Source organism: Alicyclobacillus sp. SO9 (assembly GCF_016406125.1).
Classification (GTDB): domain Bacteria; phylum Bacillota; class Bacilli; order Alicyclobacillales; family Alicyclobacillaceae; genus SO9.
Window position 1 is genome coordinate 4,613,485 of the sequence record NZ_CP066339.1, and the last position, 115,343, is coordinate 4,728,827.

The following is a 115,343-nucleotide window of genomic DNA, read 5'->3' on the forward strand; positions in this document are numbered from 1 at the left end:
AAAATCGGTGCTTGATATTGGTACAGGACCTGGAGTCTTCACATTGAAATATGCTCAGGTTGTTGGAAATGAGGGTATAATTTATGCTTTAGATCAATCAAAGGAAGCTCTTGACTTATTAGTAGATGCCACAGACACGAAGCATAGCAATATTCATACGGTTTGTGCAGATGCCGAAATGCCACTACCGTCTGTCGAGGGAGTTGATATTGTGATGATTACGGATATTCTTCATCACGCTCATTCTCCGGTTCGCGTCATAAGAAATATCTATCAGCACATTAAATTGCATGGAAGTGTGCTGATTTCCGAATTCGATCCAAGTTCTGAGGGCCATATTGGTCCACCATTACAAAACAGAATCTCGAAAGAAGAAATTAAAAAGTTAGTTCAGATGGAAGCATTTCAGATCGTCAAGGAGGGAAAGCAAGAACATGAGCATTACTACCTGCTATTAAAGAAGGACGCTTAAGAGCCATTCACGTTGTAAGACGGATTGCCTTGCATAATTCAGTCAAGTTCCTAAGTCCCTGGCATGCTGATATACAAGGCCAAGAGCTTGATTCATATGTAGAGTTGGCACCAGACTCCAGTCGCCCTTATGTGAGCCGTTAACCTTACTTCTTAGTCCTCAGGTAGACCAAGGACGATAAGATTCTCCAGCTCGGTCGTCCTCGGTCGTCGATTTCCCCCACTGCTTAGCCGATACATACGAAACCCGAAACCTACAGTGTATCCATTTCAGTACCACGAGCTACCTACTATGAACTCTAGTGTATGAACCTCCCCTTATAGGCCGCCACACCGAATTTTGGTGTGACGGAAGGTTTATATTGCCCATCACAGTTTCTCCATACTTTGCCCAAACTTCGCACACAAATTCTTGTTAGTTTAAATACCGTACAGAGTATATGAAAGGAGAATGACATATGAAAAAAACATTCCTGTATGTACCCGCTGTTCTGCTAGGGATAGGAATCGGTGGTCTTGGGATTGTTCAGGTCATGGCTCAAAGAAATGCTTACACCGGAGGGACCAACAGTACGTCTTACGCTTCCCCAGGCTGGGGTATGATGCAATCCTTTACGGGTTCAAACGCAAACTCAGTACAGGCCATGTCCAAGCAACAGGCAAATACAGCCATGCAAAACTCACTGCAGGATGCGAGTGTAAATAAAGAAACAAATACCATCACCTACTCGAAGCAAAACGTAACCATCGTCTTTTTCGCCGGTCCCGAAGAGGCTGATGGCAAATTCGTCGTTGGAGGGTTGGTCAACCCGACGATTCATTTGCCAAAGGGTGCACACGTACAGTTTAAGATAATTAACATGGATAGCGGTATGCCACATGGTATTGAATTGACCGCAGCAAACCCGCCCTATTCGTATATGTCGATGATGCAGGGTGGGATCTATTCAGGGTCCTTTATCCCACCTTTGCCAGAGGCGCAAAATGACCAATACCCAGTTGCTGCATCTACTTTCGTTGTGAACCAGACCGGTAATTTCCATTACCTCTGTCAAGTACCAGGACATGCTGCCAAAGGCATGTACGGAAAAATGATTGTCAGTTAACACTTTATCCGTCGTTTCTCCATTCTTTCTACACATTTTTTTGCCATACTGTACGTGCTGAACAGGGGGACTTAGTAAGGAGGGACCTACGTTGGGACTATTTGACCGCATCAGGGATGTATTCAACCATCAAGAAAGCAGTCCCCCGGAACACCTTGAGGGGTACCGGCGCATTGGCGATCAGGTCTATGAAGCGAAAGTGGAATTGGCCGACGAGCAGAATCCGACAGTCCGACTGTTGCTTCGCGTGGCCGAGGTATTTCAAATCATGGGAAATGCATTGCTTCGCGATGTCATATCCCCCTCCACCACTTCTGCTCGTCGGGTAGCAGATATCACCCATGAACAAGCGGAGACTTGGTACGGGCATATTCCCGACCTGCTCATCGCTGCACGAAAAGAGGTGTTGTACGCAGAGAGCAGCAGGGTAGAACTTCCTATCCAGATTGGAGAGCGCGTTGAATCCCAGGACATGTGTCCTCTCAGCCATTTGATTGGACTGCGAAGAGCTGCAAATGGACTCGAAGATCTCGTAGCAGATGATATTTCCCGCATGCGCGCAGACAAGGACAGGTATCGTCAAATACTCTTCCTCTATGAGGAGGCAAGAACACGGCGAAGTACGGGAGATGCCCTTGTTGGCCCTGTCATGAATGGAGAGCGTGTTCCACACGAGACCCATGAGGATGCAAAGGAACAATACTGGCAGGCCCTTGCAAATTATCTCCTCATCGTCCAAGGGATAGAAAACGACTCACTCATCACTGAGTTATTTTCCCCCCACAGCAAGCTGGATTTAGAAGACGTTTGGAAAGTCACTGCCCAACTTGCTTTGGAAGATATCGGTGACGCAGAGAAACGTGATCAAACCAATCAAGAATTGGAGTCATTCTGGGACTCGCACCGTATTACAGATGAGGAACGCCGTTATGAACACACAGTAGAGAAACTGGTTGTTCGGGGGGATATCCAGGAAAATGGATATTGGTACCGCATCCCTTTTCAACCAGTATATATGGTGACCGCATCGCGAATTGATATTGCCGGACACAAGATTTCACGAGGGCATGAGTTTGTATGGGACTACGGTAAGGAAGCAGGGCAAAGGTTTCTCTCCCGCTCTGAGTTTCGTTACGCTGACGAGAGATTCCATTAACAAAGAACTGTACCAGACATTAGTCAGTTAAAAGCAATAATTTGAAAGGAGATCATCTCAATGTCACTATTTAGTCGTTTGAAAGATTTAGTCAGGTCCAATTTAAATGACCTTATCTCCAAGGCTGAGGATCCAGAGAAAAGCCTGAACCTGTTTATTGAAGATGCATCCGAACATTTACGACAATTCACCGTCGAAGTAAACCGCTATGAAGCGGAACGAATCCGGGTAGAGAAGCAAACTGAGCAATGCCAGAAATCCGCCAAGGAATGGCATGAGAAAGCCCAATTGGCTCTCAAACAAGACCGCGAAGACCTGGCCAGAAAAGCTTTGGAACAGGAGCAAAAGGAACAAAATCGACTCGAAGAACTGAACGCAGAACTCGTAAACATGGAGCAAACTTCCAAAGAATTAAAGGAACAGCACCGACTGTTGCAGGAAAAACTGGAGGAAGCAAAAGAAAAACGGGACGATTTGGTTCGTAGAAATCGATTGGCAAAGGCACAGCAAGGGGCGGCTAGTTCCCTTAACAAGGCAGGTAAAGAGGACCCTTTTGCAAAGTTTGACCGCATGGCAGACCTTGTAGAACGGCGAGAAGCCGAAGCAAAAGCTTCGTATAATACCATGACGGGGACTTTATCCTACGAAATGGATCAGTTGAAAAAAGAACAATTAAACTCGGAAGTGGACGATGCACTGGCAAAGCTGAAGGCAGAAACGGAGTCTAACGCCGACAATTCACGAGATTAGGCTTATTCCCACGAAAGAAAGGAGGTCGTTAGATTGGGATGTGGCGGAGGTCATTCCCATATGCCGTTTCCGTTTCCAATACCACCGATGGAAGAACCTATTGAGCGCAGACAGTCTGGCAAGGAGATCTTAAAGACACGATTAGCCCGTGGAGAAATTACGCTGGAAGAGTACGAGGAAATGATAAGCGTATTGGACAATGGACCACACGTTTCTCGACCCATTTCCCGATCTCAGAAGCGCACTTCGCATATCCGTATGCCGTGACCTATTGGTTGAAGCACTCCGCTACTCTGCGGAGTGTTTTCTTCCTCCTTTTCGCCAGCTGATACAGAAGGAAGTTCCCTCGTCAAGTTCACTGTTCACTGTAATCTCTCCCCCAGTACTTCGTACGAGTTGCTGAACGATGGCCAAGCCTAGACCGCTTCCCCCTTTCTTCCGATCCCTTGACTTATCAATCCGATAGAATCTTTCAAATACATTGGCCAATTCCTCTTCAGGGATACCGACACCTGTATCTGTCACGCACAATACACTGCTTCCTTCCACATTATCAACAACAATATCAATGCGGCCGCCTTGCGGAGTATACTTCACCGCATTATCAAGTAAATTCCACAAAAGTCTCGATGCGTCTTCACGACTGATACGTACCTCTACAGGTTCCTGCGCATATCTTACAGCCAGCTCTATGCCGACATGCGTGCACCGTGTTGAAAAAATTTTTTCAAGCGATTCCACGACTTTTCGAACATCCAGCAACCGTGGCGCAATGGCGTTTTGTACGTCAGTCTCGTAAAGTGTTTCAATAGAGGCGACCAACTTTTCAAAACGTTCCACTTCTTCCAACCAACTTTGTAGTCTCTGCTTGTCGGGTTCCCACACTCCATCGAGAAATGCTTCGGCATGAGACTTCAGTGTCATGAGTGGTGTCCGTAACTCGTGGGCCATATCCTGTATCATCTGCTTACGCAGCGCTTCCTGCTTGTTCAACTGTGTGGTTAAATAGTTCAGCGTATCAGCCAGTGACGCCAACTCATCATGGCCCTTTATCGGGATTGAGCGGTTCCACTCACCCTCTGCAATGTCTCGTGCATGGTCCGTCATAACTAGAATTCTTTTGGTAAAGAGACGGGTTAAGATTGTGAGTAATATGACAATGACAATCACCAGCAGTGGTATGATCCACAGCAAGCTCTGGGTCAGCGCCTGGTTGAACCTTCTTTCGAGCTGCTGCGACAGACCTTGCGGCAAGTGGGAAACAGATTCACACGCCATACCAAAACAATGAGAGATCTCCAGTTTCAACATGAATGTAAGTAATATTAATAACAGTAAGATGACGGAGAAGAGTGTCAGAGATAACTTTGTTCGAATCTTCATGCTTGTCTCCTGCCAAAACGGTAGCCTACGCCATAGACGGTCTCTACGTATTGTGGATGTTTTGGATCTCTTTCGATTTTACTTCTCAAATTTTTAATATGGGCATCGATTGTCCGAAAATCCCCTTGGAAATCAATCCCGAACACAAGCTCAACTAACTCTATTCGACTGAAGACTCGTCCTGGATTTCTACACAACGCCAGCAACAGGCGATACTCCGAAGCGGTTAATGGTACCTTGGCTCCGTTTTTCGAAACCAACTGTTGTCCTGCATCAATAAACAGGGCGCCGTCACTGTACCACAACCTCTCAGTCAAGAGTTCATCAGTGTTCGTCCTTCTAAGGATGGCTCTCACTCGTGCGACAACCTCCTTTGGACTGCAAGGTTTCGTCACATAATCATCGGCCCCGAGACTGAGACCGCGTAATAAGTCCACTTCCAAATGCTTGGCTGTTAACATTAAAATGGGCACTGATGATTCGCTCCGTAGGATTGCGCATACGTCTTCACCGCTGATATCCGGCAGCATGAGATCCAACACCACTAATGAAGGCGCATTTCTGCGGAACAAAGCCAGCGCTTCTTCCCCGCTTGCAGCTGTCAATACCTGAAACCCATCTCTTCGCAGATATTCTGAAATGACATCGACAATTTTAGGCTCATCATCCGCAATAAGAATCGTATAATTTTTATTCATGTTCTTCCTCACAACCTGCAGTTTCATGTAATCCCGAACTTCGTACATCCCGAAGGGCTTCTCCGCCCAAGCCAATAACAATGACGAGCAAATACAGCCACTGTGCCGCACTAAAAATGAAAAGGTGTGTCACTTGCGGTACAAATAACGTTGTCGCAAAGAGAACTGCACCCGTGATACCCCACCTCAGCGGTGCTGAGATCCAACGTTTTGTGCGTTTCATTTGCAAGAGAGTAAACAAAAATAGGAAGATAGTACTTCTTATCACGTCTTCTAATCGAAAAGGCATCAGATTTACTATAGACAAATAGAGAAAAAAAGTGGCGGAACCTAGATAAAAAATCATTGCGCCATGTGCGAATGCTTCTTGTGTGAATAATTTGCGCTTGTACAATCCCCACAAACTGTAGAGAATCATTGCTGCTACCCCTATAATCCAGCCATACACGGGCGCCCCGCTTAATACGGCTAGCAGATCCTCCTTCAAATTCACTGTTGGATGGAGCATCAATCCTGCAAGGAATCGGCTAAATATAATAAACACCAAAAGGATACCTGGCAGTTGCTCCCGAAACAGCGCTCCCACCTGCGACTTATCGAACCATTTTAGATACCCCCACAATACAAAACCACTGACGGCCAGTCCAATCCAATCTGACGGGATCCGGTAAAATAATGACGTCAGCATTAGCTTGCGATCCTTTTTAGGTCAGCGTTCAGGGTACCAGCAGATAAAGAGCCGACATTTTTCGCAACGATAATTCCTTGTCGGCTGACAAAAAACGAAGTAGGAATACCAACGACCTGGTATTCTTTTGACACCTTTCCCGACCTATCTAACGCAACAGGCCATGTCATGCCATATTGATGAACAAAGTTAGCCATCGCCTGAACGCTGTCCTCAGATGTGATGTTTACACTTAGAAACACAACCTGCTTTCCATATTTTTGATAGGCCTTCACAATATCCGGCGTTTCAAGACGACAGTAGGTACACCACGACGTCCAGAAGTTAATGAATATCGGTTTTCCTTGAAGGGAATCTGTTGATACCGGCTTATTATCCGGGTACTCCTTTAAGGTAAACGCTGGCATTTTGTATCCGGTTTTGGGCGCCTCAGCGACGGAAGAAGTCTCACCGCGGCTCCTTTGAGTTCCAGCATACGCGACGCCTATCCCTAAAACCACCATAAATATACCAATCAGGGTCCATTTATATACTTTCTTCATCCCAGCACTCTCCCACTACATTAAAATCCTGTAAACCCACCATATAACTGAATTAACCAAACGGTGATTCTTGCCATCTCATTGGTAATGAGTAGAAAGCCGATGACAATCATCAGATAGCCCCCAACCTTGGAAAGGATGACTCCATACTTCACCAACTTCCGTACGGATCCCAACGTTAAGCCCAATATGAGAAACGGTATGGCAAAGCCGATGATGTATGCCACTGTCAGAGAAATACCAAGGGAACTTTCGGTGGCACTCAACACGAGCACGGATGCTAAAATCGGTCCGATGCAGGGCGTCCATCCCGCAGCAAAGCTAATCCCTACGAGTACAGAACCCACATAGCTCGTCTTCCTTTGTTTGTAATGCCACTTTCTCTCCTGAAAAAGCCATTTAGGTGAGATCAGACCACTCAAAAACAAGCCCATGATTACAATGATGATGCCGCCGCCAATTCTGATGACGTTGCGATACTGCACGAAAATTTGGCCCAAGACCGTTGCCGTCAATCCAAGAGCAAAAAACACAATGGAGAATCCAAGAATAAAGAACACCGTATGGGTAAGAGCTCGTACTCTGTATTTCGGTTTAGAAGTTTCAGTGCCGCTGAACGTAATACCCGATATGTAGGAAATATAGGACGGGTACAGTGGCAGTGTACAAGGCGAAATGAATGACAATACGCCGGCTAAAAATGCAAGCCAGAGCGTCGGATGAGTTGCCAAAATAACCCCTCCCTTAGGATCCGCATCTTTTTATCATTACAGAAGACAAATGGCGTCTCCACACATGTGCGTCTATTCAGCAAGTTTCATATCAGTTTCCATCTGCTGCAATGTCAAAGGACCAATCACGTGCTTGACAAGTTTCCCATGAGACGTAATGAACAGCGTCTCAGGTTGACCTGTGATACCAAAAACAGGCGTCCAACTATTGTTGGGATCCAGCAATACCGTGATGCTATCCGGTAAGTGGTATTTCTTTATATACTGCACCACAAGTGCTTTGCTATCACCACGGTCGACCATGACGACATGAACTTTCTCACCATGTTTCTTAGCAAAGGTAATCAAGTCTGGTGTCTCCTCAATACAGGGAGGACACCAGGGTGCAAAAAAGTTTAGAAACACCGGCTCGCCGCGCAGTGAATCCAATTCAAAAGAGGTTCCGGCCACCGTCGTTGTACGAACATTTGGGACAGTTTGACCAGGTTTGACAGCAGATCGAGGATGATAATTCTTAAACATCAAGATAAGTACGACTACCAGGGCCATCACGGCTGACGCAACGATGATGATGCTTCTTCTTTCGATTTTCAACAGTCTTCTCTCCAAGCGCGACATTCAAATTTCTCTGCTGCTTGTAAGAATAAAGCATAGTTTTGAAGAAAATATGAAGATGGTAGTGGAACACAAACTTGCACCAGGGATCTTCATTCTTTCTTCACATTTCATCGTTAGAATCTACCAGTGTTTGAATCCACTCGTGTAACTTATGGGCCAGCCCCAAGTACAACTGGAGGTAGGTTGAATGCATTCCTATTGGTTTTGGATTGGGTCCTTTCCAATTCGCTCGTACAGTACCATTTTCGCCCTGGCATTTTTGCTGGGTCTGGCTGTTACGCTGTATTTTACCAAGATTTACGGAAATCCGGGAGACAGCGAACTTTGGTGGAACATGGGACCGATATGCCTCTTAGGAGGGATTATTGGTGCCCGAGTTTGGCAGGTATTTTTCTTTGATTGGTCCTTTTACTCACATCATTTGGGCCAAATTGTTGCCGTTTGGAACGGTGGACTCTCGATTCAAGGGGGAATTGTTGGCGGGTTTATCGCAGGTGTTTGGTATATATGGAGGAAACAAAAGAGCTGGATTCACTTTGCGGACCTCGCCGCACCAGGGCTGTTGATTGGGCAAAGCATCGGACGCGACGCCGATTTTATGAATGGGAGTGCATATGGTTCTCCAACACACAGTCAATTCGGCGTGCTGTTTCCAAAGGATACACTGGCAGCTCAACAGTATCCTGGACAAGCATTATGGCCCTCTGTAGTTTGGGAGGCACAAGCAGACATCATTTTGTTTGCAATTCTCTTAATCCTCTTCCAACGGAAGAAAAAATGGCCTTCTGGTACAGCTTTTTCCTTCTACTTAGTCGCCTACAACGCTATGCGTTTCTTCATGGAAATGTTACGTGGCGATTCACCCCGGTTTGCCCTGGGATGGGATGCGGCACAGTATACGGCAGCCATATCCGTACTTATTGGGATCGGTTTGACCATCTGGGTATTTATCAGAAAGAAGCAAACCCGGGTCTCTTATACAGGTTCGTCAGAAACATAATATGGTTTCCCGGAAAGAGGCGTCTTTGAACTTTCCTCTTTCCGGCCCTTTTTGTGTTCTTTCGCTTTGTTTATTACAAAGTCTGTTTCGGCAGACTCTGTTGCGTCGGGACAGTATCATCAGGATGCATCATACCGTCCCAAAGCCAATGACGATTCTCTTTAGAAGAAGAACCTTTATAGTATGAGACGTTCAATCATTTCTTTATTTTGTTCAAAGCCGATAAAGTGCTGTTCTTTTTTGCCAAGACCTAAAAATCCTTTTTTGGTAATGACAATGCCGGGGACAATTCTCCCTCCCGTTTTTTTCTTTAAGTCTGCTTCTTTTTCGGGATTTTCAGTAAGGTCAATGTTTTGATACTGAATTTGGTGAGATGAAAGAAACTCTTTCAACGCTTGGCAATCTGTTCAAGTAGGGCGTGTGTATATGGTAATATTCGATGTTTGCATAAGGCATCCCCTTTCTAAGTATCCAAATTACTCTTTCCATTTTAACCCCTTTAAAAATCCTCATTCAAATCTCGGAACTGCGTCAATGCGACGAAATATGTCTGAAAAGGCAACAAGTTTCACGTCTTTAATTGAGAAACCCGCTGCAGAGAGATTGTCCATCGTTCGCCGATTCACATTGGCACCTGTCATCCGAACAACCACTGGATTCATCACATGAAGCATGGCTGCAAGTGGAAGATGATCGCTAAGCATATGCTCCAACATGAGCAGATGCCCATCAGGCTTCAATACACGACGAATCTCCTGCAATCCTACAATAGGGTTAGGCACTGAGCAGAAAACACAGGTTGAAACGACTGTATCAAAAGTATTGTCTGCAAAATCCAAGTGCTGAACATCCATCTGTAACAGTTGAATAGTTGCTTGAGATTCGTGAACTCGCTTGGATGCATACGATAGCATCCGCGGACTAAAGTCAATCCCGACAACATGCGTCCCTTCGGAATAATACGGCAGGTTTGCTCCCGTTCCTACACCCACTTCGAGAACTTCACCTTGTGCAGCACGAATCAGCTGCTCGCGTTGGTCCTCATCGACCATTCGGTCCATCCGGTCAAACAACGGTGCAATCCGGTCATATCGCCGACGAATTTTATTTGATTTAACATCCATAGTGAACCACCTGCCAATGAATTTTAGAAACCTATGTTTAACATACTCCTGAATTCACCCAGGTACTTTCCTTAGTCTAGTTATATCCCAAAAATATGTAGAAAGTATGTAGACACTGTGACTGCAGGCGGTGAGTAAAACATGACGGTTTGTCCAGCCCAATCCATTGTTCACTTTAGCGGTCAATCCCGTGGAACAGTTGGACGGCTTTCACCATCAAACTGGATGTCCGGTTTTTCAAAGTTGTTATCGTTTCTTGATACTTTCTACACAAGTTTTATGTATGCTCCCTATGGAGGTGAAGACAAAGATGATGTTCGGGGGCTTCTTTTTTATTGTGATTATCGCGACAATCTTATATTTCTCTGTATTGCGCCACGGAGGACACAGTTCATGGCATCACGGTTATCACAATCATCATGATGGTCATCACCATGACCACGGTCATTATGATAATCACCATCATTCTCATTACAGTTCTTATCGGGACAATGAGAGTCATTCTAGTGACGATCTCATTACACTACTGCAACAGCGATATGCCAAAGGAGAAATTGACAGGGAAACATATCAGAAGATGTTAAAGGAACTGAAAAGATAACCATAAATTTAAATCATTACACTGTGACAGCATTCTTCTCCATTCGAAATTGCAGTTACCTCGTACCGTCCGCCGTCTCCTGACGGAGAATTCCACAGAGCGGACGGTAGCGGAGACAATAAGGTTGAAGTCTTTGCACCCCAACATTTCAGATGATGAAAACTCCTAGTAGCCAGACTAAGCAGCGCCAACGAACTTTCGGCACTCATGGGCGCATTTGAGACACATATGACCACATCGTTGTGAGTGTGAATCATGAAAATGAAGGCATTCGTTACCGCATGACTCGCAAACCTTCGCGCATAGCTTCACCTTTTTTCTAGCAAACGGGCTGTTGGCTGAAAGAGATTGAGCTGTGTCTTTACAGGTTTTTGCACACTCCCTTAGCAGTTGTATCTGTCGAAAACGCATGGAGGTGTCGGTTGCCTCCAGGAGAACAGTAATGGTTCTATGGCACATATGTTCACATTCGTGAAGTGTTTTAAGAAGCCTATCACTGTGATGGGCGGCCCCATCTTGAATACTAAACGATTGACTGGGCTGAGCAGTTGAGTGAGCCATCACCCCCCCATCGGAGAGAGGGTGTTGCATCGAGGAATTGTGCGTGTGCTCCGCACGGTGTTCAGCCCGCTGATTGTCGTCGGTCATATAATTCTCCTCCTTAACTTAGCCTTGGAAATCTACACGATAGGTATGCCATGTGTCTTTGTCCGTGTGCAGGTGTGGAGGAAAATTGGGTGTTTGCCGAGTCAGTAAATCTTATACTCAATGGAATTCGTCCCCGCTCGCAGGGTAGGGGCCTTCAATGATTCTTCAGTAGATCAATAGACACAGTCTTCAACGACATCCTCCTGCATAGTTATAAGGAGCAGAACTTCATATTTTCGGAGTGGTCACAACGCGTCTCATGAAGAATAACTTTGGTGCGCGTTGAACTATCAGCGGTATAGAATTGTGTCCGCGCATCCTTGAGACACTGCATGTAGGAGGCCTCATAGTGGTTGTTATCTCCATGAGTCTGTTGGGAACGATGCTTGGAGTGTTCGTGACTTATGCATCAATCTCAGAAGTGTCGTCCTTAAACCATAGTCGCATCATGCGCATCTCCATGCTAAATACAATGTCCCTCACATTTATCTTTTCCATTCTCGTTATCACGACCACGGGGAGTCAATTGCTTGCTATGATACTGCCAGTATTTATAATGACGAACTCTATGGTGAGGTTTAGTCAAAAATTCAGTAAACTTGACGTGGTGGAAGGGCTTCTCACATCGATAATGAGCGCATCGATGGGTGTCATGCTTATCGGAATGTTTTCGAGAGCGGCCGTGTGGGCACTCGAATCGTTCCTCGTCCTTAGTGAGATTCTTCTGTTGGCTTCCATAGCCAGGCCAAAAAGACGCCAATAGCACTCTGTTGTCGTCTCCTTTACATTTCTCTCGAAGTCTGTACTTCAAATCTGTTTACTGCCTCTACAATTGAACTTCGCAGACAATGACCAGCTACCTAGTGTAGTCTCATGAGACTACACTAGGTAGTTCATCCATTCTCTCCGGTTAGTACCCTTCCCCGGTATTGGTATGTCGTTGTGGAGGAGTAAAAATAGTCGGAATTATTCTTTAGATAATAAACCGTCACCCCCATACTAAAAGTACAGTTATTAAAAAATTTACGGGGGCGAAAAATATGAAAAAGGCTTTAATGATGTGGTTGGAATGGCACTGTTGGTGCTGGCAGGGTGTGGAACACAGAATTCCACTACCAACGGCCAAGCCTCGACAACACCGGCTAATCATACAAACACCACCGCAACGGCCTCGTCCAAAACTACTTCAACTTCCCTGAAGAAACAGCACATTTACTTAACCGTTTTACCCGGTGGAAAACTAGGCTCTGATGGCAAGAAACACGATGCGTTCTCACCGAGCAACTTTACATTGGTGAAAGGTGTTCCAACAACCATCACGATTTACAACTTTGACGACATGAAGCACAGTGTTACAAACAGTAAGCTGGGACTGAATATCCAAGCCAATCCATCCAAAAAAGATGGCAAACCCGGTGTAACGACGGTGACTTTCACACCAAAACAGGTGGGGGATTTCACATGGCAGTGCGTCGACCCCTGTGACACAGACAACAACGGCTGGGCCATGTCTCATACCGGATACATGAAGGGAACCATTCATGTTGTACCTAATCAGAAAGCGACACAGGATATTTCCTTAACAGTCATGCCCGGGGGCAAACTGGGCCCCGATGGAAAGAAACACGATGCATTTTTGCCGGCGAATTTTACAATGCAAAAGGGGGTCCCCGTCAAATTAACAATCTATAACTACGACGACATGAAACACAGCATCACCAGTCCAAAATTGAACCTGAATGTTCAGGCGAATCCATCCAAGAAAGACGGTAAGGCTGGCGTAACGACGGTGACTTTTACCCCGAAACAGGCGGGCACATTCCAATGGAACTGTGTTGACCCCTGTGACACAGACAACAATGGCTGGGCGATGTCTCATTCCGGCTACATGATGGGGAATATTACAGTTCAGTAACAGTGCTTATCTCTCTTTACTTAAAAATATTGGTTTCTATAAACCGCCACACGTGCTGTGGCGGTTTCCCCTTTCTTACGGCGATTCTCGGATAACTTCCATTGATCTTTTAGCAAGCTGCTGAGTATACGTAAGAGTTATTTTATTGATTGCCCTGTAAAGCCTTGTCCACATCTGTTTTCAGGGACTTCCATTTGAGCAGACCCTGGTGGTACCACAGTATATGACCGGATGAAGATACTAATACTTGTGTAGGGATCCCATTCACTCCATACTTTTCTGCGACCTTATCTTGATTGTCCAACGCAACCGGGAATGATAATTTAAACTTTTTCACATAATTCACAACGTGTTTCGTCGAGGGTTCCGATAAACGCAAGTCCACTCCGACAACGCTGGGAAAGTTCTTATGATTTTTCGACCACTTCTCAGACTTCAGCAGTGCAGGAATCTCTTCTTCACAGTCCGGACACCAAGTGGCAAAAAACTCCAGTAGTTTGGGACCTCCTCCACCTCCCACTGAAATGGAACCATTCTTGCCCCCAGGTAAAATCGCAAGCAGGTGAAATGGACGGCTCTTCGATTCCTTCGGACCGACCTTACCCGGCAAATAAGCTAATTTTCTGGTCGGGGGGATGTTCACCGAGGGGTGGCCCGGTATGAGCGGAACTACCTGTTTCAGAAGGTCCCTTGTTTCGGTTCCAATGACCGAAGTCGACGCCTTGGTGGAGTTAAGATACAACCATTTTTCGTGTCCATCGGGCCCAATCACATATACCGCTGGCGTATGCTGTATATCTGTCCCATGGATAACCTTGGACTCTATAAAATATTTCTGATATACGGACTTTAACTGAGAGGCCGATCCCGTAAAGTAGTTCCACATATGCAACACATGGTGTTGCTGAGACCAGGTATGGACATCCTTCACTGAACTCGCGACAGGGTTTGCGTTGACGCCTACAAAAGCTACTTCCGATGCAGCGGACCCGAGATCGTACCGAACATTCTGCATAACGACTGCCGTAAGTGGACAAACCGTCGTCCCCTTACTATCGATGAAGCTCAAAACCACCACTTTATGACGAAACTCAGAGAGGCTCCCCGGTTGTCCGAACTGATTTGTCAAATGAAAATTAGGCGCCTTCTTCCCGGATAGCGATGAACCGGAATCAACGGAAGGCGATGAAGTATTAGAGGAAGATTTCGATGCCTTTGCAGAACTGACAGTTCCCACTCCAGAACGGGGATTACCCAGATGTGTAACAGTTTTCCACGCAGCCACCCCACCCCCTAAGACGACTGCAACTACAGCTACGGCAATGACCCCGTCACGGAGTCGTTGAGTACTTCTCTTCATCTCATTTCACCTCTACCGCTGTTAATGCCAGAATCCAAGCTTTCAGTTACAACACCGTTTGGAAACCAGGACCAAAGACCCAGTACCAGACGAGATATAGCCCACCAGCTGCCATGACCAAGGCACTAAGCTTCTGTATGATTGGTATCGTGCTGCGTATAAAACGGATCACAAACGTACGTGTCAGCATGGTGAGCAGAGAGAGCAAAGTGATGACAACTCCCATCCCCAGCGTATATGCTGCGAATAGAAGAATTACTCCGCGCGTTCCTGTACTCAGTCCTTCCGCAACGACAGCTAAGAACACGGGAAGACTACAGGTTAAGGAAACGAGTCCATAACTTATACCGTAAACAACAAATGAGCCGTTCGACCCACGTCGAAAAATTTGCTCGAGCCGCTCTGTCCAAGTTCCAAAGGACCATTTGATAGACAGTGTACCGCGCCACGTAAATACAGCAGCAATTAACAGCAAAATAGCCACAAGAAGTGATATAAACGGCACGGCAGCAAACAGTAAATGGCCAATTAAACCGACCAAGAAACCAGCCGCACCAAACACTACAACAAAGCCTATTGTTATCAAAATCCCTGATCGCAAACCTACGTACCAAGGATTTTGATTCGTTTCTATCCTGTCTGACAACAAATACATGAGATATGATGGGAGCAGCGCAATACCGCAGGGATTGAACGCACCAATCATTCCGGCGGTAAAGGCCACAAACCACGGAATCGCCAAGTTGAACCCTCCAGAGCTCGTGTCTTAAGGTTTTCTAAAATTCTCCCTTTGGATTATAACAGCTACACTACTATAATAGGTAACATAAGTCACGATTCTGTAACATGTAAGCACAGGACGCTGTTGACTAAGTGCTCTCTTGTCACTCCAGAGGAACAATACACAAAAGACAAATAAGGAGGAACTACAAGTGAAGAAAGGTTTTTGGCGTAGTGAATGGGTAGTTCCTATTGCAGTATTGATAGTTGGAATCGCCGTTTTATCTGTTTTGAAGGCCAACTTTGGACAGAGTGTTAAACACACAACCACCCCTAATCCAGGCGGTAATCTCACAAAGTCCACTGCAAAACACAAAACAACTGGCAGTAACGGACAGTCCAAGTCAAAGAACAGTGTTATCAATGCGGGTGATGCGATGCATGGAAGACCTGCGCCGAATTTCACCCTAACAAACCAATTCGGGAAGAAGGTATCACTAAGTCAATTTAAAGGTAAGACGGTGATACTGTCATTTATCGACAGTACGTGCCATGCCATCTGTCCCTTAACCACGGAAGATATTAAGACTGCCGTTCATTTACTCGGTCCAAAGGCTCAGAAGAACATACAGATAATCGGTGTCAATGCGAATCCAAAATCGACTTCCGTCGCGGCTGTAAAAAAGTACTCAATAGAGCACGGTATGTTGCATTCATGGCAGTACCTGACGGGATCGTCAACACAACTGCACAAAGTTTGGAAAGACTACTACGTATATTCAGGCGTAGTAAACGGACAAATAGACCATACTCCTGCTCTGTACGTCATAGGGCCAAAAGGGAAAGAGAAGCTGCTTTATATGGTCCCGAGCCAATACTCCTCAGTGAACGCTGAGTCTCACGTGCTGGCAAAGAACATCGCCAAGTATCTGCCGAGTTCCATTAAAACAAATATTACACCAGTACAATATCACGCGCCTGCCAAAGGACCAGGGAACCTCATTCAGTTGCCGTCAGCCCTTTCAACGGGATCGGCAAAGTCAGTGACATTAAATCCGAGGAAGCCGCAACTCGTTGTGTTCTTTGCCTCGTGGATCCCGCATATCAAGGAAAAATTGACACGGTTGAACAAATACGCAAGTCAGCCGGGGCATCCTCAGGTCATAGCAGTGGACGTGGCAACTACGGAACCTGGGCTAAAACCATTAACAAAATTAATGGCGCAATTTCCAAAACTGAACTTTAAAGTGGGAATTGATAAAACGGGAAAAGTAGCAGACGCATATCACATACAAGAGTTGACCTGGTTTGCTTTAAAAAGCAGTTCTGGAAAGATTGTCTGGCATCATTCTGAGTGGATTAAAATGACACAAATGAGCAAGGACGTTAAGAAAGCCCTGACGCAATCGCATCAGTGAATTTTCATTGTGTCAACAGCATTCAAGTAAAGCCCAAACGCAAGAGAGTACAGAGCATGTGCCGTCCCTCCCAGTCCCAGTTCTATTTGTCGACAATGGATCATGCGACATCATAGCCAGCCTCTTCGATGGCAGATTTCAGGTCTGCCTCCGTTGCTGTTGCTTCATTAAAGATAACCTTCGCTTCATTGAGCTCCAAACTTACCTCCACAGTTTCAACGCCATCGACAAGTCGTAAGGCTTTCGTAACGGAGTTCACGCATCCTTGACAAGTCATGCCCTCGACGGGAATGGTAACAGTCCTCATTATAGATTGTTCCTCCTTTCCTTATCACTGCACGATTTTTACGTATTGTACCTCAAACGGCTGAAAAAATCCGTACTCTATGGCTGACACGAAAAACATGCATTGAAATAATTTTGAACTTACTCTCATTAGATTATCCTGGGGTGATTACATTTGATACATTCTTACGGCGGAGACAAGGCCAAATTACTTGCTAGACTACGTCGAATCGAAGGACAGGTTCGAGGAGTTCAAAAGATGATTGAGAATGATAGATACTGCGTGGACCTTCTCGCTCAATTGGCCGCAGTTAAAAATGCTACTAATAAGGTCGCTCTTTCCGTCCTAGAGTCTCACACGCGAGGATGCGTCACTGATGCCATACAAAATCGCGAATCAGAAGATGAGAAAATAGACGAACTCATGGACGTCATTCGTTACTTCACAAAATAATCCATAGAACTAGAATCCCCGGATTCAGCCGACTTCTGGCGTATCCCCGGGGAAACGTGAGTAAATATGTTAATGGCACGTAAAAGCGAGTCACTTCTTTCGCAGTCACGTGAAGTGTAATGATAAGACTCATTATATGGTTTCCACTCATCAGAATAAAATCTATACTGCTATAATATGCAAAGTCGTCGCATGCGGCCCATGCGACGACCGTAAGTTGTGTACTCAACAACCCTCTCAGTTTATTCTTCATTCCCATATCCTGTTACGAAAATCCTTATACATTTAATGTACGGATAAGTGCACGTCGAGTAGGGATGCAGCGGTAGTCTGTATGTTTCGTGATGGAAAATAAGATATTAAGGTTCAGTACATCATCGTTTAGTATGAATCTATAATGATGGGACTGCCTACATGGAAATACGAGGAGGAATCATCAGAGTGTAATGCGATCTGCACATTCATTTTGCGGCCATTTGTCCTTAGATGAATTGGCAGTTTAGAAGAATAAGCAGATAGACTCGTGAGTTCATGATTTTGGATACCTTCAATTGGACGAGCATGTATTCCTTTAAGTGCCTCTTTAATCACAGATTGTGCCTTATCGTCAGACAATTTCTCTGAGAGTAACCCGCTGATGGATACACTAATACGCCCTGTCCAAGCTTTAGTCAAAGGTACATCACTCATTTCTTTAATAACCACCTCCATTTCACATAATTGATACTGATTTCCTTCCGCACGAATCACTAGGATTTTCGATTGCTCGTTCTTCCTTATCAAAATCGAAACCCGGATTCCATTTGGGCGGAACCCGATGATTTTACATGTACCCTTGTATAATGATACTTGGGTCAACCGTTGGTCGATTTTTAATCGTTTGGCAAACCGATATCCTTGAGATTGTATATCTGCCGAATCATCTTTTCCCGCCGAGCTCTCCCCATAGTAGTGAATTCTAAAACAATTCACTATTTCCGGACTGAGTTCGGTCACTGCCAATCGGACAATAGATGTCTGTACCTGATGGTAATGTTTATTACATATGCTACTCCAAGATATTTTACTTCGCTCTACAATGGAATGCCACAGCGCTTCATTGACTGACATAAAATTATCAAACAGAATCACTAGATTCACTTCCTACCATTTGCATCTACTTAGATATTGTCTCCAAATACATGTACAAAGATACATCATCATTGATGTCTTTATTTCTAGGTTTATCTTGCGTATGAAATGGTGACACTTCTACTAGATTTGGTAGAGGTGGCGATACAATATGAATTTACGGCGTGTACTTCTCTTTCTGGCTGCTATTTCTTCTATCGTAGGTATCAAACGATATTTGTTTCCTGCTGCTGTATCAAGTAATCATCAGGATGCCCTTATTCACAATCTAGCGACACCGCAGGAAGCTCCCATTCCTAAAGAAGCATTGAGATTGCGTATTATTGCCAACAGTAACAGTCCTAAAGACCAAAGCGTGAAACTTCAAGTTCGAAATGCCATCGTAATGAAGGTTGCCAAATTACTACAAGGTACACAAACCCAGTCTGAAGCCAAACGTATACTCAAACAGAATACATCTTCACTTGAGCAAATAGCGGTGAACATAGTCCGTCAAAAGGGGCAGGAGTACCCCGTTCAAACAGAGGTAGCCAAAGTCCCATTTCCAACAAAGGTGTATGGCAATAAAGTGTATCCTGCCGGTGATTACGAGGCCCTTAGAATTGTACTTGGAAATGGAAAGGGTGCAAATTGGTGGTGCGTTGTATTTCCGCCACTATGTTTTATAGACATTGCTGAGGGGGACGCTGTTGCAAACTCTAAAGGCTTTCCCGACACTCCCCCACTCGAAACAATCCAAATAGCGGGCCCACAAGGTAAACCAACGAAAGTTCAAGTAAGAATGCTGTCATTGGATCTCGGTGAAGAAATTTGGCACGCGGTAGAAAACCGCCTGTAGTGCCGAATGATTTGTGGGTTTATCCCCCAATAAGACGGACTGTAGAGCTAAACACGGAGTTTAAAGCGGGGCTCTCAACTAACCTGTGACTCTGTTGTTCTCATTTTCTAGTCCTTGAACTTCTCAGGTGCGACCGTCATCGCCTGTTTACCAAGCTGATCCCATGCTTTGATAAATGGACCAATCGGGACTTTTTCCGCGGCCACACCGCCTTTCAGCGGATTATTGATGTACACGTAGTGTTTATTATAGCCTACCAAAAGGACTGCGTGTTCAAAGAAGGTGGCTTTGACCGTTCCCTCTGGACTCTTCCAACTAACCCATGAGTCCGTCGGTTTAAAGGAAGTTGTATCCCACACTTCAACAGGCGTTCCATTTGCCACAATCGCCTCTAAGTTCTTAAAGGACATCCCCGTTAAATCAAGACCGCGGCCAGGCAAAATTTTGTTGACTAGTTTAGTCAACGGCCCATGATAAATACCATATCCGAGATTCTTTTTCCCTGAAACGCTCCCAACAAAACCAACATTCGGATTCCCCCATGAAATCCATTTCTTATTTTTTCTTACAAGTGGCGTCTTGTCCTGCGGCTCCTCTTTAGCCAAGGTCAGCTTGCTAACTGGATGTTTTTCAAATGTGAGCAACATAGCCAGGCTTGTCACTTCACAGCCATTACGAAGCTGTGGTAACTGGGAAATGGCCGGGACATGAATCAGTGCATGACTCGGTAACGAATGTTTCATCATCTTCTGTACAATATCGTGTTTGCTTGGAACATGGTTCTCGTAATGGTTGGAGCTATCCCCGTCCTTCGCTTTGACTGTAGCTCCGCTTCCTATTTGTCCCTTTGCTGATGATGGCGTCTGTCCTAGATTGCTGGCCCCTCTTGTCTGATTTACAGAACTGGAACTGGAGGTTGAATTCCGTGGCCCGGAAGCGGACGTTGAGTAAACGTTATAGTGACTTACCTTCTGAATAATCCACGCGGCGGTTGTACTTCCGCCAAGGACAGCTAAAACCAAGGTTGCCGCAGCCAATCGGCGTGTACGCTTGTTTGGTACCTTGCGTGCGTTGGGCGGGATTTTGTACCCAACTTTCCTTTTATGCTGTTGTTGCTTTCTCTTTCTATCTCTCATTTTCACCATCCCCAAGTTGTGAGTATCAATAAATGCTCTAGGTAATCAGAGATCTCTGTAATGGACTTATGTTTCGCTTATCAAATCTGAAAGATTACAGTCCTTTACGGTGATACATAGAGACGAATTGTGATTTAGGAGCATGTGACAAATCAATTTTGATACTGTCTGTGAGGACTCTTTCATCATCCACCAGTAAAATTGGAACCGTGAACCTCCTCGAAGCCCAGCGTATAAGGTTAGCAGGGCTTTCGAATAGGTCCTGTACCATTACATATATACTGCCATTGCTGCGAGGGATAAGACTAATACGAGAGATGTAATAGTCTTTCAACACTCTTTCTGTCAGGTTTCACGTTGACGTCTTCACCGTACGACTCACTACCGTTTGTATGGTGTTTTGAGAAACCTCTCTCTTCTGAGAGCGGTCTTCGAATTTCATTTATGATTCATAAAACCACTTCTCGTACCACTGTAGACTTGCTCCCTATAGGTCGTCTTCTCACGGCTTTTATTTATAGAGTAATGTGTAATGTTGAAGAAAGTATGAAGACTTCAGGGGAAACTTCCGGACCCATATGGGGTCACGTCACGAAACGGATATTTCTCTACGCTAAGCGTCTTGTATATCGTGAAACGTCTTGGCACGTCTAACTTAACAGCAGAAGCGTCAGAATTGGCTTATTTGGGGGTTTTCCTGACGTCATGATATAGACGTCTAAGGCTCTAATCTGACAGTTCAGAGCCTTAACGTACGATTTTCCGTTTCATGAGCAGACCCCAAGCACATAGTCACAGCTCCCTCTGTTCGCGGAATCTCAATCAACGGTTGAGCAGCACCTCTACCCACAACTTTGGATTCTGACTCCCTCAGGTCCATAATGCTTTTCTCGGACTTCCAGAACCTTTTTATCAGGAAGCTATGTAATCCACCGCGTTTTGCTTGTTTAGTACATATTTTAATATTAAAATATGTTTGCAAGCCATTACTGGCTGCCAGGAAGTATCGTCTTTTATGGGGCGTTGTAATGTTCACTGTCTCACGCAAAAAGAGAAATCTGGGACAGCGGATTCCATTTACATACATGCCTCAAAAGAGAATCACTGGGGAGTATGATGGCTATGTATGAGTTGAATATTGAACCGCATATCAGTTCTGCACAGACAGAGATTTATGCAAAGTTTTTTCACGGATTGTCGAACCCGACACGATTTAAAATCGTGGAAGCTCTTCTGGACCAAGAGTTAAACGTGAGCCATCTCGTGGATATTATCGGGGCCTCTCAAAGCCAAGTATCAAACCAGCTCGCTTGCTTGAAGTGGTGCGGCTATGTGACATCGAGACAAGAAGGTAAATATATTCTATATCGCATATCCGATGAGCGTGTTCGCACCATCCTGCAACTGGCAAAAGAAATTGTTGCCGGCAATGCCGAGAACATTCATTCCTATACTCGGATGTAGCCGGTGCATTGCTGGTGTACTTGCGTGAATTATGGGCAAAGCAGTGGCCTGAAGTGCGAAATTGTCGGTGTAACCTTCAATTCTCCTGGGGATACTGATGTTATTTACCGGACGTAGTGTTGCAAAATGAATTCGTTTCGGAGTCCGATAGATGCGGTGCCCGTACGTTCGTATTTATGTATTTATGTGAGATTTTAACGGAGGGATTTCATATGACTGAATCAAGCAGCAAAAAACAAGTTCGACTCGTCGTAAAAGGCATGACTTGCGATGATTGTGAACGCCATGTCTCCCATGCGCTTGAAAGCGTGGGAGCGGACAATATATTAGCGAGTTTTCGCCGCGATGAAGCTACATTCGAGTTGACAGACCTAAATCAGCTTGATGCTGCCAAACAGGCGATTACGAATACAGGGTACAAGCCTGGTGACGCTACCGTCCTCGGCGATCCACAGCCCAGCGTTCTACCCGATACGGGTGGGAACTTCGACTACGACTTGCTGATCATCGGGTCAGGCGGTTCAGCATTCTCAGCGGCGATTCAAGCCGTGTCGTATGGTGCGAAAGTTGCCATGGTGGAGAGAGGAACCGTCGGTGGGACGTGCGTAAACATTGGTTGCGTACCCTCAAAGAACATGCTTCGGGCGGGTGAGATTAATCGCATAGCGACGCAAAATCCGTTTCAGGGGCTTAACACATCGGCCGGACCAATCGATTTGGGTAAACTCATTGACCGCAAAGATGAGTTGGTTGGAGACCTCCGGCAAGATAAGTATGTGGACCTGATTGACGAATACGGCTTTGAGCTCATTCAAGGTGAGGCTCGTTTTGTAGACGAGTCGACTGTTGAAGTGAATGGACAAAAGATCATGGCTCGAAATTTCCTGATTTCTACCGGAGCATCTCCTGCTGTGCCCAATATTCCGGGATTGAATGACGTGGATTACCTGGTCAGCACCACGGCGCTTGAACTCAAAGAGCTTCCAAAGCGATTGGCTGTCATAGGTTCTGGATATATCGCCATGGAGCTTGGCCAGATGTTCCACAACTTCGGCACAGAGGTTACTCTGATGCAGCGGAGTGCTCGTGTATTGAAGTCGTACGATCCTGAAGTTTCGGCGGCAGTCACCACGGCGTTGACAGACCAAGGGGTCGACATCATCACCGGGGCGACATTCAATCGAGTCGAGCAGGACGGGGGCATCAAACGGGTACAGCTCACTGTGAATGGCCAGGAGCAAATCGTCGAAGCGGAAGCCTTGCTCGTTGCAACAGGTCGAAGGCCCAACACGGAGACTCTGAATCTGAGCGCAGCAAATGTACAAGTTGGCGATCGCGGTGAAGTTCTGGTGAATGAATATCTTCGCACGAGTAATCACCAGATCTATGCGGCAGGCGACGTTACAATGGGACCCCAGTTCGTATATGTGGCAGCATATGAAGGCGGGATTGTAGCAAAGAACGCACTGGCTGGAAGCGAAGAAAAAGTTGACTTGACGGTCGTTCCAGGCGTGACATTTACGAATCCAGCGATTGCAACTGTCGGTCTTACAGAAGAACAGGCAAAGTCCAGTGGATACGAAGTTTTGACTTCCGTACTTCCGCTTGATGCAGTACCTCGGGCTTTGGTCAATCGAGAGACCACAGGCGTATATAAACTGGTGGCAGATGCCAAGACACGAAAGATTCTCGGGGTTCATGTGGTGGCAGAAAACGCAGGAGACGTCATATACACGGGTGTGCTCGCAGTGAAGTTTGGACTGACCATTGAAGATCTGCGATCAACGCTTGCTCCGTACCTAACCATGGCGGAGGGGGTAAAGCTGGCAGCACTGACGTTTGACAAAGACGTGTCAAAGCTTTCATGCTGTGCTGGTTGAATCCAGAGCGAAAGCAATTGCGGTGCTGTCTTCACAATGACGATTGTTGGGAGACTTGTCTGGGTCGTCCGTTGGTAGCTCGGTACGTGCAGTGTAGGTGTAGCGAACAGAAGAGAAAGCAGATAGGGCTGTATTCATGCACTTGCCTGGAATGGTCTAGCAAACGAGAATGATGCGATGGATTAGGGTTGGATAGGAAGAGACGGCTCTTTTCTTGATGTATTCATTTGTTTAACCATTCTCTTGCAGCGCGTTTGCCAACTTCTCTTGAAGCTGTTTTTCAGCTTCTTCCCGGTTTATGCGTTCCAAAACCGTTCGGCTGATAGCGAGGATGCGTTGTGCATGTTCCTTCGTAAATTCCCCGCAAGTAAGTTATAAAAAATTTGGTTCCCTATATACCGAAGATACGCCGCTACTTCTTGGCATCATCAATTAGGAGAAATCCACTTGTAAAAAGAGGTCAAGCGTCTGTCTTGCTGGTTTTCCTGCCCAATGAGTCGTGGAAGAATTCCCATAAAAATCCGTGAGGAACGGTTGCATCGCTTGTACAACTTCTGATGCAATGGGTGTGCTGGCATTACAATCAAGATAAATTCTCTGCATGTCTGTATCTCGTTATATCCGACATACTATTCAAAGGAATTTCCAAATGAGATCGTGGCCAAATCCATCCAAGGCTGGATAATGTGCCTTTGGTACCAAATCGAACTCCTATAAGACTCATAAGTGGCAGGATTCGTTCCGCATTGTCATTACCGTAACTCTACTTACCATTCTTGAGCATGATTGAAACAAGCTGTGATAGTATGCTCAGTTTGGACTAGTGCACAACCGCCTTAATCCCCAGATACAGTTTTTCGGTTCCCCTGTGCATGGTGCGTCGTCAGTGACTCTCGTAGAATTGTAGTCACCACAAGACTGGATATAATCTCCAATATCCCCACTATTAACATGGCGTGCGAAATTCCCAGGAGATCCGCTAGAACCCCAGAAAAAAGAGCCCCTGCAGCATAACCAAAATCTCTCCAAAAACGGTAGACTCCCAGAGACGATGCACGGGACTCCGATGGCGCCAAATCGGATATTGCAGCAATCAGGACTGGATATACGAGTGCAGTCCCCAATCCTAATCCGACTGCGCCAACGAGCCAGTAGGTAAAAGTGTCCATGAAGACAATTTCTAAGATAGACACACCCTGAATGAACATGCCAAGCCCAATCAGCCACTTCCGCCCGATCCGGTCACTAAGCGGTCCGCTAAAAAGTTGCAGAATGCCCCATGTACCAGGATACACTGCGACAATCGTTGCAATGGACGACAAATCCAGTCCTCTTGCTACGAAAAATAACGGGAACAATCCCCATGCCATTCCATCCTTGAAATTCGTCATAAAACCAGCCTGACTGACACTGAACAATTGTTTATCCTGCCATGAAGTTATCAGAAAACTTTGGGCCAACGAAATGGTGAGTGATGAAGATCCGCGTTTGTGGCCAGTGTGGGTGTTTCGGACTAAAAAGAGCGACATGAACAGACCGATAAAAGCGAAAACGACTCCCAGATAGAACGGTTGAGGACGGACCCCATAGGTTGCTGCGATATATCCAGAAAGCAGTGCTGTTATTGAAATAGCAAAATACCCAGCAAACTCGTTCAGTCCAACAACCAAGCCCCTGTATTTGGAACCGGCCAAATCAATCTTCATATTCACAGTCATGGACCAACAAAATCCTTGGTTAATCCCAAGCAAGACATTCGCAAAGATAATCCATCCCCAGTTTGGAGCGAACATAACAATGAAGGGAATAGGGATTCCAATGAGCCATCCTAGGACCAGCAACTTTTTTCTCCCAATTCTGTCTGCCAAACGCCCGGCAAACAAATTGGAGATGGCCTTGATGACACCAAAACTGACAATAAAAGAGACTGCTGCAATTTTACCATACAAACCGAAATCTTGATTTGCCACAAGCGGCAGAACAGTTCGCTCCAACCCGACCATTCCGCCCACAAAGAGGTTCAGAACTACCAAAAGGGTGATTTGCGCTGCGTTCTCACGGAGTAAGCTATTCGTCTCCGTCATGATTGGACGCCGTCTATGGGTCCGCCATGGTCCTCCCATGCATGCATACCGTAGGGGAGATAAAGCACATCAAATCCCTGTGCTCGTAGTTTGGCGGTAGCAGCGATACCACGGTACACTCCGGCACAAAATGCTACATATTTTTTTGCGATGTTTAGCTCTTGATCCAACCAATTTAATTTTGAGAGAGGAATGTTTATCGAACCATGAACGTGTTTTTTGGTCCATTCCTCTTCAGTACGCACATCTATAAATTCGAATGAGATGCGATTCTTCAGCAGGTTATCGATTTTTATCGTTTCGAGTGTCAATGTAGTATATCCAGCCTGCTTCCATTCATCATAAGAGGCATATCCTTGTACAGTTCCGCCAACTTCCCGAACGAAGCTTAGAATGTCGGTTGAAACCATAGCTTCTTCAGTGATGAAGACCACGTTTCGTGGATGCGGCCAGATCTTGTGCAGGTTGCTAAAAAAGTCTTTCTCGCTACTTGGTAAATTGATTGAGCCGAGAATAAATCCTGCCATAAACTCCGATACGGAGCGAAGATCCAGAACATCCAGTGAATTGGCCTGTAGAAACTTCTTCAGCTCTTCAGTAGAGAGCTTGGAAATCATCAGTTTTCCTCCTCGACTTGTGATAAAGAACTCGGCTAGTTTTGTCTAGAGCGGCGGTCCGAACTGGGAACTTTATATGCACTTTACTTTTTCCAATGTTTCATTCATAGCGGTCAATATGCCAAATAAGGTACACTTCGCGGCTCAATGGTATGTGGAATAAAGCTCATTCCATTCCCGAACTCCTTCCTGTAAGCGAATCGCTTTGTATCCTTTCGATGTAAGCAAGTCAGTTGCTTGAGTAGCATACACGCAATATGGACCCCGGCAATAGGAAACAATCTCCTTATTTCGTGGTAGGGTTGACAGTTTTGTCTCAAGTTCTGTAATCGGAATCGAGATCGCTCCCGGTATGTGAGCAACGTCATATTCTTCTTTGGGTCGAACATCTATGAGGGTAATATCACCCGATTTTAGCCGGGTCTCTAATTCCTCAACAGACAACGGTTCGGGAAAATCCGTGTCTTTTGTTAGTTCTTCTCGCAAGTGATTGATCTCGGTCAGAATCTCCTCGCCTAAATCTTCAAACAGTAACAGCAATTTAGTCGTGGTTCCACTCGATAGTTGGTAAACCGCATACGTACCCTGTTTTTCGAAACGAACCATTCGTGCTTGTAACAAGACCTGTAAGTGCTGAGAAACGTTTGCCACACTCGCCTCTGTTTCATGAGCCAATGTCTCGACTGTTTTGGGCCCCTGGGACAAAAGTTCAAGTATCTCCAAACGCTTTGGACTAGCAAGTGCCTTTCCAATTCGGGCGAATTGACTATAAATTTCATCTTTCCACGCTCTCGTATCGTGCTCGAACAATTCATCACCTCATCCAATAGTATTCAATTGAATACTTGAATTATGAACATAACAGATCAAATCGTCAAGAGGCTAAAACAAAGACTGTCTTGGGATGACCTTCGGTGCTTGACCTTTAGCCCGCTATTATAAACATCTGGGCCAGGAATCCTGGTCCATCTCACATTTGCCATGAAAGTGCAAGTCGCTGGTTATGATGTGCTTCACGGCCGCTTCCTGAATGCTGCCCGTTAATTCAATATCCATATTGTTCCATAATCAATTGCGGTCCAAAAAGAGGATCTGGTGTCATCTGTGGTCAATTGATATATTAATTCACAGTCCAATTCGCATACGAAATAGCACGTACACATGAATCATTTCCACTCATCCAAAACCCCTTGCGATTTGTTATTCTAATTCAAAGGTGATTTCACGTATAAGATTTGATTTATAAAGAAAAAACGGAGTGCGATTCATTATGCGAATTTGCACTCCACTTGCTGTTATTTACCGTTTTGCACCTGAGAAGATAAGCCGTTAGGCTGCTGTAATCGGCAACCTTTGTAATTATTTCATATTGGATTCGCCTGTATTTGGTAATTAGAAAATGCCCCTTTCGCCGACAATTTGTGCATAGCACCGTCAAATTTGCTTGTTATTCTGTTGGCCTTGAATTAGAACGAAAATTTGTTAGAGATTGGCGCTCTTAATTAATCGATTCTTGTCAACAACCGATTCACTTTTCGTGCCAACCTCTGTCCCCAAGCCCACGAGTCACTTCTACGATGTCTTGCCAAAACGTAGTGGTTCTCCATCAAAGCAGTGATACTTGCGCGGTCCCATGCACCTTGAGGCGTGATAGATTCATTCAGGAGTCTCACAGCAGTCTGTAGAGGAGCCTTCGGCGCATGAAATTGTGCGTAGAGTAACGTCGACATACTGTGTCCATCTCGACCATCCACCTCCAATATGTACACCTTCCTGTTCATCGAATGAATCGCAACAACGGCATAGAGGCGGTCGGCTTCGTCTAACGTTCGTGAAATGGGTGATTCTTTAGGGATTCTCTCAATGATGAACCCGACATCGTACCCTCGTTGAAACGTCATCCCGTCAATGGCCCGGAAAAATGGCAACATCGAATCAGGTACTGAGCTTTCTTCAAGTCCTCTAAACGGAGTAAACTCACCGGCGGGCAAAAAGCCCTGCCCTCCCTCCTCATAAAAACTGACCTCCCTCGATTCAGACTTACCCACTTTGCGATATCTAGTGACGTTTTCCTGCGCACCGTTTTTTCCAATCCCCGACCTAGGCTTCATCCCTAATTCGTGAACCTCCATATTCGATACGTTAAAGTGTTGAGATATGTCGGTACCCAGCATGACAGGTTGGGTAATCGCCGTTGGACTCGTGGGTTCACGCGGAATTTGAACCTCTCTATTTGAAGGGGAACTTGAGTGGCCTCCCTTTGATGACCCAACGTGAAACTCTCCGTGCTTCACCGAGTTCGGGTGAGAGAACCAAATCTTCGTAAATGGGAAGGAAGTTGAAGATTCGGTGCGAACGATTCGAAGTACAAATGACAAGGTTCCCGAAGAGTACCCGAGAGTTGTCCATCGGCTCCCCGCCAAATGAGGTGGCTCACAAGTAAGGGGAACCGTGCACCCCGCATCGTTGTTACTCGGTCGGTTGTGCCAGACCTGTTTCCACCGTTCATTCCAATCAGGATTCGTTAGAATTTGCCCAATCAATGCGACCGTATATTTAGATCGAAGGATGCTGTGCGGCATCTTTTTGTCGAATCTCATCCTAAGAATGTTACCATCCAGGGTGGCCCTCACAAGGTCCGCTAAACCGCTAGGGGTCAGTATTGCCTCAGCCATCATCCGATTTGGGCAATAGAATGCGCGGATGACCTCAATACGGGGTCTGTGTAGCAATGGAACAGAAAACCGGAATAAGCGATCCAGTTTATGTAACGCCATCAGAAAGAATCTGCACTCCCTCGATTTAACGGTCGTAAATCACCATGTGCAATTTCTTCTGGTAAGGTAAACGAGTATCGGCCCACCATGTTAATGTGGTCGTGTCCCACGGGAGAAAGCCGTTTTATATCAGTAAGGTCCATCATTTGACCTTGTACTCGCAAATTTTGCAAGGCCGCACTCATATACCGGGTATTCCAAAGAACAATCGCATTCACGACGAATCCGAGTGCGCCGAGTTGATCCTCCTGGCCTTCCTTGTATCGCTGATGAAGCTCTCCACGCTTGCCATAGCAAACAGCCCGAGCTAGGCTGTGACGACTTTCTCCGCGATTGAGCTGCGTCAATATCCGTCGCCGATATCCGGGATCATTCAAGTAATTGAGCAGGTAAATTGTCTTGTAAATCCGCCCGTATTCCCCAATCGCTTTCCCTAAAGTTGTCGGTCGGCCGTCACGTTGAAGAGTTCGAATCAATCGAGAGGCGGTGACAGTTCCAAGTTTCAAGGAACCGGCGACACGTAGCATATCGTTCCAGTTCTGAACAATGCGCTCCGGGTGTAAACGGTGGCGAGCCAAATCATTGAGTGGCCCATAGTTGGCAGCGGGATCAAGCCGCCAAAATCTTGATTCTCCAATGTCAGCTAAGCGCGGACTAAATTGATACCCCAAAAGGCCAAACAGTCCAAAGATAATGTCACTGTACCCAGCGGTATCCGTCATGATTTCTTGGGGCTGTAGGACCGTTTGTTGTCCTAATAATAGATCTAGCAGATACAGCGAATCCCGAATTGTTCCAGGAATGACGATGCCATTCAACCCTGTAAACTGGTCGCTAGCGAAGTTGTAATATGTCACGCCACGCCCGGCACCAAAGTATTTGGGATTGGGACCCGCGTGAATCGTCCGAACCGGTGTTACAAATCGAAGCCCATCGGCAGATGCAACTTCGCCGGTACCCCATGTCGTCGCCAACTGCAGGCCGCTTTGATATTCCACGAGTTTATTGTTCGCTTGTGTGAGCGTTTCAGCTCGAAAATAGTTTTGCTCAACCCAAGTCAATCGATCCCGAGTCAAAGCGGGGACACCCAATTGGACGACCGGTTCCAGTCCGATGTTACATGCCTCGGCAATCAGCACCGCACAAACGCTAGTCGTCAGGTCCTGTACCCTCGACCCACCTTCACTAAAGTGGGTAAAAGCATCTGCAAATCCGGTCCAGGTATTGACTTCAAGCAACAATTCCGGCAAGTCAATCCGGGGTAGTAGGGATTGAATTTGTGACCGAAGTGTTTGCAGAGAAGGAGGTTCCTCCAATTTGTCCAAAGCGGTCAAAACAACCCGGCTCTTCCCCTGAATGTTCTCCATACGGACATCTGTATTCTCAGGCCAACGTTCGGCGGTTTGTTGATACGCGGTGTTCAACTTCTCCCCGAGTTCTCGGACTTCCTGCTCAGCATCTATAGTTCGATCCAACGTGCGTAAAACTTGTGGACGCACTGCTTCCCAAGCCTGTCCCTGGAGAAGTTGTGCCCTTGGGTCATTGTATCGCTCACTCGGAGTAACGAAGATGTCGTGGTGGCGCAGAGCTTCATGGATGCGAATGAGTACCCAGAACGTATAGGCCCGTTGCTGAATCTGATCATTCTCGTCATAGACTACCTGCTGCCAAGAAGTTGTCATTCCGGTGACGGGTGCCTGTGTCCAAGGGATCTTCTTCGCCCCCTCATAGTCACGTAAGAATCGCCAGGCGTCTAAAACTGGCTTTGCAGATGAATTCGCCTCGAAATGAATCATCCGAAACATCTGGGGTAAAAACCGACGAATCCCGTTGTAATGGCTAAACAACTGCGTAAAGTACACATTTTCCTCTGGCCGGCGCGTTAGGGCATCGATGGTTTGAATGGAGTCTGTCAGTACCTCAGCAGATACCCGAGCAAAAATCGTTGCCCGAAGCTTGGCATCCGGTGTCTGATCGTTTAGGAGGATTACACAGGCTTCCCGTAACTGACGTGCGGCCGCATCCAGATCGCGGATCGTTCGGAGCCGGGCCCGCTTCCCCTCTTGCTGGGTCTTGGCTAAAAGTTCAGTCATAAGTCGATCAAACAACTCCAGCAAATCGTCCTGAGCCGTAATCGCAAAAACGTTGGCAAACGCGACTAAAGTGGCCAGTTGTCGTTCCAAAGACATCCGGGATATCGCCTGTGCCCTGGCTGCAGCCGCAAAACGGGCGAGGGTGTGCAGTCGTCCTACAGGAATGTGCGACAAATCCCAAGTCGTACCTCCGTAAGAACGGACGACTGCCAAGCGTTCTAACCCTTCCAACATCCCTTTCGCCGTAAGGTTTGTTGGTGGACGGCGAAGATGGTCTAATTCGGTTTGTCGAGAGGAAACTTTCGCAGTCAACAACTGCTCTAGTCGATTACGCTCAGAGTAGTTTGGAACCTGGGCCAAGAGGCGCCAGAGCCGGGTGGCCACGCGGTCACGGATCTGGGCAATCAGCCGTGCAAGTATCGTTACACCAGGCAATAAAACTTTCTTTTCTACACACCTGGCCGTGGCTAAATCAAATAACACGCTGGGCCGTTCTGCAGTCAACCAAGCGTGGTGGTACAACCATCTCACGAATTCGAAGTGATGCGGCTGGTCTGGGAAATCGCGATATCCATATGCCTTTCGAATTTCCGCTGTGTGATCCCACCGACTCTCCGAACCACGATAACGCTCGAAAACACGAGTATTGGCCATTTGCAGTTGACTTGCGACATACCTTACAACGGATATTGGGACATCCGTGGGATCGGTTAAAAAGGTCCCTAAAAATCTGACGGTACCGAGTTGGATAGCAAACCCCAGTTGATTATGGGAACCTCGATGTTGTGTGACAAGATGGTGATCGCGGTCATCTAGCCAAAAGTAACGAGCCAGTTGTTCCGGTGTTGGCTCTTCAATCATTCGACCGTATCGGCGCTCTTGTTCTGGAGTAAGGAAATCTACAGGCACGTTTTCCTCCCTGGAGTCAGGAGTTACACCTCCATTTTGAGGCCTTCCATTGCCATTGCGCGGTCCTCGTCACTCGGTAGGCTATATCGCCGCGTTGTATCCAGTCGCTTGTGGCCTGCAAGTTCAGCCACCATCACAAGGTCGTGACCATTACGTACCAAATTGGTCAGGCAAGTATGCCGAAGCGTGTGAGCAGACAATGTGAGTCCAGCGTCTTGTGCGATTTTTCGAATTACTAAATCGACAGAGCGAATCGAGCAGCGGTTCCCACGTCGAGTGAGGAACAAAGCCGACTCTGCTGTACCCGGAAACTGAATGTGGCGATCATCTAGCCACGCCTGCAAGGATGATCGAACCGAAGCGTTCAGAGGAACTTCCCGATATCGATTTCCTTTTCCCATTCGAACCGTTACTTGCCCTTTACGTTCCGAGATCATAACGTCATCTACATTGAGTTGTACGCACTCACTGATACGTAGGGCGGTATAAAAGAGAAGCGTCCCGATTGCTTGGTCTCGAGTATTCGGTTGACGTTCAACCGCTCGTAAGAAGCGTCTTTGTTCTTCGGGAGAAAGCGCCCGTGGTGCTTGATTCGGCAGTTCCTCTCGCTCTACCTGGGGACTCCCCATCTGAAGATATCGAGCATAGAAGTGGTCAAGAGCAGCGAGAGCAAGATTCACGGAAGCTGGCTTGGCATGGTGTATCGTCTTCAGATGAGACTTAAAATCCCGCACCGCGTAGTCACGAGCGGATGATTCACCAAGCGGATCTCCGTATACAGCCGGATATGCATTCAAGTAACGTACAAATTGTTCAACCCATCGACGGTACGCAATTCGAGTATTTGGTGAAAAAGGTTGCCGATTCAACCAAGGAAGATAACCCTCAAGTACCGAGTTTATATGTGCCATCTAATCAGGTCTCCAGACGGTTCTTATTATTGGAAGTGGATTCAACGCCTTACCCCAGCAATTTCGCCGCATTATTAGAAGTATATCAGGTCTTTTAATTCGAATAAATAATATTATTAGAATAAGCTTAGCGTGTATGTGTGAATCCATGAACTCGGTCATTGGGAACCGAATACTTTTTTCAACCGAAATGTCAGAACGGCGAATATTGGCATGAGGACCAAAGTGAAACTAAAATATGCCGGTGTCACATAGACCATAAACTCATGCAGGTCGGGCGAATTGTGAAAGAATAAAATGCTGGCTGTCCAGATGGCGATTCCATTCGGCCAAACTACATTTCTGAAGGTGGAAAGTCGAAAGGTATCCTGCATGGCTGAAGACATGGCATATAGAAACACGGAAATTTTTAAGACCATCGTAGCGATTACGCCCATTACGTAAATGGTGTCGAACCTTTGTATGAATTCGCCGATACGGATTCCCCGAATGACCTCGGCCACAGGTAAGGACAAATAGGTTATCGATGGACCCAGCACTGAAATTATCAACATCTCAACCAATACTCCAAATACGGTCAAAGATGCCCCCACGTACAACAGGTCCCGCCCAAGTGTTTTTCCACCTTTGATCGATTTCACAAATTGTAAAACGCCAATCAATTCAAACGCGAACGATGTGGCGGGCAACACAGATGCTCGAAGTACTGGGGTCCAGCCATGGGCCAACACAGGTTGGATTTGGGAAAAGTCTGCATTTTGGAAGGACAATACAACCAAAATCACGCCAATCATTAAGGCTACTGGTGTGAGAAATTCTGCCAATCGTCCCACTACCTCAACACCTTGAAAAACCCCGTACGCAATTGGAACCAGGATAGTCGCAGAAATCAGGTACGCCGGAGTTTTGGGAAGACTCGTGACTTCCACAAATACCGTAAGTTCCCGAAGCAACATGGCCGAGAAAACGAAAAAGAAAATTATCATCCAAACCCCTATTAACCGACCAAGCCAAGGGCCAAAGGCGGTTTCGAGCCCATTAGCAAGTGATTGATTGGGAAACGTCCGGATAAACACGACGCATACGATCGCGGCGACTATCGTGCCGCCAAAAAAGAAAAGAGGAACCATCCAGCCGTCCTGAATGGTAAATTGAGCGATGGCAAGGGGTAAAAGGACAATTCCAGTCCCCAATATGACCCATATCATTAAATACATCAATTGCAGTCGTGATATTTGTGTCTCCATCAAGCACCACCATATTACAAAATCGAGTACAGCCACTTCGTGATGGGTTCAAAAAGCCATTGTATCCCCCAAAGAAGGTTGATCTTCGGCCAAATATTGAAACTCACGATGCCCGAACCGAGCAGAGCAAATATGAATGCCGGTACGTTCACAATCCATTCTCTCCATGTCACCTTCTGACGAAACCCATGGACCACCAGGATGCTTGAAAAAAACAGTGCAACCCAAATCAAGGAGCAACCCCTTCCCGTCCAGCATGAGGAGGGAGTCCTTCTGGAGAGTACTCCACATCCGGAGATTTGGAAGCCAGACCGTGACGTAACAGCTGGACCTGAACGTCATAGGTCACTTGAATATGCGGAAAAAGTTCCTTCCACTGGTGAGCCATTTGTTGCCAGAGGATCGGATTTCTCTTATAGAGGACATCGGAGAAGTGGACAGAGTCCACATCGTCTTTCTGGAGCCGCGTGAATACGCGCTGCATCTGTTCCTGAAGCGTGTGATCAAGTTGGATCTCCCATTTTGAATAGGTTTGAGGCGTCGGTTTACTCCCAGGACATAACCGTGAAATTTCTGCTTGTCCACGAACATTCACGAAAAACCTGATCTCATTGCCGTGAACTTGCGGGGTCACGTTCGTATGAGTGTGTAGGATGCGATAGGTCTGACTCATATCTCCTTGTGGCGTCTCTTTATTTGTGCAAGGGATTGTGATTTCAGTTTGCTGAGTGTCCTGCATAAACCGCAACAATGCCGGAACTTCTGCAGATGTCAAATAATCTTTATACTGACCTCCATCAAAGAGCCCAATGCCTTCCGGAACAATGCCGTTTTTGGCCGTCTCCAGACGAGCCATCGCTGGAGTGTGTGAAGGACGCAGGTATTGTTTCATGAAACTTAATTGTGTACTGTTCACCGCAGTGGATTTGTGCATTCCTTGTTCGACTAGGGAACGCATAGCCGTTGCATGATAGAACTCTGGTGTGACCGAAGACGTCATCAAATCGGATGCGGTACCATCGGTGACCACAAACAATTGATTGCGCCGATAACTCCGATTCCGCTCTAAATAATCCAGAGCGCGATCGATCCCGTGTGTGGCATAGTTATGTCCGAATATAATCACGGAATTATGGGCCAAAAACAACTTTCTTGGGACTTCTTCATCCAATAGCCCGACCGCCTCTTCGATGGTACTTCCGGTTTGTTGGCGTGTAATTGTAGCTTCATCTCGCTTGCCCGTACCCGCACCTGAGCTTGGTCCACGACTATTCGCTGGATCCACGATTTCTGTGGTGACTCGAATCCGTTGATCCTGTGTTTCGTCGATACCGACGGCTAACACGATATTGAGATCATCGACTTCTCGCAGGTCTTTACATCCAGGTACTCCGAGCAATATCCCCATCAACAAAGCCGAAACGATCCACCGAGTGTGTTGTCCCATCGTCATGTCGAATCCCTGGAAGGAGGGGATGGTTTAGGAGCTCGGTTTCGTGTCGAATTGACGGATTCGTAAAACTGTGGACGCTGGTTCATGGCCCACCAGGGCGCTCGGATGAAGGTGTCACGCATCTCTGGCCATGAAAATGGGGCAAGTGGTGCCATGTACGGAACACCAAATGACCGTAAGGAAACCATGTGGATGACGAGGACTAATCCTAATGCGACGATGCCGTATAAACCCAACAGCGACGCCACGATCATAAACGGATATTGAAGAATGCGGTTTGTATTGACCAAATCCTGCGATGGAGTCGTATAAGATGCCACGCCCGCAGCTGCCACAACAATCACCATGCCAGGAGAAACAATACTCGCATTGACTGCCGCATCCCCGATAATGAGCGTGCCAACGATACTCACAGATTGTCCGACCGCTCGCGGCAGACGTAGACCCGCTTCCCGGAGAGCCTCAAAGGTAGTTTGCATGCCTATCGCCTCGACGATGGTCGGGAAAGGAATTCCTCCGTGCTGGGCCTCCAAACTAATGAGCAACGGAGTTGGAACGAGGTCTTGATTATACGAAAGTAATGCTATATAGAGTGACGGAAGCAACAAAGATGACCAGTACATGGCATGACGAAGAATCCGTAGAGGCAGGGCCGTCATGAAGTGTCCGTAATAGTCTTCTGCAGAAATCAACCCACCTACAAAAACCACGGGTACCGAGATAGCCGTGGGCGTTCCATCGATCAAAAAACAAATTCTCCCCTGTAACAACCCCGCTACCGTACGGTCCGGCCGTTCTGTAACCTCCGTCAATCGAAAGGGTGAAAACGGTGCATCACCAATCATTTCCCGAATTTCATTGGCGGAGATGATACCATCGATTTGAATCCGCTGTAGACGCTGATGGGCTTCCTCAACGAGGCCGGGTTTGACAATGCCCTCCACGTACAGCAACGCCAACTGTACATTGGTTTTTGTCCCCACCGGCAGGGTTTCAATTTTGAGTTTCGAAGTCCGCAGACGTTTGCGAACGAGCGCCAAGTTCGTTTGCAAGCTTTCAATAAATGCCTCCTGGGGTCCCTGGATGGTGGGTTCGTTTTGAGAAGTCTCAATTGCACGTGCGGGGAATTTGTTGACATCCACCAGCAAGGCTCCCGATTGCCCATCCACCAAAGCCACGACTTTTCCCTGGGCAATGGCCTGATGAATCGCAGAGATTTGAGAGGTCTCTTCCGTCATCAGGGCGTTCAAGGTGTCCTTCAATGCAGGTAAGGTAACTTTGCCTTGTTCATATCGTGTTAAGGGTTCCATCAGAGTGCGCTGAGCAGTCTCCTGATCGATTAAGTTGCTGATAAACACCAGACACACAGGTACTCCCTGAACATGCAAGTGCTGATACTGCACATCTGCACACTTTGCCCATTCGTCTTGAATCAATGCCAAGGACTCTTGCAACTCAGAAGGAATCTCTGCCGGATCATCAGATACATTCCAAAACGAGATGTCCTGTAGCTGCTTTCTCAACGATCGTCTTTTGGATTTACTACGAAACTGTAACCAAGTGGTTTTTCTTCTCATGGCAACCCCTCGTCGGATTCAACAGTAAGATTAGAGGATGATTCGCTTCGTCAAGTCGGCAACTCCCGGCTTTCATGTGTGAAAATTCTTAGTGAATGCTCTGTTTAACCATGTATAGGTGGTCAACAAGGGCCTTAACTGCGGCCAAGGTGATATAAATGTCTATAAGTCCTGCAAACAAAACAATCAAAATCAACCATGAATAATGCGGGTCCGTTCGAACGGCCTCTTGCATACGCTTGGAAATATGAGCAAATACCAAGCTGCTCATGGCACTCGCAGAAAACAGAAGCCATGCCAACATTTTTCTCGCCGTCCCATGCGGATGACCTTATTGTGTGATTATTATTATCCAATGAAGGAATAAATACACATTTTCTTTGAGGTAAAACGAAAGGCATAGAAAGCACAAGAAGTAGATGCGATTTGTGCAGGTATCCAGAGTTGGGGATTTCGGTGTCAATTGCAAACTTGCTTCAGGAGTACATGACACCTTAGTTACTCCTGGAAAACGGAGGATTGCGACTATTTAATGTTCTGTTGATGAAATTTACGGTAAGACCGAGATGTTACGGAAGAACAACCCATTAGCAAACATACATAAACTGGATCGCTTATTCCGGTTTTCTGTTCCATTGCTACACAGACCCCAATACAAGGAATAACTAACACGTGCTTCCCGAAGGAGATTCGAACACAACGCTCGTCTAAATTCTTATGGGTCACTAATGGATATAGGGAGAGAGGCAAGATGTCCCCGGCCCTACGAATCTCGCACGAGACATGAGATGGAAACTCAAACTCCATTTGTTTCCATTCGGGAATATCGTCAGTAAGCACCCCACGTTGATAGAAAAGCCCCAAGTGAAGGGCAGGCAAGATTCCCCAAGGTACATCCACATTCACAAGCTCACCGTTCTGCCGGCGGAAGACAGCAGTCATTACCCACTGTTTTTCATCTCCGACCATTCTGGGAGAACACATCCAATGCAATTCGACCTTCTCCGAAGGCGGAAAAGGCCAATCTGAGATACGCCATGTCATGGCCAACCTGCATTCCTTTCCAACATCTTAGCTTTTAACACTTCCAAATCAACATGTAGGTCGACCGAAGTGGACGGTTCAGGCCTTAATCCGGCCTTTTTTAAGAGAATCCATCGTTCAACTGGCTGTCCATTTTCATGTAACTGTCTCGCAGCCCATTTCATTCGACGAACTTGGTATTCCTCCAAGCTCTCCACAGCAACATTCAAAACCCGGTCAGTTACAGGAAGTCTACTAATGTGTTTCTGTAATAATCCTAAATTTCCTGTCATTTTCCCGAGCCGACTTACAGTAACTCGCACGGGTTTCCCTGGTTGCCTGTATAACCTCATCGCCGCATCAAGCACTTTCTTGGCTAGCTCAACGTCGCGTAGCCTCCAGTTTACCCGTTCGTACGGCTCTGGTGGATGTTGCACGGATACCACATCGGAAACAATCCATTGTCGGTCGTGGCGATAGAGCCAAGCATAAACAGCGGGTTCCGACCTCCTCAACTCGGTCTTGGTTAGGTTAGGATTTTTATCCTTGAGCAAGTGCCATTTGGCTCGATACGTTTCTCGATTCTGAGAAAAATGGCCCACTGATTCCTGTGGTTTATTATCCATCAATCGCTCCACGCGATGTTTAATGGTCCTTGGATCCACCCGCAGCATTCTTGCTGTTTCTCGCAATCCTCGCTGCTCAACTACGTATAACTGAGTGACCTTCTTCTCCCAAACCGGGCCAAATTGCTTGATACGGCCATACCTGTAGCGATCCGTTTCTACCTGATCAGGTCCACGTCTTGAATAGATAAACCCACAGGAACAAGTAAAGGTGCCAACTGGAACCCCAAGTTTATAGTCTCGAGTCACCGTGCAAGTCTCAACTGCATTCGCCCTATAGTGGTCAGCCGCAGCATTCAAACAGGGCCACGGACCGCTACCAAAAGGCTCGTGAGAACAGGCAAGTTTTTTTGCTAGAAGTTGTTGTGGATTCGTTCTAAGGAAGCACATCACGAGAATGTGGCGGAGTGGATGACTTGAAGATCGCGAAGAACGTACGAAGCGATGAAGCCAACTTTCAGAGTGAACTGCATCAACGCGGCATCCTACAGTCTCAAGAAATTCATTTCCGTACAGTGACGTGAAGTCGTTTAGCAGTTGACGTTGCCGTATTTGTCCGTTCGGCGATAGATACCCATTTTGGTACAAGAATTGCCGGTATCTCATGCGGAGAACGTTCAATCCAAGGCTTGGCGTATCGTTTTGAAGCAACCACAGGGCTCCGTGCGCTACTTGCGAAGCCAGTTCAAATGGGAGACATGTTTCAAACCGCGGCTTCTGCTCCATATCGACCACCAGATTACTCAGTCTGTAGTATTCGTGTTTGTTGAACTTTGAACCTATCACCACATGACTGTTCTCGATACAACACTGATGCTCTGGACAGATGTCCACTCCGGAAACTTGGTGTATTCTGTGCCAATACGCCTCTCCGTATTTCGACTGATCGCAGTGGACGCAAAGCGGACAGTAGCGAAGATGACGATGGCGCTGCACACCACTGGCCATCAGGCCAGTAGAACAATAAATACCCATTCCTTTATCCTCAGCCTTCATATTCATAAGTATCTTGTCGACCCGTTCCTGAGGCAGAAAGGGTTGGAATAGCGGGAACATCGTGTGATTGAGGATGAGTGAGGCAGCAGTATAGAGCGAGCCATCGGGGAAGAGGGACACTAAACGATTCAGACGCGTTGGAAACTCAATAATTGCCGATGCAGAACTACAGTCAAAGAGGTCGGTTACGGTGAATTTGATGGACAGATTTTGACTCCAACGATGGTATCGTGCCAGAACGCTGTACAACAACTCATCGGGATACGGATCAGGGAAAAACGGCAACAAAGTGGGTCATCTCACCTACAGAAATTCGTCTACGTTTTTCAGCATGCCCACGTCTTCTAACTTGTTATACATCAACTCCTTATTTTTTCGGGCTACTTTAAACATTTCGATCAAACTTCCTGGTAAGTAAGTAACCTTTTTGCCTGAAGTCTTGTGCAGTTCATTCCCACTCTTCTTCGGCGCACCTTCATCCTTGGCTTGCTCCAGCTCTACTGCTCGTGCGTACGCATACTTTCGCACCTCAGCCAGAACGGTAGTACTTGCATATTTAGCCAGTGCATCGTTGCATGCTTTCACGGCCGTTTCGTAATCAATCCCCCCCTCTACAAGCCAGCGTATCAGTTGTGATGTCACACTAGCTTCTTCCCCCTCACCTTGTACCTGGTTTTCAACCGTATTTAACGACCCTTCGATTTCGATTCTCTGCTGCGCTGCCTTAAGATAGTTTCTTAACTCGGGCATCAGGGGGTGTATGTCTCGAACTGTCTGTAGCGTATCTAGGTCGTTATTCCGTAGGGCGTTCAATATGGGCCGAGCCAATCGGAGACTTTCACGTGCAACGCCATGAATGACTTCGGCAGTAATAGACTCATCCTTTGTTCCAATGACCGCCCACTGGGCGAGCATGTACAACTTTACGGCAATATCAATAATGCCCACAGACTCGCTGTAGATGGCATGCTTTAAGGCGGGAGTCAGCTTCGTTTCGACGTTGGTCCATTGATATCTCCATAATCGTGAAATCAAGTGGTCCCAGGTTGCGTCTGGAGTCATATGGCTCCATATCATATCTCCTTGTCCCGCTGCTCTCCTTGTTTGCGCGAAACTACTCGTCAACAGTGGCATCGCCTGATAGGTGCCTACCAGAACAACGGGAACTCCAATCACATCAACCAGATGAACAAAGAAGTTCAGCATCCCCTCTTGTCCGCCTGAATTCTCCGTGCTTAATCGTTGAATTTCATCGATCACGAGTACCCCTAAACCTAACACAGCAGCTAAAGTGGCCATAACCGGCACAATATCCCTTGGGCTTTTATAATGTGCGTATTTGGCATAATAGCGAGTGTCCAAGACGTCATCGATGGCTTGGAAAAAATTCAAACAGAGTCCACGAAGATTCCCATCATAGGGACAGTCAATTTTTAACCAGACGAGCTGTTTGTGGCTGAAAGGCTGACCGTGATAGGCACAGTGAGTTATGACCTGCGGATATAAACTCAAAGCGCTTTGTATGGCCGTTGTCTTCCCTCCACCGCTAGTACCGACCATCGCGAAACCCGCCGCGCTCGATTGAATAATGGGCACCTGCTCTGTCTCATCATTGGGATCCTTCATTAAGTCAGGAAAACCTGCGTTGATCTGTCGACGCCATTCAGCTGAGATGGGATTGCGTGTCATGTACCCGTCCGGTATCATCGATGAAAATCGACGTATCAGTTCCACGTGGTTCGGCAACGGCTCAAAATAATGCCGAATCATGGACACAAACTGAATCCGATGTGCAGCAGGCAGTCTCCTGTCTTGTGCATCATAAGCAGGTCGGCGTTCCATGCGCTTTATGATATCTTGCATCGAGTCCATCGGGGGTAAAGCCTCGATAAAAGCATTGTGCTTGTACAGGGGTACGACACTTGGTGTATAGACCGCTTTCGCCTGATGACCCTTAAACGTTACACCGCTTGGCATAAATGACATATATCACTACTCCTCATCATCCGGATGTAATGACTTGAGAAAGGCCAGGTCCTGGCTCTTTCTGTCTGAGTAGCGTTGATTCCAGGGTTCGTCGTTGAACGAAACCACCGGGTCTTTGTCCACCGGTTGGCTATCCTTTTTTGCAGCCCGAACGTGGTCTCCATGCATTGCCTTCACCTGCTGCTCATCTGTGCGTTCCGACTCATCTGCCCGATTCTTTCGGATGCTGGATGTGCGTTCCCTTTTACTTAACTTCTGCGGATTGGCAGCCTCTGTTTTCTTCCTTGCCTTTTCGACGATACCTTCTACCTCCGCATCATACGCGACATCTGCTTGCATCTGGCGTCCTACAAACAGATCTCCTGAAACTTTCTCCATTTCCTGGAGCTCTAAAACATCTTCCAATCGCTGTCCCTTATACCTGGCGTCCCGCTCCAGGAGTTCACAGGGTTCCATCGTACCGAATTCATCAAGATGAATGTAGATAACGTCTGTTGTACGTAGGTCATGAGAAATCCACCGTTCACTTGTCCCTCGCGCTCGAGCACGTTCAAACCACTGTTCCCGAATTGCACGTTCGCAGCTGTAATGCATCCCATTAAATTCAATTCCCTTGTACGTTACACTCGCTTTAGCAACAGGTAGTAGCTGCAATCTAACAATATTATCTGGCATTTGCGTCAGGGACGCGCTCTTATGTTGAATTCCCCAGTTCCATAAGGCTAAGGGCACGGGATCAACATGTTCTTGAATCATGGCCGTCTCTCGCTGGTACCAAGGCATGTAATGGGACTGGTTATGTTTCAAAATCAGCTTGATGAGAATTTGGGTAAACTCGTATAAATCCAACGTCGCATCCAAGCGGTTGTCGGGTTCTCCACGCCGGCGGTACCTATCTCGTACAGCACCCGGAAGCCAATGAATCACTTCAATATTCGCAATTCTAAAAGTTTGCTCGACGATACCCTTCCAATCAGCACGGTAAGGGGGGGTATTCAAGACGTTTATGCCCAAATGAATCAGTCGATCCGATGCCTTACTCAGCATTTCCCCGCGATCTGCCAAGATTTCTTTTGGAAGATGACACGAAGGCCACATGTAATCCTCTATTTCAATTCCGTACTCTTGACAGAACGCCTTCTTATTCATCGTCGCATTCGCAATCGCCAAAGATGCGCCTTCCCAACTAGGTCCTTTCAAAGTCACTGCCAGTCCCGTAATCAAGCGTGAAAACACATCAATAACAACATAAATCACGGGACGGCCGATAATTCTTGTCCGATCGTAACGACTGACAAGATAGACATCGGCAATCGTCGCGTCCAACTGAAAGATGGAACCCGGACCTCGGGCCATGGGGGTAGAAGTCCCAAGCACAGCTCTATGGCGAAGATTGAAGCCAGTCTCTCCGACTCTGGCCGTGACTGTTGTTCGGAGATTAAACTCTTTCGTGAACCAATACTTATATTGGCCAAATGTCGGATACTCGGATGGGTCAGGAAGTACGGGAACACGCTCCCCATTTTCTGTACGGTAACCGATGTTAAAGTACTTTCCGATAATTGACTTATATGCTTTATTTAAGGGGGATTTTAACTTTGAATTGTAAAACTTATGGGTCCCCACTGCAAAAATACGCTGAATGTCAGCATCAACATTCACCCCTTTTTGCACCCCGTCTAGCTTTGAAAGACGGGACGGACGACCCCGTTTCTTAGCACCCGACGCCGGCACTCGCGGTTGCCCGGCTGCCCCGGAGTGGTTGTAGTCCGGAAGTAAGGCCAACTTCGTTTTCCCGCCCCGCCAGTACTTTCTGAGGTATTTATAAACGGTTGTTTTGGTCACGCCGAACTCTTCGCATGCATGTCGGACCCAGATTCCGCGACTTTTCTCGTCGTAGATTTCCGGCTCTGACGTGACCATGTCCTTGATAACATTCCATGCTTTCTCCCAACGCTCCCTATGCTTTTCCAAAAAATCCGATTCAGGTGCTACAGTTCTGATGTACGGATCCATAGACCTTCTGATAACGAGGCTATCTTCTATCGCACGCACAATTTCACTGTATGTCCGCCAAATGGGTAACGCTTCTGCATGATTCAAGGAGTATACAACTACGCGATCCGCAACTGAATCCACCCAGAGAATGCGTTCCAAATGCTCTGCCGATGTCGATTCAGTTGGCAACCACTCAAGAACACTGTTTACCAGTATACGATCGTTCACGCTTGCTCCCCCTTTGCCATACTCATCAGAGCGGATCTTTGTACCGGTACAGGACGCGTAGGCTCAATACGCACGTTCATGTCCACTTCCCAGAAGCGATGGCAAATAAGGTACTTGGCTACCCAAAGGCTGTCCCCCTCGCGGAGGCCAAGCCGATGATCAACGGTCAAGGCACAGTGAGACAGTGCGTTTCCCGTACGATGAATTTCTTCATACAAAGAGTGTTCAATCGGGGACACGTGCATTTGCTGAACAGGAGAATAGGGTGTAATGTGCTCCGATTCATAGACCCACTGAGCATTCACCGCTAAGTTCGTATTGATCTGCTTTTCAGTAACAAGTCCCCAATCGATTCCCTTTTCGAACCAGTAGACGCGTTCTATTTCTAACTTTTCAACCGTCCTCAGTTTGTTCAATTCCTCCTCGGGCTTCACACTGCGCACATGAACCCGTGTAACCCCCTCGTTAACTCCTGTTATCACAAAATCCGAAGACACGGGTTTTAACTCCTTTGTCTTCGGATTTATAGGATGTTTCACACCTAGCCTGTCTGCAATCTGAATTGTCGTCTCAAGAGGAATGATCTCCTGGCTACAAATATCCTCAATTCTGCGTGACCAAAGCAAACAATAGAAGTATTGACGTTCCAATGTAGAAAAAAGGTGATGCATCTCCGATCGGCTGAGCCCACGTAAGCGGCCAGACAAGCCTTTGGAAGGTACATCACGGACAGTTAGATCTGATTTTGAAATCATTTGACCGGGTACACTCGTTTGAGTTGCCTTGTTACGCGCCATGTTTATCCGCCCCTACACTTCATTGGGATCATTATATCCCAACAAGCAGGACGAGTATACCACTTTATTTTTCAGTCTACAATTTTATTCCATGGTCTACAACTTTATTTTCTAGTACACAACTTTATTTGCTATGATCAAAACCTGATCACAGATCCGATCTTCTACTCGACTGTTACACTCTTCGCCAAGTTTCTTGGCTTGTCGACGTCGTTGTCCCGGGCCACTGCAGCGTAGTAGGCTAAGAGTTGCAACGGAATTACAGTGGCAATTGGAGCCAACAGAGTGTGTATCTTGGGCAGGTAAATCACTTCGTCAGCTGTCTTTTGCAAGTCTTCGTTACCAACCCAGGTGAGCCCGAGAATAAAGGCGTCACGCGCTTTGACTTCCTGAATATTGGAGAGTGTCTTCTCATACAGGTGCGGCTGGGTTGCGATGCCAATGACGGGCACTCCTTTGGTAATCAGCGCCAGCGTACCGTGCTTGAGTTCGCCGGCTGCGTAGGCTTCTGCGTGAATGTAGGAGATTTCCTTGAGCTTTAGAGCACCTTCAAGAGCTACGGAGAAATCTAACCCTCGGCCGATAAAGAAGGTGTCGTGCGCATCGGAATACTGTTTCGCAAAGGCCTCAATTTGGGGTGCGCTGTCAAGGACTTGTTCTGCAACCTGGGGTAGTGCGTCCAGTTCCTGCAGCAAGTCCTGAACGACACTTTGCTGTACGGTGTCTCGCTCCTGTGCAAAGTAAATGGCCAATAGATAGAGCGACACGAGTTGGGTTGTATAGGCTTTGGTTGACGCCACGGCTATTTCCGGTCCGGCTTGGGTGATAATGACGTCGTCTGCCTCTCTGTCAACGGAACTTCCGACCACATTGGTAATGGCCATTACTTTGCGACCGCGGGCTTTGGCATCCCGTAATGCAGCCAGGGTGTCAGCCGTTTCCCCTGACTGACTGATGACAATCACCAAGGTATTCTCTGTATCAACGGGATTGCGATACCGATACTCGGATGCAACATCGACTTCCACTGGAATGCGCACAAGTTGTTCCAAAACGGCCTTGCCAACGAGCCCTGCGTGCCATGACGTACCGCAGGCTACGATGTGAATGCGATCCATCTCCTGAACGAACTGCGCACCCAACTGTAGTTCGGGCAGTGCAACTCGTTTGAGATCCGTTTCCAACCTGCCGCGCAACGTATCGCGAATCGCCTTTGGTTGTTCGTGGATCTCCTTCAGCATAAAGTGCTCGTAACCGCCTCGTTCTGCAGCAACGGCATCCCAATGAACCTCGAGCACGTCCTTCGTAATGGGATTCCCGTCCAGTGTAAAAGAATCTACGCCCTCGCGGCGGACTACGGCCATTTCTCCGTCATCGAGAATGAGCACGCGCCGTGTATACTCCAAGATGGCGGGAATGTCAGATGCAACAAAGTTTTCGCCTTCCCCTAAACCTACGATAAGAGGGCTGGCTTTGCGCATGGCAATAATTTCTTCTGGGTTGTCTTTTGCCATCACAACGAGCGCATAGGCGCCGTGGATGTGTTTTCCTACCTGTACCATGGTTGAAAAGAGATCGCCGTTGTACAGCTCTTCTACGAGGTGCACCACGACTTCGGTATCTGTTTCAGATTTGAACTGGTGTCCTTTTTCTATCAGTTCTTCGCGCAAGGACAGATAGTTCTCGACAATCCCGTTGTGAACCAGCGCAAATCGACCGCTGCAGTCCTGATGGGGATGTGCGTTATCGTCTGATGGTCGACCGTGAGTGGCCCAACGAGTGTGGCCGATACCTATCTCTCCATCTATGTCTTCAGTCATCAGCTTTTGTTCTAAATTCGCCAAACGTCCGACAGATTTCACAACTTCAATCTGATTTTTCGACAACAAAGCTATACCAGCAGAATCATATCCGCGGTACTCTAGTTTCGCGAGACCGCTGACAACAACGTCTCTGGTGTCTCGATGTCCAATGTAGCCTACGATGCCACACATATAAAGTTTCCTCCTCGCAACCTGCTCACTCCTGTTCCAGCAGTCACCTGCCGGTTTTCGAGTTTCGCTTACGGTGCGGTCGCACACCGGGAGGCACCCGCCGAATGGTTCGCCAACCTCCTCCGCGTCAACTGGGCTGCCTGCTGCTTGGTGATGGACATGTCCACCATATGGAGCGGCACAGCTCAGTCCAGGCGCTTTACATGCGGTCTGTGTATAGATTCACATGCGCATGGTTGTAAGACGCGCGTCGCCGCGCTTACTCTCGACTCTATGGCATTCCCCCTTCCAAAGTATGAGCAGGCTTTGAAACGGTGCCTGCTTTACGGTGTACCTAGGTGAATTCGTACCGAGGTCAATGTGTACCTGGCCTTGGCAAAATTCTCTTGTCAGGCCAGTTCCTCATGGACAACTTCCACAATGGACGCAACACACTCCTGCAGCTTCTGCTCTTCGGGTCCCTCAGCCATAACGCGAATGATGGACTCCGTTCCTGACTCACGGACCAGAATACGTCCCTGACTGCCCAGGTCTGCCTCCGCTTGTTGTAAGGCTGCCTGTATCCTCTGATTCGTCTTCCAGGCGGTTTTGTCCTTGACACGCACGTTTTCCAGCAGTTGAGGATAGCGCCTCATGACTTTGCGAAGCTGTTGCAGAGAAGTGCGTGTGCTCTTGACGATATCGACAAGCTGAAGAGCAGTCAAAATACCGTCGCCGGTGGTTGTGTGGTTCAGAAAGATGATGTGCCCAGACTGTTCTCCTCCGAGAACAAAGTCTCCCTTGCGCATGGCTTCCATCACATATCTGTCGCCTACTGCTGTCTGCTCCACGTGAATGGACAAGTCCTCCATAGCCTTTACAAATCCCAGGTTGCTCATGACTGTGGCGACTACGGTGTTATTCTTGAGACTGTCGCGTTCGTGTAGGGCGCGAGCGCAAATGGCCATAACGTGATCGCCGTCTACAATCTGCCCGCTGCCGTCGACCGCAATCAACCTGTCTGCATCACCATCAAACGCCAGTCCCATATCAGCACCCGTTTCAAGCACAGCTCGCTGCACGACATGCGGATAGGTGGACCCGCAACCAACATTAATATTCACCCCGTCGGGCTGTGCATTCAATTCAGTAACACGAGCACCCAAATGACGAAACACTTCTGGAGCAATGGCAGATGCTGCACCATTGGCACAATCAAGCACAATATGAAGTCCTTCAAACCTGTTTGTAACTGTGTTGTGGAGGAACTTCTGATAGGCGCTTACGGCTGGCTCATCGTATACCCGACCGACATGTGCTCCCGTAGGACGCGGCAGCGTGTCTTCTTCAGACTTCAACAGCCTCTCAATCTCGTCTTCGACAGCATCCACGAGTTTAAAACCATCTCCCGCAAAAAACTTGATGCCATTGTCTTCAACTGGATTGTGGGATGCTGAAATCATGACGCCCGCGTCTGCGCGAAGGTGCTTTGTCAGGTAAGCAACGCCAGGTGTACTGATGACACCGAGTTTCAGTACATCGACCCCCATAGATAAAACGCCACTGATAAAGGAGGATTCAAGCAGGTCCCCCGAAATTCGGGTGTCTTTTCCCACGACAAACCGCGGTCCGCGATTCTGTCCTGTTAAAACATAGGCCCCTACGCGACCTAGTTGAAAAGCAAGTTCCGGTGTCAACTCGGTATTGGCAATACCTCGGACGCCGTCCGTTCCAAACATACGGCCCACGTCACCGACCCCTTTCGCATGGCCTCATCTTAATTGCTTATGTGTGAAGTTAGACTCAGATTTGTCTTCTCTTGATACGGAGAAACAAAGCAGAGCAAATAGATACAGCAACAGCCTAACCCAACCTATTCTTGCACAGAGAAACTCGTTCTGGCAAGAAGGAATCTTATCCTTTGGTTACAGTGACAGGCACAGACGTTGTTGACATTTGCGTGACCTGAACCCACTTTGGCGTATTTATTAAAATCGGTGCAGAAGTGTCATTTGGTGTCAACTTCGATGCATCAATGTACGCTGTTATGTTGGAAGTTGACAGTGTATTCATCACGGACTGCGGTCCAGTAAGGCGCAGGTCCACCGTGGTTGTTTTACCGAGCTGTACGACCTCAGTCGACTTCACGTTCCGAATTTGAATGGGCAGCTTCTTCACTGCTTTGCTGGAAGCCTGCTCAATTGTCACCTTCACAGACACTTCCTCAGGACGCGCCTGTTGAATCGTCTGGCCAAGGGGAATTCCAATTTTCTTGGTGGAAGTGGCTGTCAGTCCGGAGACATCAACCGGCAGCTGTACATTGACAGGTGCATTTTCCCCAAACAGTTTCACGGAATTTGGCTGCACAGATACCCCGGCAACGGCATAACCAGGTGCTGGTGTACCGACAATCTGCGGATGAATGGAAGCAGTGGTCTCCGGCGATTGAATTGGAACATTCACTGTGGCAGTTGCTGGAGACACAGTGACACCTTGAACCGTTGTACCGCTGTTGTCAACGGGCACCAAGTCCACTTGCTCAGACAAGTCCGAAGAAGCTCCGTTTACCTGCACAACGGCCTCAACTTTTGTCACCTGACGCAATTTTTGAGTGGCACCAATCAGAGAAACTGTATTTACGGTACTGCTCGGATCCCCCATTTTATACCCTTGTTTCACACTACCCTTCAAAACAACTTTTACTGTTCGCTGTTCAGTAGCTTTTTTAGCCAGTGTTATCGTAATTTTGGTGGGGTTTAACTGGTAATTGATTGGCGGTGCATGGATGGCCTGAACTGAAACTTGGTGTGTGCCTGGTCCAAGTTTCTTGGCATCGGCAAGAATCTCCACGTTCAGCATTTGCTGGGACAGGGCAGTAGTGAGGAGACTTTCCTTGACCTGAAGTGTCGCCACTGCAGGCTTGACTGAAGTCACAACCATATTTGCCGCTGTTTCAACGTGAACAGGACGAGGAAATTTATCGATGTGTGTTACGGGTTGGACGGCTGTTTGCGTGTTGTTTGGAAACTGAACTGAAAGCCATAATATGATACTTAGAATGACGGCAATCACACGCAGGAAATTGTTACTGGAAAATAGTTTATCCATTCTTGGAGTCCGCCTTTCGTCCAAAGAATGGGAAATTATTTGACTTTTTTGGTGTCAGTAGAGATTCAAGTAACTCACGAAGGGCAGATTCGTTAAGGTCCTTTGTGAGTACTCCGTCAACAGCAAGTGAAACATGTCCTGTTTCTTCAGATACGACGACCGCAACAGAGTCAGACTGTTCTGTGACCCCTATTGCTGCCCTGTGGCGGGTACCGAATTGCTTGTCCAAGTCACGGCTGTCTGTCAGCGGCAGAAAGCATCCTGCTGCTAACAGCTTATCTCCGCGTATAACGACGGCCCCGTCGTGTAAGGGAGTGTTGGGAATAAAGGTGTTAATCAACAGTTCAGAACTCACCTTACCATCAATGTCGGTTCCCGTCTCAACATATTCTGATAGTCCGGTATTGCGTTCAATCACCAACAGAGCTCCTATTTGATTCTTGGACAAGACCTGGGTAGCTTTCACTACTTCAGCCGTCATGTAACGCAACTGACCATCGTCCGCGGTGGTAAAGGACAATGAAAAAAAGCCGCCTCGTCCGAGCTGTTCGAGTGCACGGCGCAACTCAGGCTGAAAGACTACAGGGATAGCAACCAGTCCCACGGTCAGGATATTGTTAATCAAGAAGTTCATGGCCGTAAGGTGAAAAAACCGACTGATTCCCTTAGCCAGCAGGATAACAATAATGCCCTTCAGCAATTGAACAGCACGGGTCCCGCGAATCAGCAGCAATACGCGATATATCACGAATGCGACGAGTAGAATGTCTACTACGTTCATCACATCGAACTTATGAAACACATTCAGCCACGTTGCCATAACATTCCACCCAGTAATGGAATCAGGTCTTGTATTTCATTGTTTCTTACTAGGCATTTTGCGTCAAGTAAATTCCGCAGTATCCCCTAAGTATTTTGACGTCCCTGCGAGGATTTCCTTGATTTCATCCGATTCTGTACAACAGACCTGCGGTACGACCGCAAAACCGTCCTGGCAATTTCCAGGTGTCCCTCGTCATTCGGGTGAATCGGATTCCCGAAAATGCGAAAGTCACGAACGAGACCGCGTCTGTATCCGCCCACAAAGTGATGTTCTCTGCTAAAGAACTGCTGACGCACATCGGCCAAAATCAAGTCTTCCTGCCTTACTACCAGCCGAATGGCCTTGTTCAAGGCCTCAACGCACTCTTCAGCCACAGCCGAATTCGGAAATGGATTGTAAATTGTGGCCAGCACGATTTTCGACTGGGGACGTTTGACCAAGCGCACAATCTCCGTCAGATTGCGATGCAGATTGCGTGTAACCTGACCCAAATGTCTCAGTTTCCCGTCAATCAACCACGGCAAGGCTTTGAGCAGGTCATTTCCCCCGACCATAATGGTAATCAACTGTGCCTCGTCCCAAATGCACTTGGGTACATCCTGCAGAGTCTTCAACAGTCGTCTCGACGTCCAGCCAGGTTTTGCGTGTACGTAAAGATTCACCTTATCCTGCTTCGACAGCGACGAAACAACCCTGCCGGCAAAACGGGTCTCTTCTGTTGACGACGCGTACCCGTAAGTTATTGAATCTCCCAAAGCTGCGTACAGCAAGTCGCTTCAACCTCCACACGTTGTCATACTTCGTAATCTATTCGTGCAAAAATAAGGGGTGACGACTTATTTGGCAATTTGCTATCAATGTATACGGCGCGTCTAAAAATCATCTCAAATGTGTCACAAACCAGGTTCTGCGATGCGTTGTTCCGGTAATATGAAAGCAAAGAAAATTCAAGCACAGGGGCCTGCCCACGGCCCTAATCACATTACCGTTTTGCCAAATAACGATTCCACCAACTCCACGGCCATTACCGCGGTCCTGTTTTCTCTGTCCAGAATTGGATTGACCTCGACAACGTCGACGGACATGAGCTGCTTGGAGGCAGCCAAGAGTTCCATCGCCAAGTGCCCTTCTCTGTAGGTTACCCCACCGTTGACAGGAGTTCCAACTCCCGGCACAAACATCGGATCGAGTGCATCCAAATCCAGGCTCAGATGAATGCCTGACGTACCCTCAGAAGCAATTTTGATGGCCTCTTCCATCACCGGGCCCATACCACGTTTATCAATTTCTGCCATACTATACACGGTAATGCCCGATTTGCGAATCAAGTCGGCTTCGTGTTCGTCAATCGACCTTGCGCCCACCAGAACGACGTTCTCCGGCTTGATTTTTGGAGCAAAACCACCTAGTTCAACCAGACTAGGATGGCCCATACCCAAGTTTACTGCTAAGGGCATCCCGTGAATGTTGCCCGACGGGGTGGTCGTATCTGTATTCATGTCCCCGTGTGCATCAAACCAAATGACGCCAAAGGAGGATTGGCTGGAGGCTATGCCTGCTATGCTGCCAATGGAAATACTGTGATCGCCGCCCAGAATAATCGGTGTAAAACCCTCTTTCACCACATTGTTGACTTCTTTAGACAAAGCGGTGCAAACGGCAGTAACTTCATCCAAGTATTTCAGTTTATCATTGGTCACTCGGTGCATCTCTGGTGTTGGAACAGGTATGTTTCCCAAATCCTCTACATCGTGACCGAGGGCTTCCAGTTTCTCCTCAAGACCGGCGTAGCGGATTGCACTTGGACCCATATCCACACCCCTTCGACCTTGTCCAAAGTCCGATGGTGCACCGATAATTCGCAGTTCTGCCATGTAGCCGACACTCCTTTTCGTCTAGTCTTCAACAGTTTACCAAATCCCGTGCAATAAACAAAAAATTGCACAAGGGACTTCAGATGCGTCAGGACTACAGATGCGCCATCTGAATTAAATGGGGCGTCACCAGTCCTTCAATACACGCAGCAAGGAGCAATAAGCCAAGGATATACGGGAGATGGTGAAAGGCACGTGCAAACTCATCCCGGATACCTCGGGGCTGCCTGCGCACCACAGGCTGAACCGCCGACGGCCTCATAAACAGTCGCCGAAGCGCGCCCCCAATTGCACGCATTCCGGCAAAACCTTCACTAAAGCCAAGAGCAGACGCCCACACCAGTGCACTCAGTTCAAATACGCCATGAGGCAGAATTGCGTAGACAAGCACGGTGAAAACAGACGCATGCGTCTTTTGTACTACCAGTTGGCTGACTACACCGAGGATAACGCCATTCATCCACATGGTCCAGAGCGGATACACACCGAGAAACACGCCTAATAACATCATGGCAATAGCCGCGACAGAATTATTCACAAAAATGAGAAGTACGGTACTGAGCGGGTGCCCGTGGAAATGAACGCCAATTTCTTGGAGCTTCTTGAGTGCCGGTTGGAGAATGCTGTTAAAACTGTGAGGTGCACTATACCCGGCCAAAAATCCGGCAATCATTAGTGCCGCTGCAAAGGTGATAAACCATCTTAAGGTCGGTTCATAACTTTTGTTCCTCATTCTCAACCTCCTTCTCTGACGCGCAGGACTACAATGCCGTCAAATTCGAAACAAATTCGTATAGGTCGTGTCTCCACAGCATAAACTTTGCTCAGACTGAAAGGGGGACATGCAAGTGAAGGATGGCCGTAAACTACTCAGCCTTACCGCTGTGATTGCATTGTTCATGGCGGTGCTATTTGCCGCAGCTGGCCACATAACGGTCTTTGCTGCTGAGAAGAAACCGTCGGCAATCTACAAAGTCGACACTGATAAGAAAATTGTAGCTTTGACCTTTGATATATCCTGGGGCGAAAAAGTACCTGACCCTGTACTTGATGTCTTGGAAAAAGAAGATGTCAAAAAGGCGACATTCTTTTTAAGCGGACCCTGGACTCAAAGACATCCCAAGATTGCCAAGCGAATTCAATCAATGGGCTACGAAATCGGAAATCATGGAAACCTGCACAAGGATTTTTCAAATTATCCGAATTCATGGATTCGTAATCAAGTGACTCTGTCAGAGAAGTCCATCAAGCAGGTTACAGGCGTAAAAACAAAGCTCATTCGCACGCCAAACGGCGATTTCAATCCGCGTGTCATTCGATGCTTGAATGCCATGGGTTACACTGTGATTCAGTGGAACACAGATTCTTTGGACTGGAAAAATCCCGGTGTACAAGCTATTCAGCAAAGAGTTCTGAAACGCGTGGTACCCGGAGACATCATCCTCATGCACGCAAGCGACTCCTCCAAACAAACTGCACAGGCACTGCCAAGAATACTGCACGAACTGAAACAGAAAGGGTACAAATTTGTGACTGTATCAGAATTGCTTTCGGAAGCTGACGTAAAGACGCAAGTCAATTAGGGCGCCAGTGACGCTCGGTCTAAAAACGCCCATGGTAGACGGAAATTGTTGAGCCATCGTTGCAGCCATCATGGCTGCGGCGATGACGCTGTTTCCGTCTGTCTTGGAGTCAGCAGCTTACCGAAAATCAAAATCATATATATGTTACAAGCCATCATAACAATACCTGTTTGATTAACAATCGCTGGATCCCAGTGCTGTCGAATCACTAGGAGCCAATCTATAACCATGAATACATAAAGGTAAAAAACGGTGGGTAAATAACTCCCGGGACCCGACAGTTGTCGTTTGAAAAAAGCTGCCAGCAAGGCGCCAAGGAGCGGCCAAAGAGCTTGAACGAGAAAAACAGTGTAACTCGGGTGACCAATCGGATGACTGGCTTTGTCAATACTGTACCGCCACCAGAACATATCATAGGCCACGAATAGGAGGACAATGACTTGAAGCCATCTCCATTGTTGCCGACTTAAGGTAGCACGCGCAAGAAAGTTTACTGTCAGATAGGCCCAGAACCCCATCAGGCTGGTTGTAGCCATAAAGGCCCCTTCAACCAAGCCGTTTGTCCACTGCATATGAATCAAGCCGCTCGTACTGGTTATGAGTCCAACGACGGCTCCCAGAGCTACTGTACTGAGAAGTAGAAATAAAAACCGATTCAAGCGCACAACTGCCACCCCTTGAGTTCACCTGGAAATTCAACCTCACTATCATAGCGCAATCATTTGATTTTAGACAATCCACATTGATGCAAAATTACCGGATACTGCGCTGCATAAGACTGTTTCTGGTACGCATACTGAGCAGAGGACGAAATGGAGGGCTGTATATGGATCTCCGAAAGAGTTGGATAATTGTCGTTGCGGTTGCGGCCCTGTCCGTCGGTTGCGGCCAGGGTACTGCTGGCGCGGATGCAAGCGGGTCGCAGCCCAATTACACCACGACAAAACAAATGGTGCTCGATATTCTGAAGTCATCAGATGGCAAACAAGCTGTCCAGTCAATGCTCCAGGATCCGAGCTTTCGCGAACAAATGGCCGTATCCCAAAGTGACATCACAAAGGCCGTACAGAAAAGCCTGGAAAGTAAACAGAACAAAGACCTGTTGGCTAAACAAATTCAAAACCCCAAGTTCGCGGCCGCTTTTGCAAAAGCTCTCCAGCCGCAGCTTGTTGATATGCAAAAGCAATTACTGAAGGACCCGCAGTACACGAAGGACTTAATGGTGATTTTAAAGTCACCTGACTATACAAAACACATAAATGAGCTGTTACAGACCCCAAAAGTACGCGGCCAGATTATGAAAGTGATGTCGGATGCCCTGAATACGCCAAGTTTTCGCATCAAGTTTGAGGACGCTTTAAAGAAGGCCGTATCGCAGAGTGTCAGCCAAAGCGGTGGACAGAAACAAGGTCAAGGCGGTCAGGCTCAAAGCGGATCGAGCGGAGGCTCAAGCGGCGGCAGCGGACAGGGCGCATAAGGTGTGGATGATTTGGCACGGCTAAAACAGCAAAGGCTGCAGTGGACACATGACTCGTCGCCCACTGCAGCCCAGTGTTTCCGGCACGAGAATTGTTCCTCAGCCCTCGACGGCAGGAACTGAAGCTGCCAGGCCTAGTTTATGCATCATGGCCTCAGCAAGCTCTTCAAAGGCTTCGCCTTGAATGGATTCCTCAGCAAACAAGGGGCTCTTTTTGTCTCCCATGGCAGCCAGCGGGACTCTGACGGTAACCTCAGTCCGCAATTCATCAGCTACGCGATTGCCGCCTCCCTTGCCAAAGAGATATGTCTTTTCTCCGCAGTGTTCGCACTGGAAGTACGCCATATTCTCTACAACACCAACCACTTCATGGTTCGTTCGAAGCCCCATTAAGCCGGCACGGACAGCCACGTCAGCAGCGTCCATTTGCGGTGTCGTGACAATCAGTTCTTTGCTCTTGGGAAGCATTTGGTGTACATCCAGAGAAACGTCTCCGGTTCCTGGCGGCAAGTCGAGCAACAGAACATCTAAGTCTCCCCAATGAACTTCACCGAAGAAGTTTCTGAGCATTTTGCCGAGCATGGGTCCACGCCATACTACGGGATTGTTTTCAGGAACGAAGAAGTCCATCGAAACAATCTTTACGCCTTCCACTTCGATGGGAATGATGAGGTCATCAATGACCGTCGGGCGCTGCTTTTTCACCCCGAAGATGCTTGGGATACTGAAACCGTAAATATCCGCATCCACCACTCCCACGCTTAATCCGGCATTGGCTAGGGCCTTCGCCAGATTGGCAGTAACTGTGGATTTCCCCACGCCGCCTTTCCCGGATGTAACAGCTAAGAACTGGGTCTTCACTTCGGGTTGCAGCAGCGGCGGGGTCGATGTCGCCGCTTTGGGGCCGCGGAGCTTCTCGGTAAATTTAGCTCGCTCTTCGTCAGACATGCTGCCCAGAGTCACATCGACGGACTGTACGCCGTCTAAATCCATAATTTTCTCTTTGACGGAGTTCTCAATCGTTGTGCGCAATGGACACCCGCCAATGGTCAGTGCAATCTCAACCGAAACATTCCCGGCTTCAATGGCAATGTTTCGTACCATTTCCATTTCAACGATACTTCTATGAATTTCAGGATCTTCTACATCCCGCAACGCTTCAAGAACCTGGTCTTTTGTGACCATGATGGTTCGCCCCCTCAGAAAATACTGGTTGAGTCGTGAAATCCGCAACCACCCTTGAGTCTACATCATTTGCAGTTTTCTTGCCATCTTGAGTAAGACAAGGTTGTGATGTTTTAGTGAGAGCCATACATTTGGTAGCGGGATTTGCCGTTCATAAGCCAAATGACGGAGATTTTGTATGGATTCTGCAGGGACCCTGCAAACCACAAGGATTCATGGGGAGCTAGATTCACAACCGCTGCGGACCATGCTTTCCTGTGCTGCAGGTTGTTTGGAGCACTGGTGCCCACGTAGAGGACTGGAACATTCTGTTCACTCCAACTGACCACATTAATCCGGTGCAGAGTGTGCTGCGATTGGTTGGTGAGGCGATAGACAGGGCTTCCATACCATTTTACGTGAGTCTTGGTAAGCGTACACTTGGCTGGTGGAGGCACAAGGTACGTATGCGGCGGGTCTTTATGGACTTGGTGACTCCAAAATAGAACGAGGAGCATCACGGCCAGTATCGGGAGCAGGAACTTGGCCGTGGCAACCTCCATGCTTTGGTTTCGTTTCGCCTGCACGCTCATCACCTCAGAAATTTCTGAACAGCCCGGTGCCAACCTCCTTGAGTCTGCGCGGATTGCGGCTTATCCTCGTCATCAAAGTAGCGAATCACCGCCGTGTACATAGCCAGGGCTACTTTATCCTGATATGCCTCGGTTTTTAACAACTGAGCTTCTTGAGGATTGCTAACGAAACCGATTTCGGCAAGCACAGCTGGACCGTCTATGTGCTTCAACAAAAAGAGGCTCTTCACAGCAGCAGGACTGCGGCTTGTGTTGGCCAGTTGCTCCTGAAAGGCACTTTGCATCTTTTTGGCTAAAACCTTTCCTTCTTCGTTCCCGGGCATGTACAGGGTTTGCGCACCGCGCCACGACGATGACGTTGATGCATTACAGTGCACACTGATGAACATGTGCGGCTCAAACGCCTGTACAATCCTCAACCGACCGAGTAAGTCCGCACGTTGGCGTCGTCGGTTTTTCGCATCGCGTTCGGTTGCAAGGTCATCGTCCAAATGACGCGTCAGCCGAACCTGTGCGCCGCCTTCCTGTAACAGGACTGCGAGCTTTTTCGTCACACTCAGGGTGATGTCCTTTTCGTGAATGCCGGTGTCTCCGCGAGCACCTGTATCACTGCCTCCGTGTCCGGCATCCAACACAATTTTCTTTCCTGAAAGGCCCAAGCTCTGCGCTGACGCTGTGGGCGATGCAATGACAAAGAGCACAATCAGCGCTGCTGCGCTACATGCAATACGAGTCCACGACTTAAGATAACGGGTGTCCACAGTGGACAGCAGCCCCTTTCTGAATCGGGTAAGTCTGTCCACTGTAGTCTATGCAGTTCTGAGGATTGTATGAAGAGTTATGAAGAGTAAAATCAAACAAGTTGTCTGTATATAAAAAAGGATGGCTGTCGGCAGCCATCCCTCCATGACGTAATACAGGCGCAAATTGTAGGCACCAGCTTCTCCTTAGCGCTTGGAGAACTGCGGTGCGCGACGGGCAGCCTTGAGCCCGTATTTCTTTCTTTCCTTCATACGTGCATCCCGTGTCAACATACCTGCCTTCTTCAGTGCAGGGCGAAGGTCGGGGTCAACTTTCAACAGTGCACGTGAAATTCCATGACGTACAGCACCCGCTTGACCAGACATTCCACCGCCATATACGTTTACGTGAACATCGTAGCTGTTGAGCGTTTCTGTCAGAAGTAACGGTTGCTTCACAATCAGGCGCAACGTTTCAAGTCCAAAGTAGTCATCCATTTCACGCTTATTAATCACAATCTTACCGTCACCGGGCAACAAACGGACGCGAGCGACGGATTGTTTGCGACGGCCTGTGCCCCAATATTGTACTTGAGCCAAAGTAAAGTCCCTCCTCCGTTAGTTGCTCGCCAATTCCCATTGAATCGGTTGCTGTGCTTGGTGCGGATGCTCTGGACCAGCGTACAATTTCAGCTTCTTCAATTGTTCGCGTCCAAGCGTGTTGTGCGGAAGCATACCCTTTACGGCAGCATACAGCACTCGCTCGGGGTGCTTGTTGAGCATATCAATAGCGCGTGTTTCCTTTAAGCCCCCTGGATAACCAGAGTGGCGATAGTACATTTTCTTCTGCATCTTGTTGCCCGTGAACACAACTTTCTCGACGTTCACTACGACGATAAAGTCGCCCGTGTCCACATGCGGCGTAAATTCAGGTTTATGTTTACCGCGAAGCACAGTCGCAATTTCAGTAGCCAACCGACCCACGCGTTTCCCAGCTGCATCAATGACATACCATTTGCGGTCCACGGCACCTGCTTTTGCCATGTACGTCGTACGCATTAGAGTCCCTCCTAGTCAGGCAAACCTCTCATTCATGTTCCGATTCAACCACATACGTTGTAACGGGGCGTAGTGGTGAAAACACTAACCTACAGTCTATTCAATTTTGAACCGGCGGTCAAGGCTTAACCGTATTTTTTAATACTTTATTTACTCTGCTCTTCACCGTAGTGTACTTTCCACAGTATCAGACCGTTCGGCGGAGCAGTTTGACCTGCTAGGCGTCTGTCCCGCGCCTCCAGAATTCTGGGTATTGAATCCGGATGCAGCCTGCCTCTCCCAATGTCCACCAAGGTACCAACAATAATCCGCACCATGTACTGGAGGAAGCCGGTACCTGAGCAATAGACATGCACAAAGGAGCCTTCCGCTTCCAACCGCAGTTCGGTCAAACGACGAACCTTGTCCTTGACAGGTGTAGCCGACGCACAGAAGCTTGTAAAGTCATGCTCACCTATGAAGTAAGGCAGAGCCCGTTCGACCGGATTCAGGTTCAGTTTACCTGGAACGTGCCATGCGTAGCGGCTCGTAAAGATGTCCTCGACGCGACTCGTCTGCAGTGTATAACGATAGGTCTTGCCGACTGCGGAAAAGCGCGCATGGAAATTTGAGTCCACTTCGCATGCCGATGTAACGACAATGTCTTTCGGCAAACTACGTCGAAGAATATAGGGGTACCGCTTCGCTTCGGGGCCTTTGTCCTGATGAAAGTGAACCACCTGAGCTTTAGCGTGAACGCCTGCGTCGGTACGACCCGAACCCACAACCTCTGTTGGACAAGTCAACAGCCTAGTCAAGGTACTTTCCAGTTCCCCTTGGACCGTTCGGACCTTCGGTTGCCGTGCAAATCCATGAAAATCTGTCCCGTCATAAGAGACAACCAGCTTAATTTTCGTCAACTGCACCACCACCCACTGCATTGGCTAAGAATGGACATCGGCCCATCCGCTTCTATGCTCCGGAAATCGGGGGGCGCGCTGATGCAGACAAAAGGGGCAACCGCACCTGAGAAAAATGCAGTAAAAGCGTCTCACAAGAAGTCACTTGCACACTGCATCACAGGAGTCGTGTCACCCCTAGTCCGTGCTGAAAGTTTAGACGAGCTCGATATACACCATTGGAGCTGCATCCCCGCGACGCGGCCCAATCTTTATGATACGGGTATACCCGCCATTCCTGTCCTGAAATCGCGGCGCAAGGTCACTAAACAGCTTTTGAATCACGTCTTGTTCTGCATCCTCAAGGGATTCCCTGCGAACGTATGACGCAACCTGGCGGCGCGCATTTAAATCACCGCGTTTAGCCAAGGTAATCATCTTGTCTGCGATAGATCGCAGTTCCTTCGCCTTGGCTTCAGTTGTCTCTATACGTTCATACAGGAACAAATCCGTGACAAGGCTCCTGAACAGCGCCTTCCGGGCAGCCGATGGCCGACCTACCTTCCGATATGCCACAGAGTTCTCCTCCTCATTCCTAAATCTCTGTCTTACGTCTCACAGAAGCTCTCATATCAATTCTCAAATGACTTCTCGAATGGGCTTCAAGTAAGCTTCGTACTTAAATACTTGAGTTCAGAACTCAGTCTTCCTGTCTCAGAGTCAATCCGAGTCCCCCGAGTTTCTCGACGACTTCCTCCAAGGATTTTCGACCCAAGTTCCGCACTTTCATCATCTCGTCCTCACTGCGGGAACTTAACTCACCAACTGTGTTAATGCCCGCTCGTTTCAGGCAGTTATACGACCGCACTGAAAGGTCGAGCTCTTCAATCGGCATCTCGAGAGTTCGATCCGCAGCAGTATCTTCCTTCTCAATCATGATGTCTGTTTCATTTCCTTGATCGGTTAAACCCACAAACAAGGACAAGTGCTCAGTCAGGATTTTAGCACTGAGACTTACAGCTTCGTCCGGAGTAATACTGCCATCCGTCCAAACTTCGAGGGTGAGTTTGTCATAGTCCGTCACCTGACCGACACGCGTATTCTCCACTTTATAGTTGACTCGAGTGATTGGAGAGTAGATAGAGTCAATCGGAATAACTCCAATCTCCTGCTCGTCGGGCTTATTCCGATCTGCTGATACGTACCCACGACCTCGCCCTGAATGCATCTCCACATAGAAGCGAGCCCCTTCTGTCAACGTGGCAATGTGCAACTCAGGATTCATAATGTCAACATCCGAGTCTGCACGAATATCCGCAGCCGTAACTTCTCCGGAGTTTTCCGCGTCGATGACAAGAACCTTTTCCTCATCGGAATGTATCTTCAAGGAGAGCCGCTTAAGATTGAGGACCAGTTCCGTTGTATCCTCCACTACCCCGGGGATGGTGGAAAACTCGTGTAATACTCCTTCAATTTTAACGGATTTTACTGCAGCACCCGGAATTGAAGACAAAAGGATTCTGCGAAGGGAGTTTCCGAGTGTAGTTCCGTATCCCCGTTCCAGTGGTTCGACAACGAATTTGCCGTAAGTTTCGTTTGTTTCTATGACCTCAATCCTCGGCTTCTCAATTTCGATCATCCGTAACCCTCCTCGCTACGCGGGTCTGCGTGCTTCCCACCGAGCACCAGCCCCAATCAACACCCGGGAATTGGTTGAACCAAAGCCCGCCAAGCGGGCTCTCGTTAACGTGAGTACTTCTCAACAATCATCTGCTCGCTGACAGGTGTATCAATCTCTTCACGCGCAGGGACTCGAACGACCTTGCCAGTGAAGTTCTCCAAGTCTAGTTCCAGCCAAGGACCCACTGTGTGCGAGGCTGCGACTTCGAGAAGTTCCTTAATACGAGCATGTTTGCGGCTCTTTTCGCGAACCACGATGACATCTCCCGGCTTCATCTGGTAAGACGGGATGTTGACGCGACGGCCATTCACGTCGAAGTGGCCGTGACGAACCAACTGGCGCGCTTCTGGACGTGATGCCGCAAAACCAAGGCGGTAGACCACATTGTCCAAACGGCTTTCTAATGTCTGCAACAGCGTCTCACCGGTAATGCCGGGACGCCGGTTTGCGGATTCATAATACGCTCTAAACTGCTTTTCCATAACACCATAGAATCTGCGGGCCTTCTGCTTCTCCCGCAACTGCAATCCATATTCCGAAGTGCGCCGACGACCTTGACCGTGCTGACCCGGAGGAGTCGCTCGGCGGTCAATCGCACATTTCGGACTTAGGCAACGTTCACCCTTCAAGTACAGCTTGACGCCTTCGCGGCGGCAAAGCCGACATACAGGTCCGGTATATCTTGCCATTCTAGTGTTGACACCTCCAATTCAATCTATACCCAATAAGACTAGTTTCCACTAATCTCGCAACTTCTGTCATAAACAACACGCGTCAGACGCGACGACGTTTTGGCGGACGGCAGCCATTATGCGGAATCGGAGTCTCGTCTCGAATACCGCTGACCTCGAGCCCGGCAGCCTGCAAGGAACGGATTGCTGCTTCACGCCCTGCTCCGGGACCCTTAACGGAAACCTCAACTTGTTTCATGCCGTGTTCCATCGCTGTCCTGGCGGCTGCTTCTGCTGCCATTTGAGCGGCAAACGGGGTGCTCTTCCGCGATCCTTTGAAGCCAACATTTCCTGCCGTTGACCATGAAATCACGTTCCCTGTCCTATCCGTGATGGAGACGATTGTATTGTTAAAGGTTGAGCGAATATGAGCTACACCAACCTCAACATTCTTTCGATCACGGCGCTTGGTGCGGGTGGCTCCTTGCCCCCTGCGCTGAGTGCCTCTTGCCATGTACGTTTTACCTCCTCACCTTAAACAATTACTTCTTCTTGCCGGCTACAGTCCGACGCGGTCCCTTCCTCGTACGGGCATTGGTCTTCGACCTTTGACCACGTACAGGCAGTCCGCGACGGTGCCGCATACCGCGGTAAGATCCAATTTCGACGAGACGCTTAATATTGAGCGCGATCTCACGGCGAAGGTCACCTTCCACCTTCACGGTCTTGTCAATATGGTCACGAAGTCGAATGACTTCATCTTCTGTCAAGTCGCGTACACGCGTGTCCGGGCTAATCCCAGTTTCCTTCAGGATTTTGTTGGAAGTCGTACGTCCAATACCAAAGATATACGTCAAACCAATCTCCACTCGCTTTTCACGCGGCAAGTCTACACCTGCAATACGAGCCATCTAGGGATTCCACCTCCATGCAATATTTATCTATATCAAAACGGGCGCAGTCCCGACACGCGTCGGGCAGCCGCACTACACACCGTTGATATCACCAAGTCGAGGCAGCGCCAACTTAACCTTGACGCTGTTTGTGTTTTGGGTTTTCACAAATCACCATGATGGTGCCCTTGCGTCGAATCACTTTGCATTTTTCGCAAATTGGCTTTACAGACGGGCGTACTTTCACCAGGCTCCCTCCTCACTCTCGGTATCATACCTGAATAGCCCAATTAAGACCAGTCTCATTTACTTGTATCGATAGGTAATTCTACCACGACTCAAGTCATACGGAGACAATTCTACCGTAACCCGGTCTCCAGGTAAAATTTTAATGTAGTGCATTCTGATTTTACCTGAAACGTGGGCCAGGATTTTGTGACCATTCTCCAGTTCCACTTTAAACATCGCGTTGGGAAGTGGTTCAATCACCGTTCCCTCAACTTCAATCACATCATCTTTCGCCATTCGCGCTGCCTCCCTCCTCATTCCGCTTCTGTTTCTGCACATCTGCTACAGCCTTGAGAGCGTGGCGCAACTGCGCATTCGTATACTTGCCGTCTTTTGCTTTGGTCTTAGCCGCATCTATTTGGTGTGGTGTGAGCTTCACATGCAGCACATTCTTCTTCTTCGGTGTATCAGCCTTGCGCACGTCGCCGTCCGCCAACAGCACGTATCTATCAGGAACGTGCCCGATTACGACTGCGTACAATCCAGCGTCGCGTCCGCGTGTGATTTCCACGATATGGCCAATTTCAGGCAGCGAAATGTGCTTCACCAACCACTCACCTCAAACCTGTAACTTGAGGAGAATACTCCTCACTTGACTATAGACCTTATCAATCGGTTGTTGGCCATCCACTTGCTGCAACACACCCTGATTGCGATAATAATCCACCAAAGGCGCTGTCTGTGAGTACTGCTCCAACCTGGTCTTCACCGCTTCTTCCGTATCGTCTGAACGCTGATACAGTTCACCGGCACATTTGTCGCAGACGCCTGCTTCTACAGGCGGCTGAAAGACAAGGTGATACGTAGTTCCGCAGGATTTACAGATACGCCGTCCTGTCAAGCGGGCTAACAGAACTTCTTGCGGGACATGGATATAAAGGGCAGTATCCAGTGTTCTCCCCATCTTTGCCAGACTCTCATCAAGGGCTTGTGCCTGAGCCAGTGTTCGGGGGAATCCATCCAACAGAAACCCCTTGTTCGCGTCATCCTGTGACAAGCGCTCATTCACGACACGAATGGTCAACTCATCGGGCACTAGCTTACCGCTGTCCAGATATTCCTTTACTTCCAGACCAAGGGGCGTCTCAGCTGCAATTGCAGCGCGAAACATGTCTCCAGTGGAAATGTGCGGTATTCCAAACTCATCGCGGACTTGCGCCGCCTGTGTTCCTTTACCAGCACCCGGCATTCCCAGCAAAATTATCTGCATCAAATATCCCCCTCGAACCTCTGAATCAGCGGATGAACCCGCGGTAATGACGCTGTAGCAACTGGCCTTCCATTTGCTGCAGCGTCTGTAGTGCAACACCGACAATAATCAGAAGTGACGTACCTCCCAGATACACTTGGTTGAGTCCAACTCCCGAAAGCAAAAGAAACGGCAACACGGAAATGAAGCCTAGGAAAAGCGCTCCGAGCACTGTGATGCGATTGATGACCTTAATGATATACTCCTCTGTTTCCCATCCAGAGCGGACACCCGGAATATACCCGGCATTCTTCTGCAACTGCTCTGCCAGCTGCTCTGGATTTATCTGCACATGAGTATAGAAGAAGGTAAAGGCGATAATCAAAACAACCTCTACGCCAATGTACCAAGCTGAGTTGGGAAACAGATACGTCATGATAAACTCAGCCCAACCCTGTTTAGAAAAGTATGTTGAAAGTACATAGGGCAGCATTAAGAGTGATACTGCAAAAATGACGGGAATCACACCTGCAGCATTTACCTTAAGCGGTATGTGGGTCTGTTGACCGCTGTAGACTGTCCGTCCTACCACCCGCTTGGCGTACTGCACTGGAATCCTTCTCTCTGCTTGTTGAATGTACACAATCAAGGCAAAGATAATAATAATGCCAGCCACCATTATTGCCACTTTCAAGATACTGATAAACAAATCAGAGGAGTGACCGACAAACCACTTCTGGGCAACTTCCTGCCCCAACTGTCCCAATCGTGCAATGATACTGATGAAGATAATAATGGAGATACCGTTACCGATGCCCTTCTCCGTTATCATCTCACCAAACCACATCAACAGCGTGTCCCCGGCAGTGAGCGTCACCACAATGATGGCGTACCACCACCAGTTCTCCTTATACAAAAGGTGTTGCATGCTAAAGTTGAATGTTAGAGCTGAGGCCTGCACGAATCCCAAAATCACTGTGAGATACCGAGTCACCTGCGTGAGTTTTCTTTGGCCTGACTCGCCCTCTTTTTGCCATTCCTCGAACCGTGTGACAACGCCGGACTGCAGTAGCTGCACGATGATTGACGCTGTAATATACGGCGTAACGCTCATCGCAAAAATGGAAAAGCGATAGAACGCCCCGCCGGAAAACATATTCAGCAAATCAAACAGGGCGTTCTGCGAGTTACTTAGCAACGACGTGTTCATATCCGGGACAGGAAAGTAGCTCCCGATGCGATAAATCGCAACGACCATCAGAGTAAAGAACAGACGTCTGCGCAGGTGCTTTAGTCGCCACAGGTTTAGGAAAGTCTGCACCTATATCACCTCGACGGTGCCACCAGCGGCCTCAATCTTCTCCTTTGCTGCTCCGGAAAAGGCGTTGGCGCGAACGGTCAGTTTTACATTCAAGTCACCGGACCCAAGCACCTTCACTCCATCAAGCAGTTCCCGCACCATGCGGCGCTCTTTCAGAAGTTCCGGAGTAACAACGGTATCCGCTTCAAACTCGTTTAATCTCTCTAAATTGACCACTGCGAGCGTCTTCTTAAAGCGGGCATTGGAAAAGCCGCGCTTCGGCAGTCTCTTGAAAAACGGCGTCTGTCCACCTTCAAAACCAGGCCTTACACCACCGCCGGAGCGAGCCCATTGACCCTTGTGTCCGCGGGTCGAAGTCTTACCCATTCCTGAACTCGTTCCGCGTCCCACGCGCTTGCGGCTGTGTTTCGAACCCTCAGCAGGCTTTAAATCGTGTAATTGCAAGAATGACACCTCCTTGTCTTTTATTCGCCAGCTACCTCGCTAACTTCAACAAGATGCTTAATTCGATTAACCATCCCGCGAATAATCGGCGTATCTTCTCGAACTACGGTTTGTTGGAGCTTCCGTAAGCCCAGGGCGTAAGCTGTGTCACGCTGATTCTGAGGACGGCCGATGGGACTGTGCTTCAAGGTAATAGCTAATTTATTCGCCATCTCTGCTCCTCCTTAACCGAAAATTTCTTCTACAGTTTTGCCGCGCAGACGAGCCACTTCTTCCGCACGTTTCAATTGCTTTAGCGCATCCAGCGTAGCATGAACCATGTTGATTGGGTTCGCTGAACCAAGGGATTTCGTGACAATATCCTTAATCCCGGCCAATTCCAGTACCGCACGGGAGGGTCCGCCTGCAATCACTCCGCTTCCTTCCGGTGCCGGTTTAATCAGAACACGTCCGCCGCCAAAGCGACCAACGGTCTCATGAGGAATTGAGGTGTTCTTCATGGGTACCTGGATAAGGTTCTTCTTTGCATCTTCAATGCCTTTGCGAATGGCCTCAGGAACTTCCTGGGCCTTGCCCAGTCCAGCACCTACATAGCCATTTTCATCGCCGACGACAACCAGTGCTGAAAAGGAGAACCGACGACCGCCCTTGACAACCTTGGCAACGCGGTTCACAGCTACAACGCGTTCACTCAATTGAAGTTGATTTGGATCGATGAGCACAGAGACACCTTCCTTTCGATTAAAATTGCAGTCCCGCTTCGCGCGCTGCGTCCGCTAATGCTTGAATCCGTCCGTGATATAGATAGCCTCCGCGATCGAAAACAACAGAAGTCATTCCTTTTTCCACAGCACGTTTGGCAACCAATTGGCCTACCAACTTAGCGGCCTCGATGCTGCCGCCATTCTTGACAGCGTCCTTCAGTTCACTGTCTAGCGTAGAAGCACTGACCAGAGTCTGCCCTGCGGCGTCATCAATGACTTGAGCGTAGATATTCTTGTTGGAACGATATACATTAAGGCGGGGACGGCCTGAAGTGCCAGAGATATTCTTACGCACACGCAGGTGCCGCCGTTGCCTTGAGCGATTGCGATCCTCTTTTGTAATCACGGGGAGTCACTCCTTTCTCTGCTGCAAAATTACTTCTTACCAGTTTTACCGACCTTGCAGCGGATAACTTCGTCTTCATATTTGATTCCCTTGCCTTTGTACGGCTCAGGCTTCCTAATCTCACGTACTTTGGCAGCGTATTCTCCCACCAATTCCTTGTTAATACCTGTTACAACCAGTTTGGTAGGTGACGGGACGTCCACGTCAATGCCATCCACCTTTTGGGGTTCCACCGGATGTGAATAGCCCACAGACAGGGTCACCGTAGCCCCGTTCTTCGCGGCACGGTACCCAACTCCCATCAGGTCCAGCCGTTTGGTGAATCCGTTCGTTACGCCTTCAACCATGTTGTTAATGACGCTGCGTGTAGTGCCATGTAAACTCCGGTGTTTTTTGCTTTCACTTGGGCGCTCGACAGTGAGCACCTGGCCCTCCACGACCACCTTCATCTCAGGGTGAATCGTCCTTGTCAAGGTACCTTTTGGCCCCTTCACTGTCAATTCGTTACCCTCGAATCCAACTTCAACACCCGATGGAATTGTTACAGGTTTCTTTCCAATCCGTGACATCTTTACACCTCCAATCTTGAGCGGTTACCACACGTAACAGAGTACTTCTCCGCCAACGCGCGCCTTCCGAGCTTCTTTATCCGTCATAATGCCGCTGGACGTGGAAAGCACTGCAATCCCCAGTCCGCCCAATACGCGGGGCACATTATCATGGGATGCATACACACGTCGGCCTGGCTTACTAATGCGCTTGAGTCCTGTTATAACCTTTTCCTGGTTCTTGCCATATTTCAAAAACAGGCGAATTACGCCTTGCTTCTCATCGGAGATAAATTCCGCATCTCGGACAAAGCCCTCTTTTTTCAAGATGTCGGCAATGGCCTTCTTAATGTTCGATCCAGGTACTTCAACTTTATCGTGTCCCACCGAGTTGGCGTTGCGGATTCGTGTCAACATATCCGCAATTGGGTCCGTCATCACCATATCTCGAAAACCTCCTTCCCTCTACCAGCTGGCCTTTTTAACTCCGGGCAACTGACCCTTATAGGCCAATTCACGGAAACAGATACGGCAGATTCCAAACTTGCGTATAACCGAATGCGGACGACCGCATACTCTGCAACGAGTGTATCCCCGCGTGCTAAACTTCGGCTTTCTTTGGGCCTTTATAATCATGGACTTTTTCGCCACGTCATCAAACCTCCTGTCAGTGGTTTGTCTTAAGACTTCCGAAACGGCATGCCCATTAATGTCAGGAGAGCTCGCGCTTCCTCATCTGTGTTGGCAGTCGTCACCATTACAACTTCCATGCCGCGGACTTTATCAACTTGGTCATACTCCACTTCGGGGAAAATCAACTGCTCGCGCAGTCCCAAAGTATAGTTTCCTCGTCCGTCAAAGGCCTTCGGGGAAACTCCTCTAAAGTCCCTGACACGGGGTAAAGCAATGTTCATCAATTTATCGAGAAAATAGTACATCCGCTCACCGCGCAAGGTCACTTTCGCCCCAATCGGCATCCCTTGCCGCACACGGAACTGAGCAATCGACTTCTTCGCCCGTGTAACAATTGGCTTTTGACCTGTAATCAGTTGCAGGTCACCCACGGCTGCATCTATTGCTTTCGGATTCTGTACAGCTTCACCGAGACCCATATTCACAACTGCCTTTTCAATCTTCGGCACTTGCATTACGGTATCGTAGGAAAACTGCTTCATCAATTCTCCAGCTACCTGCGTCTTGTAGTAATCGTACAAGCGAGTCAATGTATTGCCTCCTTTCACCTGGCTACTAGTCAATCACTTCGCCAGACTTTTTGGCATAGCGAACTTTTTTTCCATCTTCCAAAACCTTGTATCCAACACGGGTAGGCTCTCCGCTTTTGGGATCGGCTACTGCTACGTTAGAAATGTGAATCGGGGCTTCCTTTTCCAAAATACCGCCCTCAGGATTTGCAGCATTGGGTTTTGTGTGGCGCTTCACCACATTCACTCCCTCAACAAGAACCCTGGATTCCTTCGGGAAAACCTGTAGGACACTGCCCTTCTTGCTCTTGTCCTTACCAGCGACAACAACAACTTTGTCTCCCTTTTTAATGCGTACTTTCGGCATTTGTCAGTGCACCTCCTCGCCAAGCCGGGCAATTGATTGGAATGCCCGCTCGCAAGTTTCCTTATACTCGTTGGTCCAAGGCACTAGAGCACCTCGGGAGCCAGTGAAATGATTCTCATAAAATCCCGTTCGCGAAGTTCTCTTGCAACAGGCCCAAAGATACGCGTACCTCGGGGTCCCTTGTCGTCGCGAATAATGACTGCGGCATTCTCGTCAAAGCGAATGTAAGATCCGTCAGGCCTTCTGAGACCGCGGCGCGTACGCACCACAACGGCCTTGACAATGTCACCCTTCTTAACAACGCCCCCGGGTGTTGCACTCTTCACAGAAGCGACAATGACGTCGCCGATATTGGCCGTTTTACGGTTCGATCCTCCGAGTACACGGAAGCACATTACTTCCTTTGCACCAGTGTTATCCGCAACAGTCAACCTGGTTTGAGGCTGAATCATGGTCTTTCCTCCTCTCGACCGTTAAATCACAACAGCTTTTTCGATGATTTCTAGTAAACGCCAGCGTTTGTCCTTGCTCAGCGGACGAGTTTCCATGATTCTTACGGTGTCGCCTTTCTGTGCTTCATTGTTCTCGTCATGCACCTTAAACTTCTTCGTACTGCGAACCGTCTTCGCATACAATGGATGAATCACGTTTTCTTCAACCGCTACAACGATGGTCTTTTCCATCTTGTCACTGACCACTTTCCCTGTCCGTACTTTGCGGTAATTCCGTTCCACACAAACGCCTCCTTTCGCTACTCAGATTTAACCAATACCTAGTTCGCGTTCCTTTAGTACGGTTTTGGCACGAGCGATATCTTTTCGTACTTGACGAATTCTCATCACATTTTCCAACTGTCCGGTGGCGAGCTGGAAACGGAGATTAAACAACTCGTCCTTCAACTGGTCCACTCGGCTCTCAATTTCCTCGTTGGACAAGTCGCGGAGTTCATTAGCTTTCATCAGCCTCACCACCTACTTCCTCACGAAGAATGAACTTCGTTTTGATTGGCAGCTTATGTGCAGCAAGACGCATCGCTTCTCGCGCTACTTCCTCACTTACGCCAGCCAACTCGAACAGCACTCGACCCGGCTTCACAACTGCTACCCATTTCTCCGGTGAACCTTTACCGCTTCCCATCCGAGTCTCGGCAGGTTTTTGTGTAACTGGTTTACTCGGAAAAATCTTAATCCAAACTTTCCCGCCACGTTTAATGTAACGAGTCATCGCAATACGCGCGGCCTCGATTTGGCGATTCGTGACCCAAGAGGCTTCTAGGGCCTGCAGACCAAATTCTCCAAAGGTCACCTCTGTGCCGCCTTTGGCATTACCCTTCATGCGTCCCCGATGCTCTTTACGGTGTTTAACGCGCTTTGGCATTAACATGGATTAGTTACCCCCTTCCTCGGCGCCCTTCCTGTTCCGTTGCGGGAGAATCTCTCCGCGGTATATCCAAACTTTCACACCAATACGTCCATAGGTGGTATGGGCTTCCGATAGTGCATAATCAATATCTGCACGCAAAGTGTGCAAAGGAACTGTTCCCTCTGAATAACCTTCTGTACGTGCAATTTCAGCGCCGCCAAGGCGACCCGATACTTGAACGCGAATTCCTTGCGCTCCTGCTCTCACACTGCGTTGAATGCCTTGCTTCATCGCGCGGCGGAAAGACACCCGGCGTTCCAACTGGCTGGCAATGTTGTCCGCTACCAATTGTGCAGACAAGTCGGGTTGCTTAATCTCCGAAATGGAGATGTGGACTCTCTTCCCTGTCAGAGCATTGAGTTGATTGCGCAATGCATCTACTTCCGAGCCGCCTTTACCAATCACCATTCCTGGCTTCGCTGTGTGAATCACAACATTGATTCGATTGGCAGCACGCTCGATGTCGATTGACGCTACAGCTGCATCCTTCAGTTTCTTGGCGATAAATCCCCGCATCTTCAGGTCTTCATGCAGCAAATCTTGATAGTCTTTCTTGCTGGCGAACCACTTGGATTCCCAGTCGCGAATTACACCGATGCGCATTCCTACTGGATTGACCTTTTGACCCATGCCGGCTTTATCCCTCCTTTTTCTCCGCAACAACCACGGTGATATGACTCGTACGCTTCATGATGCTGTATGCTCTACCCTGAGCACGCGGGTGGAACCTCTTCAGGGTCGGACCCGGATCTACGTACGCTTCTTTAACATACAGATTGTCAACGTCCATATTGTGATTATTCTCGGCATTCGATACTGCAGAGTGCAACACCTTTTCCACTACAGGCGATGCTCCGCGAGGTGTCAGCTTCAAAATGGCGAAAGCCTGCCCAACCTCTTTACCGCGAATCAAATCTACAACCAAGCGCGCTTTTCTGGGCGCAATACGAATGTATCTCGCCCGCGCACGTGTTTGTGTCGCTTCCATGCTTGTTCCCCCTTTCATCATTCACTACCGTGAACGCGAGGATTTTTCATCTCCTGCGTGCCCTTTAAAAGTTCGGGTAGGAGCGAATTCACCCAACTTATGTCCTACCATGTCTTCAGATACGTATACCGGCACATGCTTGCGGCCGTCGTGAACTCCGAATGTGTGTCCCACGAACTGCGGAAAAATTGTGGACCTGCGAGACCACGTCTTGATGACACGCTTTTGCCCGCTGGAGTTCATGGTTTCAACTTTCTTCATCAGATAGTCATCACAAAACGGACCTTTTTTCAAGGAGCGACTCATCTCAAAACCTCCTCTCGTGATACCGTAGCTTAGGTACTAGAACAACTTTTATTTTTTCTTCCTGCGACGAACAATGTACTTGTCTGTCGGACTATTTTTCTTGCGCGTCTTTTTACCAAGCGTCGGCTTACCCCAAGGCGACATTGGCGACTTGCGGCCAACCGGAGCGCGGCCTTCACCACCGCCGTGCGGATGGTCTACTGGGTTCATGACAGAACCGCGGACCGTCGGGCGTTTATTCAGCCACCGTGACCGGCCGGCTTTACCAATGTTCACATTCTCGTGATCAAGGTTACCTACTTGACCGATGGTTGCCCGACACTCGAGACGCACCAACCGAACTTCCCCGCTGTCGAGACGAACCTGAGCGTAGCCCTTTTCTTTCGCCATCAACTGTGCAGCCGCGCCTGCCGCTCGCGCTAGTTGCCCGCCGCGGCCAGCCTTCAATTCGATGTTGTGCACAACAGTACCTACAGGAATAGCAGATAGCGGCAACGCGTTCCCAGGACGAATGTCTGCTCCGGTGCCCGAGACAACCTTGTCTCCAACTTTCATCCCGTTCACAGCCAAAATGTAACGCTTTTCGCCGTCCGCGTAGTGCAACAACGCAATCCGCGCCGAACGGTTTGGATCGTATTCGATTGTCGCAACCTTTGCAGGTACGCCGTCTTTATTACGTTTAAAGTCAATCATACGGTACTGGCGTTTATGACCACCGCCCTGATGGCGTGTCGTAAGTTTGCCTTGATGGTTTCGTCCGGCTCGCTTTTTCAGCGGTGCCAGCAAGGACTTTTCCGGTCGGTCGGTCGTGACTTCTTCAAATGTCGAGACAGACATGAACCGACGACCCGGTGAAGTCGGACGATACTTTTTGATGCCCACCGAGATAACCTCCTTCTATTACAAAATCCCTATTTAAGCACCAAAGAAATCAATGGGCTTAGAATCCTCGGCCAATGTAACAACGGCTTTCTTTCTTTCAGAAGTGCGACCTACGTTTTTGCCAACCCGCTTTAGTTTCCCAGGCACTCGGATGGTATTCACCTTCGCCACTTTGACATCGAAGATTTTCTCGATTGCCTGGCGAATTTCGGTTTTATTCCCACGCCGATCCACTTCAAACACGTACTTGTTTTGTTCCATCAGGTCACTGGAGCGCTCCGTGATAACCGGGCGCTTAATGAGGTCACGCGGATCCATTACGCGAACACCTCCTGAACTTTCTCCACTGCATCCTTGGTCAGGACGATATGGGAGTGTTTAAGCAGCTCATAAACGTTCAAACTTTGAGCCACGGTATATTTAACATTTTGCAGATTTCGAGCCGACAGCTGTGTGTTGGATTGCAAGCTGGAATCCACAATCAAAGCCTGTTCCAACGAAAACTGCCCCATGAGGGAAATAACCTGCTTCGTCTTGACTTCAGGAAAGCTAAGTTCGTCAAGAACAATCAGTTTACCCTCGTCAAACTTGGCGGTCAGCGCACTGTACAGTGCCGCCCGCCGAACCTTCTTGTTAATTCGCTGTGAGTAGTCTCGGGGTTGCGGCCCAAAGACCACGCCGCCGCCTTTCCACTGTGGCGAGCGGATACTGCCCTGACGCGCTCGTCCTGTGCCTTTTTGGCGCCAAGGTTTCCTGCCGCCGCCGCGTACTTCGGAGCGTCCTTTTGTTTTGTGAGTTCCGCTGCGCTGGCCAGCAAGGTATTGCAACACCGCCTGGTGCATCAAGTCTTCTCGAACCGGAGCCGCAAACAGGCGGTCATCAAGCTCTAACTCGCCTACCTGGTCTCCGCTGATGTTATACATCGGTACTTTCGGCATCTGTATTCCTCCCTTCCACACGTTACTTCGATATTGATTTAACCGCCGTTCGAACGGTTACGTAGGAGTTCCTCGGTCCAGGCACGGCACCTTTCACGAGCAACACATTCCGGTCGGCGTCCACTCGAACGATCTCTAAATTCTGAACCGTTGTCCGTTCTCCGCCCATGCGTCCAGCCATGGTTTGGCCTTTCATGACGCGGTTAGGAGCAATCGGACCCAAAGAACCCACACCACGGTGGTATTTTGAACCATGTCCCATCGGACCGCGATGCTGGTTGTGGCGTTTGATCGGGCCGGCATAACCTTTACCCTTCGACGTCCCAACAACATCGACAACGTCTCCGTTCTCAAACACGTCGGCACCTAATTGTTGCCCAACTTCGTACGCGTCAACGTCCACCCCGCGCAATTCGCGAACATACCGCTTCGCAGCAGTGTTAGCCTTAGCGGCATGACCCTGCTCAGGCTTCGTGGCCCGGTTCGGCTTTTGATCTGCAAAGCCAATTTGTATTGCCGAGTAGCCATCTGTACTGTCCTGCTTTTTCTGCAGAACAACACAAGGCCCGGCTTCGATTACCGTTACCGGTACAACCACGCCCTCTTCGTTGAAGATTTGGGTCATACCGAGCTTACGGCCTAAAATGCCCTTCATAATCGCACCTCCCTGAAGCAAAAGACACTTCTATGTCAATTCTTATTCCGCTCACATGCGGCACTACAGCTTTATTTCAATGTCAACGCCAGACGGCAGATCCAGACGCATTAATGCATCTACGGTCTGCGGCGTAGGATTTAAGATATCAATCAGACGTTTATGCGTTCGCATTTCGAACTGCTCACGCGAATCTTTGTATTTATGGGGTGCTCGCAGAATGGTGTAAATCTGCTTATCAGTCGGCAGCGGGATGGGCCCCGAAACCAACGCACCCGAGCGTTTCGCGGTATCCACAATTTTTTCCGAAGATTGATCAAGCACCTGATGGTCATACGCTTTTAGCCGGATACGAATCTTTTGCTTCGCCATATGTTTTCCCTCCTTTGTCGCCCAATTTTATGGACATGCTCAGCAGAAACCACCTCATTGGTGCCCCATATGGCTGAGGACACATAAGCAACCTTCTGCCTCATCGCTGTCAGAGACCAACATTCGACAGTATACTAGACATTTGTGTGGATTACAAGGAATCTAATAAAATTTTATAAGGATTCACGAGGGGGAATTGCTACGGCCATCACAGAGGGTGGTGAGCGCAGGATTTCTGACTGCAATTGGCAGGCCAACATTGTCATGCGACCCATAATCACAAAAGAGGCTGCCCCGGACCAAGCGGACCCGAGACAGCCTCCCTTCACACAGTCAACAACCAAACTTATTTGTTGACTTAGGCGTTGACCTTTGTTACGACTCCAGCTCCGACGGTGCGGCCACCTTCGCGAATAGCGAAGCGTGTACCTTCCTCAAGAGCAATTGGTGCAATCAATTCGACATCCATCGTTACGTTGTCGCCGGGCATTACCATTTCGGTACCTTCCTGCAGGCTAACAACGCCGGTTACATCAGTGGTGCGAAAGTAGAACTGCGGACGATAGCCGTTGAAGAACGGAGTATGACGGCCGCCTTCTTCTTTCGTCAACACGTAAACCTCTCCGCTAAACTTGGTGTGAGGTTTGATAGAGCCCGGCTTGACCAACACCTGGCCGCGCTCGATGTCTTTACGTTCAACACCGCGAAGCAGTGCTCCGATGTTATCTCCAGCTTCTGCTGCGTCAAGAAGTTTGCGGAACATCTCGATGCCGGTTGCAACCGTTTTGAAGCTTTCTTCTTTCATACCGACGATTTCGACTTCGTCTCCAACCTTCAAAGTACCACGTTCAACACGGCCAGTCGCAACTGTACCGCGGCCGGTAATGGTGAACACGTCTTCGACAGGCATCAAGAAAGGCTTGTCAGTGTCGCGCTCAGGGGTTGGGATGTAGTCGTCAACCGCTTGCAGCAAATCTTCAATGGCCTTTACGTTGTCTGCATCGCCTTCCAACGCCTTCAGCGCGGAACCGCGGATGACAGGTAAGTCGTCACCAGGGAACTCATACTCGCTGAGAAGTTCACGAACTTCCATCTCAACCAGTTCCAACAGTTCTTCGTCGTCCACTTGGTCGGTCTTATTCATAAACACAACGATGTTCGGGACACCGACCTGGCGGGCCAGGAGAATGTGCTCACGGGTTTGCGGCATAGGGCCGTCAGCAGCGGAGACAACCAGAATTGCACCGTCCATCTGAGCAGCACCTGTAATCATGTTTTTCACGTAGTCAGCGTGGCCCGGGCAGTCGACGTGAGCATAGTGACGAGCCTCAGTGGAGTACTCAACGTGTGATGTGTTAATGGTAATTCCGCGCTCACGCTCTTCGGGAGCCTTATCGATTTCATCGTACTTTTGAGCCTGACCCATTCCTTTACTGGATTGGATAAGAGTCATAGCAGCTGTCAATGTGGTTTTGCCGTGGTCAACGTGACCAATGGTACCGACGTTAACGTGCGGTTTCGACCGATCGAACTTTTCCTTTGCCATTCAAAAATCACTCCTTCGGCGTTATTCGCCTTTGTTCTTTGAAATAATTTCTTGGGCTATGTTTTTGGGCACTTCTTCATATGAACTGAACTCCATTGAATAGGTGCCTCGACCCTGCGTTCTTGAGCGAAGGCTGGTAGAATATCCGAACATCTCGGACAACGGTACGAAACCGCGAATGACTTGTGCCCCAGCCCGCGCCTCCATGCCTTCCACACGACCGCGACGGGAGTTGATGTCTCCCATAATATCGCCCATGTATTCCTCAGGCACAGTGACCTCTACCTTCATCATAGGCTCAAGCAAGACTGGACCCGCTTTTTGCACCCCTGCCTTCAGAGCCATGGAACCAGCAATCTTAAAGGCCATCTCAGATGAGTCAACATCATGGTATGAACCATCGTACAGCGTGGCTTTGACATCCAGCATCGGATATCCGGCAATCACGCCGTTTTGCAGCGCTTCCTTAATACCTTCATCAACCGCAGGAATGTATTCTTTCGGAATTGCACCGCCGACAACCTTGTTGGCGAACTCATAGCCGGCACCCCGCTCCAAGGGCTCAAAGATAACCTTGACGTGGCCGTATTGACCGCGACCACCGGATTGCCGTACAAACTTGCCCTCTTGGTCAACCCGCTGCGTAATCGTCTCCTTGTATGCCACCTGAGGACGACCCACATTGGCTGCGACCTTGAATTCACGCTGCAGACGGTCAACGATGATCTCCAGATGCAGTTCGCCCATCCCAGAGATGATGGTTTGGCCGGTTTCCTCGTCCGTAAAGGTACGGAATGTCGGATCCTCTTCCGCCAGCTTCGCCAGAGCAATCCCCATCTTATCCTGGTCTGCCTTCGTCTTTGGTTCAATGGAGACGGAGATAACCGGTTCTGGGAACTCCATGGACTCAAGCAGCACAACTGCTTTTTCGTCGCACAGCGTATCACCCGTGCTGGTGTCTTTCAACCCAACAGCAGCAGCAATATCTCCGGCATAGAGTGTGTTAATCTCCTCCCGGTGATTCGCGTGCATTTGCAGGATACGTCCGATACGTTCACGTTTGCCTTTAGTCGAATTCAAAACATATGAACCGCTGTCCAGCGTGCCTGAATAGACACGAACAAAGGCTAACTTACCCACGAATGGATCGGTCATAATCTTAAACGCCAACGCAGAGAAAGGTTCTTCATCTGTGGAGTGGCGTTGAATCGGGTCTCCCTCAACGGTGTGCCCTTCAATCGGAGGTACATCCGTCGGTGCGGGGAGATAATCCACTACCGAGTCAAGCATGGGCTGAACACCCTTGTTTCTGTAGGACGAGCCGCACAGTACCGGGAAAATCTGTACAGTACAAGTTCCGTGGCGGAGGCCTAGTTTCAGTTCCTCCGTGGTTATCTCTTCACCGTCCAGATACTTCATCATCAATTCTTCGTCCAGCTCAGCTACGGCCTCAATCAACTTGGTCCGGTACTCGTCAGCCATTTCCTTCAGATCATCCGGGATTTCACGGGCTTCTGAAGTCGTACCGAGATCGTCTGTGTAATAAACGGCCCGGTTCTCAACGAGATCGATCAGGCCTTCGAAATGGTCTTCTGCACCAATCGGCAGTTGAATCGGAACCGCGTTGGCTTTCAGCCGTGTCTTCATCTGGTCTACGCAGGACAAAAAGTCTGCACCGATGATGTCCATTTTGTTGACGTACGCCACACGCGGAACATGATATTTGTCTGCCTGTCTCCACACCGTCTCAGACTGCGGTTCAACGCCGCCCTTTGCGTCAAAGACAGCAACTGCGCCATCCAATACGCGAAGGGAGCGTTCAACCTCGACGGTGAAGTCGACGTGACCTGGTGTGTCAATAATATTAATTCGGTGATCCCGCCACTGACAGGTCGTGGCTGCAGAAGTAATGGTGATACCGCGTTCCTGCTCCTGCGCCATCCAGTCCATGGTAGCTGCACCATCGTGAACCTCACCAATCTTATGCACGCGACCTGTGTAGAAAAGCACGCGTTCTGTGGTGGTCGTTTTACCTGCGTCAATATGCGCAATAATCCCGATGTTGCGTGTTCTCTGTAATGTAAATGGACGTGGCAATGAACACCCTCCTTTCGTCACGTTACAGTTACCCGCCGTTTTCTACCAACGATAGTGAGCAAACGCCTTGTTGGCTTCTGCCATACGATGGGTATCTTCCTTCTTCTTCACGGCACCGCCGGTGTTGTTGGCAGCATCCATCAACTCATTCGCCAAGCGGTCGACCATTGTCTTTTCGCCGCGCTGACGAGAATAGTTCACCAACCAGCGCAAGCCAAGCGTAATGCGGCGCTCATTGCGAACCTCTACAGGCACCTGGTAGTTCGAACCGCCGACACGACGGGCTTTCACTTCCAGGACAGGCATGATATTACGCATCGCTTCTTCAAAGACCTCCATAGGGTCTTTGCTGCTGTGTTGACGCACGTCTTCGAAAGCTGCATAGACAATGCGTTGCGCCACACCCTTCTTACCGTCCATCATTACCTTATTAACTAAACGCGTCACCATTTTGTTCCCGTAGATGGGATCTGGCATCACGTCGCGTTTTTGCACAGGACCTTTCCTAGGCACTCATCCAACCTCCTTCCAAATAGGATTGGGGAAGCCGTCTAGAGCATCTCCAACCTGCTTTACTGCTTATTGCTGCTGATCTTACTTCTTCTTGGCTCGTTTGGCGCCATACTTCGAACGCGCCTGTTGGCGGTCTTTCACGCCCGCAGTATCCAAAGCTCCACGAACAATGTGATAACGGACACCCGGAAGGTCCTTTACACGACCGCCGCGAACAAGAACGACGGAGTGCTCTTGAAGATTGTGACCAATTCCAGGAATGTACGCCGTGACTTCGTACGTATTCGTCAAACGAACACGAGCATATTTCCGCAAAGCGGAGTTCGGCTTTTTCGGAGTCATGGTACCCACACGAGTGCAAACGCCCCGCTTTTGCGGTGAAGGGAGATCGGTCAGTTCCTTTTCGAAACTGTTGTATCCTCTTTGCAGTGCAGGAGCGGTTGATTTTTTGGTGATTTCCTTGCGTCCTTTACGAACTAACTGATTAATCGTTGGCATGCCCAGCACCTCCTTCCAAAGGCATATCGAGTTACTAAAACAACAGCATCCTTCAAGTCCACAGAGCCTGGTGGTTCATAAATGATTACAAGAGACTCAAGGCGCACTTATGCACTGTAGAAAGCGCACGGCAGGCCCTGTCACTCTTCCACGATGGCAGCCGCAGCAGCCCCCACGTCAATCCCGCAGGCTTTACCGAGCTCTTTCATGGAAGTCACCCACGTCAGCGGGACACTGTGCTTGCGCGCCAGTTCCACTATGGGCTGTGTCACTCGTTCCTCAGCATCGTGTGCGACATAGACAGATCTTGCGACACGCTGTTGTAGTACTTTAATTGTCTGGTTGGAACCGATTGTCATCTTGCTTGCCTGGCGTATCCGTTCCAGGGACACGGCTAAGCCTCCCTAAATGAACCATCTCAAAGGCACACTCAAAGATTCTATCACCGCATAATCCGGGCTGTCAACACGATTTACGTGCCATCTTGACAACCCGGCGAATTCTGCGTGTGACGGTAGGAGTTGCCGTGTTCACTTGTAATCTATTGTTTACTCCGAGACCGTAAGCGCGGAGTCCGCTTCTGCCTCTTGCTCCGCTTCTCCTGCCGTACTGTCGAGCACATCCAACTTGCGATAGCGGGCCATGCCCGTGCCAGCCGGAATCAGCTTACCAATAATCACGTTCTCTTTCAGGCCCATGAGTTCATCGACCTTGCCCTTGATGGCCGCCTCCGTGAGAACGCGCGTCGTCTCCTGGAATGAAGCAGCAGACAAGAAGGAATCGGTCTCCAAAGATGCTTTGGTGATACCGAGCAGTGCCGGGCGCGCGACTGCAGGCTCCTGCCCTTGGACGAGCACATCTTCGTTCGCCTTCTCGTAGTCAAACAAGTCAACGTACGTACCAGGCAACAGCGTTGTATCGCCAGCGTCCAGAACCCGCACCTTGCGCAACATCTGTCGGACCATAACCTCTACGTGCTTATCGCTGATGTCCACACCTTGCAACCGATATACCCGCTGGACTTCACGCAGGAGGTACATCTGTACGCCTTGCAACCCCTTGACGCGGAGCATTTCCTTCGGGTCCACCGAGCCTTCAGTGAGTTCGTCACCCGCTCTGATAACCTGCCCCTCACTGACGCGTATGCGAGAGCCGTACGGGATGGAGTAGACCTTTGCTTCGCTCCCTCCCTCGACTTCGATTTCACGCTTATCCTTGGCTTCCCTGATGCCTGTGACCGTACCGTCGAACTCGGTGATGACGGCCTGACCTTTCGGGTTCCGCGCTTCAAAAAGTTCCTGAACCCGAGGCAAACCTTGAGTGATGTCGTCCCCTGCTACACCGCCGGTATGGAAGGTTCTCATGGTTAGCTGCGTACCAGGCTCACCGATAGACTGGGCAGCAATGATGCCTACAGCTTCACCGATTTCAACCATTTGGCCTGTAGCCAAGTTGCGACCGTAGCACTGCACACACACACCGTGCCGACTTCTGCACGTCAGAACCGAACGGATGTAGACTTCAGTAATACCAGAGTCCACAATCTCTGATGCTGCTTCCGTACTGATGACTTCGTTTTTGGCAACAATGACGGCACCAGTCTCTGGGTGATGCACGTCCTCGAAGACGACGCGTCCTTCAAGGCGATCAATCAGGTCTTCAATAATCTCACTGCCGTCGCGAATCTGAGATACCTTCAATCCCTTGTCAGTACCACAATCAACCTCACGCACAATCACATCTTGCGCCACATCGACAAGACGCCTGGTCAGGTAGCCGGAGTCTGCCGTCCGCAGAGCGGTATCGGCTAATCCTTTTCGCGCGCCGTGCGTGGACATGAAGTACTCCAACACCGTGAGACCTTCGCGGAAGTTGGACTTAATTGGCAATCCGATAATCCGACCGGAAGGATTGGCCATCAGTCCGCGCATCCCAGCCAACTGAGTAATCTGCGAGTTGGAACCGCGGGCCCCGGAAGTGGCCATCATGTAAATTGGATTCAATTCGTCCATGCTGTGCATGAGCGTCTCGGAAACTTTTTCTTTTGCATCGGTCCAGATTTGACTGAAGGAAATGTATTTCTCTTCCTCGGTAATCAGACCGCGTCGGAACTGTGCTTCCAGCTTGTGCTGACGCTCCTGAGCTTCGTCAATGATGTCAGCCTTCTCTGCCGGCACGACAATGTCCGACACTGCAATCGTGATGCCCGCCTGAGTCGAGTAGTGGAAACCAAGCTGCTTTACTCTGTCCAGAATTTCTGCGGTAGACGTTGTACCGTAGCGACGGAAACACTCACCGAGAATATTGCCAAGGTCCTTCTTAATAATGGCTTTTGGACTCGGACGATTTACAATCTTAGTGCGCAGGTCCACACCTTTTTCGAAGACAAACGTGTCGTCAGGTGTGCCATCCAGCAAATTGGACTTTGCTCCCGAATGCAAGTACGGGAAGTCCTCAGGAAACACATTGTTAAACATCAGTTTCCCAGGGGTTGTAATCAATATTGCGTCACGCTGCTTCTCGGTAAAAGACGTCTTGTTCAAACCCCGTACGGGCAACGCAATTCGAGAATGCAGGCTGACGACGCCTTGCTGCAACGCCATCTCAACCTCGGAGAAGCTGGAGAAGATCTGTGCTTTGCCTTTTGCGCCTGCCTTCTCCATGGTCAAGTAGTACGGCCCAAGGACCATGTCCTGCGTTGGCGTAACAACCGGCTTTCCATCTTTCGGATTCAAAATGTTGTGGGCTGCCAACATCAGCAGTCTGGCCTCAGCTTGAGCTTCCGCCGAAAGCGGGACGTGAACGGCCATCTGGTCACCGTCAAAGTCGGCGTTATAAGCTGTACACACCAACGGATGCAGACGAATTGCACGACCCTCCACCAAGATTGGCTCAAACGCTTGAATACCAAGACGGTGAAGTGTCGGGGCTCGGTTCAACAGAACTGGATGCTCCTTAATCACATCTTCAACCACGTCCCATACTTCCGGTGACACGCGCTCAACTTTACGCTTCGCGCTCTTGATGTTGTGGGCAAGCCCTCTTGCCACCAACTCTTTCATCACAAACGGTTTAAACAGTTCGAGCGCCATTTCCTTTGGCAGACCGCACTGAAACATATTCAAGTCGGGTCCGACAACAATGACGGAACGTCCGGAGTAGTCAACGCGCTTACCGAGCAGGTTCTGACGAAAACGTCCCTGTTTCCCTTTCAACATGTGGGACAGCGACTTGAGCGGGCGGTTGCCGGGTCCTGTTACCGGACGGCCGCGACGACCATTGTCAATGAGCGCATCCACCGCTTCCTGAAGCATGCGTTTCTCGTTCTGGACAATAATGTCCGGAGCTCCTAAGTCAAGCAACCGTTTCAATCGATTGTTCCTGTTGATAACCCGACGGTACAAGTCATTTAAGTCGGAAGTAGCAAAGCGTCCGCCATCCAACTGCACCATCGGCCGTAAATCCGGCGGAATAACGGGAAGTGCTTCGAGAATCATCCATGCCGGTTCATTACCCGAATTCCGGAATGACTCGAGCACCTCCAGCCGTTTGATAGCGCGGTTTCTGCGTTGACCCTGCGCTGTCCGGAGCTCCTCTTTCAGCATCTCCACTTCTTTGTCAGGGTTCACTTCGAGGAGAAGCTTCTTGATGGATTCCGCACCCATCCCCGCTTCAAACGCGTACCCGTATTTCTCACGATAAGAGCGATACTCTTTTTCGCTCAGCAGTTGTTTCTGCTCAAGCGGGGTGTCCCCTGGATCGGTGACGACATAGGACGCGAAGTAGATAACTTCTTCCAGCGCTCTCGGAGACATATCGAGCACTAGCCCCATTCGGCTTGGAATACCTTTGAAATACCAAATGTGCGATACAGGTGCCGCAAGTTCGATGTGGCCCATGCGCTCACGGCGCACTTTGGCCCTTGTCACTTCGACGCCGCAGCGGTCGCACACAACACCCTTATAGCGAACACGCTTATATTTGCCGCAATGACATTCCCAGTCTTTCTGCGGTCCAAAAATCTTTTCGCAGAACAAGCCTTCCTTTTCGGGTCGCAGTGTTCGATAGTTAATGGTCTCGGGTTTCTTAACCTCGCCGTGTGACCAAGAACGGATTTTCTCGGACGAAGCGAGCCCTATTTTCATGAACTCAAAGTTGTTCACGTCTATCAAGGAGGATCCTCCCCTTCCGCTTATTCAACCGTATGAGGCGCCCTCGCCCAGTCAGCAGAGCAACGGCAACAGAGTGAAATGGGTTCATTCTGTTGCCGGCGACGACCTGTCAGTCCCCGCCGATTTCGTTCATCTCCAGGTTCAAGTTCAACTTCTCCCCGGCATCTTCATCCTCATCAGATTCTTTCATGACAATCTCCTGCTCATCTTCACTTAGAATCTTCACGTCCATACCAAGGCTTTGAAGTTCCTTGATGAGGACCTTAAAGGATTCCGGCACTCCCGGCTCCGGCACATTCTCACCTTTGACAATTGCCTCGTAAGTCTTGACGCGCCCTACGACGTCATCTGACTTAACCGTAAGAATTTCTTGCAAAGTGTAAGACGCACCGTAGGCTTCCAATGCCCAAACTTCCATTTCACCGAAACGCTGTCCGCCGAACTGTGCTTTACCGCCAAGGGGCTGCTGCGTCACAAGGGAGTACGGACCCGTTGAACGAGCATGAATCTTATCGTCCACCAAATGGTGAAGCTTCAACATGTATACACAACCCACTGTAACCCTGTTGTCGAAGGGGTCTCCGGTTCGTCCGTCAAACAACTGATGCTTTCCGTCTCTCGAGTAGCCAGCCTCTTCAAGTGTGTCAAACACGTCATCCGAGTGGGCACCGTCGAAAACCGGAGTGGCCATCTTAATACCAAGGGCCCGCGCCGCCATGCCAAGGTGGGTTTCAAGCACCTGTCCAATGTTCATCCGAGAAGGAACACCCAAGGGATTCAAAACAATCTCTACAGGGGTACCGTCTTCCATAAACGGCATATCTTCCTCAGGCAGAATACGAGCTACGACACCCTTGTTCCCATGCCGTCCAGCCATTTTGTCGCCAACGGAGATTTTCCGCTTTTGCGCGATGTAAACACGGACCAGTTCATTGACACCAGCTGGCAATTCGTCGCCATTTTCTCGCGTAAACACCTTTACATCGACGATAATGCCGGCACCTCCGTGGGGTACACGGAGCGATGTATCCCGAACTTCGCGGGCCTTTTCTCCAAAAATGGCATGCAGCAAACGTTCTTCCGCCGTGAGCTCAGTGACTCCCTTGGGTGTCACCTTGCCAACCAGGATGTCTCCTGCTCGGATTTCAGCACCAATCCGAATGATGCCGCGCTCATCCAGGTTCTTAAGCGCATCTTCGCCAACATTCGGGATGTCCCGAGTGATTTCTTCAGGTCCGAGCTTCGTGTCGCGAGCTTCAAGTTCGTACTCTTCTATGTGAATTGAAGTGTAAATATCTTCTTTGACAACCTTCTCTGACAAGAGAATGGCGTCTTCGTAGTTGTAGCCTTCCCACGTCATGAAGGCGACCACGACATTGCGTCCGAGTGCAATCTCACCGGTCTCGGTCGCAGGACCATCGGCAAGAATGTCTCCCTTTTTGACCTTCATTCCTTCACGAACAATAGGCCGTTGGTTGATACAAGTGTTCTGGTTGGAGCGTATAAATTTGTGCAGGCGATACTTATCCAGGTCGCCTTTCACGGTACGTCCGTCCACCTGCTGTTCGGGCCGAATCCAGATTTCCTTCGCAGTCACTCGCTCAACCGTTCCGCCTCGTTTAGCGAGTACACAGACACCAGAATCCCGAGCTGCTTGATGTTCCATTCCGGTACCTACAAAAGGCGAATCCGTAACCATCAGAGGCACCGCCTGCCGCTGCATGTTCGAACCCATCAACGCTCTGTTCGCATCATCGTTCTCCAAGAAAGGAATCATCGCAGTCGCGACGGAGACAACCTGCTTTGGAGAAACGTCCATATAATCAATGCGATCGCGTGCGACCGTGAGCACTTCTTCCCTGAACCGAGCAATAACTTCTTCGTTTTGGAAGTGCCCGTCTTCAGTCAAAGGGGCATTGGCTTGTGCAATAATATAGTTTTCCTCTTCATCTGCCGTCAGGTAATCAATCTTTTCCGTAACAACACCAGTGTCCGGATCAACCCGCCGGTAGGGCGTCTCAATGAACCCGTACTCGTTAATCCTTGCATAACTGGACAAAGAGTTAATCAAGCCAATATTAGGACCTTCAGGAGTCTCAATTGGACACATACGGCCATAGTGAGAATAGTGCACGTCTCGCACTTCAAAGCCAGCACGTTCACGAGTCAGACCTCCCGGCCCCAGTGCCGAAAGCCTGCGTTTATGGGTCAGTTCAGCCAATGGGTTGGTCTGGTCCATAAACTGTGACAACTGACTGGATCCGAAGAACTCCTTAATCGACGCAATCACAGGTCTGATGTTAATCAAAGCCTGCGGGGTAATGGCACTCGCGTCCTGAATTGACATGCGTTCGCGCACAACCCGCTCCATTCTCGACAAACCGATGCGGAATTGGTTCTGGAGCAGTTCGCCCACAGAACGCAAACGCCGGTTGCCTAAATGGTCAATGTCGTCAGTCGAACCGACACCATGCAGCAAATTAAAGAAATAACTGACCGCCGACAGAATATCCGAGGGAATGATGTGCTTCATCGAGCGGTCGACACCGCCATTTCCAATGACATGCAGCACTTTTCCGTCTTCGGTCTGCGAGAACACCTTAATGGTTTGCAGAGGGATGTCATCCTCTTCCAGAAGGTCAGGAGTAGCACGCACAGACAAACGTCCTACGTTCCCCTCCAGATGAGGCAAGACCTTGTCCAGCAGTCGGCGATCCAGCACTTCGCCGGCTTCAGCGATAATTTCGCCTGTATCCATCTCGACTAAGGTTTCAGCCAAACGCTGATTCAAAAGCCTGTTTTTGATATGCAATTTCTTATTGATTTTGTAGCGACCAACGTTCGCCAAGTCATAACGCTTCGGGTCGAAAAATCGAGAGGCCAGCAAGGCGCGAGCGTTGTCCACTGTAGGCGGTTCACCAGGCCGCAAGCGCTCATAAATTTCAATCAAAGCGCGCTCGGTTGAGTCGGTGGTGTCCTTGTCAAGCGTGTTTTGCAAATACTCATTCTCTCCGAAGAGATCGATAATCTCTTGGTCTGCCCCTAGACCCAAGGCCCGCAACAACACGGTAATGGGCAGTTTGCGAGTTCTATCAATCCGTACGTAAGCCACATCTTTGGCGTCCGTCTCAAACTCCAGCCATGCACCGCGGTTTGGGATGACAGTGGCCGCGTAGGACCGCTTCCCATTCTTGTCGAACTTGCTGTTAAAATAGACACTGGGAGAGCGAACTAACTGGCTGACAATGACGCGTTCGGCGCCGTTGATAATAAACGTCCCCGTATCGGTCATGAGCGGGAAGTCTCCCATAAACACTTCCTGCTCCTTCACTTCGCCAGTTTCCTTGTTAATCAAGCGAACCTTCACACGAAGCGGCGCAGCATAGGTTACATCGCGTTCTTTTGAATCTTCCACATCGTACTTCGGTTCACCCAGGCTATAGTCGACGAACTCCAGCACAAGGTTACCGGTAAAGTCCTGAATCGGCGAGATATCCGAAAACATCTCCCGCAGGCCTTCCTCCAAAAACCACTGGTAGGACTGCTGCTGAATCTCAATCAGATTCGGTAAGTCCAGCACCTCATGGATGCGCGCGTACGAGCGTCGTTCCCGCCATCCATATTTCACCATGTGTCCGTGCAAAACCTTCACCCCTCATGCCGAATAGAAATAGACTTTTGACAAAACAAAAATAAAATGAGGTCGCTTTCCAACCACATTTTTCAAATGGAGAGGCAGTATTCACCTATCGCCGAATGGTTTGAATGCTATTCATCCCCCATCGTACCGACCGAATTTTGCATTGAGTGATTATATCATTGGGACATAACCATGTCAAATCAAAAACTCACGTGTCAAATCAAAACTCAGAAACTTGTTACAGACCTGTACACGTGATAGCCGCCGCTCTTTTCACACAACTCTACCCGCGAAAACAGCGCTTCAAGCGTAGAACGAGCACTTGCCGCCCCCTGCTTCTTTTGAATCACAATCCACAGTTCCCCGCCTGGCTTCAAATGGTCTCTCGCTTCAGCAAACAAACGATAGACCACGGCTTTGCCGGCTCGAATCGGAGGATTCAAAAGCACCGCATCGGCGACCAGTGCAGGCACTGCCGCAAAACCATCACTGACATGCGTCTCACAGCGTTGCTCGAACCCGCCTAAGTTTGCTTGGGCCAGTTGGACCGCTCTCCTATTGACGTCGAGCAGAACCCAACGTGTCTTCGGATATACCCTCAGCAAGACCCCTGCCACAGGACCATAGCCGCAGCCCAAATCTACTATCGTCCCAGCTTCAGGAAGTCGGACTGTCTCGATTAGCAGTCGAGTGCCGTAGTCGAGCCCCTTTTTCGAGAACACACCACTGTCGGTTTTTAACTCCAGCGCTGTAGCGCGAGCGTGAACCTCAACAACCCGTGTCTCATGCTTAACTGAAGGCTCGCTTGTATAGTAGTGATCCACCTTGCCTGCCCCCCGGCCGTATTGTCGGTACTCCGCAGCGCAATAGACAAAACGCTCACCAGCCAAGGCCGGTGAGCGTCAGCAGCGCCGGAAACCGGCGCATCCAGAGCAGGTTACTTCACTTCTACCGTAGCTCCTGCCTCTTCCAGCTTGCCTTTCAGTTCATCAGCTTCTTCTTGGCTGACCTTCTCTTTAATCGGCTTCGGTGCTTCGTCAACAAGGGCTTTTGCTTCTTTCAAGCCAAGACCTGTAATCTCGCGAACAATTTTGATGACGCCGATTTTCGAAGACCCGGCACTTGCCAAAATGACATCGAATTCTGTTTGCTGCTCGGCTGCTTCGCCGCCGCCTGCTGCACCTGCGCCTGCTACTGCCACAGGTGCGGCAGCACTTACACCAAACTCTTCCTCAATAGCTTTGACCAAATCGTTTAATTCCAAAACAGTCATGCCTTTAATCGCTTCAACGAATTCTTCTTTTGTCAATCTGTACGCCTCCCATATCCTCAATTTGATTTTTATTTAATCGTTCTGCAGTCCTCGCAGCAAACACTTCAAGCAACTGCAACCGATTTACGCTAACCGCAGTAAGACTCTAACCAACTGCTGAGCGTAAACTTTACTCAGCAGCAGCCTCAGCACTGGCGCCGCCCTGTTGCTCAGAAACCTGCTGGACAGCATAGGCCAAATTCCGCATCGGAGCTTGCATAACGCTGAGCAGCATGGAAATAAGACCTTCACGGCTGGGCAGGGTCGCCAGTTCCTCAACCTCTTGGCTGCCGACGACACGTCCTTCAACAACGCCGCCTTTCAGCTCCAGCGCCTTATGCTGTTTCGCAAAATTGAACAGCACTTTAGCAGGGGCAATGGGGTCTTCATAGCCAAACGCAATAGCCGAAGGTCCCGTCAGATACTGCTCTAACCCTGTCATTTCAGCTTTTTCTGCAGCACGTCGAGTCATGGTATTTTTCAACACCTTGAACTCCACACCCGCTTCACGAAGTTGACGACGCAGTTCATTGGACTCCGAGACATTCAAACCGCGATAGTCAGTCACAACCAGTGCCTTGCTGTCGCTAAACTGTTTCGCAATCTCGTCGACCAGTTTTTTCTTTTCCTCGAGTACACCCATTACTTCAACACCTCCTCAAGTTTGATTGGATGGCTGCCGTATCAGTCACGCAAAAATCGCGTCTTCCGCAGACAGAAGACGCGATTCTGTATCGACAGATATATCGCGAACCTCGGTAGGCGTGTGGCACATTCACCGCTTCTGCGGACCTACTGTCTACGGCTCATCCGTATTTAATTCACTCCACGTAGTTTACGAAACTCGCGCCGGAGCGTCAAGCAAATCTTCTAACCTCAAAGCAATCACTCTGCGACGCGTCCAATTTTCTGGACATTCACGCGCAACCCAGGACCCATTGTACTGGCGATGGACAGATTCCGAAAGAACTGTCCTTTGGCTGCCGCAGGCTTCGCTTTTTGCAAGGCGTCAATCAGCGTATTCAAGTTATCAAGCAGGTGATCCGCTTCGAAGGAGGCCTTCCCAATCGGGACGTGGACGTTTGCATCCCTGTCCAAACGGTACTCGACCTTACCTTTTTTGATTTCATCAATCGCACGGGCCACCTCGAATGTCACCGTGCCAGTCTTCGGGTTTGGCATCATGCCCTTCGGACCGAGAATCCGGCCCAATCGACCGACAGAACCCATCATATCTGGCGTAGCAACAACGACGTCAAAGTCGAGCCAGCCTCCGGACACCTTTTGAACGAGGTCGTCGTCTCCAACGAAGTCTGCTCCAGCGGCTTCCGCCTCTTTTGCCTTGTCTCCCTTTGCAAAGACAAGGACACGGGCAGTTTTACCGGTACCGTGCGGCAGCACGACCGCACCTCGAATCTGCTGATCCTGCTTCTTCGGGTCTACACCCAAGCGAATCGCAGCCTCTACGGTTTCGTCAAACTTTGCAGTCGCGAGCTCCTTAACGAGAGCCACCGCCTCGTTCGGGTCGTACATCTTCTGCTTGTCAATCTGTTTAACAGCTTCACCAAAACGCTTTGATGTTCGTGCCATTTCTTCACCTCCATGTGGTCACGCGGCCGAAGACCTCCCACAAGGGATAGGCGTTAAACGCATACGTGACAAATATATTTACCAACTCGAACAACGAGCTTTGTTCGTGCGCTCAGTACCTCCGGAACGCCGAGGTAAACCTGCATCGGTACAAAAAGTCACCAATTCACAGTAACTAATCCTCAATCGTGACCCCCATGCTCCGCGCTGTTCCTTCTACCATTCTCATGGCAGCTTCAACAGATGCAGCATTGAGATCCTGCATTTTTTGCTCCGCAATTTCACGGACTTTGTCCCGTTTCACTGTAGCAACTTTTGTTTTGTTGGGTTCTGCAGAACCAGACTCAATGCCTGCAGCCTTCTTCAGCAGCACAGCTGCCGGCGGAGTCTTCAAATCAAAGGTGTAAGAGCGGTCCTCATACACATACAACACAACCGGAATAACGAGACCGACTTGGTCCGCAGTGCGTGCGTTAAACTCTTTACAGAATCCCATGATATTACCGACTTGCGCCTGACCCAAAGCAGGACCAACCGGCGGCGCTGGAGTGGCTTTACCTGCAGCAATCTGCAGTTTCACAACCTTGACAACCTTTTTCGGCAACATGTCCACCTCCTTTGCCGTTTGATGTGGTCAACGGGCCTACGCCCTCCCACTTCCCCGCCAACGAACCAAGGGTCCGTTTAAACGAAGGTAAAGCTATATCGCGCATGAGACCGCGCTCAGAAACGGCTGTACGACAGAGCGACCCTGCCTGCAATGCAACGTCAGACGCGCTCCCGACATGCCGATTTCCGCAACATCAAACTGCCATTTAAACAGTTTTACAGCCAAATAGGAACAGAGAGTGATTCAGGAAAGTTTTTCAACCTGACTGAAGTCCAGTTCCAGCGGAGTATCTCGGCCAAACATGGACACAAGCACTCGCAATTTCTCCTGGTCTGCGTTGATTTCCTCGACGGTACCGATTAAATCCGCGAAGGGTCCATGCGTAATGCGGACAGCTTCACCAAGGCCATAATCAATCCTGGCTTTCACTTCTTCCGCACCCATCTGCGCCATAATGCTTCTGACTTCCGAAGGAAGCAACGGCACAGGTTTGGAACCGCCTCCGGCAGAACCTACAAACCCAGTTACTCCAGGTGTGTTTCGGACTACATACCAAGAATCATCCGTCATGACCATTTCCACGAGAACATAGCCAGGAAAGACCTTCTTTTGGACAAGTTTCTTCTTGCCGTTTTTGACTTCCATCTCTTCTTCAGTCGGCACAATCACACGAAAGATTTTGTCCTCCATGTCCATAGTTTGGACACGGCTTTCCAGATTCGTCTTGACCTTATTCTCATAGCCAGAGTATGTGTGTACCACAAACCACTGTTTTTCGAGCGTATCCATGTTGAGGGCGGAAAGCCCCGCACCCCCTATATCCATTCAGATTGATTTCCCCAACCACACAAGTCTATGTGTCATAGATTCATGCGCAAACCATCACCTAACAACGTTCCCACGCATGCCGCAACAGACGATTTACACAAGACCAATCAGCGCCATCAAGCGAGCTACGCCGATGTCGAACAACCACACCAGCAGTCCCATGACAAAGCAAACAATCAAAACGGCCGCTGTATAGCTTACAACTTCATTGCGTTTTGGCCAGCGAACCCGTTTGAGTTCCTGAACAGTTTCGCGTGTAAACGTAACAACACCCGTGCGCGTGCGCCGACGTTCGGGCTGCGTACCTTGGGTCGAGTCAGTATTTCCCTTTGCCATTTGTCACAGCCCCTTCCGTTCAGCGTTACCGGGTTTCACGGTGTGTTGTAGTGGAGTTGCAGTAAGAACAGTACTTTTTGAGTTCCACGCGATCGGGATCGTTTTTCTTGTTCTTGGTCGTTGTATAATTCCGCTGCTTGCATTCGGTGCAAGCCATTGTAATAATGACACGCATTTAGGGCACCTCCCTCTCGGGCAAGTTCACAGTCTGTTTTTGACATAAAAAAAGAAACAGACAAGCGCCCGTGCAGACTTAGATAACATTAGCACAGGCCAACTGTTTGTGTCAACAAAGCCCGGCACTCAATTTCCACGTACACAATCATCGGTACATAGCGATAGGATGAATTCCGCCCTTCCATCCGCCCTCGTTTAAATATACACGTTCCGGCCGGACAGGTACTTCTCCAGCTTGCGCTTGACACGCTGCAGTGCATTGTCAATGGATTTGACATGGCGATTGAGGTCAACCGCAATCTCCTGATAAGATCGGCCATCCAGGTACAGCATGAGTACCTTGCGCTCCAAATCACTCAGAAGCTCAGACATCGTAACTTCGATGTCGTCGAACTCCTCCTGATGAATCACAAGGTCTTCGGGATCGGAAAGACGTGCGCTGCAAATGACATCTAGCAATGTTCTATCTGAATCTTCGTCATAGATAGGCTTGTCCAAGGAAACGTAGGAATTAAGAGGAATGTGCTTTTGCCGAGTCGCAGTCTTGATGGCAGTGATAATCTGCCTCGTGATGCATAACTCTGCGAAAGCCTTAAAAGATGCGAGCTTGTCCTCGCGAAAGTCACGAATGGATTTGTAGAGACCAATCATACCTTCTTGAACAATGTCCTCACGGTCAGCCCCGATAAGGAAATAGGAGCGAGCTTTTGCGCGCACAAAATTGCGATATTTATGAATCAGAAATTCAAGCGACTGGTTGTCACCCTCGCGCACAGCTACGACTAATTCTTCGTCTGTCCGCTGCTCCAGCATTGAGTAAACGCCAGCGTCTACCTGTAACGTCAAACAGATCACCTCAGAGTGGCGTTAGATGTTGTGTATTATACATTATGTAATCTACTATGATCAATGCTAGAGTGCCTACTCGCGCCGCCATTTTTCTAGAGTTTTCGCAATGTCTTCGCCAATCACGTCACTAAGCCTCGGTTTCTTGTCTGCTTCATTCTGTTTGCTCACCGTCTCCTGAATCTGCTGGCCGGCCAAAATCATGCGCCGAATCATCTCCTCAGCACTAATCCGCAGTGCTCCACCGCCAAAAGCTACCTGCTGTTCGGCAATGTCACTGCTCGCCACTGTGATGCTGTGGTACACCAGCCGATACTCGTAGACCAACCGTTCAATCCGTTGGTCAGCAGTCTCATGAGGCGCCGTGTAAGTGACCTGAATGCCTCTCCAAACAGATTCAACCAACGGACTGGAGGTATGCTGTGCGTCGAAGACGACAACCACCTGCTCTCCAAAATAGGCCTGATATTCCACAAGCTGCTCAATCAGCTCGTGACGGGCGGTCTCAAGGTTGTCGATGTCCGCCAGAGATTTTGCCGCCAGACGTGCCAAGATGTTGTATCCGTCCACAATCACACATTTTGTATGCCGTCTGCCCCGTGCAGGTTTACTGCCTTTGCCGGACTGCTTCATAAAGAAGAACCCCTGCTGCAACGGAAGCATTGAGACTTTGAACCTCACCCTTCATCGGGAGCTGAACCAAGTAGTCGCAGTTCTCTTTCACCAACCGACTCAAGCCCTTCCCTTCAGCGCCAATAACCATTGCGACAGGGCCGTGATAATCCACCTCTGTATAGTTCTGCTTTCCTTCCACATCCAGACCAACAATCCAATATCCCTGGTCTTTCAGCTTTGCCATGGCTTGTACCAGATTTGAGACGCGGGCCACAGGTACATATTCCACAGCTCCCGCCGCAGCCTTGGCGACAACAGAAGTCAGCGCAACGGCCCTGCGTTTGGAAATCACGACTCCTTGCGCACCTGCAGCTTCACAGCTGCGAATAATGGCACCCAGGTTATGCGGGTCGTTGATTTCATCCAAAAGCACTATCAGGGGGTCTTGTCCTGTCTGGCGATTTGTTAAATCCTCCAGTTCTGCGTACGCGTGGGCTGCCATGTATGCAACTACGCCCTGGTGGCCTTTCACTGCAAGACTGTCCAATTTCGATCTCGGTACTCTCTGCACCACAATTCTTCGCTCCCGCGCCTTTGCAAGCAGTTCCCCCATACTGCCGCCTTCAGCGCCCTCGGCAACCAGCAACTTGTTAATTGAACGGCCCGACTTCAGCGCCTCGAGGACAGGGTGCCGCCCGGCAACAATATCTTCTTCCACAACATTACCGTCCATTGCTTCGGTTTTCCTCCTCTCTGTCAATGATGGTTAATGCAGCCCGACAAACTTCTTCGAGGCGCTCTGTTTGCTCACTTCCATACAGGTACCCAATCAGCGTTTCAAAGCCAGTACTGTGGCGGTAGTCCAAAACATCTGTATTCTTCCTGGTATGAGCCGGTTTCGCATTTCGACCCCGTTTGACCATACCCTGTTCCTCAGCGGTCAGGGAATCAAACATGTGCTGCACAATCTGTGCCTGTGCCGTCGCACGTACGTAGCGGCTGCTGCGTTTATGCAGCATGTCAGGGCGTCGAACGCCCTGGCGCAGAACATGGTTTCGAACCCAAATTTCCCAGACAGCATCGCCGATGAACGCCAAGGCCAAGGGAGACAGTTCCCGCCAATCCCAACCGTCACTCATGGCTTGTGCCACCGCGTCCCTTGCGGCGTGTCTTCGAGGATGATGCCGTTATTCTGCAATTCATCCCGAATCTCGTCTGCTCTTTGAAAGTCACGGCGAGCCCGGGCTTCGTTTCTGTCTTCAATGAGCTTCAAGATGTCCGCTTCGAGCATCCCGACCTCTGACTCCACATGCAAGCCCAAGACAGCCATCAGCTCTTCTATCGTATCAATCCACAGTTGCAATCCCTCTGGGGTTGCGTTCTGCTGCTCCACATAGGTGTTGGCTTGTCTTACACCCTCGAAAATCGCTGCAATCCCGTCTGCGGAATTGAAATCGTCGTCCATAGCTGCAGTAAAAGCGGTCCGGACGGATGCTACTTGAAGTGCGACCTGGTCTTTATCAGGACTCAAAGCTTCAATCAGGTAATGGGGCTGCTGCCGCAATCCATCAACTCTGTGCCGAAGGTTCTTCACGCTTCTGTCAACACGTCCCAATGCATTTTCAGCCTGATCCATTCCCTCTTCGGTGAAGTTCAGCGGGTTGCGGTACTGAGCGCTGAGGAGATAGTAGCGAACAGCTCGGGCCGGACGCTGCTTGAGTAAATCCCTGGTCATAATAAAATTACCAGTAGACTTCGACATCTTCTCCCCATTGATGTTTAAGGTTCCGTTGTGCAGCCAATAGCGGGAGAATTCTTTGTGAAAGTGCGCTTCCGTCTGCGCAATCTCGTTCTCATGGTGGGGGAAGATCAAGTCACGTCCACCCGCGTGGATATCGATTTGCTCGCCAAGGTATTTAGCGTTCATGACAGAACACTCAATGTGCCAGCCAGGCCTCCCTGGACCCCACGGACTCTCCCAGTACTCTTCATCCGGTTTAGCAGCTTTCCACAGTGCAAAATCAGCGGGATCGTCCTTGTGTTCGTGAACTTCAATTCGGAACCCGGATTGAACTTCCGCAATGGAATGGCCGGAGAGCTTGCCATATTCGGGAAACGACGACGCATCGAAGTACACGTTCCCGTCGCGCTCATATGCATGTCCGCTGTCAACGAGATCGGCAACAAACGATACAATATCAGGGATGCATTCTGTGACGCGGGGATGCACCGTAGCGCGCTCAATCCCAAGCGCGTCAGCGTCTTCGAAGTAGGCTGCAATATATCGGTTTGCCACTTCCCGGAACCCCAGTTTCAACTCATTTGCACGCTGAATAATGCGGTCGTCAACATCGGTGAAATTTTGCACAAACTTCACCTCGTAGCCCCGATATTCCAAATACCTTCGAATCATATCAAACACGACAAACATGCGCGCATTTCCCAGATGAAACAAGTTATAGACAGTCGGACCACATGCGTAGAACCGTACCTTTCCCGGTTCAATGGTTTCCAACTCCTCTTTCCGGCGCGTCATACTGTTGTACAATGTGATGCCCATATGAGACTCCTCCCCTCTTTGCCTGTATCTTATTGTGCCGCGGACGTGAGGTGCAAAGCCTCATCCAGGCGCGCCAAAACCCACTCTTTCGGCAGACAGGCAACCGTCTGCTGCAAATCCGGGCCGTGTACTTCCCCTGTGAGCGCAGCTCTGACCGGCATAAATAACCCCCGGCCTTTGACACCAAGTTCCTTCTGCACTCGCTTGAAACGCGCTTTGCTGGCTGCAGCAGTCCACGCTTGTGTATCCTCTTGCGTCAACTCCCGATAGCGGCGAATCACTGCCTCCGCTCCCTCTTGCTGAATCACCTCGCGCGCTTCATCGCTCCAATCAATGTCAGGCTGAAAGAAACCTTTTGCAAGGGCTGCAAAATCCGCCGCACAGGTCATTTGTTCCTGATACAGCCCTGTCACAGTTTCGAGCCACTCTCTATCGCGGCCAAGGGGCAGAGAAACACCCTGTCTCTCCAAATCTTGAGCCACCATCTCTGTGACATCAGGCAGGTCTTTTCGCTTCATGTACTGTCCAGACATCCAGTTCAGTTTGCCGACGTCGAAGACTGCGCCGCTTTTCCCTACTCTGTCCAGGCTAAACTGCTGTGCAATTTCGTCCAACGACATAATTTCCTCTTCGCCTCCAGGAGACCACCCCAGCAGTGCCAGAAAGTTCACCAAAGCCTCCGAGAGGTAACCCCGTTCCCGATAAGAATGAACAGGCAACACATTTGGATCACGTTTGCTCAACTTCTTCCGGTCCTCATTCAGCACCTGCGGCAAATGCGCGAACTTAGGAGGCTGGTAGCCGAGAGCTCTGTATATCAACAACTGTCGCGGCGTATTGGACAGGTGTTCTTCACCACGGATAACGTGGGTAATCTCCATCAAAGCGTCATCAAGGACCACCTGAAAATTGTAGGTTGGTAAACCATTGGATTTCACAATGACAAAGTCACCGATGTCATCTGACTCAAAGTGAACCTGACCGCGAATATCATCTTCAAATTCAAGGGGAATCCCCGCAGGAATCGCAAAGCGCCAGTTGTAGGGCAGACCTCTCTCCATCTTTTCCCTGCGCTCACTTTCGGACAAATGGCGGCAGCGGCCGCTGTACCTTGGCATTCGACCTTCCGCCAACGCCCGCTGTCTGTCTTCCTCCAGTTCTTCGCTTGTACAGAAACACGGATACGCCTGGTCCTGACCCTTCAGTTTTTCAAGCCTGTCTCGATAGATATCAAGCCTTTGTGTACAGCGATACGGACCAAACGGACCGCCTCTATCAGGACCTTCCTCCCACTCAAATCCCAGCCATTTAAAGCCCTTCAACATTTCTTCTTCTGCACCTGCGACGTTCCGGTCCAAGTCCGTGTCTTCGAAGCGCAAGATGAACTGCCCTTGGTTATGGCGGGCGTACAAATAGTTGAACAAAGCGGTTCTTACGCCGCCAATATGTAAATGTCCAGTAGGACTTGGTGCATAGCGAACACGTACAGTCATATTCCGACCTCCCTAACTCTGCTGATTGACCAGCAACACAACCGCCTGTGCTGCAATTCCCTCTTTCCGGCCGACAAATCCCATTCTTTCCATCGTGGTGGCTTTCACACTCACCTGTTCTTTCGAGGATTTCGTCAACACGGATATTTGTTCCCTCATCGTCTCTATGTACGGACTCAGTTTCGGTTCTTCACACAGTACCATAATATCAATATTGCCTAACTGATAGTTTTTGGACTCTATCAGTCTCCAGACATGCCGAAAAAGCTCTTTGCTGTCAGCATCTCTGAATTCAGGATCTGTATTGGGAAAGTGTTGGCCTATATCTCCCAAAGCCAGGGCGCCTAGAACAGCATCCATGGCTGCGTGCAGAATCACATCCGCATCGGAATGACCTTCCAGTCCTAGTTCATAAGGAATTTTGACACCGCCAAGAATCAGCGGACGACCCGCAACCATTTGATGCACGTCGTACCCGAAGCCGATGCGCATTCGTCTCCCTCCGTCCATATACGTAAATAAGCGCTGTTCATTGCCCATCCCGCAGCATAGCCGCTGCCGCACTGTGTGAAAAAAGACCGGCAGCAAACGCGCCGGTCTTATCTTACCCCAAGTTATCCTTGATTTCCAAGTTTGAATTCGAAGTTTCAATCTGAAGGTCCAAACCGAACGTTCAAACCGAAGTCTGATTTTCAAGTTTTGATTTAGCTTACTTCAAAGCTCGACGTCCAAATCCGATTTGCAAACCACCCGCAGAACATTGGCCGTTTTAGCACCGACGCTCACCTTACAAAGCTTTTTCAAGCAATTTCGGCTTGGCAAAAATCATGCGTCCCGCAGAAGTCTGCAATACACTCGTAACCAGAACTTCCAGTTTGCTGCCGATGTAGTCTCTCCCGCCTTCAATGACAATCATCGTACCATCATCCAAGTAGGCAACACCTTGGTTGTACTCTTTGCCGTCCTTAATGACCTGCACAGCCAATTCCTCGCCAGGTAATACCACTGGTTTTAGAGCGTTGGCCAAATCATTAATATTAAGAACCGCAACATTTTGGAGTTCGCATACCTTATTTAAATTAAAGTCGTTTGTGACGACTTTCCCATGCATCTGTTTTGCGAGTCGAACCAATTTACTATCAACTTCCTGAATATCTTCAAAGTCAATTTCCAACACGTGAACCTTGACTAAGGATTCCTTTTGAATTCGATTTAACACATCTAGTCCTCTACGCCCGCGATTACGTTTGAGAACATCTGAAGAATCTGCAATATGTTGCAGTTCTTCAAGGACAAATGAGGGAATCACAAGGACTCCGTCTAAAAATCCAGTCTGAACCAAATCTGCAATGCGGCCGTCAATGATAACGCTGGTGTCGAGGAGTTTAGCTTCTCCCGGCTTGTATAGCTGCTTCTTACCCGCTTTTTCTTCCTTGTCGCGGTCTTTATCCTTATCCTTATCTTTACCATCCTTTTCGCGAGCCAACTTACCCGCAAACAGGGTGACCAAGTCTTCCCGTTTAGTGAAACCGATGCGAAGGCCAAGATAGGCCATCAACAAGCTGACAAAAAACTGTACAGGCGCTCCTATTACCGGGATGGATCTGATGGCATCAGAAAACAAAAATGCGACTAATAGACCAATCACCATGCCGATTGTCCCGCCGACGATATCCGCCAACGGCGTCTTCTGAAGTTTTTCCTCTATCCACCGGATAAGCGTGGTTAAGTAGTTTACCAACCATGTTGTCGCAATAACAAACAAACTTCCACCTAATACGGCACCAAACCATCGGAATCTGAATGGAGAAGTATGAAGACTAAAAATGTGTAAAAATAAGTACGGACCAAACGTATAACCTAACACCACCCCAATCACTGCAAAGAACAGGTGTACAATTCTCTTTAGCACGCTATCACCTCCTGACAGTAGTATGGTCAACAAAGACCCTCAAAAAACCCTCAAACAGCAAAATTTTATGAAAATGGTGCCCGGGCGTATATTCCCTTTAGAAATTTTTGGGGTAGTAGATTCAGTGTACCACTTTGGACACAGAGGAGTCAAAACCAACGCATTTTTGCGCGATACGCACCTGACGGGTGTCTTTCACCTCTCGTAAAATTAAAAGGTTGCCGGCACTAGGTCGTTAAGAATGACTTTCTGCAGACGAGATGGAAAACATCTACAGTGGCTGTTACAGGGGCTGCGCCGGCGCATGATGAATGCATCATTTACACTTGTCATTTTAGTTCAGAATTGTAGACATCCTGGTTGTGCTCCGGGTCTTGAATCCGTCGCCGACGTCTCAGCAGGCGCCCGACTCCGAACACCGCGTACAAGGCAAGAGGAACAAAAATAATCCGATTTACCAGTGAAACGTGGAGTCGAAACAGCAGATAGACGGCTACAGTCAAAATCGGTACCACAACGATGGCGGACCGAGGAAATGCAACCTTCTTAAAATTGGGGTACCTAGCTTTACTGACCATGAGCACACTCAACAGAACCATACCCGTCGGCAAAATAAACTGTGAGGGTCTGAGCAGGTTATTATACAGTGCCATAGTTGCAAGAATGCCGCCTGCAGCAGTAATCGGAAGTCCCACAAAGTAGTTTGTTTTTTTATGTTGAACATTGAACCTGGCTAACCGAAGCGCGCCGCTCAGTGGAAACAAAACGGCCACCGCCATACCGACAAAGCCTTCATACTGTAAAACCACTTCGTACATGATGAATGCGGGTGCTACACCAAATGTAACGATATCAGATAATGAGTCCAGTTCTTTCCCGAAGTGGCTTTCAGCGTGTAATAGTCTTGCAGCTCTTCCGTCAAGTCCATCCAAAACCATTCCTATCAGCACCAGCAGAGCAGCCAGCGAATGACGACCTGATGCTGCTTCAAGGATGGCCACAAGGCCGAGTGTCAAGTTTCCAACCGTAAGCATGCTTGGAATGGCCTTCAGCAGTAAATTCAAAGGAAATACCTCCTTAGTGTCCAAAACCGGACATGCGACAACGCGACAGCCACACAACAGCTACAGGTGTCTGTCTATAAAGACTTGTTCCTGAATCCGCTTTAATCCATCTCTGACGGCCCGGGCACGTACCATGCCAATTCCCTCGACCGTGTCCAGTTCCTCTATGGATGCTGAAAGAACATTGGTTAAATTATCGAACTCTTCCACCAGATTTTCAATGACTGGCTGCGGGAGTCGCGCAATTTTGTTCAGAATTCGATAGCCGCGGGACGACAGCGGCTCTTCACTGATGTTTGACGTGTTGTGATAGCCAAGTGTTTTAGCGAGAATGACTCCGTCCAGCAGTTCATCTGAACTCAATTCGTGAATCTGTGACAAAACCTGATGCGGTGTTCGTTCTGCATCGAGCACAGCGTAGTCCTTGACCAAAAGGTACGCTTCCTCGTCAACGCGAGCCACCAGTTCTTCCAACTGCATGCTGATAAGCCTGCCCTCACTCCCCAGTTCGGAAATATAGCGGCGAATCTCTGACTTGATTCTAAGAACCATTTCGAACCGCTGCAAGACCATGGTAACTTCCTGAAGAGTAACCAGTTCTTCAAACTCCAGTGCACTTAAATTGGTCAGAGACTGATCTAACACTGACTTGTATTTTTCCAGTGTCTGCATCGCTTGATTGGCTTTTGTAAGAATGACACCAATATCCTTCAGGGAATACTTAAACGTGCCTTGATACAATGTAATTACGTTGCGCCTCTGAGATATGCAGACGACTAATTGCCCCGTTTGCTTTGCAACGCGTTCTGCCGTGCGGTGCCTGGTGCCTGTCTCCGATGTGGGCAATGTATGATCCGGATTGAGATTGGTATTCGCATACAGAATCTTCTTCAAATCTTCGCTGATGATAATTGCCCCGTCCATTTTTGCCAATTCGTAAATATGAGACGGTGTTAACCCGCATTGAATGGAAAAGCCCCCGTCGACAATATTCAGCACGTCTTCCGTTGCGCCGACGACTATCAGCCCTCCGGTCTTGGCCCGTAGAATATTCTCAATTCCGTCTCGCAACACCGATCCCGGCGCCACCATCCTCAGTATTTTCGTCAACGTCGTCTCTTTTTTTGCATCGTCCCGCATCTACGCCACTCCTACAGTGCCAAATCCAGTGCTTCTCGAAGGGTTTTGACCCCGATAACCTGAATCTGGCCAAAATCCGTCCCGCTAAGACTCCTTGCGGGAACAATACACCTCTCAAAACCCAGTTTTTCAGCTTCCCGGATTCGCCCTTCAAGTTTGGTAATTGAACGCACTTCCCCTGTCAATCCTATTTCGCCCATGAAAACATCAGAACCAGAAAGTGTTTTATCTCGATGACTGGCTGCAATGGCCATGGCAATTCCCAGGTCAATGGCAGGCTCATCCACTCGCACGCCGCCCGCCAAATTGACGTAAGCATCAGAAGCCTGCAGATTAAGGCCAACGCGTTTTTCCAACACGGCCAAAATCAAGCTGACTCGGTTATAATCAGCTCCCGTAGCCATGCGCCTTGGTGTACCAAAGCTAGTGGGCGCAATCAGTGCTTGCACTTCCAACAGCAGCGGTCGCGAACCTTCCATGGCGGTCACAACAGCCGAACCAGGGGCTTGCTCCGATCGCTCAGACAGGAACATTTCCGAAGGATTCAACACTTCGACAAGCCCCTGTTCCTGCATATTAAATATCGCCAACTCATTTGTGGAACCAAACCTATTTTTATTCGCCCGCAGTACTCTATAAGTATGATGGCGTTCGCCTTCAAAATACAAAACTGCATCCACCATGTGTTCCAGGAGCCTGGGACCTGCCAGATTCCCTTCCTTTGTAACATGTCCTACAATCATTGTAGCAATCTGCTGTCCTTTCGCGGTGCGCAGCAGCATGCTGGTGCACTCCCGTACCTGTGACACGCTGCCGGGAGCCGATGTAATACTTGGTGCATAGACGGTTTGGATGGAATCCACAATAAGCAGGTCCGGTTTTTGCTTTTCGACCAATAACAAAGCGGTCTCCATGTCCGTTTCTGAGAGAACATACAAGTTCGGATGGATTGTGCCAAGCCGCTCTGCTCGGAGTTTTAACTGGCTTGCAGACTCCTCGCCTGAAATATACAAGACCGTCTTTCCCTGCTCTGCAACCTTGTAAGAAAGTTGGAGCAGCAACGTTGACTTGCCAATGCCGGGATCGCCGCCGATGAGGACGAGAGAACCAGGGACAATGCCTCCGCCCAGCACCCGATTGGTCTCACTTGAACCGCTTGAGAAACGAACTTCGTTTTGGGACGGAATGTCCCCAATGGGAAGTATTTTCGAGGTTTCTCCGCCGAGACCCCTTCGCGGAGCCGGGGCCGTTGCCTGCCGCTCTTCAACAAACGAGTTCCACTCTCCACAACCCGGGCATTTGCCAATCCACTTTACAGATTCGTAACCACAGTCCTGGCAGAGGAACTTTGTCTTGACCTTTGCCATCATTTCCCCTCCCGCATCTACTCACCCATCATACAGGAAGAATTAGCCTTTGCATATGGCATGACACTGTCTCCCTCTATACAAAAGCAGCCCACCTTCAACGTAGAATCAACGAGAAGAGTGGGCCGCTCACAGGCCAGCTTAACGCGGGTCATTCCCTTCCAGAATTGGCATCAGGCAGTTGGCGCAGTCGGCTCTACCTGCAGTTCGTTTTCATTCAAGCCTATTTTAACAGTATCTCCTTTTTGAATCGATCCCGTTAACAAAGCCTCGGACAACTTATCCTCAATGTGCCGTTGGATTGCCCGCTTCAACGGACGTGCTCCGTATTGAGGGTCAAACCCTTCTTTCGCCAGGAAGGATTTTGCTTCGTCCGTCAATGTGAAGTTGATATCCTGCTCCTGAAGCCGCTTCTGAAGTTCCTTCACCATTAGCTCCACAATTTCTCCGGTCTGGGCCTCAGTCAGCGCATGGAAGACAATCATGTCGTCAATACGGTTGAGGAATTCCGGACGGAACGTCTTTTTCAGTTCATCCATCACATTCGTCTTCATGTCCTCGTATTCACGCGCGCTGTCCGGCTTGAAGCCAAGTGTACCGCCTTTGCGAATCATGTCCGCTCCAACGTTGGAGGTCATAATGATGACTGTGTTGCGGAAATCAACGGTGCGCCCCTTGCCGTCCGTCAAACGTCCGTCGTCAAGGACTTGCAGCAAGATGTTGAAGACTTCCGGGTGTGCCTTTTCGACCTCATCCAACAGGACGACCGAATAAGGCTTGCGGCGTACTTTTTCGGTCAGTTGACCGCCTTCGTCGTAACCCACGTATCCTGGCGGCGAACCTACCAGTCTGGAGGTCGCATGCCGCTCCATGAACTCGGACATGTCAATTCGAATCATGGCGTCTTCATCACCAAACATGGCGTCCGCCAGTGCACGAGCCAACTCGGTTTTCCCAACACCCGTCGGTCCAAGGAAAATGAACGATCCAATCGGACGTTTGGGATCCTTCAGTCCTGCTCGCGCTCTTCGAATCGCCCGTGACACGGCTGCAACGGCTTCCTCCTGGCCGACTACGCGGCTGTGAAGCACATTTTCCAGGTTCATCAGACGCTCTGACTCTTCCTCGGCCAGTTGCCGCACTGGTACACCTGTCCATGCAGCCACAATGTACGCAATGTCTTCCGCCGTAACCTGCACTTCATTGTTATCCTGCTTCTGTTTCCACTGTTCTTTCAGAGACTCAAGTTCTTGCCTCAGCTTTTGTTCCTGGTCTCTGAGGGAAGCCGCCTTTTCGAACTCCTGCGACTGTACCGCCGCATCCTTTTCGTTACGAACGTTTTCAAGTCTCTGCTCCAACTCTTTCAAATCCGGCGGCGCAGTTCGGGTGCGCAGACGCACACGGGAGGCTGCTTCATCAATCAAATCAATCGCTTTGTCCGGCAAGAACCTGTCTGCGATATAGCGGTCAGACAGCCGTACAGCAGCGTCTACCGCTTCATCCGTAATATTGACACGGTGGTGCGCCTCGTACCTGTCCCGTAGACCAAACAAAATCAAGACGGCCTCTTCCGGTGTAGGCTGTTCTACTGTAATCGGCTGGAATCTGCGTTCCAAAGCGGCGTCTTTCTCGATGTGCTTGCGGTATTCGTCCAAGGTTGTCGCACCGATACACTGGAGTTCACCTCTTGCCAATGCCGGCTTCAAAATGTTCGACGCATCAATTGCGCCCTCTGCACCACCTGCGCCAATCAATGTGTGCAATTCGTCGATGAATAGAATTACGTTGCCAGCCTGCCGAATTTCTTCCATGATTTTCTTCAACCGGTCTTCAAACTCACCGCGGTACTTGGTACCCGCAACAACGGTCCCCATGTCCAGTACCATAACGCGCTTATTGCGCAGTGTCTCAGGTGTGTTGCCGCTGACAACACTCTGAGCCAATCCTTCAGCAATGGCTGTTTTTCCGACACCAGGTTCCCCAATCAGCACAGGATTGTTTTTGGTTCTGCGTGACAGGACCTGTATCACGCGTTCGATTTCTTTGCTGCGGCCAATAACGGGATCGAGCTTGCCGTCACGAGCCATCTGCGTCAAATCTCTGGCCAATCCGTCCAAAGTCGGTGTACCGGCTCCCGACTCCTTGTCGGGACTGGCATCTGCCGAGTCTCCGCCAAGAAGTTGCAACACTTGTTGACGCGCTTTGGTCAGGCTGACACCCAAATTATTTAAAACACGGGCAGCAACACCCTCGCCTTCACGAATCAAGCCAAGCAGAATGTGTTCAGTTCCTACGTAAGTATGGCTGAGCTTACGAGCCTCATCGATAGACAGCTCTATGACTTTTTTCGCCCGCGGCGTGTATGTCATGGCGCTGACCTGACTTTGCCCTTGACCTATGATATTTTCAACTTCACCCTGAACCTTTTCTGCACTGACGCCCAAACTGATGAGAGCCTTTGCTGCAATCCCTTCGCCTTCACGAACCAACCCCAGCAAAATATGCTCTGTTCCGACTCCAGGATGACTTAAGCGGGTGGCTTCTTCCTGAGCCAACGCCAGTACCTTTTGAGCCCGTTCTGTAAACCTTGCGTACATTTATCGCACCTCCGTATCGTCTAATCTCAGCCGTTCCCGAATCAATGTGGCCCGACGGATGTCTCGCTCGCCCGGTGAGAGTTCTTGATTGAAGTATTTCTGCAGAAATGCCGGTTGAGTCATCACCATGAGTTCCTTCAAAATCCCCTCAGAAACTCCGGAAATCATGCCCAAATCAATTCCAAGCCGCACGTCTGAGCAGCGCTCCAAAGCTTCTTTGGAGTCAATCTGCCGGGCGTAGGCAAGAACCCCAAACGACCTGCATACGCGGTCTTCAAGGGCATTGCGGTTTTCCTGCATGAGTGTGCGGCGAGCGGAGCGTTCGTGATCGATAAGTTGCTGCACAACACTACTCAGATTCTGAATGATCTCCTCTTCAGATTCACCCAACGTGACCTGGTTTGAAACCTGAAACAAGTTCCCCGCCGAATCACTGCCTTCGCCGTACATGCCCCTGACTGCCAGACCCACCTGAGACACCGCTGACAACATGCGGTTGATTTGGCCGGAGAGCACAAGGCCTGGTAAGTGCATCATAACAGATGCTCGCAGTCCCGTTCCCACGTTTGTGGGGCAAGCCGTCAAATAGCCAAGTCTATCGTCAAACGCGTAGGAGATGCTTTCCTCAAACGCGTCATCAACAGAACTTGCAAGGTTCCACCCTTTTTCCAACTGAAAGCCTGGCAGAATGCACTGAATGCGCAAATGGTCTTCTTCATTAACCATGATGCTGACCATCTCATCTTCCCTCAGTGCAACAGCCCCGTGTTTAGCATCTTCTGCAAGTTCACGACTAATAAGGTGTTTTTCCACAAGTACCTGTCGTTCCAAAGCGCCAATGTCTGCTCCTCGCCAGAGTTCAAACTTGCCCATATCCTTGAACCGGTTTGACGCAAGCGCACCCTCTACAGATGAAATGACCTCGTTTGCAATCGTATCGGTCTGCAGAATTGGAAACGGCAACTCCTGCAGGTTCCTTGCCACACGAATACGACTGGTTAGGATGATGTCGTCTTCAGGGCCGCCATCCTTCATCCAGCGGCTCATAGCGTTATCCAGAAAATGTGCCAGAGACATCGATTATTCCCCCTCCCCGTGCCGATCCGTCTGCTGTTCCAATTCTCGAATCTCATCTCGAAGTTTTGCTGCCTCTTCAAACTGTTCCTGCATGACCGATTGTTTCAGTTCCTTCCTTAATATATCCAACTTCTTTCTCAACTTTAACCGCTCGCCCGACTGCACCGGTATCTTTCCGGTGTGCTCAGTGCTGCTTTGAATTCTCCGCAGCAACGGCTCCAGTCTGGTAGAGAAACTGTTGTAGCACTCAGGACAACCAAACCGTCCGATTTCAGTAAACTGGTTGTAAGTCATGCCGCAGTTTTCGCATCGGACCGCCGTCGTCGATGGCGTAGAAAAGCCAGGAGATGACTCCATGTTCAACAACCCGCTCAACAACTGGTTGAAGTTAAATCCCTGTGCGGCCTGTGAGAACAGTTTCCCCTGCTCTTTGGCACAGGTCTCGCACAAGTGGTATGCACTCTTTTCACCATTTACAATTTTCGTTAAGTATACGGTCGCTTCCCGTTGTTGGCACCGTTCACACAACAACTACGACACCCCCTAGATTGGTCGCTTAAGAAGGTCAGGACGAGGAGTAGGACTGCCTGCGACACTCCATTTCATCGACTCCCCATCCAGCGTTCTTCTGCTTAGTCTGACTACCTGGTCTGACTACCTGATCTGACTCCCTGGTCTGACTCCCTAGTCTGACTCATTGGTCACTCATCTGAGCCCGGCGGCTGTATCATCATTGTTGACAACTGTATCAACACCTGAGTCAAAATCCGGGCACGGACTTCATCCCGTAACGGCAGGTCTAACCGAAGGACATCGCGGTGAATGGCAGATTGGACGATTATCATTTCACGCTCTGAAATCAGTTCTTCCCTAAACAACCGCTCAATCAAACCTTCTGCTTCCCTCTGTGAAACCCTTTCTCCAATTCCCTTGGCTAGCAGCAACAGCGGCCGAGTTTTCTCAAGCTCCAATCGCCGAATACGGATGTAACCGCCGCCGCCGCGTTTAGATTCCACAATATAACCGTGATCGATCGAAAAGCGAGTACTGATGACATAGTTGATTTGCGACGGAACACATTGAAAAACGTCCGCCAATTCGCTTCGCTGCAGTTCCACCATGCCAGAAGGGCTTTCGTCCAGGATGCGCTTCAGGTGTTGTTCAATGATGTCTGATATGCTATTTCCCAATCGATTCCCTCCCTTCCCACAGAGCACCACACGGACCTATGATGCGCTTACTCTGAACACAAACAGAGCGTTCCCTCGGTGCTATGATGTGACAACAGCCTGTACGTAGGTCATGCTCCGCGAGTCTTTGTTCGCATTTTGGCTCACCTTAAAGAGGCACAGGCATAACCCCAGAGCGCTGCATACACCCGGTGGCACGGTGTGAGAAATGCTGCCTCAGGCTGCGTGACGAGTTGCGGATGCGTTACCACCTCGGGCTGTTTGACGAGTTGAGGCTGCTTTGCCACCTCAGATTGTTTGACTTTGACTAATCTTGACTTTATTATATCCTACTGAAATAAATTTGCAAAGAGGTCTGTACCAAACCTCCCCGATGTAACTCCTCACCATACATACACATCATCCCTGACAGGAATCAAACGACCGGTCGTTGACCTTGCCAGGAAAGCAGGATAAACTGCTCTTAAAGCAGACAGATGAATCAGAGTTTAGAGCACTAAACGCGAAACGGTTGCTGATTTCGTCGATATAGAAAGGAATTGAATCAATGGCTTCGAACAAGCAGACCGAAATTGCACTTGCCGCTGTCAAATTATTTGAGCAAAAGGGCTACCATGCTACATCTGTTCAGGATATTGCAGATGAGGTTGGATTGCAAAAGGGCAGTCTCTACCACTATATTCACTCGAAGGAAGACCTGCTGCTGCACATTGCTCACGAAGCAATTTCAGAATTCAACCAACGCTTGGAACGCATCTTGAATTCGGATATCCCAGCTGAAGAGAAGGTCATTCAAGCCATTGAGAATCACATAACAGTCTCTGTTTCCAACTTGCAAACCACTACCGTATTGCTGCGTGAAGCTTTTTCACTCGGTGAACCTCAACATCAAGTCATTCAAGATTTGACTGACAGGTATCTGGAATTATGGACGGAAATTATCCGCCAAGGCAAAGAAGACGGAGAATTCTCTACCAGTCAATCCCGGGTAACGGCACTAGCCCTGCTCGGTGCGTGCAACTGGGTGTATCGTTGGTTCAAACCGGATGGCAAACTTACTGCAGAAGAAGTTTCGAGGGAATTTAGCCAAGTTTTCCTTCACGGCCTGTTGAAGTGATATAAGGGGCAGGGGGCAGCGCAGCACAGGGATGCGCCAGGGGGCTGCGGCTGTCGGCTCCAGGGCCAGGGGGCTCGGGGGCTCCGGCTGTCGGCGCATGGGCATCCAACCGGGGGCCGGCTGTCGGCGCCAGGGCATCCAACCGGGGGCCAGCTGTCGGCGCATGGGCATCCAACCGGGGGCCAGCTGTCGGCGCCAGGGCAAATAGAGATCCGAGAAGCGCTTATTCGCCGCAACGGAGGCCCAATGGAGCAAATAAGCGCTTCAGACGAGCTTATTTGCTGTTCAGACCCCATTTTCAGCGGTTTTCCGGCCTTTAAGCACTTCTCAGGAGCTTATTTTGTACTCGGCGATAGGCATGTTCCAAATAAGCACTTGTGGGATCTCTATTTTCTGCACCCCTCCCCCTCATCGGGTCTTTGGACACAGTTCGGCCACAGCTGAGGCATGTCACCGGGCTGTTTGTGTCCGCCTTGTGAACACAACGACGCCAGGGACCATGTTTTGGCACACTCGCCCCTCTTTTGCCCTCAAGCAGACACAATTCCGCCATAAACATCAACTCTACTTCCATGCATTCAGGAACTTCAGACAGTAAATAAACGGGTGTCCCCGTTTATCTTCCTTCTCCTCTTTCTCTCTGTGTTCATTCCTTTCATAGACACGGTTGCACACGACTGTGCAAGAGCGGCGGGTTCACGTACAGGGCAGTAGGGCGGCTGGGGACTCCTGCTGTCGGCCCCAGGGCCAAATAGAGATCCGAGAAGCGCTTATTCGCCGAAACGGAGGCCCAAGAGAGCAAATAGGCGCTTCAGACGAGCTTATTTGCTGTTCAGACCCCATTTTCGTTGGTTTTCCGGCCCTTAAGCACTTCTCAGGAGCTTATTTTGTACACGGCGATAGCCACGTTCCAAATAAGCACTTGTGGGATCTCTATTTTCTGCACCCCTCCCCCTCATCGGGTCTTTGGACACAGTTCCGCCACATCTGAGGCATGTCAACGGGCTGTTTGTGTCCGCCTTGTGAACACAACGTCGCCAGGGAACATGTTTTGGCACTGCCCCCCCCTCTTTTGCCCTCAAGCAGACACAATTCCGCCATAAACGCCAGCTCTGCTTCCATGCATTCAAGGAACTTCAGACGGTAAATAAACGGGTATCCCCGTTTATCTTCCTTCTCCTCTTTCTCTCTTTGTCGGTTCCTCCACTTGTACCTACAGTCACACACGAAAAGACGCTGCACCACATCGGGTGCAACGCCTCTCTCTTCCTGCTCTCTCGCCTGGCAATGTCCTACTTTCCCAGGAGCTCGCGCTCCAAGTATCATCGGCGCTGGAGGTCTTAACGGACGTGTTCGGGATGGGTACGCGTGTGGCCCCTCCGCTCTCGTCACCAGACTGGGAGATGAAGGGCGTGTGCTTCGTTCGTGCTGCGCAAGCCACTGCGCACACACCCTTCATTCCCCTATGTAATTGGTACCTCTTCTTCCCAGATAGCGAGTCGTCTGTCGTTTCCCTGTTCCTCTGGTGAAGCCCTCGACCGATTCGTATCCGTCAGCTCCACGTATCACTACGCTTCCACTCCGGACCGATCTACCTCGTCTTCTTCAAGGGGTCTTACTCCATAAATGGATGGGACACGTTATCTTGAGGGGGGCTTCGCGCTTAGATGCTTTCAGCGCTTATCCCTTCCAGACTTAGCTACCCAGCTATGCTCTTGGCAGAACAACTGGGACACCAGCGGTCTGTTCATCCCGGTCCTCTCGTACTAAGGACGATTCCTCTCACGTATCCTGCGCCCGCGGCAGATAGGGACCGAACTGTCTCACGACGTTCTGAACCCAGCTCGCGTACCGCTTTAATGGGCGAACAGCCCAACCCTTGGGACCGACTTCAGCCCCAGGATGCGATGAGCCGACATCGAGGTGCCAAACCTCCCCGTCGATGTGAACTCTTGGGGGAGATCAGCCTGTTATCCCCGGGGTAGCTTTTATCCGTTGAGCGACGGCCCTTCCACTCGGGGCCGCCGGGTCACTAAGCCCGACTTTCGTCCCTGCTCGACCTGTCCGTCTCGCAGTCAAGCTCCCTTTTGCCTTTACACGCACTGCGCGATTTCCATCCGCGCTGAGGGAACCTTTGGGCGCCTCCGTTACCTTTTTGGAGGCGACCGCCCCAGTCAAACTGCCCGCCTGACACTGTCCCCACGCCAGTTTCATGGCGCCAGGTTAGAAGATTGGCATCTCAAGGGTGGTATCCCAACACCGACTCCACATTGGCTTGCGCCCCTGCTTCTCTGTCTCCCACCTATCCTGTACATGACATACCCATCTCCCATATCAAGCTGCAGTCAAGCTCCACGGGGTCTTTCCGTCTAGCCGCGGGTAACCTGCATCTTCACAGGTATTACAATTTCACCGGGTCTCTCGTTGAGACAGCGCCCAAGTCGTTGCGCCTTTCGTGCGGGTCGGAACTTACCCGACAAGGAATTTCGCTACCTTAGGACCGTTATAGTTACGGCCGCCGTTTACTGGGGCTTCAATTCAGACCTTCGGGTTGCCCCTAAGCCCTCCTCTTAACCTTCCAGCACCGGGCAGGCGTCAGCCCCTATACTTCGCCTTTCGGCTTGGCAGAGACCTGTGTTTTTGATAAACAGTCGCTTGGGCCTTTTCACTGCGGCTCATCTCTCGATGAGCGCCCCTTCTCCCGAAGTTACGGGGCCATTTTGCCGAGTTCCTTAACGAGAGTTTTCCCGCGCGCCTTCGTGTTCTCCACGCGCCCACCTGTGTCGGTTTTCGGTACGGGCACTCCTTTCCTCACTAGAGGCTTTTCTCGGCAGTGTGATCCTCAGGACTTCGGTACTGTTCTTCCCTCCCCATCACAGCTTGAAGTTACCAGAACCGGGATTTGCCTCGATTCCCCTCTTGCTGCTTGGACGGCCTCTTCCATCCGGCCGCTTCCCTGGACCTCCTGCGTCACCCCTTCGCTCAAACAGTCTGGAGTGGTACTGGAATTTCCACCAGTTGTCCTTCGACTACGCCTTTCGGCCTCGCCTTAGGTCCCGACTAACCCTGGGCGGACGATCCTTCCCCAGGAACCCTTGGGCTTTCGGCGGACAAGATTCTCACTTGTCTTTTCGCTACTTATACCGGCATTCTCACTTCCATGACCTCCACCAAGCCTCTCAGCTCAACTTCGCCGCTCATGGAACGCTCCCCTACCACGCACATCTCTGTGCATCCAAAGCTTCGGTGTCCAGTTTAGCCCCGTTACATTTTCCGCGCAGCGTCACTCGACCAGTGAGCTATTACGCACTCTTTCAATGGTGGCTGCTTCTAAGCCAACATCCTGGTTGTCTGTGCACCGCCACATCGTTTCCCACTGAACTGGTACTTTGGGACCTTAGCTGTTGGTCTGGGCTGTTTCCCTTTTGACCACGGATCTTAGCATTCGTAGTCTGACTGCCCGGGTTAATATTGCGGCATTCGGAGTTTGACTGAGCTTGGTAACCCTGGACGGGCCCCGCACCCAATCAGTGCTCTACCTCCGCAACTCATCCCCGGACGCTAGCCCTAAAGCTATTTCGGGGAGAACCAGCTATCTCCGAGTTCGATTGGAATTTCTCCCCTACCCCCAGTTCATCCCCTGGCTTTTCAACGCCAGTGGGTTCGGGCCTCCATGCGGTGTTACCCGCACTTCACCCTGACCAGGGGTAGATCACCCGGTTTCGGGTCGAGGACTGCCAACTTATCGCCCTTTTCAGACTCGCTTTCGCTTCGGCTCCGGCTTCTCACCTTAACCTTGCTCGCCGCCCTCACTCGCCGGTTCATTCTACAAAAGGCACGCCGTCACACCTCTATGGATGCTTCGACTGATTGTAGGCACACGGTTTCAGGTTCTCTTTCACTCCGCTCCCGCGGTGCTTTTCACCTTTCCCTCACGGTACTCATCACTATCGGTCGCCAGGGAGTATTTAGCCTTAGGAGGTGGTCCTCCCAGATTCCCACGGGGTTTCTCGTGTCCCGCGGTACTTGGGGTCATGCGACAAAGTCGCGTCCGTTTCGAGTACGGGGCTCTCACCCTCTTCGACAGGCCTTCCCAGACCTTTCCTCTACGAACATCGTTTTCTCACTCTGTGAACCGGTTGCAGCCCGTTCTTCGCTTGCCCCGCTACCCCGTCTACGCATCCCCTGCAAGGTTTCCCGCGTATCCGGTTTAGGCTCTTCCGCTTTCGCTCGCCACTACTGACGGAATCACTCTTGTTTTCTCTTCCTCGGGGTACTGAGATGTTTCAGTTCTCCCGGTTGCCTCTACAGACCTATGGATTCAGCCTGCAGTCCTGGCCCATCACGACCAGGGGGTTCCCCCATTCGGACATCCACGGATCAAGGCTCGCTTACAGCTCCCCGTGGCATTTCGGTGTTCGCCCCGTCCTTCTTCGGCTCCTGGCGCCTAGGCATCCCCCGTGCGCCCTTTCTACCTTCACCATCACAATACCCATTCTCCTTCGCACTACTGCGTCACACCGCTCCTGCGTTGCTCACGTACCCTAAAGTACGCTCGCTGCCGCCCTCGCACTGTTCCTTGTATTACTCGAAGACTGTGCATTGTACGTTTATTCACTATCACTTTCATTCACATCCCTGTGAACGAAGTGCAGTTACCCATTTCTTACTTGTGAACAGGAAAATTCACTTCTCGCTATCTGGTTGTCAAGGTACACACCTCTGTGTCCAAAGACACAAAAGTTGAAGATACACTTCCCTGCATTCCTGCAGGCAGGGCACCTTCAAAACTAAACACACTCACTAACTCCAGTTTCCACAATGGGACTTGCAGTTAGTTCAGAGACGCTTGCGTTCTGACAGACTCTCGCGGTCTGTCTAGTACTCCATAGAAAGGAGGTGATCCAGCCGCACCTTCCGATACGGCTACCTTGTTACGACTTCACCCCAATCATCAGCCCCACCTTCGGCGGCTAGTCCCCCTAAGGGTTACCCCACCGACTTCGGGTGTTGCCAACTCTCGTGGTGTGACGGGCGGTGTGTACAAGGCCCGGGAAC

General features: G+C 49.3%; 121 protein-coding genes, 3 rRNA genes and 1 other annotated feature (2 of these 125 only partly in view). Of the genes, 17 read left to right on the forward strand and 107 right to left on the reverse strand.

Going from position 1 to position 115,343, the window contains the following annotated elements; genetic code table 11:
* The 5 genes from GI364_RS21480 to GI364_RS21500 all read left to right on the forward strand — a co-directional run.
* Positions 1-472, forward strand: partial view of a class I SAM-dependent methyltransferase gene (locus GI364_RS21480; protein ID WP_198851219.1) — the 3' portion only. It extends 113 nt beyond the left edge of the window; 472 of the gene's 585 nt are visible here — the last part of the coding sequence; its start codon lies off the left edge, out of view; its stop codon occupies positions 470-472.
* A 457-nt stretch (positions 473-929) separates the two neighbouring features.
* On the forward strand, positions 930-1,577 hold the full coding sequence (locus tag GI364_RS24975) for a cupredoxin domain-containing protein (RefSeq protein WP_233095908.1): 648 nt from the start codon (positions 930-932) through the stop codon (positions 1,575-1,577).
* A 91-nt stretch (positions 1,578-1,668) separates the two neighbouring features.
* Positions 1,669-2,733 (forward strand): hypothetical protein, encoded by a 1,065-nt coding sequence (locus GI364_RS21490; protein ID WP_198851220.1) that lies wholly within the window; start codon positions 1,669-1,671, stop codon positions 2,731-2,733.
* Between the two features lie 60 nt (positions 2,734-2,793).
* The gene (locus tag GI364_RS21495) at positions 2,794-3,483 is read left to right on the forward strand and encodes a PspA/IM30 family protein (RefSeq protein ID WP_198851221.1); all 690 of its coding nucleotides are present in this window, start codon (positions 2,794-2,796) and stop codon (positions 3,481-3,483) included.
* 60 nt (positions 3,484-3,543) lie between these two features.
* A complete protein-coding gene (locus tag GI364_RS21500; protein ID WP_198851222.1) occupies positions 3,544-3,750 on the forward strand; it encodes an SHOCT domain-containing protein in 207 nt (68 codons plus the stop codon).
* Between the two features lie 21 nt (positions 3,751-3,771).
* On the opposite strand, the gene GI364_RS21505 is transcribed toward GI364_RS21500, so the two are convergent.
* From GI364_RS21505 to GI364_RS21530, 6 genes are all read right to left on the reverse strand, one after another.
* Entirely contained in the window at positions 3,772-4,866 is a 1,095-nt protein-coding gene (locus GI364_RS21505) for a sensor histidine kinase (protein WP_198851223.1), read from the reverse strand.
* On the reverse strand, positions 4,863-5,564 hold the full coding sequence (locus tag GI364_RS21510) for a response regulator transcription factor (protein WP_198851224.1): 702 nt from the start codon (positions 5,562-5,564) through the stop codon (positions 4,863-4,865). The genes GI364_RS21505 and GI364_RS21510 overlap by 4 nt, the downstream gene beginning before the upstream one ends.
* Positions 5,557-6,252 (reverse strand): hypothetical protein, encoded by a 696-nt coding sequence (locus tag GI364_RS21515; protein ID WP_198851225.1) that lies wholly within the window; start codon positions 6,250-6,252, stop codon positions 5,557-5,559. Before GI364_RS21515 ends, GI364_RS21510 begins: the two co-directional genes overlap by 8 nt.
* Complete coding sequence (locus GI364_RS21520; protein ID WP_198851226.1) at positions 6,252-6,794, reverse strand: TlpA family protein disulfide reductase; 543 nt, start codon at positions 6,792-6,794, stop codon at positions 6,252-6,254. The genes GI364_RS21515 and GI364_RS21520 overlap by 1 nt, the downstream gene beginning before the upstream one ends.
* 20 nt (positions 6,795-6,814) lie before the next feature.
* The gene (locus GI364_RS21525; RefSeq protein WP_370541807.1) at positions 6,815-7,525 is read right to left on the reverse strand and encodes a cytochrome c biogenesis CcdA family protein; all 711 of its coding nucleotides are present in this window, start codon (positions 7,523-7,525) and stop codon (positions 6,815-6,817) included.
* A 72-nt stretch (positions 7,526-7,597) separates the two neighbouring features.
* Entirely contained in the window at positions 7,598-8,119 is a 522-nt protein-coding gene (locus GI364_RS21530) for a TlpA family protein disulfide reductase (RefSeq protein WP_198851227.1), read from the reverse strand.
* Between the two features lie 211 nt (positions 8,120-8,330).
* On the opposite strand from GI364_RS21530, the gene lgt reads away from it, so the two are divergent.
* The gene (lgt, locus tag GI364_RS21535; RefSeq protein ID WP_198851228.1) at positions 8,331-9,143 is read left to right on the forward strand and encodes a prolipoprotein diacylglyceryl transferase; all 813 of its coding nucleotides are present in this window, start codon (positions 8,331-8,333) and stop codon (positions 9,141-9,143) included.
* 176 nt (positions 9,144-9,319) lie between these two features.
* Here the strand turns inward: lgt and GI364_RS21540 are convergent, their stop codons facing one another.
* A complete protein-coding gene (locus GI364_RS21540; protein ID WP_233095909.1) occupies positions 9,320-9,535 on the reverse strand; it encodes a glutaredoxin family protein in 216 nt (71 codons plus the stop codon).
* Positions 9,536-9,652: 117 nt separating this feature from the next.
* Positions 9,653-10,267, reverse strand: a complete 615-nt coding sequence (locus tag GI364_RS21545; RefSeq protein WP_198851230.1) for a class I SAM-dependent methyltransferase — start codon at positions 10,265-10,267, stop codon at positions 9,653-9,655.
* A gap of 310 nt (positions 10,268-10,577) precedes the next feature.
* Here GI364_RS21545 and GI364_RS21550 point away from each other — a divergent pair, with 310 nt between their 5' ends.
* The 3 genes from GI364_RS21550 to GI364_RS21560 all read left to right on the forward strand — a co-directional run bounded on the left by GI364_RS21550 (position 10,578) and on the right by GI364_RS21560 (position 13,431).
* Positions 10,578-10,868: an SHOCT domain-containing protein gene (locus GI364_RS21550; RefSeq protein WP_198854203.1), complete on the forward strand. Its 291-nt coding sequence runs from the start codon at positions 10,578-10,580 to the stop codon at positions 10,866-10,868.
* A 997-nt stretch (positions 10,869-11,865) separates the two neighbouring features.
* On the forward strand, positions 11,866-12,279 hold the full coding sequence (locus GI364_RS21555) for a hypothetical protein (RefSeq protein ID WP_198851231.1): 414 nt from the start codon (positions 11,866-11,868) through the stop codon (positions 12,277-12,279).
* A gap of 306 nt (positions 12,280-12,585) precedes the next feature.
* Positions 12,586-13,431: a cupredoxin domain-containing protein gene (locus tag GI364_RS21560; protein ID WP_198851232.1), complete on the forward strand. Its 846-nt coding sequence runs from the start codon at positions 12,586-12,588 to the stop codon at positions 13,429-13,431.
* A 142-nt stretch (positions 13,432-13,573) separates the two neighbouring features.
* Here the strand turns inward: GI364_RS21560 and GI364_RS21565 are convergent, their stop codons facing one another.
* The gene (locus GI364_RS21565) at positions 13,574-14,791 is read right to left on the reverse strand and encodes a redoxin domain-containing protein (protein WP_198851233.1); all 1,218 of its coding nucleotides are present in this window, start codon (positions 14,789-14,791) and stop codon (positions 13,574-13,576) included.
* Positions 14,792-14,837: 46 nt separating this feature from the next.
* Entirely contained in the window at positions 14,838-15,533 is a 696-nt protein-coding gene (locus tag GI364_RS21570) for a cytochrome c biogenesis CcdA family protein (protein WP_198851234.1), read from the reverse strand.
* A 190-nt stretch (positions 15,534-15,723) separates the two neighbouring features.
* Here GI364_RS21570 and GI364_RS21575 point away from each other — a divergent pair, with 190 nt between their 5' ends.
* A complete protein-coding gene (locus tag GI364_RS21575) occupies positions 15,724-16,929 on the forward strand; it encodes an SCO family protein (protein WP_198851235.1) in 1,206 nt (401 codons plus the stop codon).
* Positions 16,930-17,029: 100 nt separating this feature from the next.
* Here GI364_RS21575 and GI364_RS21580 read toward each other — a convergent pair whose 3' ends face one another.
* Entirely contained in the window at positions 17,030-17,236 is a 207-nt protein-coding gene (locus tag GI364_RS21580; protein ID WP_198851236.1) for a heavy-metal-associated domain-containing protein, read from the reverse strand.
* 156 nt (positions 17,237-17,392) lie between these two features.
* On the opposite strand from GI364_RS21580, the gene GI364_RS21585 reads away from it, so the two are divergent.
* On the forward strand, positions 17,393-17,668 hold the full coding sequence (locus GI364_RS21585; protein WP_198854152.1) for a metal-sensitive transcriptional regulator: 276 nt from the start codon (positions 17,393-17,395) through the stop codon (positions 17,666-17,668).
* Positions 17,669-18,049: 381 nt separating this feature from the next.
* Here the strand turns inward: GI364_RS21585 and GI364_RS21590 are convergent, their stop codons facing one another.
* A complete protein-coding gene (locus GI364_RS21590; RefSeq protein WP_198851237.1) occupies positions 18,050-18,799 on the reverse strand; it encodes a YwmB family TATA-box binding protein in 750 nt (249 codons plus the stop codon).
* Between the two features lie 151 nt (positions 18,800-18,950).
* Here GI364_RS21590 and spoIIR point away from each other — a divergent pair, with 151 nt between their 5' ends.
* The gene (gene spoIIR / locus GI364_RS21595) at positions 18,951-19,637 is read left to right on the forward strand and encodes a stage II sporulation protein R (RefSeq protein WP_198851238.1); all 687 of its coding nucleotides are present in this window, start codon (positions 18,951-18,953) and stop codon (positions 19,635-19,637) included.
* Between the two features lie 107 nt (positions 19,638-19,744).
* On the opposite strand, the gene GI364_RS21600 is transcribed toward spoIIR, so the two are convergent.
* A complete protein-coding gene (locus tag GI364_RS21600) occupies positions 19,745-20,773 on the reverse strand; it encodes a C39 family peptidase (RefSeq protein ID WP_198851239.1) in 1,029 nt (342 codons plus the stop codon).
* Between the two features lie 1,122 nt (positions 20,774-21,895).
* On the opposite strand from GI364_RS21600, the gene GI364_RS21605 reads away from it, so the two are divergent.
* Positions 21,896-22,237, forward strand: a complete 342-nt coding sequence (locus GI364_RS21605; protein ID WP_198851240.1) for an ArsR/SmtB family transcription factor — start codon at positions 21,896-21,898, stop codon at positions 22,235-22,237.
* Positions 22,238-22,449: 212 nt separating this feature from the next.
* Positions 22,450-24,117 (forward strand): mercury(II) reductase, encoded by a 1,668-nt coding sequence (merA, locus tag GI364_RS21610; RefSeq protein ID WP_198851241.1) that lies wholly within the window; start codon positions 22,450-22,452, stop codon positions 24,115-24,117.
* Positions 24,118-24,549: 432 nt separating this feature from the next.
* Here the strand turns inward: merA and GI364_RS25180 are convergent, their stop codons facing one another.
* The 23 genes from GI364_RS25180 to GI364_RS21725 form a co-directional block, all read right to left on the reverse strand.
* Positions 24,550-24,720: an aminotransferase class V-fold PLP-dependent enzyme gene (locus tag GI364_RS25180; protein WP_198851242.1), complete on the reverse strand. Its 171-nt coding sequence runs from the start codon at positions 24,718-24,720 to the stop codon at positions 24,550-24,552.
* Positions 24,721-24,953: 233 nt separating this feature from the next.
* Entirely contained in the window at positions 24,954-26,201 is a 1,248-nt protein-coding gene (locus GI364_RS21620; protein WP_198851243.1) for an MFS transporter, read from the reverse strand.
* Positions 26,198-26,818 (reverse strand): rhodanese-like domain-containing protein, encoded by a 621-nt coding sequence (locus GI364_RS21625; protein WP_198851244.1) that lies wholly within the window; start codon positions 26,816-26,818, stop codon positions 26,198-26,200. The genes GI364_RS21620 and GI364_RS21625 overlap by 4 nt, the downstream gene beginning before the upstream one ends.
* Before the next feature lie 144 nt (positions 26,819-26,962).
* A complete protein-coding gene (locus GI364_RS21630) occupies positions 26,963-27,628 on the reverse strand; it encodes an ArsR/SmtB family transcription factor (RefSeq protein WP_198851245.1) in 666 nt (221 codons plus the stop codon).
* 692 nt (positions 27,629-28,320) lie between these two features.
* A complete protein-coding gene (locus tag GI364_RS21635; RefSeq protein WP_198851246.1) occupies positions 28,321-29,595 on the reverse strand; it encodes a Tn7-like element transposition protein TnsE in 1,275 nt (424 codons plus the stop codon).
* Positions 29,595-32,597, reverse strand: coding sequence for a Tn3 family transposase (locus tag GI364_RS21640; protein ID WP_198851247.1), 3,003 nt, complete (start codon positions 32,595-32,597; stop codon positions 29,595-29,597). The genes GI364_RS21635 and GI364_RS21640 overlap by 1 nt, the downstream gene beginning before the upstream one ends.
* 23 nt (positions 32,598-32,620) lie before the next feature.
* Positions 32,621-33,508, reverse strand: coding sequence for a tyrosine-type recombinase/integrase (locus tag GI364_RS21645; RefSeq protein WP_198851248.1), 888 nt, complete (start codon positions 33,506-33,508; stop codon positions 32,621-32,623).
* A 158-nt stretch (positions 33,509-33,666) separates the two neighbouring features.
* Positions 33,667-34,755 (reverse strand): GerAB/ArcD/ProY family transporter, encoded by a 1,089-nt coding sequence (locus GI364_RS21650; protein WP_198851249.1) that lies wholly within the window; start codon positions 34,753-34,755, stop codon positions 33,667-33,669.
* 14 nt (positions 34,756-34,769) lie between these two features.
* Positions 34,770-34,988, reverse strand: a complete 219-nt coding sequence (locus GI364_RS21655; RefSeq protein WP_198851250.1) for a hypothetical protein — start codon at positions 34,986-34,988, stop codon at positions 34,770-34,772.
* Entirely contained in the window at positions 34,985-36,208 is a 1,224-nt protein-coding gene (locus GI364_RS21660; protein WP_198851251.1) for a Ger(x)C family spore germination protein, read from the reverse strand. The genes GI364_RS21655 and GI364_RS21660 overlap by 4 nt, the downstream gene beginning before the upstream one ends.
* The gene (locus GI364_RS21665) at positions 36,205-37,785 is read right to left on the reverse strand and encodes a spore germination protein (protein WP_198851252.1); all 1,581 of its coding nucleotides are present in this window, start codon (positions 37,783-37,785) and stop codon (positions 36,205-36,207) included. The genes GI364_RS21660 and GI364_RS21665 overlap by 4 nt, the downstream gene beginning before the upstream one ends.
* A gap of 88 nt (positions 37,786-37,873) precedes the next feature.
* Positions 37,874-38,089 (reverse strand): hypothetical protein, encoded by a 216-nt coding sequence (locus GI364_RS21670; protein WP_198851253.1) that lies wholly within the window; start codon positions 38,087-38,089, stop codon positions 37,874-37,876.
* A 736-nt stretch (positions 38,090-38,825) separates the two neighbouring features.
* Positions 38,826-40,718, reverse strand: coding sequence for a TnsD family Tn7-like transposition protein (locus GI364_RS21675; RefSeq protein WP_198851254.1), 1,893 nt, complete (start codon positions 40,716-40,718; stop codon positions 38,826-38,828).
* Positions 40,719-40,733: 15 nt separating this feature from the next.
* Positions 40,734-42,416 carry an ATP-binding protein gene (locus GI364_RS21680; protein ID WP_198851255.1) on the reverse strand — a complete coding sequence of 561 codons (1,683 nt, stop codon included), beginning with the start codon at positions 42,414-42,416 and terminating at the stop codon, positions 40,734-40,736.
* Positions 42,417-42,422: 6 nt separating this feature from the next.
* A complete protein-coding gene (locus GI364_RS21685) occupies positions 42,423-44,642 on the reverse strand; it encodes a DDE-type integrase/transposase/recombinase (RefSeq protein ID WP_198851256.1) in 2,220 nt (739 codons plus the stop codon).
* Positions 44,639-45,439 (reverse strand): TnsA endonuclease N-terminal domain-containing protein, encoded by an 801-nt coding sequence (locus GI364_RS21690; RefSeq protein WP_198851257.1) that lies wholly within the window; start codon positions 45,437-45,439, stop codon positions 44,639-44,641. The genes GI364_RS21685 and GI364_RS21690 overlap by 4 nt, the downstream gene beginning before the upstream one ends.
* 164 nt (positions 45,440-45,603) lie before the next feature.
* Positions 45,604-47,433, reverse strand: a complete 1,830-nt coding sequence (gene glmS / locus GI364_RS21695) for a glutamine--fructose-6-phosphate transaminase (isomerizing) (protein WP_198851258.1) — start codon at positions 47,431-47,433, stop codon at positions 45,604-45,606.
* A gap of 389 nt (positions 47,434-47,822) precedes the next feature.
* Positions 47,823-49,160 carry a phosphoglucosamine mutase gene (glmM, locus tag GI364_RS21700; RefSeq protein WP_198851259.1) on the reverse strand — a complete coding sequence of 446 codons (1,338 nt, stop codon included), beginning with the start codon at positions 49,158-49,160 and terminating at the stop codon, positions 47,823-47,825.
* A gap of 166 nt (positions 49,161-49,326) precedes the next feature.
* Complete coding sequence (locus tag GI364_RS21705) at positions 49,327-50,520, reverse strand: CdaR family protein (protein ID WP_198851260.1); 1,194 nt, start codon at positions 50,518-50,520, stop codon at positions 49,327-49,329.
* A complete protein-coding gene (gene cdaA, locus GI364_RS21710; RefSeq protein WP_198851261.1) occupies positions 50,513-51,340 on the reverse strand; it encodes a diadenylate cyclase CdaA in 828 nt (275 codons plus the stop codon). Before cdaA ends, GI364_RS21705 begins: the two co-directional genes overlap by 8 nt.
* 86 nt (positions 51,341-51,426) lie before the next feature.
* Positions 51,427-52,113, reverse strand: coding sequence for an SGNH/GDSL hydrolase family protein (locus GI364_RS21715; protein ID WP_198851262.1), 687 nt, complete (start codon positions 52,111-52,113; stop codon positions 51,427-51,429).
* Between the two features lie 207 nt (positions 52,114-52,320).
* The gene (gene rocF / locus GI364_RS21720) at positions 52,321-53,217 is read right to left on the reverse strand and encodes an arginase (protein ID WP_198851263.1); all 897 of its coding nucleotides are present in this window, start codon (positions 53,215-53,217) and stop codon (positions 52,321-52,323) included.
* A gap of 94 nt (positions 53,218-53,311) precedes the next feature.
* On the reverse strand, positions 53,312-53,950 hold the full coding sequence (locus GI364_RS21725; RefSeq protein WP_198851264.1) for a stage II sporulation protein M: 639 nt from the start codon (positions 53,948-53,950) through the stop codon (positions 53,312-53,314).
* Positions 53,951-54,116: 166 nt separating this feature from the next.
* Between GI364_RS21725 and pdaB the strand changes: the two genes are divergently transcribed.
* The gene (gene pdaB / locus GI364_RS21730; protein ID WP_233096204.1) at positions 54,117-54,800 is read left to right on the forward strand and encodes a polysaccharide deacetylase family sporulation protein PdaB; all 684 of its coding nucleotides are present in this window, start codon (positions 54,117-54,119) and stop codon (positions 54,798-54,800) included.
* Positions 54,801-54,868: 68 nt separating this feature from the next.
* Here the strand turns inward: pdaB and GI364_RS21735 are convergent, their stop codons facing one another.
* Positions 54,869-55,474: a KinB-signaling pathway activation protein gene (locus GI364_RS21735; protein ID WP_198851266.1), complete on the reverse strand. Its 606-nt coding sequence runs from the start codon at positions 55,472-55,474 to the stop codon at positions 54,869-54,871.
* A 152-nt stretch (positions 55,475-55,626) separates the two neighbouring features.
* On the opposite strand from GI364_RS21735, the gene gerD reads away from it, so the two are divergent.
* On the forward strand, positions 55,627-56,277 hold the full coding sequence (gerD, locus tag GI364_RS21740; RefSeq protein ID WP_198851267.1) for a spore germination lipoprotein GerD: 651 nt from the start codon (positions 55,627-55,629) through the stop codon (positions 56,275-56,277).
* A 99-nt stretch (positions 56,278-56,376) separates the two neighbouring features.
* On the opposite strand, the gene GI364_RS21745 is transcribed toward gerD, so the two are convergent.
* The 67 genes from GI364_RS21745 to GI364_RS22075 all read right to left on the reverse strand — a co-directional run bounded on the left by GI364_RS21745 (position 56,377) and on the right by GI364_RS22075 (position 109,168).
* A complete protein-coding gene (locus tag GI364_RS21745) occupies positions 56,377-57,462 on the reverse strand; it encodes a P-loop NTPase (protein ID WP_198851268.1) in 1,086 nt (361 codons plus the stop codon).
* A gap of 113 nt (positions 57,463-57,575) precedes the next feature.
* Entirely contained in the window at positions 57,576-58,028 is a 453-nt protein-coding gene (locus tag GI364_RS21750; RefSeq protein WP_198851269.1) for a hypothetical protein, read from the reverse strand.
* A 5-nt stretch (positions 58,029-58,033) separates the two neighbouring features.
* On the reverse strand, positions 58,034-58,795 hold the full coding sequence (locus GI364_RS21755; protein WP_198851270.1) for an N-acetylmuramoyl-L-alanine amidase: 762 nt from the start codon (positions 58,793-58,795) through the stop codon (positions 58,034-58,036).
* Between the two features lie 186 nt (positions 58,796-58,981).
* Positions 58,982-59,374 (reverse strand): 30S ribosomal protein S9, encoded by a 393-nt coding sequence (rpsI, locus tag GI364_RS21760; protein WP_198851271.1) that lies wholly within the window; start codon positions 59,372-59,374, stop codon positions 58,982-58,984.
* A gap of 18 nt (positions 59,375-59,392) precedes the next feature.
* The gene (gene rplM / locus GI364_RS21765) at positions 59,393-59,833 is read right to left on the reverse strand and encodes a 50S ribosomal protein L13 (protein WP_198851272.1); all 441 of its coding nucleotides are present in this window, start codon (positions 59,831-59,833) and stop codon (positions 59,393-59,395) included.
* Positions 59,834-59,979: 146 nt separating this feature from the next.
* Positions 59,980-60,732 (reverse strand): tRNA pseudouridine(38-40) synthase TruA, encoded by a 753-nt coding sequence (truA, locus tag GI364_RS21770; RefSeq protein ID WP_233095910.1) that lies wholly within the window; start codon positions 60,730-60,732, stop codon positions 59,980-59,982.
* Between the two features lie 195 nt (positions 60,733-60,927).
* Entirely contained in the window at positions 60,928-61,287 is a 360-nt protein-coding gene (rplQ, locus tag GI364_RS21775) for a 50S ribosomal protein L17 (protein WP_198851274.1), read from the reverse strand.
* A gap of 124 nt (positions 61,288-61,411) precedes the next feature.
* Positions 61,412-62,350 carry a DNA-directed RNA polymerase subunit alpha gene (locus GI364_RS21780; protein ID WP_198851275.1) on the reverse strand — a complete coding sequence of 313 codons (939 nt, stop codon included), beginning with the start codon at positions 62,348-62,350 and terminating at the stop codon, positions 61,412-61,414.
* 104 nt (positions 62,351-62,454) lie between these two features.
* The gene (gene rpsD / locus GI364_RS21785) at positions 62,455-63,081 is read right to left on the reverse strand and encodes a 30S ribosomal protein S4 (RefSeq protein ID WP_198851276.1); all 627 of its coding nucleotides are present in this window, start codon (positions 63,079-63,081) and stop codon (positions 62,455-62,457) included.
* A gap of 85 nt (positions 63,082-63,166) precedes the next feature.
* A complete protein-coding gene (gene rpsK / locus GI364_RS21790; RefSeq protein ID WP_198851277.1) occupies positions 63,167-63,577 on the reverse strand; it encodes a 30S ribosomal protein S11 in 411 nt (136 codons plus the stop codon).
* A 28-nt stretch (positions 63,578-63,605) separates the two neighbouring features.
* Positions 63,606-63,974: a 30S ribosomal protein S13 gene (rpsM, locus tag GI364_RS21795; RefSeq protein ID WP_198851278.1), complete on the reverse strand. Its 369-nt coding sequence runs from the start codon at positions 63,972-63,974 to the stop codon at positions 63,606-63,608.
* 115 nt (positions 63,975-64,089) lie between these two features.
* Positions 64,090-64,203: a 50S ribosomal protein L36 gene (gene rpmJ / locus GI364_RS21800; protein WP_198851279.1), complete on the reverse strand. Its 114-nt coding sequence runs from the start codon at positions 64,201-64,203 to the stop codon at positions 64,090-64,092.
* Between the two features lie 59 nt (positions 64,204-64,262).
* On the reverse strand, positions 64,263-64,481 hold the full coding sequence (gene infA, locus GI364_RS21805) for a translation initiation factor IF-1 (RefSeq protein WP_198851280.1): 219 nt from the start codon (positions 64,479-64,481) through the stop codon (positions 64,263-64,265).
* Positions 64,468-64,791 (reverse strand): KOW domain-containing RNA-binding protein, encoded by a 324-nt coding sequence (locus tag GI364_RS21810; RefSeq protein WP_233095911.1) that lies wholly within the window; start codon positions 64,789-64,791, stop codon positions 64,468-64,470. The genes infA and GI364_RS21810 overlap by 14 nt, the downstream gene beginning before the upstream one ends.
* 12 nt (positions 64,792-64,803) lie before the next feature.
* Positions 64,804-65,454, reverse strand: coding sequence for an adenylate kinase (locus GI364_RS21815; RefSeq protein WP_198851282.1), 651 nt, complete (start codon positions 65,452-65,454; stop codon positions 64,804-64,806).
* Between the two features lie 25 nt (positions 65,455-65,479).
* Complete coding sequence (gene secY, locus GI364_RS21820; protein ID WP_198851283.1) at positions 65,480-66,754, reverse strand: preprotein translocase subunit SecY; 1,275 nt, start codon at positions 66,752-66,754, stop codon at positions 65,480-65,482.
* Entirely contained in the window at positions 66,755-67,198 is a 444-nt protein-coding gene (gene rplO, locus GI364_RS21825) for a 50S ribosomal protein L15 (RefSeq protein ID WP_198851284.1), read from the reverse strand. It abuts the gene before it with no gap.
* A 20-nt stretch (positions 67,199-67,218) separates the two neighbouring features.
* Positions 67,219-67,410, reverse strand: coding sequence for a 50S ribosomal protein L30 (gene rpmD, locus GI364_RS21830; protein ID WP_198851285.1), 192 nt, complete (start codon positions 67,408-67,410; stop codon positions 67,219-67,221).
* 12 nt (positions 67,411-67,422) lie between these two features.
* A complete protein-coding gene (rpsE, locus tag GI364_RS21835) occupies positions 67,423-67,920 on the reverse strand; it encodes a 30S ribosomal protein S5 (protein ID WP_198851286.1) in 498 nt (165 codons plus the stop codon).
* A gap of 19 nt (positions 67,921-67,939) precedes the next feature.
* Complete coding sequence (gene rplR / locus GI364_RS21840; RefSeq protein ID WP_198851287.1) at positions 67,940-68,308, reverse strand: 50S ribosomal protein L18; 369 nt, start codon at positions 68,306-68,308, stop codon at positions 67,940-67,942.
* Positions 68,309-68,337: 29 nt separating this feature from the next.
* On the reverse strand, positions 68,338-68,877 hold the full coding sequence (rplF, locus tag GI364_RS21845) for a 50S ribosomal protein L6 (RefSeq protein WP_198851288.1): 540 nt from the start codon (positions 68,875-68,877) through the stop codon (positions 68,338-68,340).
* A gap of 24 nt (positions 68,878-68,901) precedes the next feature.
* Positions 68,902-69,300 (reverse strand): 30S ribosomal protein S8, encoded by a 399-nt coding sequence (rpsH, locus tag GI364_RS21850; RefSeq protein WP_198851289.1) that lies wholly within the window; start codon positions 69,298-69,300, stop codon positions 68,902-68,904.
* Positions 69,301-69,321: 21 nt separating this feature from the next.
* Complete coding sequence (locus GI364_RS21855) at positions 69,322-69,507, reverse strand: type Z 30S ribosomal protein S14 (RefSeq protein ID WP_198851290.1); 186 nt, start codon at positions 69,505-69,507, stop codon at positions 69,322-69,324.
* A 29-nt stretch (positions 69,508-69,536) separates the two neighbouring features.
* A complete protein-coding gene (rplE, locus tag GI364_RS21860; protein ID WP_198851291.1) occupies positions 69,537-70,079 on the reverse strand; it encodes a 50S ribosomal protein L5 in 543 nt (180 codons plus the stop codon).
* 25 nt (positions 70,080-70,104) lie between these two features.
* A complete protein-coding gene (rplX, locus tag GI364_RS21865; protein WP_198851292.1) occupies positions 70,105-70,425 on the reverse strand; it encodes a 50S ribosomal protein L24 in 321 nt (106 codons plus the stop codon).
* Between the two features lie 83 nt (positions 70,426-70,508).
* A complete protein-coding gene (rplN, locus tag GI364_RS21870) occupies positions 70,509-70,877 on the reverse strand; it encodes a 50S ribosomal protein L14 (protein WP_198851293.1) in 369 nt (122 codons plus the stop codon).
* A 21-nt stretch (positions 70,878-70,898) separates the two neighbouring features.
* Positions 70,899-71,159 carry a 30S ribosomal protein S17 gene (rpsQ, locus tag GI364_RS21875; RefSeq protein ID WP_255524509.1) on the reverse strand — a complete coding sequence of 87 codons (261 nt, stop codon included), beginning with the start codon at positions 71,157-71,159 and terminating at the stop codon, positions 70,899-70,901.
* 27 nt (positions 71,160-71,186) lie between these two features.
* A complete protein-coding gene (gene rpmC / locus GI364_RS21880; RefSeq protein WP_198851294.1) occupies positions 71,187-71,384 on the reverse strand; it encodes a 50S ribosomal protein L29 in 198 nt (65 codons plus the stop codon).
* The gene (gene rplP / locus GI364_RS21885; RefSeq protein ID WP_198851295.1) at positions 71,374-71,808 is read right to left on the reverse strand and encodes a 50S ribosomal protein L16; all 435 of its coding nucleotides are present in this window, start codon (positions 71,806-71,808) and stop codon (positions 71,374-71,376) included. Before rplP ends, rpmC begins: the two co-directional genes overlap by 11 nt.
* 3 nt (positions 71,809-71,811) lie before the next feature.
* Entirely contained in the window at positions 71,812-72,477 is a 666-nt protein-coding gene (rpsC, locus tag GI364_RS21890) for a 30S ribosomal protein S3 (protein ID WP_198851296.1), read from the reverse strand.
* Between the two features lie 7 nt (positions 72,478-72,484).
* A complete protein-coding gene (gene rplV, locus GI364_RS21895) occupies positions 72,485-72,835 on the reverse strand; it encodes a 50S ribosomal protein L22 (RefSeq protein WP_198851297.1) in 351 nt (116 codons plus the stop codon).
* Positions 72,836-72,859: 24 nt separating this feature from the next.
* Positions 72,860-73,141, reverse strand: a complete 282-nt coding sequence (rpsS, locus tag GI364_RS21900; RefSeq protein WP_198851298.1) for a 30S ribosomal protein S19 — start codon at positions 73,139-73,141, stop codon at positions 72,860-72,862.
* A 48-nt stretch (positions 73,142-73,189) separates the two neighbouring features.
* Positions 73,190-74,023: a 50S ribosomal protein L2 gene (rplB, locus tag GI364_RS21905; RefSeq protein WP_198851299.1), complete on the reverse strand. Its 834-nt coding sequence runs from the start codon at positions 74,021-74,023 to the stop codon at positions 73,190-73,192.
* 33 nt (positions 74,024-74,056) lie between these two features.
* Positions 74,057-74,341 carry a 50S ribosomal protein L23 gene (rplW, locus tag GI364_RS21910; RefSeq protein WP_198851300.1) on the reverse strand — a complete coding sequence of 95 codons (285 nt, stop codon included), beginning with the start codon at positions 74,339-74,341 and terminating at the stop codon, positions 74,057-74,059.
* Positions 74,341-74,961, reverse strand: a complete 621-nt coding sequence (rplD, locus tag GI364_RS21915; RefSeq protein WP_198851301.1) for a 50S ribosomal protein L4 — start codon at positions 74,959-74,961, stop codon at positions 74,341-74,343. Before rplD ends, rplW begins: the two co-directional genes overlap by 1 nt.
* Before the next feature lie 22 nt (positions 74,962-74,983).
* Positions 74,984-75,616, reverse strand: coding sequence for a 50S ribosomal protein L3 (gene rplC, locus GI364_RS21920; RefSeq protein ID WP_233095912.1), 633 nt, complete (start codon positions 75,614-75,616; stop codon positions 74,984-74,986).
* Between the two features lie 63 nt (positions 75,617-75,679).
* The gene (gene rpsJ / locus GI364_RS21925) at positions 75,680-75,988 is read right to left on the reverse strand and encodes a 30S ribosomal protein S10 (RefSeq protein WP_198851302.1); all 309 of its coding nucleotides are present in this window, start codon (positions 75,986-75,988) and stop codon (positions 75,680-75,682) included.
* Between the two features lie 358 nt (positions 75,989-76,346).
* The gene (tuf, locus tag GI364_RS21930; RefSeq protein WP_198851303.1) at positions 76,347-77,534 is read right to left on the reverse strand and encodes an elongation factor Tu; all 1,188 of its coding nucleotides are present in this window, start codon (positions 77,532-77,534) and stop codon (positions 76,347-76,349) included.
* 21 nt (positions 77,535-77,555) lie between these two features.
* On the reverse strand, positions 77,556-79,631 hold the full coding sequence (fusA, locus tag GI364_RS21935; protein WP_198851304.1) for an elongation factor G: 2,076 nt from the start codon (positions 79,629-79,631) through the stop codon (positions 77,556-77,558).
* A gap of 42 nt (positions 79,632-79,673) precedes the next feature.
* Positions 79,674-80,144 (reverse strand): 30S ribosomal protein S7, encoded by a 471-nt coding sequence (rpsG, locus tag GI364_RS21940; protein ID WP_198851305.1) that lies wholly within the window; start codon positions 80,142-80,144, stop codon positions 79,674-79,676.
* Positions 80,145-80,225: 81 nt separating this feature from the next.
* Positions 80,226-80,642: a 30S ribosomal protein S12 gene (gene rpsL / locus GI364_RS21945; RefSeq protein ID WP_198851306.1), complete on the reverse strand. Its 417-nt coding sequence runs from the start codon at positions 80,640-80,642 to the stop codon at positions 80,226-80,228.
* A gap of 140 nt (positions 80,643-80,782) precedes the next feature.
* On the reverse strand, positions 80,783-81,034 hold the full coding sequence (locus GI364_RS21950; RefSeq protein ID WP_198851307.1) for a ribosomal L7Ae/L30e/S12e/Gadd45 family protein: 252 nt from the start codon (positions 81,032-81,034) through the stop codon (positions 80,783-80,785).
* 156 nt (positions 81,035-81,190) lie between these two features.
* Positions 81,191-84,814: a DNA-directed RNA polymerase subunit beta' gene (gene rpoC, locus GI364_RS21955; RefSeq protein WP_198851308.1), complete on the reverse strand. Its 3,624-nt coding sequence runs from the start codon at positions 84,812-84,814 to the stop codon at positions 81,191-81,193.
* A 109-nt stretch (positions 84,815-84,923) separates the two neighbouring features.
* A complete protein-coding gene (rpoB, locus tag GI364_RS21960) occupies positions 84,924-88,445 on the reverse strand; it encodes a DNA-directed RNA polymerase subunit beta (protein ID WP_370541871.1) in 3,522 nt (1,173 codons plus the stop codon).
* Between the two features lie 236 nt (positions 88,446-88,681).
* Positions 88,682-89,278, reverse strand: coding sequence for a class I SAM-dependent methyltransferase (locus tag GI364_RS21965; protein WP_198851310.1), 597 nt, complete (start codon positions 89,276-89,278; stop codon positions 88,682-88,684).
* Between the two features lie 113 nt (positions 89,279-89,391).
* Complete coding sequence (rplL, locus tag GI364_RS21970; RefSeq protein WP_198851311.1) at positions 89,392-89,763, reverse strand: 50S ribosomal protein L7/L12; 372 nt, start codon at positions 89,761-89,763, stop codon at positions 89,392-89,394.
* Positions 89,764-89,896: 133 nt separating this feature from the next.
* Positions 89,897-90,409, reverse strand: coding sequence for a 50S ribosomal protein L10 (gene rplJ, locus GI364_RS21975; protein WP_198851312.1), 513 nt, complete (start codon positions 90,407-90,409; stop codon positions 89,897-89,899).
* A gap of 41 nt (positions 90,410-90,450) precedes the next feature.
* Positions 90,451-90,589: a sequence feature (ribosomal protein L10 leader region), on the reverse strand.
* 62 nt (positions 90,590-90,651) lie between these two features.
* Positions 90,652-91,356: a 50S ribosomal protein L1 gene (gene rplA, locus GI364_RS21980; RefSeq protein WP_198851313.1), complete on the reverse strand. Its 705-nt coding sequence runs from the start codon at positions 91,354-91,356 to the stop codon at positions 90,652-90,654.
* Between the two features lie 175 nt (positions 91,357-91,531).
* On the reverse strand, positions 91,532-91,960 hold the full coding sequence (gene rplK / locus GI364_RS21985) for a 50S ribosomal protein L11 (protein WP_198854155.1): 429 nt from the start codon (positions 91,958-91,960) through the stop codon (positions 91,532-91,534).
* A gap of 249 nt (positions 91,961-92,209) precedes the next feature.
* Positions 92,210-92,755, reverse strand: a complete 546-nt coding sequence (nusG, locus tag GI364_RS21990; RefSeq protein ID WP_198854156.1) for a transcription termination/antitermination protein NusG — start codon at positions 92,753-92,755, stop codon at positions 92,210-92,212.
* A gap of 132 nt (positions 92,756-92,887) precedes the next feature.
* On the reverse strand, positions 92,888-93,130 hold the full coding sequence (secE, locus tag GI364_RS21995) for a preprotein translocase subunit SecE (RefSeq protein ID WP_198851314.1): 243 nt from the start codon (positions 93,128-93,130) through the stop codon (positions 92,888-92,890).
* A 25-nt stretch (positions 93,131-93,155) separates the two neighbouring features.
* Complete coding sequence (rpmG, locus tag GI364_RS22000; protein ID WP_198851315.1) at positions 93,156-93,305, reverse strand: 50S ribosomal protein L33; 150 nt, start codon at positions 93,303-93,305, stop codon at positions 93,156-93,158.
* A 197-nt stretch (positions 93,306-93,502) separates the two neighbouring features.
* Complete coding sequence (gene sigH / locus GI364_RS22005; protein WP_198854157.1) at positions 93,503-94,120, reverse strand: RNA polymerase sporulation sigma factor SigH; 618 nt, start codon at positions 94,118-94,120, stop codon at positions 93,503-93,505.
* Between the two features lie 108 nt (positions 94,121-94,228).
* Positions 94,229-94,786, reverse strand: coding sequence for an NYN domain-containing protein (locus GI364_RS22010; RefSeq protein ID WP_198851316.1), 558 nt, complete (start codon positions 94,784-94,786; stop codon positions 94,229-94,231).
* Positions 94,761-95,486: a 23S rRNA (guanosine(2251)-2'-O)-methyltransferase RlmB gene (rlmB, locus tag GI364_RS22015; RefSeq protein WP_198854158.1), complete on the reverse strand. Its 726-nt coding sequence runs from the start codon at positions 95,484-95,486 to the stop codon at positions 94,761-94,763. Before rlmB ends, GI364_RS22010 begins: the two co-directional genes overlap by 26 nt.
* A gap of 4 nt (positions 95,487-95,490) precedes the next feature.
* On the reverse strand, positions 95,491-95,907 hold the full coding sequence (locus GI364_RS22020; protein WP_198851317.1) for a Mini-ribonuclease 3: 417 nt from the start codon (positions 95,905-95,907) through the stop codon (positions 95,491-95,493).
* Positions 95,904-97,328: a cysteine--tRNA ligase gene (gene cysS / locus GI364_RS22025; protein WP_198851318.1), complete on the reverse strand. Its 1,425-nt coding sequence runs from the start codon at positions 97,326-97,328 to the stop codon at positions 95,904-95,906. The genes GI364_RS22020 and cysS overlap by 4 nt, the downstream gene beginning before the upstream one ends.
* A 29-nt stretch (positions 97,329-97,357) precedes the next feature.
* Positions 97,358-98,821, reverse strand: a complete 1,464-nt coding sequence (gene gltX / locus GI364_RS22030; protein ID WP_198851319.1) for a glutamate--tRNA ligase — start codon at positions 98,819-98,821, stop codon at positions 97,358-97,360.
* 12 nt (positions 98,822-98,833) lie between these two features.
* Positions 98,834-99,313 carry a 2-C-methyl-D-erythritol 2,4-cyclodiphosphate synthase gene (gene ispF / locus GI364_RS22035; RefSeq protein WP_198851320.1) on the reverse strand — a complete coding sequence of 160 codons (480 nt, stop codon included), beginning with the start codon at positions 99,311-99,313 and terminating at the stop codon, positions 98,834-98,836.
* Positions 99,314-99,608: 295 nt separating this feature from the next.
* Positions 99,609-100,733, reverse strand: a complete 1,125-nt coding sequence (locus tag GI364_RS22040) for a PIN/TRAM domain-containing protein (RefSeq protein WP_198851321.1) — start codon at positions 100,731-100,733, stop codon at positions 99,609-99,611.
* A 329-nt stretch (positions 100,734-101,062) separates the two neighbouring features.
* A complete protein-coding gene (pssA, locus tag GI364_RS22045; RefSeq protein WP_370541808.1) occupies positions 101,063-101,797 on the reverse strand; it encodes a CDP-diacylglycerol--serine O-phosphatidyltransferase in 735 nt (244 codons plus the stop codon).
* 60 nt (positions 101,798-101,857) lie between these two features.
* Positions 101,858-102,937: a DNA integrity scanning diadenylate cyclase DisA gene (gene disA, locus GI364_RS22050; protein WP_198851322.1), complete on the reverse strand. Its 1,080-nt coding sequence runs from the start codon at positions 102,935-102,937 to the stop codon at positions 101,858-101,860.
* Positions 102,938-102,948: 11 nt separating this feature from the next.
* A complete protein-coding gene (radA, locus tag GI364_RS22055; protein WP_198854160.1) occupies positions 102,949-104,304 on the reverse strand; it encodes a DNA repair protein RadA in 1,356 nt (451 codons plus the stop codon).
* A gap of 173 nt (positions 104,305-104,477) precedes the next feature.
* The gene (locus GI364_RS22060) at positions 104,478-106,901 is read right to left on the reverse strand and encodes an ATP-dependent Clp protease ATP-binding subunit (RefSeq protein WP_198851323.1); all 2,424 of its coding nucleotides are present in this window, start codon (positions 106,899-106,901) and stop codon (positions 104,478-104,480) included.
* Positions 106,902-107,978, reverse strand: a complete 1,077-nt coding sequence (locus GI364_RS22065) for a protein arginine kinase (RefSeq protein WP_198851324.1) — start codon at positions 107,976-107,978, stop codon at positions 106,902-106,904. It abuts the gene before it with no gap.
* Between the two features lie 3 nt (positions 107,979-107,981).
* Positions 107,982-108,509 (reverse strand): protein-arginine kinase activator protein McsA, encoded by a 528-nt coding sequence (locus GI364_RS22070; protein WP_198851325.1) that lies wholly within the window; start codon positions 108,507-108,509, stop codon positions 107,982-107,984.
* Positions 108,510-108,679: 170 nt separating this feature from the next.
* A complete protein-coding gene (locus GI364_RS22075) occupies positions 108,680-109,168 on the reverse strand; it encodes a CtsR family transcriptional regulator (protein WP_198851326.1) in 489 nt (162 codons plus the stop codon).
* A gap of 547 nt (positions 109,169-109,715) precedes the next feature.
* Here GI364_RS22075 and GI364_RS22080 point away from each other — a divergent pair.
* A complete protein-coding gene (locus GI364_RS22080) occupies positions 109,716-110,285 on the forward strand; it encodes a TetR/AcrR family transcriptional regulator (RefSeq protein WP_198851327.1) in 570 nt (189 codons plus the stop codon).
* Positions 110,286-111,564: 1,279 nt separating this feature from the next.
* Here the strand turns inward: GI364_RS22080 and rrf are convergent.
* The 3 genes from rrf to GI364_RS22095 form a co-directional block, all read right to left on the reverse strand.
* Positions 111,565-111,681 (reverse strand): 5S ribosomal RNA (rrf, locus tag GI364_RS22085).
* A 126-nt stretch (positions 111,682-111,807) separates the two neighbouring features.
* Positions 111,808-114,767 (reverse strand): 23S ribosomal RNA (locus GI364_RS22090).
* A 410-nt stretch (positions 114,768-115,177) separates the two neighbouring features.
* Positions 115,178-115,343: ribosomal RNA gene (locus GI364_RS22095) — 16S ribosomal RNA — on the reverse strand; it runs 1,381 nt beyond the window's last position.
* Together the 16S, 23S and 5S rRNA genes form the textbook arrangement of a ribosomal RNA operon.

What these genes read in the sequence shown, in the direction of transcription:
- GI364_RS24975 (WP_233095908.1), top strand. Translation starts at nt 930, where the DNA reads ATGAAAAAAACATTCCTGTATGTACCCGCTGTTCTGCTAGGGATAGGA.
- GI364_RS21495 (WP_198851221.1), top strand. Translation starts at nt 2,794, where the DNA reads ATGTCACTATTTAGTCGTTTGAAAGATTTAGTCAGGTCCAATTTAAAT.
- GI364_RS21500 (WP_198851222.1), top strand. Translation starts at nt 3,544, where the DNA reads ATGCCGTTTCCGTTTCCAATACCACCGATGGAAGAACCTATTGAGCGC.
- GI364_RS21505 (WP_198851223.1), bottom strand. Translation starts at nt 4,866, where the DNA reads ATGAAGATTCGAACAAAGTTATCTCTGACACTCTTCTCCGTCATCTTA.
- GI364_RS21510 (WP_198851224.1), bottom strand. Translation starts at nt 5,564, where the DNA reads ATGAATAAAAATTATACGATTCTTATTGCGGATGATGAGCCTAAAATT.
- GI364_RS21515 (WP_198851225.1), bottom strand. Translation starts at nt 6,252, where the DNA reads ATGCTGACGTCATTATTTTACCGGATCCCGTCAGATTGGATTGGACTG.
- GI364_RS21520 (WP_198851226.1), bottom strand. Translation starts at nt 6,794, where the DNA reads ATGAAGAAAGTATATAAATGGACCCTGATTGGTATATTTATGGTGGTT.
- lgt (WP_198851228.1), top strand. Translation starts at nt 8,331, where the DNA reads ATGCATTCCTATTGGTTTTGGATTGGGTCCTTTCCAATTCGCTCGTAC.
- GI364_RS21545 (WP_198851230.1), bottom strand. Translation starts at nt 10,267, where the DNA reads ATGGATGTTAAATCAAATAAAATTCGTCGGCGATATGACCGGATTGCA.
- GI364_RS21550 (WP_198854203.1), top strand. Translation starts at nt 10,578, where the DNA reads ATGATGTTCGGGGGCTTCTTTTTTATTGTGATTATCGCGACAATCTTA.
- GI364_RS21560 (WP_198851232.1), top strand. Translation starts at nt 12,586, where the DNA reads ATGGCACTGTTGGTGCTGGCAGGGTGTGGAACACAGAATTCCACTACC.
- GI364_RS21565 (WP_198851233.1), bottom strand. Translation starts at nt 14,791, where the DNA reads ATGAAGAGAAGTACTCAACGACTCCGTGACGGGGTCATTGCCGTAGCT.
- GI364_RS21580 (WP_198851236.1), bottom strand. Translation starts at nt 17,236, where the DNA reads ATGAGGACTGTTACCATTCCCGTCGAGGGCATGACTTGTCAAGGATGC.
- spoIIR (WP_198851238.1), top strand. Translation starts at nt 18,951, where the DNA reads ATGAATTTACGGCGTGTACTTCTCTTTCTGGCTGCTATTTCTTCTATC.
- GI364_RS21600 (WP_198851239.1), bottom strand. Translation starts at nt 20,773, where the DNA reads ATGAGAGATAGAAAGAGAAAGCAACAACAGCATAAAAGGAAAGTTGGG.
- GI364_RS21605 (WP_198851240.1), top strand. Translation starts at nt 21,896, where the DNA reads ATGTATGAGTTGAATATTGAACCGCATATCAGTTCTGCACAGACAGAG.
- merA (WP_198851241.1), top strand. Translation starts at nt 22,450, where the DNA reads ATGACTGAATCAAGCAGCAAAAAACAAGTTCGACTCGTCGTAAAAGGC.
- GI364_RS25180 (WP_198851242.1), bottom strand. Translation starts at nt 24,720, where the DNA reads ATGCAGAGAATTTATCTTGATTGTAATGCCAGCACACCCATTGCATCA.
- GI364_RS21620 (WP_198851243.1), bottom strand. Translation starts at nt 26,201, where the DNA reads ATGACGGAGACGAATAGCTTACTCCGTGAGAACGCAGCGCAAATCACC.
- GI364_RS21625 (WP_198851244.1), bottom strand. Translation starts at nt 26,818, where the DNA reads ATGATTTCCAAGCTCTCTACTGAAGAGCTGAAGAAGTTTCTACAGGCC.
- GI364_RS21635 (WP_198851246.1), bottom strand. Translation starts at nt 29,595, where the DNA reads ATGGCGTTACATAAACTGGATCGCTTATTCCGGTTTTCTGTTCCATTG.
- GI364_RS21645 (WP_198851248.1), bottom strand. Translation starts at nt 33,508, where the DNA reads ATGGCACATATAAACTCGGTACTTGAGGGTTATCTTCCTTGGTTGAAT.
- GI364_RS21650 (WP_198851249.1), bottom strand. Translation starts at nt 34,755, where the DNA reads ATGGAGACACAAATATCACGACTGCAATTGATGTATTTAATGATATGG.
- GI364_RS21660 (WP_198851251.1), bottom strand. Translation starts at nt 36,208, where the DNA reads ATGACGATGGGACAACACACTCGGTGGATCGTTTCGGCTTTGTTGATG.
- GI364_RS21665 (WP_198851252.1), bottom strand. Translation starts at nt 37,785, where the DNA reads ATGAGAAGAAAAACCACTTGGTTACAGTTTCGTAGTAAATCCAAAAGA.
- GI364_RS21670 (WP_198851253.1), bottom strand. Translation starts at nt 38,089, where the DNA reads ATGTTGGCATGGCTTCTGTTTTCTGCGAGTGCCATGAGCAGCTTGGTA.
- GI364_RS21680 (WP_198851255.1), bottom strand. Translation starts at nt 42,416, where the DNA reads ATGTCATTTATGCCAAGCGGTGTAACGTTTAAGGGTCATCAGGCGAAA.
- GI364_RS21690 (WP_198851257.1), bottom strand. Translation starts at nt 45,439, where the DNA reads ATGGCGCGTAACAAGGCAACTCAAACGAGTGTACCCGGTCAAATGATT.
- glmS (WP_198851258.1), bottom strand. Translation starts at nt 47,433, where the DNA reads ATGTGTGGCATCGTAGGCTACATTGGACATCGAGACACCAGAGACGTT.
- GI364_RS21705 (WP_198851260.1), bottom strand. Translation starts at nt 50,520, where the DNA reads ATGGATAAACTATTTTCCAGTAACAATTTCCTGCGTGTGATTGCCGTC.
- cdaA (WP_198851261.1), bottom strand. Translation starts at nt 51,340, where the DNA reads ATGGCAACGTGGCTGAATGTGTTTCATAAGTTCGATGTGATGAACGTA.
- rocF (WP_198851263.1), bottom strand. Translation starts at nt 53,217, where the DNA reads ATGGCAGAACTGCGAATTATCGGTGCACCATCGGACTTTGGACAAGGT.
- GI364_RS21725 (WP_198851264.1), bottom strand. Translation starts at nt 53,950, where the DNA reads ATGAGGAACAAAAGTTATGAACCGACCTTAAGATGGTTTATCACCTTT.
- pdaB (WP_233096204.1), top strand. Translation starts at nt 54,117, where the DNA reads ATGGCGGTGCTATTTGCCGCAGCTGGCCACATAACGGTCTTTGCTGCT.
- gerD (WP_198851267.1), top strand. Translation starts at nt 55,627, where the DNA reads ATGGATCTCCGAAAGAGTTGGATAATTGTCGTTGCGGTTGCGGCCCTG.
- GI364_RS21745 (WP_198851268.1), bottom strand. Translation starts at nt 57,462, where the DNA reads ATGGTCACAAAAGACCAGGTTCTTGAAGCGTTGCGGGATGTAGAAGAT.
- rplM (WP_198851272.1), bottom strand. Translation starts at nt 59,833, where the DNA reads ATGCGTACGACGTACATGGCAAAAGCAGGTGCCGTGGACCGCAAATGG.
- GI364_RS21780 (WP_198851275.1), bottom strand. Translation starts at nt 62,350, where the DNA reads ATGATCGAAATTGAGAAGCCGAGGATTGAGGTCATAGAAACAAACGAA.
- rpsD (WP_198851276.1), bottom strand. Translation starts at nt 63,081, where the DNA reads ATGGCAAGATATACCGGACCTGTATGTCGGCTTTGCCGCCGCGAAGGC.
- rpsK (WP_198851277.1), bottom strand. Translation starts at nt 63,577, where the DNA reads ATGGCAAGAGGCACTCAGCGCAGGGGGCAAGGAGCCACCCGCACCAAG.
- rpsM (WP_198851278.1), bottom strand. Translation starts at nt 63,974, where the DNA reads ATGGCTCGTATTGCAGGTGTAGACTTGCCGCGTGAAAAGCGAGTGGAG.
- infA (WP_198851280.1), bottom strand. Translation starts at nt 64,481, where the DNA reads ATGGCGAAAGATGATGTGATTGAAGTTGAGGGAACGGTGATTGAACCA.
- GI364_RS21815 (WP_198851282.1), bottom strand. Translation starts at nt 65,454, where the DNA reads ATGCAGATAATTTTGCTGGGAATGCCGGGTGCTGGTAAAGGAACACAG.
- rpmD (WP_198851285.1), bottom strand. Translation starts at nt 67,410, where the DNA reads ATGGCGAATAAATTAGCTATTACCTTGAAGCACAGTCCCATCGGCCGT.
- rplF (WP_198851288.1), bottom strand. Translation starts at nt 68,877, where the DNA reads ATGTCACGGATTGGAAAGAAACCTGTAACAATTCCATCGGGTGTTGAA.
- rpsH (WP_198851289.1), bottom strand. Translation starts at nt 69,300, where the DNA reads ATGGTGATGACGGACCCAATTGCGGATATGTTGACACGAATCCGCAAC.
- rplX (WP_198851292.1), bottom strand. Translation starts at nt 70,425, where the DNA reads ATGCCGAAAGTACGCATTAAAAAGGGAGACAAAGTTGTTGTTGTCGCT.
- rplN (WP_198851293.1), bottom strand. Translation starts at nt 70,877, where the DNA reads ATGATTCAGCCTCAAACCAGGTTGACTGTTGCGGATAACACTGGTGCA.
- rpmC (WP_198851294.1), bottom strand. Translation starts at nt 71,384, where the DNA reads ATGAAAGCTAATGAACTCCGCGACTTGTCCAACGAGGAAATTGAGAGC.
- rplP (WP_198851295.1), bottom strand. Translation starts at nt 71,808, where the DNA reads ATGTTAATGCCAAAGCGCGTTAAACACCGTAAAGAGCATCGGGGACGC.
- rpsC (WP_198851296.1), bottom strand. Translation starts at nt 72,477, where the DNA reads ATGGGTCAAAAGGTCAATCCAGTAGGAATGCGCATCGGTGTAATTCGC.
- rplV (WP_198851297.1), bottom strand. Translation starts at nt 72,835, where the DNA reads ATGGAAGCGACACAAACACGTGCGCGGGCGAGATACATTCGTATTGCG.
- rpsS (WP_198851298.1), bottom strand. Translation starts at nt 73,141, where the DNA reads ATGAGTCGCTCCTTGAAAAAAGGTCCGTTTTGTGATGACTATCTGATG.
- rplW (WP_198851300.1), bottom strand. Translation starts at nt 74,341, where the DNA reads ATGGATCCGCGTGACCTCATTAAGCGCCCGGTTATCACGGAGCGCTCC.
- rplD (WP_198851301.1), bottom strand. Translation starts at nt 74,961, where the DNA reads ATGCCGAAAGTACCGATGTATAACATCAGCGGAGACCAGGTAGGCGAG.
- rplC (WP_233095912.1), bottom strand. Translation starts at nt 75,616, where the DNA reads ATGAAGGGCATTTTAGGCCGTAAGCTCGGTATGACCCAAATCTTCAAC.
- rpsJ (WP_198851302.1), bottom strand. Translation starts at nt 75,988, where the DNA reads ATGGCGAAGCAAAAGATTCGTATCCGGCTAAAAGCGTATGACCATCAG.
- tuf (WP_198851303.1), bottom strand. Translation starts at nt 77,534, where the DNA reads ATGGCAAAGGAAAAGTTCGATCGGTCGAAACCGCACGTTAACGTCGGT.
- rpsL (WP_198851306.1), bottom strand. Translation starts at nt 80,642, where the DNA reads ATGCCAACGATTAATCAGTTAGTTCGTAAAGGACGCAAGGAAATCACC.
- rpoB (WP_370541871.1), bottom strand. Translation starts at nt 88,445, where the DNA reads ATGGTGAAATATGGATGGCGGGAACGACGCTCGTACGCGCGCATCCAT.
- rplJ (WP_198851312.1), bottom strand. Translation starts at nt 90,409, where the DNA reads ATGGGTGTACTCGAGGAAAAGAAAAAACTGGTCGACGAGATTGCGAAA.
- rplA (WP_198851313.1), bottom strand. Translation starts at nt 91,356, where the DNA reads ATGGCACGAACATCAAAGCGTTTTGGTGAAGCTGTTAAACAGATTGAC.
- nusG (WP_198854156.1), bottom strand. Translation starts at nt 92,755, where the DNA reads ATGGATACGCTCGAAAAACAGTGGTTTGTGGTACACACATACTCTGGC.
- secE (WP_198851314.1), bottom strand. Translation starts at nt 93,130, where the DNA reads ATGGCAAAGGGAAATACTGACTCGACCCAAGGTACGCAGCCCGAACGT.
- rpmG (WP_198851315.1), bottom strand. Translation starts at nt 93,305, where the DNA reads ATGCGTGTCATTATTACAATGGCTTGCACCGAATGCAAGCAGCGGAAT.
- sigH (WP_198854157.1), bottom strand. Translation starts at nt 94,120, where the DNA reads ATGCTGGAGCAGCGGACAGACGAAGAATTAGTCGTAGCTGTGCGCGAG.
- GI364_RS22010 (WP_198851316.1), bottom strand. Translation starts at nt 94,786, where the DNA reads ATGAAGCAGTCCGGCAAAGGCAGTAAACCTGCACGGGGCAGACGGCAT.
- GI364_RS22020 (WP_198851317.1), bottom strand. Translation starts at nt 95,907, where the DNA reads ATGAGTGACGGTTGGGATTGGCGGGAACTGTCTCCCTTGGCCTTGGCG.
- cysS (WP_198851318.1), bottom strand. Translation starts at nt 97,328, where the DNA reads ATGGGCATCACATTGTACAACAGTATGACGCGCCGGAAAGAGGAGTTG.
- gltX (WP_198851319.1), bottom strand. Translation starts at nt 98,821, where the DNA reads ATGACTGTACGTGTTCGCTATGCACCAAGTCCTACTGGACATTTACAT.
- ispF (WP_198851320.1), bottom strand. Translation starts at nt 99,313, where the DNA reads ATGCGCATCGGCTTCGGGTACGACGTGCATCAAATGGTTGCGGGTCGT.
- disA (WP_198851322.1), bottom strand. Translation starts at nt 102,937, where the DNA reads ATGCGGGACGATGCAAAAAAAGAGACGACGTTGACGAAAATACTGAGG.
- radA (WP_198854160.1), bottom strand. Translation starts at nt 104,304, where the DNA reads ATGGCAAAGGTCAAGACAAAGTTCCTCTGCCAGGACTGTGGTTACGAA.
- GI364_RS22060 (WP_198851323.1), bottom strand. Translation starts at nt 106,901, where the DNA reads ATGTACGCAAGGTTTACAGAACGGGCTCAAAAGGTACTGGCGTTGGCT.
- GI364_RS22065 (WP_198851324.1), bottom strand. Translation starts at nt 107,978, where the DNA reads ATGTCTCTGGCACATTTTCTGGATAACGCTATGAGCCGCTGGATGAAG.
- GI364_RS22080 (WP_198851327.1), top strand. Translation starts at nt 109,716, where the DNA reads ATGGCTTCGAACAAGCAGACCGAAATTGCACTTGCCGCTGTCAAATTA.